General features: G+C 63.1%; 106 protein-coding genes, 2 tRNA genes and 2 pseudogenes (2 of these 110 only partly in view). 68 read left to right on the top strand and 42 right to left on the bottom strand.

Annotated elements, in window-relative coordinates; genetic code table 11:
• From AC1MH0_RS10365 to AC1MH0_RS10325, 9 genes are all read left to right on the top strand, one after another.
• Positions 1–29, top strand: the final stretch of a protein-coding gene (locus AC1MH0_RS10365; RefSeq protein WP_480962719.1) for a hypothetical protein. It extends 478 nt beyond the left edge of the window; the window shows 29 of its 507 coding nt (coding positions 479–507); the start codon falls outside the window, past its left edge; it ends in the stop codon at positions 27–29.
• On the top strand, positions 26–451 hold the full coding sequence (gene mce / locus AC1MH0_RS10360; protein ID WP_480962718.1) for a methylmalonyl-CoA epimerase: 426 nt from the start codon (positions 26–28) through the stop codon (positions 449–451). Before AC1MH0_RS10365 ends, mce begins: the two co-directional genes overlap by 4 nt.
• Positions 452–461: 10 nt before the next feature.
• Positions 462–1,247, top strand: coding sequence for an enoyl-CoA hydratase-related protein (locus AC1MH0_RS10355; protein ID WP_480962717.1), 786 nt, complete (start codon positions 462–464; stop codon positions 1,245–1,247).
• A gap of 130 nt (positions 1,248–1,377) precedes the next feature.
• Complete coding sequence (gene scpA, locus AC1MH0_RS10350; RefSeq protein ID WP_480962716.1) at positions 1,378–3,519, top strand: methylmalonyl-CoA mutase; 2,142 nt, start codon at positions 1,378–1,380, stop codon at positions 3,517–3,519.
• Entirely contained in the window at positions 3,516–4,088 is a 573-nt protein-coding gene (locus tag AC1MH0_RS10345; protein WP_480962715.1) for a TlpA family protein disulfide reductase, read from the top strand. The genes scpA and AC1MH0_RS10345 overlap by 4 nt, the downstream gene beginning before the upstream one ends.
• Before the next feature lie 76 nt (positions 4,089–4,164).
• The gene (gene bioB, locus AC1MH0_RS10340; protein WP_480962714.1) at positions 4,165–5,217 is read left to right on the top strand and encodes a biotin synthase BioB; all 1,053 of its coding nucleotides are present in this window, start codon (positions 4,165–4,167) and stop codon (positions 5,215–5,217) included.
• The gene (locus tag AC1MH0_RS10335; RefSeq protein WP_480962713.1) at positions 5,208–5,570 is read left to right on the top strand and encodes a lysozyme inhibitor LprI family protein; all 363 of its coding nucleotides are present in this window, start codon (positions 5,208–5,210) and stop codon (positions 5,568–5,570) included. Before bioB ends, AC1MH0_RS10335 begins: the two co-directional genes overlap by 10 nt.
• Positions 5,571–5,622: 52 nt before the next feature.
• The gene (locus AC1MH0_RS10330; protein ID WP_480962712.1) at positions 5,623–7,707 is read left to right on the top strand and encodes an ATP-binding protein; all 2,085 of its coding nucleotides are present in this window, start codon (positions 5,623–5,625) and stop codon (positions 7,705–7,707) included.
• 481 nt (positions 7,708–8,188) lie between these two features.
• Positions 8,189–10,624, top strand: coding sequence for a DUF3772 domain-containing protein (locus AC1MH0_RS10325; protein ID WP_480962711.1), 2,436 nt, complete (start codon positions 8,189–8,191; stop codon positions 10,622–10,624).
• On the opposite strand, the gene AC1MH0_RS10320 is transcribed toward AC1MH0_RS10325, so the two are convergent.
• A complete protein-coding gene (locus tag AC1MH0_RS10320; RefSeq protein WP_480962710.1) occupies positions 10,609–11,622 on the bottom strand; it encodes a spore coat protein U domain-containing protein in 1,014 nt (337 codons plus the stop codon). The two genes, AC1MH0_RS10325 and AC1MH0_RS10320, sit on opposite strands and share 16 nt — an antisense overlap.
• Before the next feature lie 9 nt (positions 11,623–11,631).
• Between AC1MH0_RS10320 and AC1MH0_RS10315 the strand changes: the two genes are divergently transcribed.
• The 3 genes from AC1MH0_RS10315 to AC1MH0_RS10305 all read left to right on the top strand — a co-directional run bounded on the left by AC1MH0_RS10315 (position 11,632) and on the right by AC1MH0_RS10305 (position 15,847).
• Positions 11,632–11,826, top strand: a complete 195-nt coding sequence (locus AC1MH0_RS10315) for a hypothetical protein (RefSeq protein ID WP_480962709.1) — start codon at positions 11,632–11,634, stop codon at positions 11,824–11,826.
• Positions 11,823–13,130 carry a sugar porter family MFS transporter gene (locus tag AC1MH0_RS10310; RefSeq protein WP_480962708.1) on the top strand — a complete coding sequence of 436 codons (1,308 nt, stop codon included), beginning with the start codon at positions 11,823–11,825 and terminating at the stop codon, positions 13,128–13,130. Before AC1MH0_RS10315 ends, AC1MH0_RS10310 begins: the two co-directional genes overlap by 4 nt.
• Before the next feature lie 125 nt (positions 13,131–13,255).
• Positions 13,256–15,847, top strand: a complete 2,592-nt coding sequence (locus tag AC1MH0_RS10305; RefSeq protein ID WP_480962707.1) for a TonB-dependent receptor — start codon at positions 13,256–13,258, stop codon at positions 15,845–15,847.
• A 22-nt stretch (positions 15,848–15,869) separates the two neighbouring features.
• Here AC1MH0_RS10305 and AC1MH0_RS10300 read toward each other — a convergent pair whose 3' ends face one another.
• Positions 15,870–17,969, bottom strand: coding sequence for a TonB-dependent siderophore receptor (locus tag AC1MH0_RS10300; protein WP_480962706.1), 2,100 nt, complete (start codon positions 17,967–17,969; stop codon positions 15,870–15,872).
• A gap of 123 nt (positions 17,970–18,092) precedes the next feature.
• Here AC1MH0_RS10300 and AC1MH0_RS10295 point away from each other — a divergent pair, with 123 nt between their 5' ends.
• From AC1MH0_RS10295 to AC1MH0_RS10270, 6 genes are all read left to right on the top strand, one after another.
• Positions 18,093–19,268, top strand: coding sequence for an acetyltransferase domain-containing protein (locus AC1MH0_RS10295; protein ID WP_480962705.1), 1,176 nt, complete (start codon positions 18,093–18,095; stop codon positions 19,266–19,268).
• A gap of 118 nt (positions 19,269–19,386) precedes the next feature.
• Entirely contained in the window at positions 19,387–22,218 is a 2,832-nt protein-coding gene (locus AC1MH0_RS10290) for a M16 family metallopeptidase (protein WP_480962704.1), read from the top strand.
• A 17-nt stretch (positions 22,219–22,235) separates the two neighbouring features.
• Positions 22,236–22,535 (top strand): hypothetical protein, encoded by a 300-nt coding sequence (locus tag AC1MH0_RS10285; RefSeq protein WP_056063904.1) that lies wholly within the window; start codon positions 22,236–22,238, stop codon positions 22,533–22,535.
• 89 nt (positions 22,536–22,624) lie between these two features.
• Positions 22,625–24,535, top strand: coding sequence for a CocE/NonD family hydrolase (locus AC1MH0_RS10280; RefSeq protein WP_480962703.1), 1,911 nt, complete (start codon positions 22,625–22,627; stop codon positions 24,533–24,535).
• 138 nt (positions 24,536–24,673) lie between these two features.
• Positions 24,674–27,184: a DegT/DnrJ/EryC1/StrS family aminotransferase gene (locus tag AC1MH0_RS10275; RefSeq protein WP_480962702.1), complete on the top strand. Its 2,511-nt coding sequence runs from the start codon at positions 24,674–24,676 to the stop codon at positions 27,182–27,184.
• Between the two features lie 29 nt (positions 27,185–27,213).
• Positions 27,214–28,302 carry a glycosyltransferase family 2 protein gene (locus tag AC1MH0_RS10270; protein WP_480962701.1) on the top strand — a complete coding sequence of 363 codons (1,089 nt, stop codon included), beginning with the start codon at positions 27,214–27,216 and terminating at the stop codon, positions 28,300–28,302.
• A gap of 19 nt (positions 28,303–28,321) precedes the next feature.
• On the opposite strand, the gene AC1MH0_RS10265 is transcribed toward AC1MH0_RS10270, so the two are convergent.
• Positions 28,322–29,026, bottom strand: coding sequence for a murein L,D-transpeptidase catalytic domain family protein (locus AC1MH0_RS10265; protein WP_480962700.1), 705 nt, complete (start codon positions 29,024–29,026; stop codon positions 28,322–28,324).
• A gap of 192 nt (positions 29,027–29,218) precedes the next feature.
• Here AC1MH0_RS10265 and AC1MH0_RS10260 point away from each other — a divergent pair, with 192 nt between their 5' ends.
• Positions 29,219–29,845, top strand: coding sequence for a L,D-transpeptidase family protein (locus AC1MH0_RS10260; RefSeq protein WP_480962699.1), 627 nt, complete (start codon positions 29,219–29,221; stop codon positions 29,843–29,845).
• A 112-nt stretch (positions 29,846–29,957) separates the two neighbouring features.
• Here the strand turns inward: AC1MH0_RS10260 and AC1MH0_RS10255 are convergent, their stop codons facing one another.
• Positions 29,958–30,572 (bottom strand): HAD family hydrolase, encoded by a 615-nt coding sequence (locus tag AC1MH0_RS10255; protein ID WP_480965723.1) that lies wholly within the window; start codon positions 30,570–30,572, stop codon positions 29,958–29,960.
• 4 nt (positions 30,573–30,576) lie between these two features.
• On the bottom strand, positions 30,577–30,702 hold the full coding sequence (ykgO, locus tag AC1MH0_RS10250) for a type B 50S ribosomal protein L36 (RefSeq protein WP_003046794.1): 126 nt from the start codon (positions 30,700–30,702) through the stop codon (positions 30,577–30,579).
• A gap of 157 nt (positions 30,703–30,859) precedes the next feature.
• Between ykgO and AC1MH0_RS10245 the strand changes: the two genes are divergently transcribed.
• From AC1MH0_RS10245 to AC1MH0_RS10225, 5 genes are all read left to right on the top strand, one after another.
• Positions 30,860–31,486 (top strand): DUF4136 domain-containing protein, encoded by a 627-nt coding sequence (locus AC1MH0_RS10245; protein ID WP_480955456.1) that lies wholly within the window; start codon positions 30,860–30,862, stop codon positions 31,484–31,486.
• A gap of 11 nt (positions 31,487–31,497) precedes the next feature.
• Complete coding sequence (locus AC1MH0_RS10240; RefSeq protein WP_480965722.1) at positions 31,498–32,616, top strand: M14 family metallopeptidase; 1,119 nt, start codon at positions 31,498–31,500, stop codon at positions 32,614–32,616.
• A 123-nt stretch (positions 32,617–32,739) separates the two neighbouring features.
• Entirely contained in the window at positions 32,740–33,426 is a 687-nt protein-coding gene (gene gpmA / locus AC1MH0_RS10235; RefSeq protein WP_480962698.1) for a 2,3-diphosphoglycerate-dependent phosphoglycerate mutase, read from the top strand.
• 236 nt (positions 33,427–33,662) lie between these two features.
• Complete coding sequence (gene purE, locus AC1MH0_RS10230) at positions 33,663–34,118, top strand: 5-(carboxyamino)imidazole ribonucleotide mutase (RefSeq protein ID WP_480965721.1); 456 nt, start codon at positions 33,663–33,665, stop codon at positions 34,116–34,118.
• Between the two features lie 24 nt (positions 34,119–34,142).
• Positions 34,143–35,210 (top strand): 5-(carboxyamino)imidazole ribonucleotide synthase, encoded by a 1,068-nt coding sequence (locus AC1MH0_RS10225; protein WP_480962697.1) that lies wholly within the window; start codon positions 34,143–34,145, stop codon positions 35,208–35,210.
• Positions 35,211–35,510: 300 nt separating this feature from the next.
• On the opposite strand, the gene AC1MH0_RS10220 is transcribed toward AC1MH0_RS10225, so the two are convergent.
• The 12 genes from AC1MH0_RS10220 to hisG form a co-directional block, all read right to left on the bottom strand.
• Positions 35,511–35,586 (bottom strand) — tRNA-Phe (locus AC1MH0_RS10220).
• Between the two features lie 53 nt (positions 35,587–35,639).
• Positions 35,640–35,813: a DNA gyrase inhibitor YacG gene (locus AC1MH0_RS10215; protein ID WP_136188694.1), complete on the bottom strand. Its 174-nt coding sequence runs from the start codon at positions 35,811–35,813 to the stop codon at positions 35,640–35,642.
• Positions 35,810–36,769: a ribonuclease gene (locus AC1MH0_RS10210; protein ID WP_480962696.1), complete on the bottom strand. Its 960-nt coding sequence runs from the start codon at positions 36,767–36,769 to the stop codon at positions 35,810–35,812. Before AC1MH0_RS10210 ends, AC1MH0_RS10215 begins: the two co-directional genes overlap by 4 nt.
• Positions 36,762–37,328 (bottom strand): Maf family protein, encoded by a 567-nt coding sequence (locus AC1MH0_RS10205; protein WP_480962695.1) that lies wholly within the window; start codon positions 37,326–37,328, stop codon positions 36,762–36,764. The genes AC1MH0_RS10210 and AC1MH0_RS10205 overlap by 8 nt, the downstream gene beginning before the upstream one ends.
• An 82-nt stretch (positions 37,329–37,410) precedes the next feature.
• On the bottom strand, positions 37,411–37,629 hold the full coding sequence (infA, locus tag AC1MH0_RS10200; RefSeq protein ID WP_031441079.1) for a translation initiation factor IF-1: 219 nt from the start codon (positions 37,627–37,629) through the stop codon (positions 37,411–37,413).
• Positions 37,630–37,808: 179 nt separating this feature from the next.
• Positions 37,809–39,293, bottom strand: a complete 1,485-nt coding sequence (locus AC1MH0_RS10195; protein WP_480962694.1) for a DNA-methyltransferase — start codon at positions 39,291–39,293, stop codon at positions 37,809–37,811.
• A 104-nt stretch (positions 39,294–39,397) separates the two neighbouring features.
• A complete protein-coding gene (locus tag AC1MH0_RS10190; RefSeq protein WP_480962693.1) occupies positions 39,398–41,362 on the bottom strand; it encodes an alpha/beta hydrolase family protein in 1,965 nt (654 codons plus the stop codon).
• Positions 41,363–41,762: 400 nt separating this feature from the next.
• Positions 41,763–43,919, bottom strand: a complete 2,157-nt coding sequence (locus AC1MH0_RS10185) for a sodium-translocating pyrophosphatase (protein ID WP_480962692.1) — start codon at positions 43,917–43,919, stop codon at positions 41,763–41,765.
• 91 nt (positions 43,920–44,010) lie between these two features.
• Complete coding sequence (gene thiL, locus AC1MH0_RS10180; protein ID WP_480962691.1) at positions 44,011–44,904, bottom strand: thiamine-phosphate kinase; 894 nt, start codon at positions 44,902–44,904, stop codon at positions 44,011–44,013.
• Positions 44,905–45,017: 113 nt separating this feature from the next.
• On the bottom strand, positions 45,018–45,473 hold the full coding sequence (gene nusB, locus AC1MH0_RS10175; protein ID WP_480962690.1) for a transcription antitermination factor NusB: 456 nt from the start codon (positions 45,471–45,473) through the stop codon (positions 45,018–45,020).
• 210 nt (positions 45,474–45,683) lie between these two features.
• A complete protein-coding gene (hisD, locus tag AC1MH0_RS10170) occupies positions 45,684–46,979 on the bottom strand; it encodes a histidinol dehydrogenase (protein WP_480962689.1) in 1,296 nt (431 codons plus the stop codon).
• Between the two features lie 130 nt (positions 46,980–47,109).
• Positions 47,110–47,775: an ATP phosphoribosyltransferase gene (gene hisG, locus AC1MH0_RS10165; RefSeq protein ID WP_480962688.1), complete on the bottom strand. Its 666-nt coding sequence runs from the start codon at positions 47,773–47,775 to the stop codon at positions 47,110–47,112.
• Positions 47,776–47,821: 46 nt separating this feature from the next.
• On the opposite strand from hisG, the gene AC1MH0_RS10160 reads away from it, so the two are divergent.
• Positions 47,822–48,922, top strand: a complete 1,101-nt coding sequence (locus AC1MH0_RS10160; protein ID WP_480962687.1) for a DUF2332 domain-containing protein — start codon at positions 47,822–47,824, stop codon at positions 48,920–48,922.
• 60 nt (positions 48,923–48,982) lie between these two features.
• On the opposite strand, the gene AC1MH0_RS10155 is transcribed toward AC1MH0_RS10160, so the two are convergent.
• From AC1MH0_RS10155 to AC1MH0_RS10130, 6 genes are all read right to left on the bottom strand, one after another.
• Positions 48,983–49,462, bottom strand: a complete 480-nt coding sequence (locus AC1MH0_RS10155; RefSeq protein ID WP_480962686.1) for an RcnB family protein — start codon at positions 49,460–49,462, stop codon at positions 48,983–48,985.
• Positions 49,463–49,674: 212 nt separating this feature from the next.
• On the bottom strand, positions 49,675–50,550 hold the full coding sequence (locus tag AC1MH0_RS10150; protein WP_480962685.1) for an alpha/beta fold hydrolase: 876 nt from the start codon (positions 50,548–50,550) through the stop codon (positions 49,675–49,677).
• A gap of 230 nt (positions 50,551–50,780) precedes the next feature.
• A complete protein-coding gene (locus AC1MH0_RS10145; protein ID WP_133032220.1) occupies positions 50,781–51,680 on the bottom strand; it encodes a pirin family protein in 900 nt (299 codons plus the stop codon).
• A gap of 4 nt (positions 51,681–51,684) precedes the next feature.
• Positions 51,685–52,134 carry an NUDIX hydrolase gene (locus AC1MH0_RS10140; RefSeq protein ID WP_480962684.1) on the bottom strand — a complete coding sequence of 150 codons (450 nt, stop codon included), beginning with the start codon at positions 52,132–52,134 and terminating at the stop codon, positions 51,685–51,687.
• A gap of 138 nt (positions 52,135–52,272) precedes the next feature.
• On the bottom strand, positions 52,273–52,980 hold the full coding sequence (locus tag AC1MH0_RS10135; RefSeq protein ID WP_480962683.1) for a glutathione S-transferase: 708 nt from the start codon (positions 52,978–52,980) through the stop codon (positions 52,273–52,275).
• Positions 52,980–53,267 (bottom strand): BolA family protein, encoded by a 288-nt coding sequence (locus tag AC1MH0_RS10130; RefSeq protein WP_093398431.1) that lies wholly within the window; start codon positions 53,265–53,267, stop codon positions 52,980–52,982. Before AC1MH0_RS10130 ends, AC1MH0_RS10135 begins: the two co-directional genes overlap by 1 nt.
• A 122-nt stretch (positions 53,268–53,389) precedes the next feature.
• Here AC1MH0_RS10130 and AC1MH0_RS10125 point away from each other — a divergent pair, with 122 nt between their 5' ends.
• From AC1MH0_RS10125 to AC1MH0_RS10095, 7 genes are all read left to right on the top strand, one after another.
• A complete protein-coding gene (locus tag AC1MH0_RS10125; protein WP_353466056.1) occupies positions 53,390–53,914 on the top strand; it encodes a J domain-containing protein in 525 nt (174 codons plus the stop codon).
• 178 nt (positions 53,915–54,092) lie between these two features.
• Positions 54,093–55,097: a cobaltochelatase subunit CobS gene (cobS, locus tag AC1MH0_RS10120; protein ID WP_056052421.1), complete on the top strand. Its 1,005-nt coding sequence runs from the start codon at positions 54,093–54,095 to the stop codon at positions 55,095–55,097.
• Between the two features lie 4 nt (positions 55,098–55,101).
• A complete protein-coding gene (gene cobT / locus AC1MH0_RS10115) occupies positions 55,102–56,925 on the top strand; it encodes a cobaltochelatase subunit CobT (protein ID WP_480962682.1) in 1,824 nt (607 codons plus the stop codon).
• Positions 56,926–56,932: 7 nt separating this feature from the next.
• Entirely contained in the window at positions 56,933–57,190 is a 258-nt protein-coding gene (locus AC1MH0_RS10110; protein ID WP_480962681.1) for a ribbon-helix-helix domain-containing protein, read from the top strand.
• A gap of 71 nt (positions 57,191–57,261) precedes the next feature.
• Positions 57,262–59,748 (top strand): TonB-dependent receptor, encoded by a 2,487-nt coding sequence (locus AC1MH0_RS10105; protein ID WP_480962680.1) that lies wholly within the window; start codon positions 57,262–57,264, stop codon positions 59,746–59,748.
• A gap of 58 nt (positions 59,749–59,806) precedes the next feature.
• Positions 59,807–60,490 (top strand): Fe2+-dependent dioxygenase, encoded by a 684-nt coding sequence (locus AC1MH0_RS10100; RefSeq protein WP_056488167.1) that lies wholly within the window; start codon positions 59,807–59,809, stop codon positions 60,488–60,490.
• 187 nt (positions 60,491–60,677) lie between these two features.
• Positions 60,678–61,793: a PepSY-associated TM helix domain-containing protein gene (locus tag AC1MH0_RS10095; RefSeq protein WP_480962679.1), complete on the top strand. Its 1,116-nt coding sequence runs from the start codon at positions 60,678–60,680 to the stop codon at positions 61,791–61,793.
• 162 nt (positions 61,794–61,955) lie between these two features.
• Here AC1MH0_RS10095 and AC1MH0_RS10090 read toward each other — a convergent pair whose 3' ends face one another.
• Together AC1MH0_RS10090 and AC1MH0_RS10085 are read right to left on the bottom strand one after the other, a co-directional pair.
• Positions 61,956–66,572 (bottom strand): NAD-glutamate dehydrogenase, encoded by a 4,617-nt coding sequence (locus tag AC1MH0_RS10090; RefSeq protein ID WP_480962678.1) that lies wholly within the window; start codon positions 66,570–66,572, stop codon positions 61,956–61,958.
• 76 nt (positions 66,573–66,648) lie between these two features.
• A complete protein-coding gene (locus tag AC1MH0_RS10085) occupies positions 66,649–67,800 on the bottom strand; it encodes a PAS domain-containing protein (RefSeq protein WP_480962677.1) in 1,152 nt (383 codons plus the stop codon).
• A 133-nt stretch (positions 67,801–67,933) separates the two neighbouring features.
• Between AC1MH0_RS10085 and AC1MH0_RS10080 the strand changes: the two genes are divergently transcribed.
• Positions 67,934–68,009 (top strand) — tRNA-Thr (locus AC1MH0_RS10080).
• A gap of 196 nt (positions 68,010–68,205) precedes the next feature.
• Positions 68,206–68,943, top strand: a complete 738-nt coding sequence (locus tag AC1MH0_RS10075) for an N-acetylmuramoyl-L-alanine amidase family protein (protein WP_480962676.1) — start codon at positions 68,206–68,208, stop codon at positions 68,941–68,943.
• A gap of 441 nt (positions 68,944–69,384) precedes the next feature.
• Here AC1MH0_RS10075 and AC1MH0_RS10070 read toward each other — a convergent pair whose 3' ends face one another.
• Together AC1MH0_RS10070 and AC1MH0_RS10065 are read right to left on the bottom strand one after the other, a co-directional pair.
• Positions 69,385–69,555 carry a hypothetical protein gene (locus AC1MH0_RS10070; RefSeq protein WP_480962675.1) on the bottom strand — a complete coding sequence of 57 codons (171 nt, stop codon included), beginning with the start codon at positions 69,553–69,555 and terminating at the stop codon, positions 69,385–69,387.
• A 288-nt stretch (positions 69,556–69,843) separates the two neighbouring features.
• Positions 69,844–70,254 carry a hypothetical protein gene (locus AC1MH0_RS10065; RefSeq protein WP_480962674.1) on the bottom strand — a complete coding sequence of 137 codons (411 nt, stop codon included), beginning with the start codon at positions 70,252–70,254 and terminating at the stop codon, positions 69,844–69,846.
• A 570-nt stretch (positions 70,255–70,824) separates the two neighbouring features.
• Here AC1MH0_RS10065 and AC1MH0_RS10060 point away from each other — a divergent pair.
• Both AC1MH0_RS10060 and AC1MH0_RS10055 read left to right on the top strand, forming a co-directional pair.
• Positions 70,825–72,303 (top strand): P-loop ATPase, Sll1717 family, encoded by a 1,479-nt coding sequence (locus AC1MH0_RS10060; protein ID WP_480962673.1) that lies wholly within the window; start codon positions 70,825–70,827, stop codon positions 72,301–72,303.
• Positions 72,304–72,356: 53 nt separating this feature from the next.
• A complete protein-coding gene (locus AC1MH0_RS10055; RefSeq protein ID WP_480962672.1) occupies positions 72,357–72,755 on the top strand; it encodes a hypothetical protein in 399 nt (132 codons plus the stop codon).
• Between the two features lie 229 nt (positions 72,756–72,984).
• Here AC1MH0_RS10055 and AC1MH0_RS10050 read toward each other — a convergent pair whose 3' ends face one another.
• The 3 genes from AC1MH0_RS10050 to AC1MH0_RS10040 all read right to left on the bottom strand — a co-directional run bounded on the left by AC1MH0_RS10050 (position 72,985) and on the right by AC1MH0_RS10040 (position 75,873).
• Positions 72,985–73,818, bottom strand: a complete 834-nt coding sequence (locus tag AC1MH0_RS10050; RefSeq protein WP_480962671.1) for a hypothetical protein — start codon at positions 73,816–73,818, stop codon at positions 72,985–72,987.
• Positions 73,815–75,548 (bottom strand): hypothetical protein, encoded by a 1,734-nt coding sequence (locus tag AC1MH0_RS10045; RefSeq protein WP_480962670.1) that lies wholly within the window; start codon positions 75,546–75,548, stop codon positions 73,815–73,817. The genes AC1MH0_RS10050 and AC1MH0_RS10045 overlap by 4 nt, the downstream gene beginning before the upstream one ends.
• Positions 75,549–75,645: 97 nt before the next feature.
• Complete coding sequence (locus AC1MH0_RS10040) at positions 75,646–75,873, bottom strand: helix-turn-helix domain-containing protein (protein ID WP_480962669.1); 228 nt, start codon at positions 75,871–75,873, stop codon at positions 75,646–75,648.
• A gap of 119 nt (positions 75,874–75,992) precedes the next feature.
• Here AC1MH0_RS10040 and AC1MH0_RS10035 point away from each other — a divergent pair, with 119 nt between their 5' ends.
• The 12 genes from AC1MH0_RS10035 to AC1MH0_RS09980 all read left to right on the top strand — a co-directional run bounded on the left by AC1MH0_RS10035 (position 75,993) and on the right by AC1MH0_RS09980 (position 83,752).
• Positions 75,993–76,361, top strand: a complete 369-nt coding sequence (locus tag AC1MH0_RS10035; RefSeq protein ID WP_353443890.1) for a DUF4177 domain-containing protein — start codon at positions 75,993–75,995, stop codon at positions 76,359–76,361.
• A 14-nt stretch (positions 76,362–76,375) separates the two neighbouring features.
• Complete coding sequence (locus AC1MH0_RS10030; protein WP_480962668.1) at positions 76,376–76,849, top strand: hypothetical protein; 474 nt, start codon at positions 76,376–76,378, stop codon at positions 76,847–76,849.
• Between the two features lie 227 nt (positions 76,850–77,076).
• On the top strand, positions 77,077–77,490 hold the full coding sequence (locus tag AC1MH0_RS10025; protein WP_480962667.1) for a hypothetical protein: 414 nt from the start codon (positions 77,077–77,079) through the stop codon (positions 77,488–77,490).
• Positions 77,491–77,568: 78 nt separating this feature from the next.
• Positions 77,569–77,952, top strand: a complete 384-nt coding sequence (locus tag AC1MH0_RS10020; protein ID WP_480962666.1) for a hypothetical protein — start codon at positions 77,569–77,571, stop codon at positions 77,950–77,952.
• Positions 77,953–77,974: 22 nt separating this feature from the next.
• A complete protein-coding gene (locus AC1MH0_RS10015) occupies positions 77,975–78,295 on the top strand; it encodes a hypothetical protein (RefSeq protein ID WP_480962665.1) in 321 nt (106 codons plus the stop codon).
• Between the two features lie 243 nt (positions 78,296–78,538).
• A complete protein-coding gene (locus AC1MH0_RS10010; RefSeq protein ID WP_480962664.1) occupies positions 78,539–80,464 on the top strand; it encodes a hypothetical protein in 1,926 nt (641 codons plus the stop codon).
• Between the two features lie 326 nt (positions 80,465–80,790).
• Positions 80,791–81,948, top strand: a complete 1,158-nt coding sequence (locus AC1MH0_RS10005; RefSeq protein WP_480962663.1) for a tyrosine-type recombinase/integrase — start codon at positions 80,791–80,793, stop codon at positions 81,946–81,948.
• Positions 81,949–82,097: 149 nt separating this feature from the next.
• Positions 82,098–82,370 (top strand): hypothetical protein, encoded by a 273-nt coding sequence (locus AC1MH0_RS10000; RefSeq protein ID WP_480962662.1) that lies wholly within the window; start codon positions 82,098–82,100, stop codon positions 82,368–82,370.
• 326 nt (positions 82,371–82,696) lie between these two features.
• A complete protein-coding gene (locus tag AC1MH0_RS09995) occupies positions 82,697–82,909 on the top strand; it encodes a hypothetical protein (RefSeq protein WP_480962661.1) in 213 nt (70 codons plus the stop codon).
• Complete coding sequence (locus AC1MH0_RS09990) at positions 82,909–83,100, top strand: DUF6771 family protein (protein ID WP_480962660.1); 192 nt, start codon at positions 82,909–82,911, stop codon at positions 83,098–83,100. The genes AC1MH0_RS09995 and AC1MH0_RS09990 overlap by 1 nt, the downstream gene beginning before the upstream one ends.
• A gap of 99 nt (positions 83,101–83,199) precedes the next feature.
• Positions 83,200–83,415, top strand: a complete 216-nt coding sequence (locus tag AC1MH0_RS09985) for a hypothetical protein (protein ID WP_480962659.1) — start codon at positions 83,200–83,202, stop codon at positions 83,413–83,415.
• A 67-nt stretch (positions 83,416–83,482) separates the two neighbouring features.
• Positions 83,483–83,752 (top strand): putative periplasmic lipoprotein, encoded by a 270-nt coding sequence (locus tag AC1MH0_RS09980; protein ID WP_056063201.1) that lies wholly within the window; start codon positions 83,483–83,485, stop codon positions 83,750–83,752.
• A gap of 876 nt (positions 83,753–84,628) precedes the next feature.
• Here AC1MH0_RS09980 and AC1MH0_RS09975 read toward each other — a convergent pair.
• The 3 genes from AC1MH0_RS09975 to AC1MH0_RS09965 are packed head-to-tail and all read right to left on the bottom strand — an operon-like array spanning position 84,629 to position 87,701.
• Positions 84,629–85,384, bottom strand: coding sequence for a TadE/TadG family type IV pilus assembly protein (locus tag AC1MH0_RS09975; RefSeq protein ID WP_480962658.1), 756 nt, complete (start codon positions 85,382–85,384; stop codon positions 84,629–84,631).
• Positions 85,381–85,977: a TadE/TadG family type IV pilus assembly protein gene (locus AC1MH0_RS09970; protein ID WP_480962657.1), complete on the bottom strand. Its 597-nt coding sequence runs from the start codon at positions 85,975–85,977 to the stop codon at positions 85,381–85,383. Before AC1MH0_RS09970 ends, AC1MH0_RS09975 begins: the two co-directional genes overlap by 4 nt.
• The gene (locus AC1MH0_RS09965; RefSeq protein WP_480962656.1) at positions 85,974–87,701 is read right to left on the bottom strand and encodes a TadE/TadG family type IV pilus assembly protein; all 1,728 of its coding nucleotides are present in this window, start codon (positions 87,699–87,701) and stop codon (positions 85,974–85,976) included. Before AC1MH0_RS09965 ends, AC1MH0_RS09970 begins: the two co-directional genes overlap by 4 nt.
• 707 nt (positions 87,702–88,408) lie before the next feature.
• On the opposite strand from AC1MH0_RS09965, the gene AC1MH0_RS09960 reads away from it, so the two are divergent.
• Positions 88,409–88,624, top strand: coding sequence for a hypothetical protein (locus AC1MH0_RS09960; RefSeq protein WP_480962655.1), 216 nt, complete (start codon positions 88,409–88,411; stop codon positions 88,622–88,624).
• A gap of 308 nt (positions 88,625–88,932) precedes the next feature.
• Here the strand turns inward: AC1MH0_RS09960 and AC1MH0_RS09955 are convergent, their stop codons facing one another.
• The 3 genes from AC1MH0_RS09955 to AC1MH0_RS09945 form a co-directional block, all read right to left on the bottom strand.
• On the bottom strand, positions 88,933–89,262 hold the full coding sequence (locus AC1MH0_RS09955) for a hypothetical protein (protein ID WP_480962654.1): 330 nt from the start codon (positions 89,260–89,262) through the stop codon (positions 88,933–88,935).
• A 634-nt stretch (positions 89,263–89,896) separates the two neighbouring features.
• Entirely contained in the window at positions 89,897–90,076 is a 180-nt protein-coding gene (locus AC1MH0_RS09950) for a hypothetical protein (RefSeq protein ID WP_480962653.1), read from the bottom strand.
• Positions 90,073–90,222 carry a hypothetical protein gene (locus AC1MH0_RS09945; protein ID WP_480962652.1) on the bottom strand — a complete coding sequence of 50 codons (150 nt, stop codon included), beginning with the start codon at positions 90,220–90,222 and terminating at the stop codon, positions 90,073–90,075. The genes AC1MH0_RS09950 and AC1MH0_RS09945 overlap by 4 nt, the downstream gene beginning before the upstream one ends.
• Before the next feature lie 201 nt (positions 90,223–90,423).
• On the opposite strand from AC1MH0_RS09945, the gene AC1MH0_RS09940 reads away from it, so the two are divergent.
• The 8 genes and pseudogenes from AC1MH0_RS09940 to AC1MH0_RS09905 form a co-directional block, all read left to right on the top strand.
• Positions 90,424–90,669, top strand: a complete 246-nt coding sequence (locus AC1MH0_RS09940; protein ID WP_480962651.1) for a DUF6894 family protein — start codon at positions 90,424–90,426, stop codon at positions 90,667–90,669.
• 572 nt (positions 90,670–91,241) lie between these two features.
• A protein-coding gene (locus AC1MH0_RS09935; RefSeq protein WP_133021543.1) for an IS3 family transposase occupies positions 91,242–92,413 on the top strand; the annotation gives its coding sequence in 2 pieces (ribosomal slippage) (positions 91,242–91,506 and positions 91,506–92,413; 1,173 coding nt in all).
• 883 nt (positions 92,414–93,296) lie between these two features.
• Positions 93,297–94,037, top strand: coding sequence for a Crp/Fnr family transcriptional regulator (locus tag AC1MH0_RS09930; RefSeq protein WP_480962650.1), 741 nt, complete (start codon positions 93,297–93,299; stop codon positions 94,035–94,037).
• Between the two features lie 79 nt (positions 94,038–94,116).
• Complete coding sequence (locus tag AC1MH0_RS09925) at positions 94,117–94,359, top strand: hypothetical protein (protein WP_480962649.1); 243 nt, start codon at positions 94,117–94,119, stop codon at positions 94,357–94,359.
• Positions 94,360–95,529: 1,170 nt separating this feature from the next.
• Positions 95,530–95,766 (top strand): hypothetical protein, encoded by a 237-nt coding sequence (locus AC1MH0_RS09920; RefSeq protein WP_480962648.1) that lies wholly within the window; start codon positions 95,530–95,532, stop codon positions 95,764–95,766.
• Between the two features lie 282 nt (positions 95,767–96,048).
• Positions 96,049–96,270: a hypothetical protein gene (locus AC1MH0_RS09915; RefSeq protein ID WP_480962647.1), complete on the top strand. Its 222-nt coding sequence runs from the start codon at positions 96,049–96,051 to the stop codon at positions 96,268–96,270.
• Positions 96,267–96,452 (top strand): annotated as a pseudogene (locus AC1MH0_RS09910) (hypothetical protein); the annotation flags it as partial. The gene AC1MH0_RS09915 and the pseudogene AC1MH0_RS09910, both read left to right, overlap by 4 nt.
• Positions 96,453–96,514: 62 nt before the next feature.
• Positions 96,515–96,712 (top strand): annotated as a pseudogene (locus AC1MH0_RS09905) (IS481 family transposase); the annotation flags it as partial.
• 311 nt (positions 96,713–97,023) lie between these two features.
• Here AC1MH0_RS09905 and AC1MH0_RS09900 read toward each other — a convergent pair.
• Together AC1MH0_RS09900 and AC1MH0_RS09895 are read right to left on the bottom strand one after the other, a co-directional pair.
• A complete protein-coding gene (locus AC1MH0_RS09900) occupies positions 97,024–98,142 on the bottom strand; it encodes a glycosyltransferase (protein ID WP_480962646.1) in 1,119 nt (372 codons plus the stop codon).
• On the bottom strand, positions 98,096–98,866 hold the full coding sequence (locus AC1MH0_RS09895; protein ID WP_480962645.1) for a rhamnan synthesis F family protein: 771 nt from the start codon (positions 98,864–98,866) through the stop codon (positions 98,096–98,098). The genes AC1MH0_RS09900 and AC1MH0_RS09895 overlap by 47 nt, the downstream gene beginning before the upstream one ends.
• A gap of 142 nt (positions 98,867–99,008) precedes the next feature.
• Between AC1MH0_RS09895 and AC1MH0_RS09890 the strand changes: the two genes are divergently transcribed.
• The gene (locus tag AC1MH0_RS09890) at positions 99,009–99,884 is read left to right on the top strand and encodes an FkbM family methyltransferase (protein WP_480962644.1); all 876 of its coding nucleotides are present in this window, start codon (positions 99,009–99,011) and stop codon (positions 99,882–99,884) included.
• Between the two features lie 112 nt (positions 99,885–99,996).
• Here AC1MH0_RS09890 and AC1MH0_RS09885 read toward each other — a convergent pair whose 3' ends face one another.
• The gene (locus AC1MH0_RS09885) at positions 99,997–101,004 is read right to left on the bottom strand and encodes a LacI family DNA-binding transcriptional regulator (protein WP_480962643.1); all 1,008 of its coding nucleotides are present in this window, start codon (positions 101,002–101,004) and stop codon (positions 99,997–99,999) included.
• Between the two features lie 174 nt (positions 101,005–101,178).
• Here AC1MH0_RS09885 and AC1MH0_RS09880 point away from each other — a divergent pair, with 174 nt between their 5' ends.
• Genes AC1MH0_RS09880 through AC1MH0_RS09840 form a run of 9 tightly spaced genes read left to right on the top strand, consistent with a single transcriptional unit; the run spans position 101,179 to position 109,862 of the window.
• Entirely contained in the window at positions 101,179–102,375 is a 1,197-nt protein-coding gene (locus AC1MH0_RS09880) for an MFS transporter (RefSeq protein WP_480962642.1), read from the top strand.
• Positions 102,372–103,436: a sugar phosphate isomerase/epimerase family protein gene (locus tag AC1MH0_RS09875; protein WP_480962641.1), complete on the top strand. Its 1,065-nt coding sequence runs from the start codon at positions 102,372–102,374 to the stop codon at positions 103,434–103,436. The genes AC1MH0_RS09880 and AC1MH0_RS09875 overlap by 4 nt, the downstream gene beginning before the upstream one ends.
• Positions 103,433–104,578 carry a Gfo/Idh/MocA family protein gene (locus tag AC1MH0_RS09870; protein WP_480962640.1) on the top strand — a complete coding sequence of 382 codons (1,146 nt, stop codon included), beginning with the start codon at positions 103,433–103,435 and terminating at the stop codon, positions 104,576–104,578. Before AC1MH0_RS09875 ends, AC1MH0_RS09870 begins: the two co-directional genes overlap by 4 nt.
• Entirely contained in the window at positions 104,575–104,961 is a 387-nt protein-coding gene (locus AC1MH0_RS09865; protein WP_480962639.1) for a c-type cytochrome, read from the top strand. The genes AC1MH0_RS09870 and AC1MH0_RS09865 overlap by 4 nt, the downstream gene beginning before the upstream one ends.
• A gap of 13 nt (positions 104,962–104,974) precedes the next feature.
• Positions 104,975–105,886 (top strand): hydroxypyruvate isomerase family protein, encoded by a 912-nt coding sequence (locus AC1MH0_RS09860; RefSeq protein WP_480962638.1) that lies wholly within the window; start codon positions 104,975–104,977, stop codon positions 105,884–105,886.
• An 11-nt stretch (positions 105,887–105,897) separates the two neighbouring features.
• Positions 105,898–106,728, top strand: coding sequence for a 3-keto-disaccharide hydrolase (locus AC1MH0_RS09855; protein WP_480962637.1), 831 nt, complete (start codon positions 105,898–105,900; stop codon positions 106,726–106,728).
• A complete protein-coding gene (locus AC1MH0_RS09850) occupies positions 106,725–107,306 on the top strand; it encodes a gluconate 2-dehydrogenase subunit 3 family protein (RefSeq protein WP_480962636.1) in 582 nt (193 codons plus the stop codon). Before AC1MH0_RS09855 ends, AC1MH0_RS09850 begins: the two co-directional genes overlap by 4 nt.
• Complete coding sequence (locus AC1MH0_RS09845) at positions 107,303–108,136, top strand: sugar phosphate isomerase/epimerase family protein (protein WP_480962635.1); 834 nt, start codon at positions 107,303–107,305, stop codon at positions 108,134–108,136. Before AC1MH0_RS09850 ends, AC1MH0_RS09845 begins: the two co-directional genes overlap by 4 nt.
• A 49-nt stretch (positions 108,137–108,185) precedes the next feature.
• Positions 108,186–109,862 (top strand): GMC family oxidoreductase, encoded by a 1,677-nt coding sequence (locus tag AC1MH0_RS09840; RefSeq protein WP_480962634.1) that lies wholly within the window; start codon positions 108,186–108,188, stop codon positions 109,860–109,862.
• 129 nt (positions 109,863–109,991) lie between these two features.
• Here the strand turns inward: AC1MH0_RS09840 and AC1MH0_RS09835 are convergent, their stop codons facing one another.
• Together AC1MH0_RS09835 and AC1MH0_RS09830 are read right to left on the bottom strand one after the other, a co-directional pair.
• Positions 109,992–111,818, bottom strand: coding sequence for a DUF885 domain-containing protein (locus AC1MH0_RS09835; protein ID WP_480962633.1), 1,827 nt, complete (start codon positions 111,816–111,818; stop codon positions 109,992–109,994).
• Between the two features lie 164 nt (positions 111,819–111,982).
• Positions 111,983–112,717 (bottom strand): SDR family NAD(P)-dependent oxidoreductase, encoded by a 735-nt coding sequence (locus AC1MH0_RS09830; protein ID WP_480962632.1) that lies wholly within the window; start codon positions 112,715–112,717, stop codon positions 111,983–111,985.
• An 85-nt stretch (positions 112,718–112,802) separates the two neighbouring features.
• On the opposite strand from AC1MH0_RS09830, the gene AC1MH0_RS09825 reads away from it, so the two are divergent.
• On the top strand, positions 112,803–113,177 hold the full coding sequence (locus AC1MH0_RS09825; RefSeq protein ID WP_480962631.1) for a winged helix-turn-helix transcriptional regulator: 375 nt from the start codon (positions 112,803–112,805) through the stop codon (positions 113,175–113,177).
• 18 nt (positions 113,178–113,195) lie between these two features.
• Here AC1MH0_RS09825 and AC1MH0_RS09820 read toward each other — a convergent pair whose 3' ends face one another.
• Positions 113,196–113,533 carry the end of a bifunctional methionine sulfoxide reductase B/A protein gene (locus AC1MH0_RS09820; RefSeq protein ID WP_480962630.1) on the bottom strand. The gene runs 619 nt beyond the window's last position, so only the last 338 of its 957 coding nucleotides appear in the window; its start codon lies beyond the right edge, outside the window; it ends in the stop codon at positions 113,196–113,198.

Raw genomic sequence — 113,533 nt, 5'->3', positions numbered from 1 at the left:
CGCCGCCGCCGCCGAAAGACGCGCAATGATCCTTGGCCGCCTCAACCATGTCGGGGTCGCGACGCCGTCGATCGCGAAGTCGGTCGAGACGTATCGCCTGTTACTCGGTGCGACGGCGATTGGCGAACCGTTCGACCTGCCGGCGCAGGGCGTGAAGGTATGCTTCATCGATGCGCCGAATACGCAGATCGAGCTGATCGAGCCGTATGACGAGAGTTCGCCGATCGCCGGCTTCCTGCGCAAGAACCCGGCAGGAGGGCAGCATCATGTCTGTTTCGAGGTCGCCGACATCGACGCAGCCGTAGCCGACCTGAAGGCGAAGGGCGCGACCGTTCTGGGCGAGCCGCGGATCGGCGCGCATGGCACGCCGATCGTGTTCGTGCACCCGAAGGACTTCGGCGGCATGCTGGTCGAGTTGATGGAGACGCCGGGCGATACCGGCGCGCACTAGGAGGGATCTAATGGCCGCGTACGAGCATATCCTGAGCGAACGGCGCGGCGACGTGCTGGTACTGACGCTCAACCGGCCCGACCGGCTGAACGCTGCGCCGCCGGCGATGTTCGAGGAATTGCGCGCGGCGCTGGGCGATCTGGATGGCGCGCGGGCGGTGCTGATTGCGGGCGCAGGGCGCGCGTTCTGTTCGGGCGCGGAGGTCGGCGGCGGGGCGCTTGGCTCGGACAATCCGGGCGAGGCGACGTTCGCGGCACTGACCGGCAGTTACAATCCAACGATGACGGCGATCGCCGACCTGTCTGTGCCGGTGGTGAGCGCAGTGCGCGGGCCGGCGGCGGGGATCGGGTGCAGCCTCGCGCTCGCCGCCGATTTCTGCGTCACGAGTGAGACCGCGTATTTCCTCCAGGCGTTCGTGAACATCGGGCTGGTGCCCGACGGCGGTGCGTCGTGGATGCTGCCGCGGCTGATCGGCAAGGCGCGGGCGACCGAGATGATGATGCTCGGTGAGCGGGTTCCGGCGGCGAAGGCGCTCGACTGGGGGATGGTGCACAAGGTGGTCGCCGACGATGCGCTGGACGCCGAGTCGTTTGCGCTGGCCGAGCGGCTTGCGGCGATGCCGACAGTCGCCCTCGGGCTGATGCGGCGGGCGATTACGGCGGCGTACGAGACGGATTACGCGACCGCGATGCAGGCCGAGGCGGCGAACCAGCGTGATGCGCGCGGGTCGGCGGACTCGATGGAAGGTGGCCTCGCGTTCCTGACCAAGCGCAAACCGGTGTTCACTGGCAAGTGAACCGCTTTCTTTCTCGTTCCCCGGCGAAGGCCGGGGCCCAGGCTCGATGCGCAGCATCGAACGCGCTCCCGCGCGCGGCGTATTCGAGGGGCTGGGCCCCGGCCTTCGCCGGGGAACTAGGTGCAAGGTAATGACTGACAAACCGAACCCCACGCTCGCCGACTGGCAGGCGCTCGCCGCCAAGGAAGTAAAGGGCGCCGACCTAACCTGGCCGACCCCCGAAGGCATAGACGTCAAACCGCTCTACACCGCGGAAGACGTGCGCGAAGACCCCGGCCTCCCAGGTTTCGCCCCCTTCACCCGCGGCGTCCGCGCGTCGATGTACGCCGGTCGCCCCTGGACGATCCGCCAATACGCGGGCTTCTCCACCGCCGAAGCCTCGAACGCGTTCTACCGCCGCAATCTCGCCGCCGGGCAGAAAGGCCTGTCGGTCGCGTTCGATCTCGCCACCCACCGCGGCTACGATTCCGACCACCCCCGCGTCACCGGCGACGTCGGCAAGGCTGGCGTCGCGATCGACTCGGTCGAGGACATGAAGATCCTCTTCGACGGCATCCCGCTCGACAAGATGTCCGTCTCGATGACGATGAACGGCGCGGTGATCCCGATCCTCGCCTTCTTCATCGTCGCCGGCGAGGAGCAGGGCGTCGACCGGAAACTGCTCGACGGGACCATCCAGAACGACATCCTCAAGGAGTTCATGGTCCGCAACACCTACATCTACCCGCCCGAGCCGAGCATGCGGATCATCTCGGACATCTTCGGCTACACCAGCCGCGAGATGCCCAAGTTCAACAGCATCTCGATCAGCGGCTATCACATGCAGGAGGCGGGAGCGACGCAGCTCCACGAGCTCGCCTTCACGATCGCCGACGGCATGGAATATGTGAAATACGGCGTCGCGAGCGGCCTCGACATCGACAAGTTCGCCGGACGCCTGTCGTTCTTCTTCGCGATCGGCATGAACTTCTTCATGGAGATCGCCAAGCTCCGCGCCGCGCGCGTCCTCTGGCACCGCGCGATGACGCAGCTGGGCGCGCAAGACGAGCGCTCGAAGATGCTCCGCACGCATTGCCAGACCTCGGGCGTCTCGCTGACCGAGCAGGACCCGTACAACAACGTCATGCGAACGACGATCGAGGCGATGGCGGCGATGCTGGGCGGCACGCAGTCGCTGCACACCAACGCGCTCGACGAAGCGATCGCACTGCCGACCGACTTCTCCGCCCGGATCGCGCGCAACACGCAGATCGTGATCCAGGAAGAGACGGGGATGACCAAGGTCGTCGATCCGCTCGGCGGCAGCTATTATATCGAGAGCCTGACGCAGTCGCTGGTCGACGGCGCGTGGAGCCTGATCGAGCGGATCCAGTCCGAAGGCGGCATGGCGAAGGCGGTCGCGGCAGGCTGGCCCAAGGCGATGATCGAGGAAGCCGCCGCCGGACGGCAGGCGCGCGTCGATCGCGGCGAGGACGTCATCGTCGGCGTGAACAAGTACAAGCTCGCCGAACAGGACGCGATCGAGATCCTCGACGTGGACAATGTCGCGGTGAGAGCGGGCCAGATCGAACGGATCGAACGGGTAAAGGCCACGCGCGACGAAGCCACGTGCCGCGCGGCCCTCGACGCGTTGCGTGAAGGCGCGAAGGACTCCGAGAACCTGCTCGCGCTCGCCGTCGAATGTGCCCGCGCCCGCGCCACGCTCGGCGAGATATCCTCCGCGATGGAAGACGTATTCGGCCGCTACGGCACGCAGCCCACCCCCGTCTCCGGCATCTACGGCGGCGCGTACGAGGACGACGCTCGCTGGACCCGCCTCACCGACGGCGTCGAGGCCACCGAGCGCCGCATGGGGCGCAAACCCCGCATGCTGGTCGCCAAGATGGGCCAGGACGGCCATGATCGCGGCGCCAACCTCGTCTCGTCGATGTTCGGCGACCTGGGCTTCGAGATCGTCCCCGGCCCGCTGTTCCAGACCCCCGCCGAAGCCGCCGCGCTCGCGCTTGCCAAGGACGTCGACATCGTCGGTGCCTCAAGCCTTGCAGCCGGCCACAAGACGCTGATCCCCGAGCTGATCGGCTACCTCCGCGAGGCGGGCCGCGCGGATATCAAGGTGATCGCGGGTGGCGTTATCCCCGCACAGGACTATCAGGCGCTGCGCGATGCCGGGGTCCAGGCGATCTTCGGCCCCGGCACCAACCTGATCCAGGCCGCCGAGGACGTGTTGAAACTCCTCGGCCACAACATGGCGCCGGAAGAGGAACGGGTATGAACATGCGCACCACGGTGTTGGCGATGGCGCTGACCGCTTTCAGTATCGCGCCGGCTGTGGCGCAGGAAACCGCGCCGACCACCGGCCGCTCGATCTCTACGATCGCGCAGGTCATGGTGAAGACGCGCGACGGCAAGGCGATCCCGCTCGGCTCGCGCATTAAGCCGGGCAAGCCGACGCTCGTGTCGATCTGGGCGAGCTGGTGCCCGCCGTGCATTGCCGAAGCCCCCTATCTGAACAAGATCCGCAAGGACTTGGGCAGCGGCTACAACTTCCTCTACATCAACCGTAGCGAGGGTAGTCCCGATCGCACCCAACCGCCCGCCGCGATCGCGCAGTTCCTGCAGCGCGCCGGCATGAGCGACATCGATTACGTCGTCGCTGACGTCGATGCGTACCGCCAGGTCATCGGCAAGGACATCAAGGATATCCCCGACGGCAAGGTCGGCATTCCGCGCGTCTATCTGTTCGATGCCAAGGGGCGGCAAATCCACACCGCTTACGGCTTCGGCGATGGCGGCGGGCCCGAACTCGAAGCGCGCGTGAAACGTGCGATGGTGGCCAAATGACGCCGCCCGCCAGTTACGCCGCCCCGCGCACGCGCTATGCGACGACGCGAAACGACCAGAGACCAAAGGCCGCATGATGATCGAAACCCTCCTCCGTCCCCCCGTTGCGCCGGCCACTGTGCCCGCTGCGCCGGGCGTCCGCACCGACTGGACCCGTCCCGAGATTGCCGCGCTCTTCGAGCTCCCGTTCGACGAACTCATGTACCGCGCCCAGACCGTCCACCGCGCGCACCATGCGATCGGCGAGGTCCAGCTCTGCACTTTGTTGTCGATCAAGACCGGCGGCTGCCCCGAGGATTGCGGCTATTGCTCGCAGTCCGCGTCGTCCGACTCCGGCCTGAAGGCGGAAAAGCTGATGGACGTCGACGCCGTCCTCGCCGACGCGGCGCAGGCCAAGGCCGCCGGCTCGCAGCGTTTCTGCATGGGCGCCGCCTGGCGCAACCCTAAGCCGCGCGACATGCCGAAGGTCGTCGCGATGGTCGAAGGCGTCCGCGCGATGGGGCTCGAGACGTGCATGACGCTCGGCATGCTCGACTCGGACCAGGCCAAGCAGCTCGCCGACGCCGGGCTCGATTACTACAACCACAACATCGACACCTCGCCGGAGAATTACGGCAACGTCATCACCACGCGCACCTTCGGCGATCGGCTGGAGACGCTGGCGAACGTGCGTGATGCGGGCATTTCGGTCTGCTGCGGCGGGATCGTCGGGATGGGCGAGACGCGCAGCGACCGCGTCGGCTTCGTCCACGCGCTCGCCACGCTGCCGCGCCACCCCGAGAGCGTCCCCGTCAACGCGCTGGTCCCGGTCAAGGGCACGCCGCTCGGCGACATGCTCGCGGGCACGCCGATGGCGCAGATCGACGACATCGAGTTCGTCCGGACGGTCGCCGTCGCACGCATCACGATGCCGCTGAGCATGGTCCGCCTGTCGGCCGGGCGCGAGAGCATGTCGGAGGCTACCCAGGCGCTCTGCTTCATGGCCGGCGCGAACTCGATCTTCACCGGCGACAAGCTGCTGACCACCGGCAACGCCGGCGACAGCGCGGATGCGACGCTGCTGGCGAAGTTGGGGATGAAGTCGATGGTCGGCCCCGAGCCGATGCGGGAGGGCAAGACATGCTGCTGATCGCACTCCTGATGGCAGCGGCTGCTCCAATGCAGTCGCAGGCGACGACGAACGCCTCCGCCGGTACGAGTTACGCGCGGGCAGATGCGGCGATGGCTGCGCAGTGGAAGCGGACCTACGCCTATATGAAGGGTCGCGACGCGCAGGACGGGTCGCGCGGCGGCGGGTTCGGCTATGCGGCCGCGCTGCTGGAGAGCCAGCGCGCGTGGCTCAAGTTCCGCGATACGCAGTGCGTGATCGAAGGCGGGCAATATGCCGGCGGTTCGGCACAAGGCATGACGATCGCGGGGTGTCGGACCGACCTGACGCAGGCCCGCACGAAGCAGCTCAAGACGATGATTTGGTACCAATAACCAGTCCGCACCCGGACCGCGTCCGGCAAGACGGCACAGATTAGGGCGAGTGATGTTCAAGAAAATCCTGGTCGCCAATCGGGGCGAGATCGCGTGCCGCGTCATGCGGACCGCCAAGGCGATGGGCATCAAGACCGTCGCGGTCTATTCGGACGCCGACGCGCGTGCGCCGCACGTGCTGATGGCCGACGAAAGCGTGAGGCTCGGGCCTGCACCCGCCGCCGAAAGCTATCTCAAGGCCGAGCTGATCCTGCTCGCGGCCAAGGAAACCGGCGCGGACTGCATCCACCCGGGCTACGGCTTCCTCTCCGAGCGTGAGAGTTTCGCGCTGGCGTGCGCCGAGGCCGGGATCGCGTTCGTCGGGCCGCCACCCAACGCGATCGCCGCGATGGGCGACAAGATCGAGTCGAAGAAGCTCGCCAAGGCCGCGGGCGTCAACGTCGTGCCGGGCTATCTCGGCGAGATCGACAGCACCGATCACGCGGTCGAGATCGCCGGCGGCATCGGCTATCCGGTGATGATGAAGGCGTCGGCCGGCGGCGGCGGCAAGGGCATGCGGCTCGCCTATAGCGAGCAGGACGTCCGCGAAGGCTTCGAGGCGACCAAGCGCGAGGGGCTTGCCAGCTTCGGCGACGACCGCGTGTTCATCGAGAAGTTCATCGAGAGCCCGCGTCACATCGAGATCCAGCTGATCGGCGACCAGCACGGCAACATCGTCTACCTCAACGAGCGCGAATGCTCGATCCAGCGGCGGCATCAGAAGGTCGTCGAGGAGGCACCGTCGCCGTTCGTGACGCCCAAGATGCGGAAAGCGATGGGCGAGCAGGCGGTCGCGCTCGCGCAGGCCGTCGGCTATTATTCGGCGGGGACGGTCGAACTGATCGTGTCGGGCGCGGATACGACGGGGGAGGGGTTCTACTTCCTCGAGATGAACACCCGGCTCCAGGTCGAGCATCCGGTTACCGAAGAAATCACCGGGCTGGACCTGGTCGAACTGATGATCCGCGTTGCTGCCGGGGAACCGCTGGGGTTCTCGCAGGATGACGTGAAGCTTGAGGGCTGGTCGATCGAGAACCGTGTATATGCGGAGGACCCGTATCGTGGGTTCCTGCCGAGCATCGGGCGCTTGGTTCGCTATAATCCGCCTCTCCCGTTCGCCCTGAGCGAAGTCGAAGGGCATGCCCCGAGCGAAGGTGCTTCGACTTCGCTCAGCACGAACGGGGAAGGGATGGCGGAGTCCGAAGAACCCCGCGTCCGCGTCGACGACGGCGTCCGCGAGGGCGGCGAGGTCAGCATGTTCTACGACCCGATGATCGCCAAGCTCATCACCTGGGCCCCCACCCGCGACGGCGCGATCGCCGCGCAGATCGCCGCGCTCGATGCGTTCGAGCTGGAGGGGCCGGGCAACAACATCGATTTCCTCTCGGCGATCATGCAGCATCCGCGCTTCCAGTCGGGTGCGCTGACCACCGGCTTCATCGCCGAGGAATATCCCGAGGGCTTCCACGGAGCGCCCGCCGACGCCGAACTCCTCAAAACGCTCGCCGCCGTCGCAGCCTTCGCCGCCACCGCCGAAGCCGACCGCGCGCGCCGCATCGACGGCCAACTCGGCAAGCGCCTCCGTCCGCCCGCCGACTGGGTAGTGACGATCGACAAGACCGACCACGCGGTGACGGTCTCGACCGACGGCATCACGGTCGATGGCGAAGAGCTCGACCTGTCGCTCGAATACACCCCCGGCGACCGGATGGTGGTCGCCGACGGTCACGGGACCGATGGCGACGAGCACCTCACGATCCGCATCGCCAAAGCCCGCGCTGGCTTCAAGCTTACCGCACGAGGGGCGAGCCATGTCGCCCGCGTCCTTCCCGCTCGCGTCGCGCCGTACACCGCGCATCTGATCGAGAAGGTCGCGCCCGATCTGTCGAAGTTCCTGATCTGCCCGATGCCGGGTCTGCTGGTGCGGCTCGACGTCGCGGCGGGTGACAAGGTCGAGGCGGGGCAGGCGCTGGCGGTGGTCGAGGCGATGAAGATGGAGAACATCCTGCGCGCCGAGAAGACGGGGACGGTGAAGTCGGTTGCAGCGAAGACGGGGGATAGCCTCGCGGTGGATCAGGTGATCCTCGAACTGGACTGAGCGCGTGTCGGGTTCGAACCAAACGCCGTCCCGTCCCCGCCGCCGGCCGCCCCGTCATGCCGGACTCGTTCCGGCATCCATTGCTCCGCACACCCGAGAGACTTGAGTGTGCGGGCCGGTGGGCCCCGGCGTCCGCCGGGGTGACGGAGTGGGTAGAGCGCGCGTTGCTCGGAGCGCCTGTGTGGAGCCGGACCGCATCTATGTTTCCCCGCGAAGGCGGGGACCCAGTCTGGGCTCCCGCCTTCGCGGGAGAACAAGGGGGTGAGGGTAGGCGCTGATCGGGGACCACGTTCCAATAGCACCACCCCGGCGAAGGCCGGGGCCCAATTGGGAGCGGCTGGTGATTTAGGCCAGCGCTCCGTTACAGCGACCTTGCCAACTGGGCCCCGGCCTTCGCCGGGGTGGTTTGATCGCGGAACGGCTGGCTCCCAAATTGAACGGCCCCTCCCGTTTCCGGCCCCATCGCTGTACAGCACCCCGGATGACCCTCCTCCGTTACCTCGCCGCGCTCCTCCTCGCGGTCACCGCGGTCACCGCGCTTCCCGCGATTGCGCAGGACGAGCCCAAGGTCGCGACCGTCGCCGCCAGCCTCACCCAAGCCTCGGCCGAACTCCAGGCGATCGACGACGCCACGCCTGCCGCGCGCGACGACAAGGCGCGGCAAGCCCTCCGTACCCGCGCGCAAACCGTGCAGACCACCGCCGCCGACGCCGTCCGCACGCTCACCCCCGAGATGGCCCTCGTCCAGGCGCGGGTCGCGGAACTCGGTGCCGCCACCCCCGGCGTCGTCGAAGCCCCCGAGATCCGCCAGCAACGCAAGCTCCTCGCGCAAAGCCAGTCGGCGATCGACTCCGCGATCAAGCGCGCGCGCCTCATCGGCATCGAGGCCAAGCAACAGATCGACGATATCGGCGCGGCCGAGGCGGAGGAACTCGGCCAGCAACTCTCCGAAAACACCGGCTCGCCGCTGTCACCGACCTTGTGGGCGGCGATCGTCGATCACCTGCCCCGTGACACCGCACGGCTGATGCGGTTCGCCAATGTCGAGATCCGCCAGTTCGGCGCACGGTTCGACATGCGTGCCGGCACCGGCCTGCTGATCGGAATCCTCACCGCGCTGGTCTTGATCGTGCCGCTACGACGCTGGCTGCACGGTGTCGGTCGCCGTTACGCGACCAACCACGCGCCCGGCGGTCGCCTGCGACGCTCGGCCTATGCGCTGTGGCTGGTGGTGATCGGCACCGCGCTGCCCGGCCTCGCCGCCTGGGCGATCGTCGCGTCGCTGCGCTGGGCCGGGCTCGTCTCGCCCGCCTGGAGTCGGTTCGGCGCGCTCTTCGTCGGGATCACATGGTTCTGCGCGTTCGTGTCGTCGCTCGGCGGCGCGCTCCTGCTGCGCGGCCAGTCGACCTGGCGCCTGCTGCCGATCGGCGATGCCGCCGCGAACGCGCTGCGGCCGTACACGTGGATGGCGGCGGCGTTGATCTTCGGCGGGCAATTGCTGATCGCGACCAACACGCTGATCGGCGTCAGCGCGCCCGCATCGAGTGCCGCCAACGCGGTCGTGGCGCTGCTCCATATCGTCCTGCTGAGCGCGATCCTCGTCACGCTTGGCCGGTTGCGCGCCGCCGCGCTGCCCGACCCGACCAAGCCCGCGCGCAATACCTTGCTCGCGATCGTGGCGACATTGGTCTGGCTGGTCCTGTTGGTCGCGCTGCTGGCCGGGCTGATCGGCTATGTGAATTTCGCGCTGAAGGTCGCGACGTGGCTGGTGTGGGGCGCGATCGTCGGCGCGTCGCTGTACCTGATGATGACCTTCACCGACGATGCGTGCCGGACGTTGCTGTCGAGCGGCAACCGCCTCGGCCGCTCGGCGAACAGCGGGTTCGGCGTCGACAACAAGACCGTCGACCAGATCGGCGTGCTGCTGTCGGCGGTGCTGCGGCTGTTGCTGATCCTGCTCGCAATCGGCGCGGTGATGGCGCCGTTCGGGGCGGGCGTCGGCTCGGCGTTCGAGCTGTTCGGGACGGTCGCGAACGGCGTCACGATCGGCCAGGTCACGATCTCGCCGGGCGCGGTGCTGCGCTCGATCGCGGTGCTGTTCGTCGCGCTGGCGATCATGCGCGGGCTGCAGCACTGGCTGGTGAACAGCTATCTGCCGACCACCGCGATGGATGCGGGCGCGCAGAATTCGGTGATGATGGTCGCGCGTTATGCCGGGATCATCGCGGCGGTGCTGTGGGCGCTCGGCGCGCTCGGGATCGGCATGGAGAAGCTCGCCGTGGTGCTCGGTGCGCTGTCGGTCGGGATCGGTTTCGGCCTGCAGGCGATTACGCAGAACTTCGTCTCGGGGCTGATCCTGCTCGCCGAGCGCCCGGTGAAGATCGGCGATCTCGTTCGGATCGGCAACATGGAGGGCGACGTGAAACGCATCAACGTCCGCTCGACCGAGATCCAGGTAGCGGACCGCTCGACGCTGATCGTGCCCAATTCGGAGCTGATCACCAAGACCATCCAGAACATGACGCTGGCCGCGCCGATCGGCCGGATCCAGCTGCAATTCTCGGTGCCGCTCGAGGAGGATCTCGACGCGGTGCGGACGATGCTGTTCGCGGCATTCGCGGAGAAGCACGAGGTGCTCGACGATCCCGAGCCCAAGGTGTTCATCGATTCGATCGACGCCGGCCGCGCCAAGTTCAACTGCTTCGCGTACGTGGCGAGCCCGCGCGATGCCTATCCGATGCGCAGCGAACTGCTGTTCACGCTGCTCCGCCAGTTCCGCGAGGCGGGGATCGAGGTCGGCTCGACCGCGACGAAGATGGAGCTGGTCGGATCGTTGCCGCCGATGTCCGGATCGGATCCCGCGACTGATGAGCCTGATCAGAACTCCAATCAGAAGCCCGATCAGAACAGGACGTAGGGCAGCGATACGATGAACTTCGATCCGGCCGCCATCGTCCCGCGTGGCCTGATCCGCACGGTGGTGACCGATCTCGGCGAGGTGGAGGGGTCATAGGTCCAGCTGGCGCCACCGTTCGCCGAGAAATCGACGTCGTCGCCACCGTCCGCAGGCGTGCCGTAGGTTACAAGGAGCGACGAGGCGGGCGAGCCCTCGGCCGTCACGACATAGTCAGTCGAGGCAGTGCCGTCGCCGTCGAGAGCGATGCGCAGCCCAGCGGGTGTGGGCAAAGTCATCGCCAGCGTGTTGCCGTCCAGTGCGAACGGATTGGGATTTTCGATCTGCATCGTCATGCGCAGTTTCGAGCCGGGAATGGCCTTGGGATTATTGGTGGCAGCCGAGGTTTCCCAGGTGGTGCGTTGTGAAATCGTGACGATCGCGTCCCTGGCCACCGTCAGAGTCACGTCGACCGTGCCGGTCTTGCTGTCCTGGTCGTTCGCTCCGAGCAGGCATGCGCCGAGCGCTCCGAGGCCGTTGCAGAATTTCCAGGACCAACGGACCTGGAAGCTTCCCTTGTAGATTCCGGCGGGCGGTGCAGACGCACTGACCGGCTTGATGTAGATCGGCACCACGGCCTTGCTGCTGCCCAGCAACGACAGCGTCGTGCCCTCGAAATACGAACGGCTGACATTGGCGTTCAGCGGCGCGGTGCCGTCCGCGGTTGCTGATAGCGAATAGCCGACCGATCCGCCGGTGGTTGCGGTGAGCGTCAGCGCGCTGGTCGTCAGCAGCGTGGCCCGCAGATATTCGTCGCCGAGCAGCGACGCGACGCTGGTGTTCGAGCATGAGAACGATCCTGTCGTCGCGATGAAGCCCGCGGTCGTCACCGCGGTCGGCGACAGGGTGCCGAGCTTGGCGGTCGACGGAGAGGTGACCTCGCAAGCTGATACCGGCGTCGCGGCCAATCCCAAAGACAGGAACAGCGCCGCAGCCAGCCGCTTCACACCGCGTGCTGTCATGGCCAGACCATGTTCGATACCCACCGCATCCCTCGCACCCGTTTCGATGCAACAGCGCTATTCCCGCAATCGTTAATGCGTTTTGAAAAACCGGAAACGGGTGTTTTCGTGCGTCGAAACGGCAGGCGTCGGTCTTGCGAAGGCCTGCAAAACGGTCGAGACAAGGCGATGACGATTACCTTTACCGGATACCGCTCGCGATGAGCGCGCCGCCCCGCACGATCCTGATCGCGAGCGTCGCCACCGCCGCGCTTGCAGGCCTGTTGTTCGGTTTCGACACCGCGGTGATCGCTGGCGTCACCGGTGCGTTGAAGGCGAAGTTCGCGCTGAGCGAGGCGTGGCTCGGCTTCACGGTGTCATCGGCACTCTGGGGGACACTGATCGGCGCGCTGTTCGTGGGCACGCTCGGCGACCGCTACGGCAGCCGTAACGTGCTGCGGATGCTCGCCTTCCTCTACGTGGTCACCGCGCTCGGCTGTGCGCTGGCGTGGAACTGGCACAGCTTCATCGGCTTCCGCTTCATCAACGGCATCGCGATCGGTGGCTCGTCGGTGCTCGCGCCCGCCTATATCGCCGAGCTCGCGCCACCGGCGCAGCGTGGCAATATGGTCGGCGGGTTCCAGTTCGCCGTCATCCTCGGCATCCTGCTCGCCTATGTCTCGAATGCGGTCATCGGCTCGCTCGATCTCGGCGACGTCGAGTGGCGCTGGAAGCTGGGGATCGTCGCGGCGCCATCTTTGGTGTTCTTCGCGCTGCTGTTCCGCATCCCCAATTCGCCGCGCTGGCTGCTCGCCAAGGGACGCGACGTCGAGGCGAAGCAGGTGCTCGCGCTGGTCGGCATGAGCCCCGACGTCGCACGCGCGGACCTCGATGCGCCCAAGGGCGATGCGTCGCTGTCCTGGACGCGCCACCGCAAGCCGATCACGCTCGCCTTCCTGGTCGCGATGTTCAACCAGTTCAGCGGCATCAACGCGTTCCTCTATTACCTCAACGACATCTTCAAGGCGTCGGGCGGCAGCCTGTCGCCCGATCTCCAGGCGGTGATGATCGGGGTAGCCAACATGGTCTTCACGCTGCTCGGGATGCTGCTGATCGACCGGATCGGCCGTCGCACGCTGCTGCTCTGGGGCTCGGCCGGCATGACCGCGGCGCTGACCGTCGGCGGGCTGGCGCTGCTCGGCGTGCTGCCAAGCTGGTTATTGCTGCCTTCGCTGATCGTCTTCATCATGTTCTTCGCGCCGGGCTCGGGCGCGGTGATCTGGGTCTATATCTCCGAGGTCTTCCCGCAGAACGTCCGCGCGCGCGGATCGAGCATCGGGTCATCGAGCCATTGGGGCTGGAACGCGGTGATCGCGCAGGTCTTCCCCGTGGCTGCAGCATGGTCGGCAGGCGCCCCGTTCCTGTTCTTCGCCGCGATGATGGCTGTCCAGTTCGTGACCGTGTTCCTCTATTTCCCCGAGACCAAGGGCGTGCCGTTGGAGGAGATGGAAGCGCATATGTCGCGATAAGCCGCGCTTGTGACGAAAGCACCGCCGAACCGGCACAATCCTGCGACAATTGCCGCCTAATCGGCATGCTCGATCATCGGGGTGGAACGGGTATGCGCAGTTTGGGTCTGGTTCTGGCAGTGAGCATGCCCGCAATGTCGGCCGCTCAACAGGCACCGTCGCGTCCCGCCGCCGCACCCGCCGCGCAGGCTCCCGAGCAGGACGAGAGCGCAGAATCCGAGGAAATCGTCGTCACGGGTTCGCGCAAACTCCCCGGCGCGGTGATCGGCGATATTCCGCCCGACCAGACGCTGGGCCAGGCCGAAATCCGGTCCTACGGCGTCAGCACCGTCTCCGACCTGCTGAACGAACTCAGCCCGCAGACCACCAGCGGTCGCGGCAGCGGCGGCGCGCCGGTCGTGCTGCTCAACGGCCGCCGTATCTCCAGCTTCAGCGAGATCCGCGACATCCCGACCGAGGCGATCCAGCGCGTCGAGATCCTGCCCGAGGAGGTCGCGCTCAAATACGGCTACCGCGCCGATCAGAAAGTCGTGAACTTCGTCCTGCGCCGCCGCTTCCGTGCGGTGACCGCCGAGGCCGCCGACACGCAGGCGACCGAGGGTGGCGGCAACACCCCCAAGGGCTCGCTCGACATGCTCAACATCGCGCGCGATCGCCGGCTCAACCTGCACGTCGAATACACGTCGAGCGAACCGCTCACCGAATCGCAGCGCGACATCCTCCAGCCGGATCGAACTGCCAACAGCGCGCTCAGCGCGGACGGCAATGTCGTCGACCAGCGGCCGTTCCGCACGCTCCAGTCCGCGACCAGCACCTTCACCGCGAACAGCGTCTATGCGCGCAACATCTTCGGCAACATCGGCGCGACGATCAACGGCCGCCTAGAATCGACCGACAGCCGCAGCCTCAACGGCCTGCCCGTCGTCGCGCTGACGCCGTTCGGCAGCACCACGCTCGTCAATCGCGCGATCGAAGACGACGGCGTCCTGCCGCTGACCCAGCGGACATCGTCGATCGCCGCGCATCTCGGCACCACGCTCAACGGCGATATCGGCACGTGGCGGTGGAACGTGACGGGCAATTACGACCGCAGCGACACGCAGACGTTCACCGAGACCGGCGTCGACGCGAGCGCCTTCGCTGCCCGAATCCGCGCAGGCGATCCGACCGCCAACCCGTTCGGCCGCCTGAGCGCGAGCGACTTCGGCGCACTGCCCGGCAACCGCGCCTATGCGACGCAGAGCACCGGCGAACTTGACGCGGTCGCGAACGGCAACCTGTTTTCGCTGCCCGCAGGCGCAGTCTCGACGACGATCAAGCTCGGTGCCGAAACCGCCGATTTCAAAAGCCGCTCGTACCGTACCGTCAACCTCCTGGGGGTCGATACGCAGGGGCGGGTGTCGCGCGACACGGTCAATGGCCAGGTCAATGTCGACGTGCCGCTGACGAGCCGGTCGAAGGACGTGTTGCCGTTCCTCGGCACGCTGTCGGCGAACTTCAACCTTGCCGAGGACCATCTGTCGGACTTCGGCACGCTGCAAACGCTCGGCTACGGCGCGAACTGGTCGCCGATCGAGGGCGTTCGCGTGATCGCCTCGGTGACCGACACCGACGAGGCGCCGACCGCGCAACAGCTCGGCAACCCGTCGATCACCACGCCCAACGTCCGCGTTTTCGATTATGTGCGCGGCGAGACCGCGACCGTGACGACGATCAGCGGCGGTAATCCCGGGCTGGTCGCGGACAACAACCACGTCAAGAAAGTCGGGCTGACGCTGAAGCCCTGGTCCGCCAAGGACCTCTCGATCACCGCCAACTATGTCGAGAGCCGGGTCGACAACCCGATCGCGGCCTTCCCCGCAGCGACGGCGGCGATCGAGGCGGCGTTCCCCGATCGCTTTCAGCGCGACGCCGGCGGCGCCCTGCTTCAGGTCGATCGGCGGCCAATCAATTTCGCGCGCAGCGATCGCTCCGAACTGCGCTGGGGGATCAACTTCTCCGCGCCGCTCAAGTCTAAGATCCAGCGCGAGCTCGAGGCGTATCGCGCTGGCACCGGTCCCAACCCGTTCGAGGGCCTGCAACCGCCCGGTGGCTTCCGCCGTCCCGGTGGCGCAGGCGGCGACGGGCCGCGCGGTGAGGGCGCGCGTGCCGGTGGCGGTCCCGGCGGCGGTGGCCCAGGCGGCGCCGGTGGTGGCGGACGCGGCTTCGGCGGTCGCGGCGGGCAGGCCGGTGGCCGCATCCAGTTCGCGGTCTACCACACCTGGCACTTCACCGACCGGGTGCTCGTCGCAGACGGCGGCCCTAGCTTGAACCTGCTCAGAGGCGACGCGATCGGCAACAGCGGCGGGCAGGCGCGTCACGAACTGGAGGCGCAGGCGGGGTACACCAACAACGGCCTCGGCGCGCGCATCTCCGCCAACTATGCGACCGGCACGCGCGTCAACGGCGGCACGATCGCCGCGCCCGAGACGCTCAACTTCGGCGGCCTCGCCACCGCCAATGCGCGGCTGTTCGCCGATCTCGGCCAGCGCCTCGAATGGGTGAAGGCGCATCCGTGGCTGCGCGGCATGCGCGTCAGCCTGTCGGTCGACAACGTCTTCAACACCCGCCAGCGCGTCACCGACGCGACGGGCACGGTCCCCAACACCTACCAGCCCGACTACCTCGACCCGCTCGGCCGCACCGTCCGCCTCAGCATCCGCAAGCTGTTCTTCTAACGGGGACCGAGGTCGCCGCGCATCACTGGCTCAGACGGACCGACAGCCGGACCGTCCGCGGCGCCCCCGGGAAGATCCACACCGGGCTGTACGAACTCTGCGCGAACCGGGCGTCGAACAGATTGTCGGCCTCGGCGCGCACCGACAGGCGCCGCGAGACCGCGTATTCGACCGCCGCCTTCGCCTTCACATAGTCGGGCAGGACGAGCCCGCTGGTGTCGATCGCCCCGGCCCGCTTGCCTATGTAACTGGCACCGGCGCTGATCGAGGGCCCACGCCCCTCGTCGTCGAGGAAGCGCCCGATCGCGAACACGGTCGCGGCATGTTCGGGCACGTTCAGCACGCGGTCGGTCGCGAAAATGCTGTCGTCGGTCCGCGCGCGCGTCCATGCATAGTTGGCGACGACCTGCCAGCGCTTCGCGAGGCGCACCGAGGCGTCGAACTCGATCCCCTTGCTCGACAGCTTGCCGACCGGCGCGAGGAAGTTCGGATCGACCGGGTCGTTGGTCAGGATGTCGCGCTTGTCGATGTCGAAATACGTCACCGCCACGTCGACGCCCGGCAAGGCGGCGGTGGCGCCGATCTCGTATCCCTTGCCGCGTTCGGGTGAGAAGCCCTGGTTGTCGCGCCCCGTACCCGAGTTGAGCAGGAAGCTCTCGCCCCAGTTCGCATGGACCGCGAAGACATCGCTCAGCGCGTATCGGCCACCCAGTCGGAAGTTCACCGGCTCGTCGACCGTGCGCCCGACCACGCCCGTACGGTTGTTGTGGATCTGCTGGCGATACGCGTCGAAGCGGACGCCGCCGGTCAGCGTGAACCGATCGGTCACGTCCCACATGTCCTGCGCATACAGCGTGGCCGACCGCCGCGTCTCGTCATTGTCCGTGAACGGCGCCAGCGGCAGGGCCTGCCCGCCGTAAACCGGCGCGAACACGTCGATCGCATACGGGTTGGCCGCAGTCGGGTTCCGCCGCAACAGCCCCTCGTGATAGTCGAGCGTATAGCCCTTCACGCCGACGCTGGCGCGGTGCGCGCCGAACCGTCCGGTCAGTTCCAGCCGCGCGGACAGATCGTCGACGGTGTAGTTGCGCGCACGTCGCTGGCGCCACAGCGTCTGGCCGCCGACGAGCCGCGACTGGTCGGACGAGAACCCGCGGAGCGATCCCGTCCGCCAAGCCACGCCGCCATTGAACGAGATGCGGTCGTCGAGCCGCGCCTCGCCGGTCAGCTGGTGGCGCTGGTTGCGAAACCGCGTCGTCCCGTCGCCGGGCTCGCCGTAGAAGCGCGATCTTGGCAGCGCGTTGGCGTCGCCGCCGATCGCCGGAATGCCGCGGTCGAACGGCGCGTCGAACCGCGTGATCTCGCCGACATAGGTCAGCCGAAGGCCATCGCGCGGCGCCCAGGTCAGCGAAGGCGCGACGACGCGGCGACGCAACGGCACGAAATCGCGCCAGCCATCGCTGTCCTCGGTGGCGACGACGATCCGCGCGGCGATCGTGTCGGACAGCGGGCCGGTCGCATCGATCTCGACCCGGCGGGTGTCGAACGAGCCATAGGTGAACGTCGCGGTCGCGGCCGGCGTGAAGCGCGGCGTCTTGCTGACGATGTTGACGCGGCCGCCCGGATCGATGTCGCCGAACAGCGCGCCGGCCGGGCCCTTCAACACCTCTATCCGCTCGGTCGTCGCCGGATCGCGCGGCGGCGCGAGGCCACGATTGGCGAGGAATCCGTCGACATAATATTCGGCGCCGCCGTCGGGCGTGCCGAGAAACCCGCGGATCGCGAAATTGTCGAGAAAGCCGCCGCGGTTGTTCTGGTTGCTGACGCCGCTGACGAGCTCCAGCGCGTCGCCGAGCCGGTACGTCCCCGCCGCGGTGAGCAGGTCGCGCTCGAGCGAGCGGCTGGATTGCGACATGCGTTCGGTGGCGAGGTCCGACGACAGGGTGCGATCCGCCCGCGTGCTGCGCGTGCCGAGAACGACGATCGTCTCGGCCTCACCATCGACCCGTCGTTCCTCGCGCTCCGGCTCGCGGTCGGTCTTGTCCTGCGCCTCGGCCGGAATGGGGCAGGCGAGCAGCAGGAGCGTGCTCGCGAAGGCGATCGATCGTGGACTCCTCGACAAAAAATGTTGCCTTCTCTGTGATGATGTAACATCGCGATTGGCGGAGGTGCTTCGATCTTGTCAACCGTTTTCAGTCCAATGCCCAACGTCGCCGGAACGCCGGCTTCGGCGTCCGATACCCATGTGCAAGCTCCGACGGGCGCGCAGGCCAAGCGGTCGCGGATCGTCTCGGTCGATGCGCTGCGCGGGTTCGTCATGCTGCTGATGCTCGTCGATCACACCCGCGAACTCTTCTATTACCCTATGCAGGTGAGCGACCCGATGGCGTTGCCCGCGACGCCGCCCACCCTGTTCTTCACGCGGCTCACGGCGCATCTGTGCGCGCCCGTCTTCGTGCTGCTGACCGGGCTCGCGGCATCGTTGTACGCGGACTCTCGCAGCGGAAAGGGCGAAGGTGGCCGGGCAGCGGCGTCGTCGTTCCTGCTGAAGCGCGGGCTGTTCCTCGTCGCGCTCGAAGTGACGGTCGTCAATTTCGCCTGGTCGTTCGATCCCACCCCCGCGATCGTCTATCTCCAGGTGATCTGGGTGATCGGGCTGTCGATGATCGCCCTGGCGGCGTTGGTCCATCTTCCGCGCATCGCCGTGCTCGTCCTCGGGCTGGCGATCGTGCTGGGCCACAATCTGCTCGATCCGATCATTTTCACGCCCGACCAGCCGGGCTATGTCGCGTGGAGCATGCTGCACGACCGCGGGTTCATCGACTTGCCGTTCGGCGCGCGGGCGCGGACGTCCTATCCGTTGCTGCCCTGGATCGGCGTCATCGCGCTCGGCTGGTCGATCGGGCCGTGGTTCGCGCGGCAAGTCGACCAAGACGTTCGCCGCCGCCGCTTGGTGGTGACCGGCGCTGCGTCGCTCGCGCTGTTCGCGGTGCTGCGCGCGCTCAATGGCTATGGCGAGCCGCTGCCGTGGCAGGCGGGCGCGACGCCGCTCGCAACGATCATGAGCGTTCTCAACCTCACCAAATATCCGCCTTCCGCGGACTTCATCCTGCTCACGCTCGGCATCGGCATGCTGCTTCTGGCGGCGTTCGAGCGCACATTGGCGCGGTTGAACGGCGTGCTGGTGGTGTTCGGATCGGCGCCGTTGTTCTTCTATATCCTGCACCTCTATCTGCTCCACGGCGTGAACAGCCTGATCGGTGCGGTGACGGGCGGCGCGACCAAGGGGCTGGTCAGCGTTCCGAACGTCACCTCGATCTGGCTCGTTGCCGCCGCCGCCGCCGTGCCGTGCTGGTTCGCGTGCCGATGGTTCGGACGGTTCAAACGGACCCATACCGGCTGGTGGTGGCGGTACCTGTAAGTCGTATGATGCACCGTCGAGAACCGCCTCGAAATTCGATATATCTATCTGTTGCCCGGCGACAAAGCGTGGCTATGCTGCGACGATATCATTCTGAAGCACGGGGTAATGTTCGCATATGGCTTTGAAAATGACCGCGCTTGCCGGCGTCGCCGCAATTGCTCTCGTCTCGCCCGCATTCGGTCAGGGCCAGCGCGCGGCGACCCCTGCGGCAAAGCCTGCACCGGTCGCGGACCTCGTGAAGTCGGTCGATATTCCCTACCAGCAGTTCACGCTGAAGAACGGCCTGCGCGTCGTCGTGCACACCGACCGCAAGGCGCCGGTGGTGGCGGTGTCGGTCTGGTACAACGTCGGCTCGAAGTTCGAACCCAAGGGCAAGACCGGCTTCGCGCATTTGTTCGAGCATCTGATGTTCAACGGGTCCGAGAACGCACCCGGCGACTTTTTCGAACCGCTGAAACAGGTCGGCGCAACCGACTTCAACGGCACCACTTATTTCGATCGCACCAATTACTTCGAGACGGTGCCGACCGCGGCGCTGGACCGTGGGCTGTTCCTCGAATCCGACCGCATGGGCTATCTCACCGGCGCGATCACGCAGGGCGTGCTCGACGAGCAGCGCGGCGTCGTCCAGAACGAAAAGCGCCAGGGCGACAACCAGCCCTACGGCCTGACCCAGTACAAGATCACCGAGGGTCTGTTCCCCGCGGATCACCCGTACGGCCACACCACGATCGGCTCGATGGCGGATCTCGATGCCGCCTCGCTGCAGACGGTAAAGGACTGGTTCAAGGATCATTACGGCCCGAACAACGCGGTGCTGGTGCTCGCCGGCGACGTCGATGCGGCAACCGCCAAGCGGCTCGCGGAGAAGTATTTCGGCGGCATCCCGAAGGGCCCCGAGAGCATCGTCCCACCCGCGCCGATCCCGACCCTGCCTGCTCCGGTCAGCGAGACGATCAAGGACCGCGTCGCCGCCGTCATGGTCAGCCGCAACTGGGTCGTGCCCGGCCTGAACGACAAGGACGGCACCGCACTCGATGTTGCGGCGGGCGTACTCGGTGGCCTCGCGAGTAGCCGGTTCGACACCGCGCTGGTCAAGAAGGAGAAGCTCGTCGTCAGCATCTCCGCCTATAATCGCAGCTTCAGCCAGCTCGGCATGTTCGGCATCCGCGCGATTGTCCGGCAGGGCGTCGACCCCGCGCTCGTGTCGAAGCGCATCGACGAGATCATGGCGGACTTCATCAAGAACGGGCCGACCGCCGACGAAGTCAGCCGCGTCGCGACGACGACCGCGGCCAGCACGATGGAGGGGCTCGAGTCCGTCGGCGGGTTCGGCGGCAAGGCGGTGACGCTGGCCGAGGGCGCGCTCTATTCGAACGATCCGGGCTTCTACAAGAAACAGCTCCTGCAGCTTGCAGCCGAAACGCCCGCGAGTGTGAAGGCCGCCGCAGCCAAGTGGCTGTCGCGCCCGGCCTATTCGCTGACCGTCGTGCCCGGACCGCGCGATGCCTATGCCAACGCGGTCGTCCCGCCCAAGGTCGACGTGCCACCCGCCGCAGACGTGCCGTTCAAGGGTACGCGCGGGCCGCTGCCCGGCGTCGGCACCGTTGCCGGCCTCAGCTTCCCGGCGGTCCAGCGTACCCGCCTCGCGAACGGTATCGAGCTGGTCTACGCACAGCGCACCGCAGTACCGGTGACGCAGGCGGTGCTCAGCTTCGACGCGGGCGTCGCGGCCGACGTCCCCGGCAAGCTCGGTACGCAGCAGCTGACGCTGTCGATGATGGACGAGGGCACCCCGACCCGCGATTCGGTCGCGCTCGCCGAAGCCAAGGAGCGTCTCGGCGCGGAAATCGGCACGGGCGCGTCGAACGACCGGACCTTCCTGTCGTTGCAGGTGCCGAGTGCCAATCTCGCACCCGCTGTCGACCTGTTCGCCGACATCGCGCAGAACCCCGCGTTCGCCGATGCCGAGGTCGCGCGCGTCAAGAACCAGCAACTCGCACAGATCGCGCAGGAACTGACCAGCCCGCAGGGTCTGGCGACGCGTGTCCTGCCGCCGCTGCTCGGGCCGAACTCGCCCTATGCCAAGGCGCAGGGCAGTGGCGATCCGAAGGCGGTGGCAGCGCTGACCCGCGCCGATCTGGTCGCGTTCCAGCAGGCATGGCTGCGACCGGACAAGGCGAAGATTTTCGTCGTCAGTGATCGTCCGCTCGCCGAGGTGAAGGCGGCGCTCGATGCGCGCTTCGGAACGTGGCGGCCGACGGGGGCGGCGGGCGTGAAGGCGTTCCCGGCGACGGTGACGCCGTCCGCGCCGAAGATCGTGCTGATCGACCGGCCGGACAGCCCGCAGTCGCTGATCATCGCGGGCGTGCCGACCGGATTGAAGGGTACGCAGGACCTGCTGCCGATCGCGACCGCGAACGATGCGCTCGGCGGCAGCTTCCTCGGCCGCGTCAACATGGACCTGCGCGAGAGCAAGCACTGGTCCTACGGCGTCTCGGGTCGCTTCCAGCAGTCGGAAAACGCCGCGCCGTACATACTGTCGGCCCCCGTGCAAGCGGACCAGACCGGTCCGTCGATCGCCGCACTTCGGACCGATATCGGCGCGTTCCTCGGCAAGGAGCCGATGACCCAGGCGGAGTTCGACCGTGCGATCAACGGCGCGATCCGCTCGCTTTCGGGTAATTTCGAGACGTCCGACGCGGTTCTGGGCGCGATGCAGCAGAACGATCTGCTCAAGCGGCCCGACAATTACTATGCGACGATCACGCAGCGATACCAGGGCCTTAACCTGCCGCAACTCAACACCGCGATCCAGCAGGCGCTCGACCCGAAGAAGACGATCTGGGTCGTGGTCGGCGATGCGAAGACGGTGCGCCCGCAGCTTGACAGCATCGGCCTCCCGGTCGAGGTCATTCCCGCGGCGTCGGTAGCCGGCGCCAAATAATTTCAGGAGAGAGAGCAATGGCAAACGTCGATGGCAGCTGGGATTGCGTGGTCAAGTCGCCGCTGGGCGACCAGAAGATGACGTTGACCGTCAACAGCGCCGGCAACACCTTCACCGGTGCGGTGTCGGGCGCGATGGGCGGCATGGACGTCACCGGTGACGTCGATGGCGACACGATCACCTGGAAGCAGAGCATGACCGTGCCGATGCCGATGACGCTCGACTGCAAGGCGACCGTCGAGGACGACGTCCTAAAGGGCAGCGTCGCGGCCGGCGCCTTCGGCAGCTTCCCGCTGACCGGCACGCGGACGGCCTGATCGCCTGAATTGCTACGAGAGGGGCTCGTCTTTCCACACGGAAAGGCGGGCCTTTTTCTTTTTCAGTCCGGGAGGGAAGGAAGAAGAAAATGAAATCCACGACACGTCTGTTTGCCGCCTGCGCCATCGCCGCGCTGGCTACCGCAACCACAACCGCGACCGCACAGAATTACGACGAACGCCCCGCCAAGATGGCGCCGCGCGACGTCGGCTATGACTATGTGCGAAAGGTCGTCGAGATCCCGATGCGCGACGGGGTGAAGCTGCACACCGTCATTATCGTACCCAGGGGTGCGAAGGACGCGGGCATCCTGATGACGCGCACGCCCTATGATGCCGACGGCCAGACCAAGGTCGACAGCGGCACCTATGCCGGCATCCTCGAACACGGCGACGGCGCGGGCGACGTGATCGCCGCGGCGGGCTATATCCGCGTGATCCAGGACGTCCGTGGGATGCACGGATCGCAGGGCATCTACATGATGAACCCCGCACGCGCCGGCACGCCGCAGAACCCGACCAAGACCGACGATTCGACCGACACCTACGACACGATCGACTGGCTGGTGAAGCACGTCCCCGAATCGAACGGGCGCGTCGGGATCAGCGGGATCAGCTATGACGGCTTCCTGCCGCTGATGGCGCTGATCAATCCGCATCCCGCGCTCAAGGTCTCGGTGCCGATGAACCCGATGGTCGATGGCTGGCGCGGCGACGACTGGTTTCACAACGGTGCGTTCCGCGAGGGCATGATGCCGTACGTCCTCGGCCAGGAAGCGACCAAGGATGCCGGCACGCCGTGGATCACCGACACCGCGGACGATTACGACTATTATCTCAAGGGCGGCTCGGCCGGCGCGATCGGCAAGGCGCAGGGGCTCGAACAGCTCGGCTTCTGGCGCAAGATCACGCAGCATCCCGCCTATGATACTTTTTGGTCGAGCCAGGCGATGGATACGGTGCTCGCCGGCCAGCCACTGAAGGTACCGACGCTGATCGTCGGCGGTCTGTGGGATCAGGAGGACATCTACGGCGCGCCTGCGGTCTATCGCGCGCTGGAGCCCAAGGACACCGCCAACGACATGGTCTACCTGTCGATGAGCCCCTGGTATCACGGGCAGGAAGTCGGCAACGGCAGTGCGCTGGGCGCGATCAAATGGGATGCCGACACCGCCAAATGGTGGCGCTGGCACGTCCTCGCGCCGTTCCTCGCGCATTATCTGAAGAGCGACCAACCGGCGATGGACGTCGCCCCGGTGACGATGTTCCAGTCGGGCCGCAACGAATGGCAGAGGCTCGACAAGTGGCCGACCGCGCCGACCTCGGGCACGCCACTCTACCTCAAGCCCGGTGGCACGCTCGGCTTCCAGGCCACGGGCGGCGCGGCGACGACCGCGGACTATATCTCCGATCCGGCCACGCCGGTCAGCTACCGCGTGCGCCCGACGCTGCCGACCTATGCAAGCGGATCGACGTGGAAACAGTGGCTGGTCGACGACCAGCGCGCCGTCTCGGGCCGTCCCGACGTGCTGACCTTCACGACCGATGCGCTCACCACGCCGACCACGATCGCGGGCGTGCCGGAGGTGAACCTGACCGCCTCGACCACCGGCACCGACAGCGACTGGGTGGTGAAGCTGATCGACGTGTATCCGGACGTCTATCCCGGCGACAAGGCGATGGCGGGCTATCAACTGTCGGTGGCGATGGACATCTTCCGCGGCCGCTACCGCGAGGACCTCGCCGTGGCCAAGCCGATCGCGGCGAACGTGCCCTTGAAATACAAGTTCGCGCTGCCGACCACCAACCACGTCTTCCTGCCCGGTCACAAGATCATGGTGCAGGTGCAGTCGAGCTGGTTCCCGCTCTACGATCGCAATCCGCAGACCTTCGTCCCGAACATCTTCTTCGCGCAACCCAAGGATTACGTGAAGGCGACGCAGAAGGTGACGGTCGCCGGACCCGACGAAAGTTACATCAGCCTTCCGCTAATACGTTGATTAGTCTTGCATCATCCCGGACATGTGCCGGGATGATGTAAGGAAAACATCGCCCTTCATCGGTCGAAATGTGGCAGCTTTACTGGTTCTTAGGAGGCCGTGGATCATAGGTCTGCGGCACAACAGACCGGATCGCCGATGAAACGCCTCCCCCTGATCGCGCCGAACCCGCCGCGGCTGAGCGAGCACCTCGATGCATTGCGCCGCGTCGAGGCGTCGGGCGTGTTCAGCAACAACGGCCCCGAGGTTCGCGCGTTCGAGGCTGGCGTCACCGATAAGCTCTTCGGCGGCCACGGTGCCAGCCTCGCCGTCGGCAATGCCACGCTCGGGCTGATGCTCGCGATCCGCCACGCATCGGGGATGCGGACCGGTGGTCTGAACCCAAAGCAGGGCACGCTTGCGCTGATGCCCGCGCTCACCTTCGCCGCGACCGCGCAGGCGGCGGCATGGGCGGGGCTGACGCCGCTGGTATGCGACATCGACGCAAACGATTGGGGTGCGTGCGCGCTCGAGGAGGAGCGGCTGCTCCAGCGCCACGGCGAGCGGATCGGCGTGGTCGTGCCGTACGCAACGTTCGGCAACGCGATCGACCTCGACCGCTACGTGCATTTCCAGCGCCGCTACGGCGTTGGAATCGTGATCGACGCGGCCTCGTCGCTCGGCACGCTCGACGATGCAGGGCTCGGCTTCGGTGCGCGCGCGCCGTTCGCGGTGGTCCATTCGATGCACGCGACAAAGACGTTCGCGGTGGGCGAGGGCGGTCTGATCCACAGCGGCGACGGCGACTTGATCGCGACGTTGCGCTCGATGGGGAATTTCGGGTTCGAGGGCAGCCGCAACGCCACGCTGCCCGGCATCAACGCCAAGCTGCCCGAAATCACCGCGATCATGGCGCAGACCAAGCTGGCCGAGATCGACGCAATCGCCGAGCACCGCGCCGTGCTGGAGGAAACCTACCGCGCCACGCTCCCCGACTTCCAGTTCCAGGCAGTGTCGGGCCGGCGTCGCTCGATGCAGTTCATGCCGGTGCTGCTCCCCGAGCACATCGCGCACCATCGCGATGCGATCGTCGAGGCGATCGAGGCGGACGGCGTCGGCTGCGGCCGCTATTTCAGCCCGCATCTAGGCGAACAGCTTTGGTTCCAGGCGACCGCGATGATCGAGCCGACCCCGGTCGCCGACAGGATCGCCGGGCGGATGCTGTCGCTGCCGATCACAGATGCGATGTCGGTCGCAGACGCGCGACGGGCTGCCGAGGCGCTCGCGAACGCCTGCGCCGCGATCGTCCGGCCGCTCGACCGGCGGGCGTCGGTGCGTGGTGCCCATGGCAAGATCGCCTCGGTCATCGTGATCGGCGGCGGCCCCGCGGGGACGGCGATGCTGACCTCGGCGACCAAGCGCGGCCTGCTCCCCGATCTCGCCGCGTCGGGGCTGATGGTGATCGAGCGCGGCAATGCGATCGGTGGCGGGCGGCTCGGGCGCTATGCGATCACGTCGGATTCGACCGCGCAGACCTTCCTGACCGCGGTCCGAGGCAACGTGCATCCCGAACTCGCGCGGCTGGTCGACCATCCCGCCGGCCGCGCGGTCGCGGCGCATGAGGGCGCGCTCGGGGTACCGTTGACCGAGGTCGGGCCGCTGTTGCGCGCGACCGGCGACCGGCTGACCGATATCGTCCGCGCCAATGGCGGCGTCGTGCTCACCGGGCACGAAGCACTAGGTGCGAAACGTGTCGGCGAAGGCCTGTGGAATGTACAAGTCCGCCGCCTCGCCGACGGCCATGTCTTCGAGCAACTCGCGCGTAACATCGTCGTCGCGACCGGCGGTCACCAGCCGCTCGACCGGCTCGCCACGCAGCAGGTCGCGGGGGCCGGCCTGATCGAGCTGGCGAGCGGACGCCTGCTCCAGTCCGACGACGTGCTGACGACCGGCGGGTTCGAGAAGGTCGCCGATATCCTGACCGGCAAGCGCGCACCGAGGATCGCGGTGATCGGCGGTTCGACCAGCGCGCTGACCACGATCGCGCTGCTGCTGAAGAGCCAGCCGCCGCTGCCGTTGGGGGCAGGGGCGATCACGTTGCTGCACCGCAAGCCGCTGCGCCCCTTCTATCATTCGGTCGAGGCCGCGCACGCCGAGGGGTTCACCGATTTCGGCGCCGACGACATCTGCCCGGTGTCGGGGTTCGTCTACCGCCTCGCCGGCTTCCGCCTCGAAGCGCGCGATCTGGTGCTGCGGATGCTCGCCATCGACGGTCGCGTGCCCGATCCCCGCGTGGCGCTGCACCGGATCACGGGTGACGACGATACGGTCGCACGGGCGGCAATCGCGGAAGCGGACCTCGTCATTGCGGCGCTGGGCTATCGACCGATCGCGATGCCGATCGCCGACCGCGACGGCGCGCAGATGCCGTTGGCGGCGCATGACGGAAAGCCGATGGTCGACCGCCACTGCCGGATCGTCGACGATCAGGGCGCACCGATCCCCGGCCTGTACGGGCTCGGCCTGGCCGCTGGCTTCGTGCCCTGGGGTGCTCTCGGTGGCGAATCCAGTTTCTCCGGGCAAGCCAATGGCTTATGGCTCTGGCAGAACGACGTGGGGTTGATGATAATCGATCAGGTGATGGCATCGAAGGCACTGGCAGCAGCGTGACGTCGGACGATCGAACGGCTGATCCCGTCGTGAGCCCCGCCGTTAGCCCCGTCGTCAGCGTGGTCATGGCCGCGTATAATGGCGCCGGGTTGATCGAGGAAACGCTCGCCAGCCTGGAGGCGCAGACGTTCACCGATTTCGAGGTGATCGTCGTCGACGACTGCTCGACCGACGACACGCGCGAGGTGGTGCGCGCCTGGCCCGATCCCCGCGTCCGACTGGTCCAGATGGCAAAGAACGGCGGCCCGGTGCTCGCCCGCAACCGCGGGTTTGCGGAAGCACGCGGCCGCTACATCGCCGCGCTCGATCATGACGACATCTGCCGCCCCGATCGCTTCGCCCGTCAGGTCGCGTATCTCGACGCGCATCCCGACACCGTCTTGCTGGGCACCGCCGCCGAGCTCCTGACCGCCGGCGTGGTCGGCCCGTCCAGCTACGCGCCGACCACCACGCCCACGCTGGTCGCATGGCTCACCTGTATCGAGAACCCCCTGGTCTGGTCGTCGACGATGATGCGGACGGAGGTGGCGCGACAGCTCGACCCGGTGACCCGGCCCGAGCTCCTGTATGCCGAGGATTTCGACCTGTATCAGCGGATCCAGCATTTCGGCGCGATCGCGCGGCTGGACGAGGCGCTGGTGCTGTACCGCGTCCATCCCGGCGGCGTCTCGAAGCGGTTCGTCGATACGATGGAAGCCGCCTCGGTCCGCGTCCTGGCCGAACGCTATGCCCGTTTGTTCGACGATCGCGCGGAGCGGATCGCGCGCCTGATCATGCTGCACAACATGGCCAAGCGCCCAGTGCCCGATCGCGCCGCACTGGCGACGCTGGGCAGCGCGCTGAGCGTCATCCAGGCGGACTTCCTGGCCACGCACGACTGCTCAGCACACGACATCCGCCTGATCCGCTGGGAGACCGCACGACGCTGGGGCGATATCGGCCGGGCAGGGCTACGCGCCGGGACGGTCAGCCTGCAAGACGTGCTGGCGGTGCGCCCCGATCATCTCGGGCTTGGCTATGCCGGCGTCGAAGCGCTGTTGTGGTCGGGGCTCATCGGCGGCGTCAGGCGTGCGCGCCGGAGAATGCAGCAAAGCCGCATGGCCCAGACCGCGGAGTAGCGCGGTCCGGGCCGGTATTTCAGACCTTGGCGGCGTAGATCATCCGGCCGGCACCAAGCCGTGCGAACACCTGGTCCAGATCGCGCTCGCCGACCGCGAAGCATCCCTGGCTGCGACCGAGCATGCCGTGGCTCTCGATCATGTCCTTGTTCGCGTACCAGGCCGAATGCACGACGATCGCACGATCGAGCGCATTGTCGTTGGTCGGATCGAGCCCGATCAGGCGCTGCGACCGGCCATGCTTGCCGACATAATAATCGTCGGTGACGAACGCGCCCTCGGACGAGGCGTTCGAGCCGAAGCGGTTCGAGAAACGCTCCAGATACCCGGTATGCGCCGGATCCGAGCCGCTGCCGTGCGCGACCAGCAACGACGTGCTGCGCCCACTGGCGAGGTCGATGAAGTGGAACCGCGGCTTGCCCGACGGCGCCGCGAAATCGGCGATCGCGATCCGGTCGTGATGCTGGATGCGGCTGCCGTGACGGCTGAGCGACGCCATCGCCTGGCGCAGCAGATCGGGGCGGACAACGCGAGGCGAGGTGATCGCGACCGTCGTGCGCGGCAGCGGTGGCTGCGTCATCGGCTTCAAATCACGTGCGGTCAGCGGACGTCCGAGACGCGTCGTCGCCGACACTGCCCCCGGCACCACCAAAGCCCCCGCCAATACCAAACCATTCTTTAGAAGCGCGCGTCGTTCGCGCACAAGACCTTGCTCGTCGTGCATCGATTTTCCCGAAATTGCCCCGTTTCTTGGAACATCCTATAGCCGATTTTCCGTGAATATTCTGCAACCATTTCCACTGGTTGTGGGTCCGTTCCCTCAAACTACCCCGGCTTGGGGTCGGTTCGTCGACTCAATCCTCCGGCGGCACGTTTTCGAGAATCGCGCGTTGGGCGAAAATATCGGGATTCGAGGATGGACGCGACGATGGGCAAGATGGCGAGCGGGATGGCGCGGTCCTTCATGGCAATGGGGCTGACCTTTGCGATCCTTGCGGGCGCAAACCCCGCGCAGGCCGCATCGGCCGCCGCCATCGCTGCGATGCCGATCGAGCAGGCAGCCACCGAACTCTCGCCCAACCAGTTCGTCTGGAAGGACAATGGCTCAAGCGAGCCCGTCAGCGTCGTCGTCAGCCTTTTGGAGCAGCGCGCGTACGTCTATCGCGGGTCGACGATGATCGCCGCGACGACGATCTCCAGCGGCAAGGACGGCAAGGACACGCCCGTCGGCACCTATCCGATCCTGCAGAAGAACGCGGTCCACAAGTCGAGCCTGTACGACGATGCGTCGATGCCGTTCATGCAGCGACTGACTTGGGATGGCATCGCGATCCACGCAGGCCGCAACCCGGGTTTCCCCGCATCGCACGGCTGCATCCGCGTGCCGCTCGGTTTTGCGAAGCAGTTGTTCGGGGTGACGACGCTGGGGACGACCGTGACGGTGACGGACGATTTCGAGGGTGGCGTGATGCCGGAGGCGCCGGTCGCGGATCAGGAAACGGCGGTGGCGAACCTGCGCCAGTCGATTTCGCTGGAGCAGTGACCCGGCGATAGGCGACGGCGGCGCTCCCTCCCTTGTTCTCCCGCGAAGGCGGGAGCCCAGACTGGGTCCCCGCCTTCGCGGGGAAACAATTTCTGGTACAGATGTGAGCAGGTCAGGCCGCGATCGGAAGTCCCAGCTCGACCAACCGCGCGCGAAAATCCGCCGCATCGGTAAACAACACCGATTCGATCCCCAACGCCTGCGCGCCCGCGACGTTCGCCGCGTTATCGTCGACGAACACAGCGTCCTCCGCCGCCAGCCCGAATCGCTCCAGCGCCAACCGATAGATCGCCGCATCCGGCTTCACCATCTTCTCCTCGCCCGATACGACCACGTCGCGGAACCGGTCGAACAGATGCGCTTCACGCGTGCGAAAGGGTGGCCAGAACTCGTGGCTGAAGTTCGTGATCGCGAACAGCGGTACGCCGGCCGCGTCCAGCTCCTCGACGATCTCGTGCATCCCGGCGATTCGCGCGCCGATGCTCTCGTTGAATCGCGGCCCCCAGGCAGCGATCAGGTCGGCATGCTGCGGATACAACGCGGCCAGCTCCGCCGAGGTGTCGGCAAAGTCGCGGCCAGCGTCATGCTGGAAGTGCCAATCGATCGTCACGACGTCGCGCAGGAACGCGTCGAGCGCCCGATCGTCGTCGATCAGGCGCTCGTACAGGATCCGGGGATCCCAGTCGTAAAGGACACGACCGACGTCGAAAATGACGGCGGTAATCAGGGCTTTAGCCCTGGCGTGCCTTGAAGCGACGGTTGGTCTTGTTGATGACGTAGGTACGGCCACGACGACGGATCACGCGGTTATCGCGGTGACGATCCTTGAGCGACTTCAGGGAATTGCGGATCTTCATGATCGATTCGCTTCTTTTCAAATCTAGGTGTGCGGAAAGACGGGATCGCCTAATGGCGGGGTGTGTCCAAGTCAAGCAACGGACACGCTCATGCCATCCGGGAACCCACTCGGCTGGTCGGAGCGTTACTATAGCGCAACATTCTAAGGAAGTCCCGATGGCGGTTCGTTCGATCTTGGTCCTGGCGCTGGCAAGCGCATCCCTCACCGCGTGCGCGACCGGCCCGTCGCTGCCGCCGACCGAGGTGCTGCGCTATCATCTCGGCGAGCCGATCGACCGCGGCACCATCGCCGTCCAGCCGCTGACCGCCGGCGGCCCCGCCAGCATCGAGTTCAAGACCTATGCCGCCGCCGTACAGGGCCAGTTGCTCCAGGCCGGCTACAGCGTCCCCGCACCCGGCGCCAAGCCACTGCTGGTCGCCACCGTAGGCTTCACCCGCACCACGCAGGCAGGGCCGCCCAAGCAGTCGCCGATCAGCATCGGCATCGGCGGCGGCGGCTTTAGCGGCGGCGGTGGTCGTCGTGGGGGCGGTGGTGGCGTCGGGCTCGGCGGCGGGGTCGGCTTCCCGATCGGCGGCGGCGGGAGCACCGCGATCCTCGTCTCCGAACTGTCTGTGACGATCAAGCGCAGCGCCGACCAGTCGCCCGTCTGGGAAGGCCGCGCGCAGTCGTTCGCCGACGCCCGCAAGGAGGATGCGCGGACCGATATCCAGGCCGACAAGCTCGCGCGCGCGCTGTTCATGGGGTTCCCCGGCGAGTCCGGTCGCACTATTCAGGTGAAATGAACGCGCAAACCATGAGCCCGACCATCAACGCAGCCTTCGATGGCGGCAACATCCGTGTTGTCGCCGTCGAGGGAGACCGAATCGACCTGGAGATCGTCACCGATTTCCGGTCCGATTTCTTCCAGTGGTTCTACTTCCGCGTGGCGGGGGCGGCGGGCCGTACGCTGACCTACCGGATCCTGAACGCGGGCAAGTCGGCCTATCCGTTCGGCTGGCCCGGCTACAAGACGCGCGCCGGCACCGATCGCCAGGCGTGGCGGATGATCGAGACGCGCTATGAGAATGGCGCGCTCGAATTCGACTTCACCGCCGATACCGATCTCGCCTGGTTCGCCTATTTCGCGCCGTACACGATGGAAATGCACGAGGCTCTGGTGGCGCGCACCGCGTTGCTGCCGGGCGTCGCGCACCGCGAACTCGGCCAGTCGCTCGACGGTCAGGCGATCGATTGCTTCACGATAGGCTCGGGCCCGAAGGAGGTCTGGATCTATGGGCGCCAGCATCCGGGCGAATCGATGACCGAATGGTGGATGGAAGGCGCGCTGGAGCGGCTGACCGATTCGGCCGACCCGATCACGGCGGACCTGTTGGCGAAGGCGACCTTCAACGTCGTTCCCAACATGAACCCGGACGGCACGCGCCGCGGTCATCTGCGCACCAATGCCGTGGGCGTGAACCTTAACCGCGAGTGGCATACGCCGACGCCGGAGAAGAGCCCGGAAGTCCTGTGCGTCCGCAACGCGATGGATCTGACCGGCGTCGACGTCGCGATGGACATCCACGGCGACGAGGCGATTCCTGCGAACTTCATCGCCGGTTTCGAGGGCATCCCGTCCTGGACCGATGCGCACGGCGAGAAATTTTACGAATACGGCCGTCGTCTCGCGGCGCACACGCCCGATTTCCAGACCGAGAAGGGCTATCCCAAGTCCGCCCCGGGGACGGCGAACCTGTCGATGTCGACCAACCAGCTCGCCGAGCGCTTCGGCGCGGTGTCGATGACGCTGGAGATGCCGTTCAAGGATCACGACGCCAACGCCGATCCCGAATTCGGCTGGTCGCCCGAGCGCTCGAAACGGCTCGCGCATGCGATGCTCGAGACGCTCGCCGGCATGATCGACGAAATTTGACCTGATAACAAAGGCTTGGCATGGTTTGGACGCTTGGGTTCAAGCGCTGCGGACCGTGCGTTGGCCTAACCTTATCCTAACCTTTCAGCCTTTCCGTTCAGTCCCGCCATCGCAGGAGCCCGAATGCCGACCCTAGTCCTGATCCGCCACGGCCAGTCCACCTGGAACCTCGAGAACCGCTTCACCGGCTGGTGTGACGTCGACATGACCGCCAAGGGTGAGGCCGAAGCCAAGGCCGCAGGCGAGCTGATGGCCGCCAAGGGCCTCGACTTCGACCAGACCTTCGTCAGCCTTCAGACCCGTGCGATCAAGACGCTCAACATCGCGCTGGAGGCGATGGGCCGGCTCTGGCTCCCGGTCGAGAAGGACTGGCGCCTCAACGAGCGTCACTATGGTGGCCTTACCGGCCTCGACAAGGCCGAGACCGCGGCCAAGCACGGCGACGCGCAGGTCCATATCTGGCGCCGCAGCTTCGACGTCCCGCCGCCCGTGCTTGATGACGGCAGCGAGTTCGACCTGTCGAAAGACCGGCGTTACGACGGCATCGCGATCCCCAGGACCGAGAGCCTCAAGGACACCATCGCGCGCGTCCTCCCGTACTGGGACGAGCGGATCGCTCCCGCGCTCAGGGACGGCCAGCGCATCCTGATCTCCGCCCACGGCAACTCGCTCCGCGCGCTGGTAAAGCACCTGTCGAACATCCCCGACGACGAGATCACGGGGCTGGAGATCCCGACCGGCCAGCCGATCGTCTACGAACTCGACGCCGACCTGAACGCGACGGACCGCTATTACCTCAGCGAGCGCTGACGCCGTCCTCAAGTAGCACCACCCCGGCGAAGGCCGGGGCCCAATTGGAAAGGTGGCAGTAACGGAGCGCCGCCACCGGTTAGCTCCGTTTCCCAATTGGACCCCGGCCTCCGCCGGGGAGGTGCGGTTTTACGTAGCGCCTACTGCCCACCAACAACATTGCCCAATCCCCCCCACGTCGCTAGGCACGGCGCTCCTTGAACCAGGGGGCGATCGTGGCTCTAGTCGGCATCATCATGGGCAGCACCTCCGATTGGGAGACGATGCGCCACGCCGCCGAGACGCTCGACGCGCTCGACGTCGCCTACGAGACCAAGGTCGTCTCTGCGCACCGCACCCCGCAACGCCTCTACGACTACGCGACCACCGCCGCTGATCGCGGCCTCAAGGTGGTGATCGCCGGCGCAGGCGGCGCAGCGCACCTCCCCGGCATGGCTGCCTCGATGACGCACCTTCCGGTACTCGGCGTCCCCGTCGAATCGAAGGCGCTGAAAGGCATGGATAGCCTGCTCTCGATCGTCCAGATGCCCGGCGGCATTCCGGTCGGCACGCTCGCTATCGGCAAGCCCGGCGCGATCAACGCCGGCCTTCTGGCGGCCGCGATCCTCGCGACGTCCGACGAAGCGCTCGCCGAGCGCCTGAAAGCCTGGCGCGCGGCACAGACCGACGCCGTAGCCACCGATCCCGCCTGAAGCCCGCCTCAAGGACGCCAAGACATGACGCCGCTTCCCCCCGGATCGACCATCGGCATCCTCGGCGGAGGCCAGCTCGGCCGCATGCTCGCGACCGCCGCGGCCCAGCTCGGCTATCACACGCACGTCCTCGCGCCCGACCAGGAGAGCATCGCCGCGCAGTCCGCCTCGACGATGACGCGCGCCGACTATCACAACCGCATCGTGCTCGCCGACTTCGCCGACGCCTGCGACGTCATCACCTACGAGTTCGAGAACATCGCGGTCGAGCCCGTGGAATGGCTCGCAGACCGCGTCCCTGTCCACCCAAGCCCGCGCGCGCTCCGCGTCGCCCAGGAGCGGATCGGCGAAAAACGCTTCGTGGAAAGCGTCGGCGGCCGCCCTGCACCCTGGGCCGCGGTCGACAGCCTCGAAAGCCTGCAGGCGGGCCTGAAAGCGATCGGCACCCCCGCCATCCTCAAGACCGCCCGTTTCGGCTATGACGGCAAGGGCCAGGTCAAGATCGACACGCCCGATGGCGCGCAGGCCGCCTGGGACACGATCGGCGGGCCCGCAGTGCTAGAAGCGTTCGTCCCGTTCGAGCACGAATTTTCGATCCTGATCGCCCGCGGTCTAGACGGCAGCATCGCGCGCTACGATCCACCACTCAACGTCCATCGCGACGCGATCCTCCGCCACTCGACCGTCCCCGCACCTGCCGTCGTGCTGGCGCAGGCCGACGAAGCCGCCGCGCTGGCCCAGCGGATCGCGGCTGAACTCGACTATGTCGGCGTGCTGGCCTGCGAGTTCTTCGTCGGCGCCGACGGCCCGGTCTTCAACGAGATGGCCCCCCGCGTGCACAATTCCGGCCACTGGACGATCGAAGGCGCCGAATGCTCGCAATTCGAAAACCACATCCGCGCGATCTGCGGTCTGCCGCTCGGCGCGACGACGCTGACCGGGCGTGAAGGGACGATGGAGAACCTGATCGGCGACGACGCGGATCGCTGGGCGGAGTTGCTTGGCGAGCCCGGCGCTCACCTGCACCTGTACGGCAAGGGCACCGCACGGCCGGGACGGAAGATGGGTCATGTGACGCGCATTGTTCGTTGAACTGAACTTGATGGCATCTTGATCGCATTGTTCGTCTCGATTGCCTCCCCCACCCGTTCGTCCCGAGTAGCCGTCGAGTAGTCGCCGCAGGCGACGTATCGAGATGGCGTATCGAAGGACAGGTTGGCGCGCGGAACCCATGCTTCGATACGAGCCCTCGATATGCTCCTTACGGAGCTACTCGGTCTCTACTCAGCACGAACGGGAGTAGGGAGACTTTGACCGTCGGCAGCGAGTTAAGCGCGCCGCTCCGACTAGGCTCATCTGAGTACAGTCAGCGCGATCGGTATAATAAGAAAATGGTGCCCGGAGACGGGGTCGAACCGCCGACACTGCGATTTTCAGTCGCATGCTCTACCAACTGAGCTATCCGGGCACGTCCGGTCTGGGACCGGAGAAGCGTCCGATCTTGCGATCGGAAGGGCGCGTTTAGTCGGGGTCTTCGGCGCTGTCCAGCCCCGTTTGCGCAATTGATCGGCCGGGAATGCGATAGCCTTCGCCGAGCCACTGCAACAGGTCGCGGTCGCGGTGACGGCTTGAGCAGAACGGCTTGTACTCGGCAACTGCGGGCTGGTCGCAGATCGGGCATTTGACGCTTGTCATCGGGCGCTCTCCAGTTCGTGGACGACGCCCGTACGGCGCGCGAGTTCCGCGAGCCAATCCGGGCGCGTCATCAGACGTGCATGGACGGCTGCCGGCAGGGTGTGGCGGCGTGAGGCAGTCGGCGGGGTGCGTTCGAGCGTGCGGAGCACCGCGCGGGCCGTTGCACCGACCGGATCGGCGCGGAGAATCTCGGGGATCGACGCGCGAGGTCTTGGCCGGACGATCTGGAGGAAGCCAAACCCGTTCATCGCGGTGCGCTCGAACGGCTGCGGCAGGGATTCGTCTATCGCCAACGCGACGGCGTTGCGCTGCGCTTTGCCGGCGATCGTCGGGAAATCGATCCCGATCGAGCCGCCGATGCCATGTCGGCGGATCGCGCGCGCCACGGCATGGGCGGCGGCAACTGCGAGCGTATCGAGCGGCGGTGCGCCGTCGACGTCGAACAGAGTCATCGCCGGCGTTGGCGATAGCCGGAGCGCGCCGAGGGGGAACACGATCTCGCCGCTCACAGCCTCGTCGAGGAGTTCGGACCAACCCGCTGCCTCCAGCGCATCGGGTTTGTGGGCACGCGGGCTGCGGACGGGCAAGCCGGTCGCCACGAGGCGCTCGTACAGCGTCGGGGCGGGGCAGGGCGGCCGGTCGCTGGGAACGGCCTTGGCCAGCTTCGCACGGCCCGCTTCGGGCAGCGCCTCGCGAACGATCTCTACCGTGAGGCTCGCCCCCTGTGTGATGCCGGGGGGGAGATGGTTGATCAGCGCCTCACCGCCATCGAGCGCGACACGACCACGACGGCCCGGCAGCAGTTCGACGAGACGCGCGCGGGCGACGAGGCCGACCTTCAGTGCGTCAGTGTCGAGTTCGATCGCGGCTTCGACAATCTGGTCATCGTCCACCAGCGCGGCGCGCGCCTCGCCGATGCCGCCTTCGTAGAGCCATGCAGGCCCCGTATCAGGCAAGCGCGACGCCAGCGGTCTTCAGTAGCGCGCGCGTTTCGAACAGCGGCAAACCGACAACGCCTGAATGGCTCCCCGACAGGAAGCGGACGAACGCTTCCGCGCGGCCCTGTATCGCATAGCCGCCAGCCTTGCCGAGCCCTTCCCCGCACGCGAGATAGTCGTCGATTTCGGCAGGCGAGAGCGGCTTGAACGCGACGATCGTGTCGGCGATCCGCGTCCGCACCTTGCCGGTCGCGTCGATCACGCAGACCGCGGACAGGCAATGATGACGCCGACCCGACAGCTTGCCGAGTAGGTCGCGCTGGATCTCGAGCGTGTCGGCGGGCGGCAGGATACGGCTGCCAAGCGCGATCGTGGTGTCGCCAGCGAGGACGATCTCGCCCTCCGCGCGAGCAACCGCACTCGCCTTCTCGACTGCGAGGCGAAGCGCGTAGGCGCGCGGCAGCTCGGCCTTGCGCGGGCTCTCGTCGATGTCGGGGGATTCCACGCGCGACGGCACGACGCCGAGCCGCGCGAGCAGATCGCGGCGGCGGGGCGAGGAAGAGGCTAGGACCAGCACAGGTGCCTCGTCTTGAAAAGCGGCGGGCGCCGGAACGCCCACGTCTTGATGTAAGGCAGTGGGCGCCGAGACACCCACGGGCTTATTTGAAGCGGTAGGTGATGCGACCCTTGGTCAGATCGTACGGCGTGAGTTCGCACAGCACCTCGTCGCCGACCAGCACGCGGATGCGGTTCTTGCGCATCTTGCCGGCGGTGTGACCGAGAATCTCGTGGTCGTTTTCGAGCTGAACCCGGAACATCGCGTTGGGGAGGAGTTCCACCACGCGGCCGCGCATCTCGAGCAGTTCTTCCTTGGCCAAATATAATCTCTGAATTGGGGGAATTTCGGGACGAGCGCCCTTACCGCAGGTTCGCGAAAAAGGAAAGCACGGCCGAGGGCGACACGGACGTGATGCCCGAACCCGCTTGCTTGACCTCTATATCGGCGGTCGGCGCGCAATGGGCAAGGGTACCGGCCGAGGGCGGCGGAGCGGTGTCGTCACAGGAGGTTCGGCTGGTGCACCGTCGCCTCGCGCACCGCGCGGCGGAAAGCGGCGCGGTCGACATTGGGGATGCGCGGTCGCTTGCCCTGGAACAGGTCGGCGAGCGTCAGGATCTGCAGTTTGGGAAATGCTTCGTCCACGCCAGCGCGGTAGATGCCCACCGCGGCGGCGCGGCGTTCCATCTCGCGGGTGGGCTTGGCGTTCATGATGAGGATGCCGATCAGCGCCTTCTCGCGGGCGATCGTCGCGGCCAGCGTCTCTACCATCGCGTTGTCGGGGTTCAGCCCACCCTTAACCGACACGATCGCGCGGTGCGTCACCATCTTGCCCGTCACGGGGTCGTGGTCGTTAAAATAGATCAGCCCGTCGATCCCGCCGTCCGCGCCTTTCTTCCTGCCGCCGAACGGTAGTGCGTCGACCATCGAGACTGCCCACCACTGGAACTGATATTTGTCGCGCAACGCCAGGTCGTAGGCGGAGGCGAGGTCCTTGGGCGTGCCCTCGACGGTGAAGGCGACGCCGGGAAACGCATCGTTCATCCGCTTCTCGATCAGCGAGATGGCGAGATGCGTGATGTCGATCCCGATCCACTGGCGTTTGAGCTTTTCCGCAGCATGCACTGCGGTGCCGCAGCCGCAGAACGGGTCGAGAACGACGTCGCCTTCGTTAGACGAGGCGGCGATGATCCGTTCGAGCAGCGCGGAGGGCTTTTGTGTCGGATACCCTAGGCGTTCCTTGGACGAGGCATTGATGATCGGAATATCCCACCAGTCGCCGAGCCGGACACCGTCGGCGAGATAGATGCGATACGGCTCGGCATCCTTGCGCTTCTGCCAGCGAAACCAGCGTCCGTCCTCGCCTTGCCGGTAATGCGAATCCTTCTTGCCCGAGGTTTCGCCATACGGGATGCGTATGTCGTTGAAACGCCGCTGGTCGGTCTTGCCGTAGAACAGCAATGTGTCGTGAAGCCGCTGGAACCGGTTGCTGGCCGCAGTGTAGCGCCGGTAGCACCAGATGATCTCGTTCGCGATCTGGCGCTTGCCAAAGATCGCGTCGAGCAGCAGCTTCAGGTAATGGCTCGCGGTCGGATCGCAGTGGAGGTACAGGCTGCCGGTCGGTTTCAAGACGCGGTGCAACTCCAGCAGGCGAACCGCCATCATCGCCAGATACGCCATCATGTCGTTGTCGCCGAGAAACCCGCGCATCGCGTTCAGCAGGTCGAACGCCTTGGTGCTACCGCTCCGCGCCACCTGGTCGAAAGCGTCCTCGGCGGTCTCGTTCCAATGCCAGGTATCCTCGAACGCCTCGATCTGTGCGTTCGAAGACTTGCCGTCGGGTTCCTTGAACAGGATGCCGTAATTGGCGTTCGAGTTGAACGGCGGATCGAGATAGATCAGGTCGACGCTCTCGTCGGGGATCTCCTTGCGGAGGACGGCGAGATTGTCGCCGTAGAACAGGTGATTCTCTGGCCGGTTGCGCATCGGTGGAGAATGCGAGGACAAATTCGCATTCGTCCAAGCAAGATGCATCCGTAGTCGGCGAGTCTGCTCCGTTGCAGAGTATTTTTCTGTGGCTTATCCTTGCGCTACGCTGGATTATACTTTGCCAGGAACGCACCCATTGCCTTCAGGAACTCGAGCCGGTCCTCGCCACGAGTGAAATGATGATCGCCGAGCGGCTGTTCGATATACTCGTACGGCTTGCCCGCCTCCTTCAGCGCCGCGGCCAGCATCCGCGATTGCTTGACGGGGACTCGCTTGTCCTCCTTGCCGTGCATCAGGAGGATCGGGATCGAAAAAGTCCCGGCGCCGAACCGTGGCGAAACGCTGCGGTAATCGGGCGCCTGCTTCTTCAGCCAGTCTCCGCGGGTCTTTCCGTACAGGAACTTACCGTCGTAGCGCTGCATCGCCTGCAGATCGGACACGCCAGCATAGGAAATCGCGCAACGATACAGTGCCGCATCGCCCGAGCCGTTGCGCTGTGCCGCGCGCATCGCCGCATAGCCACCGTATGAGGCCCCGGCCATGCAGACCCGCTTCGAATCGGCGATGCCCTGCTTGGCCAGATGCGCGATCGCATCGTCAAGATCGTCCTGCATCTTGAGGCCCCATTGTCCCTCGCCGAGCTTTGCGAAACTGGTGCCATAGCCGGAAGAACCGCGATAATTGGGCTGGACGACGGCATAGCCCGTCTCCGCCAGATACTGGGTCCACCAGTCCCAATCTTCCGAATCGCGCGCGAACGGGCCGCCGTGCGGCAACACGATCAACGGCAGGTTCTTCGGACTGTGTCCGCGCGGCAGCGTCAGCAGGGCCTCGATCTCGACGCCGTCGCGCGCCTTGTACCGGATCGTCGATACCGGCGACAATGTCCGCGCCTTCAGGTCGTTGTTCTGCCACGAATAGCGCTGCATCGATCCGTTCGCAGGATCGTAGAAATACAGCGCACCCGCCTGCGATGGCGATCCGACCTGCACCAGAAATTTCGACCGTGTGCGATCCCAGGAAACGATGCGCGCGCGGCGTTCGCCAACCGCCTTGTCGACTGCGTCCTGGATTTCCTTCAGCTTCGGGTTCAGCCAGACGGTATGGCCGAAGCGATCGGTGACGGTGACGCCGTCGATATCGTCGCCACTCGCGTTCTCGATCACGCCATCGACGTCGTAGCCATCCGCACCGTACAGCTTCTTGCCGAGCTTAAGGTCGGGCAGCGTCACCTCGAACACCTCGTCCCGCCCGCCCGAAGCGTCGGTCGCGATCGCCGTGCCGTCCGCGCGGAAGGTCACGGGAATAACAATATCCTGCTTGCCGCGGGTCGAGGCGATGACCTTGAACGGATCGCGATTGGTATTTCGGTACAGCAGCGAGCTCTTTCGCGTGTCGTCGTCGTAGCGATAGCCCATTCGGACGATGCCCGCGCCGTCAGCATACCAGTCGAACACATCCGCTTGGCTGCCCGCTACGGTCCTGGTCTTGCCGGTCGATAGATCGACCTCGGAAACCTGCGGATACCATTGGCTTTCGCTTTCGATCCCGGTCTGGCGCGACAATAGGACGCGCGGCGTTCCGTCGTGCGCCACCCAAAGGATTTCGTCGGCCCGGACGCCGGAGTGGGTCCAGTCGATCCGGTTGACCTTGCTCATGTCGGCTTTGACGCCCAGCGTGCGCGTGACGTAGATTTCCTCGCCGTACAGCATGTCTTGCGAGCCCACGCCGACTGCCAGCCAGTCGTCGCCAACCCAGCGCCACCAGTTGATGTCGACCGTCGCGCCGACCTTGATCGCGGCGAGTTTTCCACCCGGGAACAGCGGTGCGACGACAAGCACCTGCACGCCATCGATCGCCATCTTCGCGGCAATGCGCGTACCGTCGGGTGAAAGCTTCGGATTAACGATTCCGGGGAGCTTGGCGAAGGTCTCGACAGGGACAGGGGCTGATGACCCCGTGGTGGTCTTTGGCGTCGAGGCGGGCGTTGGTACGGCCTGTGCCGCGACGATCGCCGGTATTGCACCGGCCAGCAAACCCATACGCCACGTCATCGGCCACGCCATCGATAGTCTCCCCCACGGCCGTTCCCCAACGACCGTTTGCCGTTAGTATCGCGTTCGGTCGCCTGCACAAGAGGCGGCTTGAAGGGAAGGCTGTGCCCCGGGGTTGCGCCTTCCCTTTGGCTTGCTCGGCACCTTGTTGCGTTTCGGCGTGTACGCGCTGCCGAAGCGATCACTGTCGTCGCCTTGTTCCCCCGCCAAGGCGGAAGCCCAGTCTGGGTCTCGCCTTCGCGGGGGAACAGGCGTTTTTGGTCAGGTTAGCATCACCGGCCACAGTTTGCCGAGCCACCATTCTGCCGACCAGATACTATCGCTTCCGACGGTCCAAGAATGCTGGGACCGTCATGCACGACGGCGAATCGATCCGCCGACTGCATCGAATGTCGACCGAACTATGGTCGGATCACCCGACTCCCCCGCCGGCCAGTGCTGCAAGCAAGAGCAGCGCGACGATGTTGGTGATCTTGATCATCGGGTTCACAGCGGGACCGGCGGTGTCCTTGTAGGGATCGCCCACGGTGTCGCCGGTGATTGCGGCCTTGTGCGCCTCCGACCCCTTGCCGCCGTGATTGCCGTCCTCGATGTACTTCTTGGCGTTGTCCCACGCGCCGCCGCCGCTCGTCATCGAGATCGCGACGAACAGCCCGGAGACGATCACGCCCAGCAACATCGCGCCGAGCGAGGCGAAGCCAGCGGCCTGGCCGGCGACCGCGGTGATGACGAAGTACACCGCGAGTGGCGATAGCACCGGCAGCAGCGAGGGTACGATCATCTCGCGGATCGCGGCCTTGGTGACGAGGTCGACCGTCCGTGCGTAGTCGGGGCGGCTGGTGCCGAGCATGATGCCGGGGTTGTTGCGGAACTGCTCGCGGACTTCCTCCACCACGGCGCCCGCCGCACGACCGACCGCGGTCATCCCGAATGCGCCGAACAGGTACGGTAGCAATGCTCCCAGCAGCAGACCGACGATCACGTACGGGTTGCTGAGGCTGAAATCGACCGTGACGTCCGGGAAATATGTCGCGAGATCGGTGGTGTACGCACCGAACAATACGAGCGCGGCAAGGCCCGCCGAGCCGATCGCATAGCCCTTCGTCACTGCCTTCGTGGTGTTCCCAACCGCGTCGAGCGCATCGGTCCGCTGGCGAACGTCGTCCGGCAGCCCGGCCATCTCGGCGATACCGCCCGCATTGTCGGTGACGGGGCCGTAGGCGTCGAGTGCGACGACCATCCCGGCCTGGGCGAGCATCGCCGTTGCCGCAAATGCGATGCCGATGATCCCGGCAAGCTGGTAAGCCACGATCACCGCGACGACGATGACGAGCGTCGGGAGTGCGGTCGATTCGAGGCTGATCGCGAGGCCCTGAATGACGTTGGTGCCGTGGCCGGTTTCGGACGCCTTGGCGATCGACTGGACCGGGCGGTGGTTGGTGCCGGTGTAGTATTCGGTGATCCACACGATCAGCCCGGTGACGACGAGGCCGATCATCATCGACCAGAACAGGTCCATGCCGGTGAAGCTCTGCGTCAGCGACGGCGCGGCCTGCATGGTGAGATCGTCCGTCGTCGGATCGAGGAAGCCCGCGCCGCCGATCACGCGGTGAAGGTCGCCGAGCACGTACTGCGTTGCGAGATAGATCGCCGGGATCGACAGGATCGTCGAGGTGAAGAAACCCTTGTAGAGAGCGCCCATGATGCTGCCGGCACCGAGCCGCACCATGTACGTGCCGATGATCGAGGTGACGATGCATACGCCTCCGACCAGCAGCGGGAGCGTCATCAGCCGCATCAGTTCGGCGCCACTCGCCTGGATCAGCAGCGCGATAGAGATCATCGTGACGCCCAGCGTGACGACGTAGGTCTCGAACAGATCGGCGGCCATGCCCGCGCAGTCGCCGACGTTATCGCCGACGTTGTCCGCGATGACCGCGGGATTGCGGGGATCGTCCTCGGGGATACCGGCCTCCACCTTGCCGACCAGGTCCGCGCCGACGTCCGCCGCCTTGGTGAAGATGCCGCCACCCAACCGCGCGAAGATCGAAATCAGCGAGGCGCCGAACGCGAGTGCGGTCAGCGCCTCGACGATGATCCGGTCGTTGGGCGCATGGCCTGCGGGACCAGTCAGGTACCAGAAGAACGCGCTGATCGCGAGCAGGCCGAGACCCGCCACGAGCATGCCGGTGACCGCGCCTGATCGGAACGCCATCGTCAGCCCGGCCTGCAGCGACGTCCGCGCAGCCTCCGCAGTCCGCACGTTGGCGCGCACCGAGATGTTCATCCCGACATAGCCTGCGACGCCCGACAGCACCGCGCCGATGACGAAGCCGATCGTCGAGATATAGCCGAGCGTGAACAACAGGATCGCCGCGACGATTACGCCGACGATCGCGATCGTGGTGTATTGGCGGCCGAGATAGGCCTTCGCGCCTTCCTGGATGGCGGCGGCGATGTCCTGCATCTTTGCGTTGCCGGGGGAGGCCGCGAGCACCTGTCGACTGGTGACGAAACCATATAGGACGGCGATGACGCCGCAGATCATGGCCAAATAGACGGTCGTCATACGGCGCTATCCCTCTTGTCAGGTCCTCTCCGGTCCCGACTTTGCCGAGTCCCGATGTAAGGAACCTACCAGTGCGGGGGCATTGCGCAAGTTATCCTCGGGGTGTGTGTTCGTAGCCTAGACTTGGCGGGAGCGGGACGGGTTTGCCGCAGTCGTGAAGCGTAAGCCCCGAGCCGGTCGAGAACCCGCCGATTTGCGTGGCGTCGGTTACGAAATCTTGCGGTGCAGCAAAAAGAAGCTGGTAGTCGTCTCCCGCCGTGGCTGCGGCGAGCCGGTCGCCGGAGAAGGTGCGGTAAGCGGCCGAGAGGGGGACGCGGGCGAGGTCTATGCTGACGGCGAGGTTGCTGGCTGACGCCATGCGGGACGCGTCGATGAGCAGCCCGTCGGATACGTCCATCATTGCGTGAACGTGGGGGCCGAGGATGCGTCCATCGGCGAGCTGTGGCTGTGGGCGACGATATGCGGCGAGCAGCTCGGCTGGGCCTTGCTTGCCGAGTGCGATGGCGAGCCCCGCGCCCGCGTCGCCGATCGTGCCCGTGACGTAGAGCGCATCGCCTTCCCGCGCGCCATTGCGAGCAGGGGCGGCGGCGTCGCTACCGAAGGCGGTGACGGTCAGGACACGGGGGGCGTTGGGGGGCAGCGTCACGGTGTCGCCACCGATGACGCGCGTGTCGAACGTCGTCAGAACGTCGGCAAGGCCTTCGAGAAACGCGCGGTCCCAGGCGTCGTCGCCGAGCGGGTAGTTGAGGAGGATCCCCTCGGGGTTCGCGCCCTTGGCGGCGAGGTCGGAGAGGTTGGTCGCGACCAGCTTCCACGCGACGTCCTCCGCCGGATCGGCCGGCAGGAAATGCACGCCTTCGACCAGCGTGTCGGTCGTGACGACGAGCGGGCCAGCGTCGAGTAGCGCGGTATCGTCGGTGAGCCCAAGCGCCGCCCGGTGCAGCGGGAGCCGGCGGAGAGCGGCAATAAACTCGGCTTCGGTCACTTTCTGCTCCCTCTCCCCTCCGGGGAGAGGGCTGGGGTGAGGGGCTGTTCCAGGCGGCATACTGCTTGGCAGCCCCTCACCCCGACCCTCTCCCCAGAGGGAGAGGGAGTCCGTCAGGCACGCACTTCCTTGGCGATACCGTCGAGCAATCCGTTCACGAACCCCGACTCGCGCTTGTCGTAGAACGCATGTGCCACATCGACATATTCGCTGATCACCGCGGCGACCGGCACGTCCTTGCGCGCCAGCAACTCATACGTCCCAACCCGGATGATCGCCTTCATCGGCTTGTCGAGGCGCGCGAGCGTCCAGCCCTTCGCCAGCTTGCCCTCGATCAGCACATCGATCTCGCCGGCGCGCGCGTTGGCGCCGCTCACCAGGTCGTCGAAGAAATCGACGTCTGCCTCGGCATATTCGACGTCTTCGATCGTCGCGCCGAGCCGGTGCTGGTGGAATTCGTTGAGCAGGACGGGCATCGCGGTGCCCTCCATCTCGTGCTGGTACGTCGCCTGGACGGCGGCGAGGCGAGCGGCGGCACGCGCCTTGGTGCGGGGGGCGGTTCGAGTCATAAGCGGTTGCCTGTAGGCGCGGGGGGGCTGTGTGTCAGCCCTTTGCGTTTCGGACGGACCGGGAAGAAGGTTTGTTCACGCGGAGGCGCGGAGGCGCGGAGATGTTGCGTGCGGCGCAGCCGCTTCGATCTCTTCATCCGCCGATGATTGAACGGCCGCTACGCGGCTAGGTCGACACCTCCGCGTCTCCGCGCCTCCGCGTGAACAAATCTAACTGTTGAGCCGCAGCCGCAGCGCCACTGATTTTGCGTGCGCTGGAAGTCCCTCGGCGTTGGCCAGTGCAACCGTTGCAGGGCCGAGTTCGCGCAAGGACGCCTCGTCCAACGCCAAGAAACTGGTGCGCTTCATGAAGTCGAGCACCGACAACCCGCTGGCAAACCGCGCCCGACGGCCGGTTGGGAGGACGTGGTTCGGGCCGGCTACGTAATCGCCGATCGCCTCGGGGGTGTAGCGGCCTAGGAAGACCGAACCTGCATGGCGGATGTGGTCGAAGAAGCCTTGCGGGTCGGGGATCGCCAGCTGGAGATGCTCGGCGGCGAGGCGGTCGACCAGCGGGATCGCGTCCGCCAGCGTGTCGACGACGACGATCGCGCCATTGGTCTCCCAAGCAACGCGCGCGACCGCCTCCGTAGCCAGCTCGCGTAACTGGCGGTCGACGGCATCCGCGACCTTGTCCGCGAAGGCGGCGTCGTCGGTGAACAGGATCGACTGCGTGGTAATGTCGTGCTCGGCCTGGCTGAGCAGGTCGGCGGCGGTCCATTCGGGGTCGTTGAGCGCGTCCGCCACGACGACGATTTCCGAGGGACCCGCGACCATGTCGATGCCGACGACGCCGTAAACCTGGCGCTTGGCTTCCGCGACCCAGGCGTTGCCGGGGCCCGTGATGACGTCGACCGGCTCGATCCGGCCCGCGCCGTACGCGAGCGCGGCGACAGCCTGCGCGCCACCTACTCGCCAGACTTCATCGACGCCCGCGAGATGTGCGGCGGCGAGGACCAGCGGGTTGATCTGACCATCCGGTGTCGGCGTCACCATCGCGAGACGGCCAACGCCCGCGACCTTGGCGGGGATCGCGTTCATCAGCAGCGACGAGGGGTAGGCGGCACGTCCACCGGGAACGTAGATGCCGGCCGCGTCGACGGGGAGCCAGCGCGCGCCAAGCCTGACGCCCGCGGAGTCGACCGAGTCGCTGTCGAGCGGGCGTTGTTTCTCGTGATACGCGCGGATACGGGTGGCGGCGAGTTCGAGCGCTGTGCGCAGGTCGGGGTCGAGCGCGTCGAACGCGGCCTTGCAGTCGGCGGCGTCGATCTGCCAGCCGGTGGCTTCGAGGTCGTGGCGGTCGTGCTTCTGCGTAAGGTCGCGGAGCGCGGTTTCACCGTCGCGGCGGACTGCAGCGATGATCGCGGCGACGTCCTGCGTAACGCCCGCGTCGGATTCGCGGCGATCTTCGACCAACGCGGTGAAGCGGGTCGCGAAGTCCGCGTCGGATGTGGAAAGGCGGATCACTTGCCCCCCTCCCGCATGCGGGAGGGGCTGGGGGTGGGCACGCGCTCACCACTGGCGTTAAGCTGGAGGGAAGCGCGAGCCCAACCCCCAGCCCCTTCCCGCATGCGGGAAGGGGGGCAGAGGAGCGCGCTCATGCTGCGCTTTCCTGCTCTACCGCGCGACGGAATGCCTCGACCAACGGCACGACCCGGCTGCGCGTTTTCATCGCGGCGCGGTTGACCACGAGGCGGCTGGTGACCTCCATGATCGTCTCGACCTCGACCAGCCCATTCTCCAGCAACGTCCGCCCCGACGAAACGAGATCGACGATCCGCGGTGCCAGCCCCAAAGTCGGCGCCAATTCCATCGCGCCGTTGAGCTTCACGCACTCCGCCTGCACGCCGCGGGCCGCGAAATGCGCCGCCGTCACATGCGGGTATTTGGTCGCGACGCGGACGTGGCTCCAGCCGCGCGGATCGTCCTGCGCCGCCATCTCGGCGGGTTCGGCGACCGACAGCCGGCAATGCCCGATGCCGAGGTCGACCGGCGCGTACAGTTCCGAATAGCCGAACTCGGCGATCACGTCCGACCCGACGATCCCCAACTGAGCCGCCCCGTGCGCAACGAAGGTCGCGACGTCGAACGCGCGCACCCGGATCAGCGAGATCGCCGGATCGTTGGTCGCAAAGCGCAACGCACGCGAGTTTTCGTCCGAGAACGACGCTTCGGGATGCACCCCGGCGCGCGCGAGCAACGGCAAGGCCTCGGCAAGGATGCGTCCCTTGGGGACGGCGATGATGATCTTGGACTCTAGCACGCGCCGGGCTTTACGGGGGGGGCATGGCGGGTGCAACAACCTGCGCATGGCAAATGTAAAGGCAAGTTGCTCGGCGTTCGAAATCCAGGCGGGCTATTGCACCGCGATGGACGCGCCGATCACGGCGCGTGTCTGCACCGCGCTGGCGGACGCGCTCGATCGGGACAGCGAGACGGGGCGGCGGGTGCTCGACTGGCAGGGCGAGCCGGTCGCGGATGCACTGGCGTTGCGGCTGGTCGGCGGGCTGCATGCGCTGCACCGCGCGGGCCTCGATCCGGCGCTTTCTGCGGTATTCTCCGGCGCAGAGACGAACCCATCGCGTGTGTCGGCGACGTTGAAAGGAACGTTCGTCGCGCACGATGCGGCATTGCTGCCGTGGCTCGACGGACCGCCGCAGACCAACGAGGCTGCGCGGTCCGCCGGAATGATGACCGGCATATTGCATCTGGCCGAGCGGTACGGGCCGCGGTTCGAGGTGCTGGAGATCGGATCGAGCGCGGGGCTGAACCTGCTGATCGATCGCTATCGGTTCGATCTCGGCGGCGTGACGGTCGGGCCGGATACATCGCCTGTGACGATCCACCCCGAATGGGGCGGCGCGCCGCCGCCAAGCGCGCCAGTGGAGATCAAGTCGACACGCGGCGTCGATATCCACCCAGTCGACGTCGCCGACCCGGTCGCGGCGGCGCGACTCGAGGCGTATGTCTGGGTCGATGCGGTCGAGCGACAGGCGCGGCTTGCGGCCGCGATCGCCATGGTGCGCGCGGGCGGCGTCGATCTGGTCGAAAGCGATGCGGCGGACTGGGTCGAGGCGCAATTGGCCGAGCCGCAGCCCGAGGGCGTCACGCGCGTGCTGATGCATTCGGTGGTGTGGCAGTATCTGCCGGCGACCTCCCGCGAGCGGATCCGGGTCGCAATGGAGGCGGCAGGCGCGCGTGCGACGGTCGAGCGACCGCTCGGCTGGGTGATGATGGAACCCAACCGCGATCTGCACAGGCATGAGGTCCGCGTGCGTGGCTGGCCGGGGGAGCGGGCAATGGAACTAGTCGCGCTGACGCACGCGCATGGCGCCTGGGTCGAGGGATTGTCGCCGCCGTACGAGACGCGCGATTATGTCATGCGACGTGGAGCGTACGAGAAGGACTGAGGCGCCCGATACGAGTGCGGCCCAGAATCGCTCCCGGACCGCACAACTTGGTAGAAGGTTTTAGTAGAAGAAGCCGTTGTTGACCTGCACGACGCGACCCGAGCGGGTGTCGACCAAAACGACGTCGCGGCCGTAGCGGACCCAGCGCTGATAGCCATAGGCCGGGCGCGACAGGCGGTAGGTCTGGTAGTCGTTCACCCAATAGTTGCGGCCGTAATATTCGGGCGCGAACCGGTAGCCGACGCTGACCGGGCGATAGCGATAGCCGCGCGGGCCGGCATAGGCTGGGCGGCGATAGAGGTTGCCGTGCGTACGGCGATAGTCGCGCCAATCCTCGCGGCGCTCCTGGCGATCCTCGCGCAGTTCGCGACGGGCATCACGGATATCGCCGCGGTCGCCGTAGCGGCGCGCTTCCTGAAGATCGCGGCGGCTCTCGCGGACTTCGCGCTGGTCGCGGCGGACTTCGCCATAGCTCTGCGCGGTCGCGAAGGTGGGGACGAGGGTGGCGGCAGCTACGGCCGCAAGTATCATCTTACGCATGATTGCTCTCCTGTATCGACGCCGGATCAACGGCATGGACAGGCTTTTGCTCCCGCCGCGCTGAACGATCGCAGAATGTGATGGTCAGGATTTAGACAGGTGGCGAAGGTTCGGTCGAATGCTACGCGGACCTGCGCCGCTGGATACGGTCCCCCGGCGAAGGACACATACATCGCTGACCGAGGGGCGGGCATCACTGACCGACGGTAGGGTCAAATCCCCCAGCGGCGCATCGCGGCGATCACCGCGTCAGGCTTTTGCCACGGCACGAAGTGCCCCGCATCGATCTTCTCGATCGTGAGGTCGGGCACGTAATCGCCAAGGTCTAGCTGGCTTGGCAGCAGCGCGCTGTCCTTCATTCCCCAGATCACCAGCACTGGCATCGCGGTCGGCGGAAACGGTGCATCGAGAAAGGCCGGGCGGAGCGGAGTCTCGTCCATCTCGGGAACGACGATCGCGCTCGCGCGGTACCAGTTGAGCATGCCGGTGATCGCGCCGGGCTGGCCCCATTCATCGAGATAGGCGGCCTTGTCCTCGGCCATCGCGGCGAGATCGGCGTGCTTCGAGAAACTGGTGTCGAAGAAGGTTTCGAGCCCGATCGACTCGATGTGCTTTTCGAGATCGGGGTTGCGGAAGGCGCGGATATACTGGCTTGCGGCGCGCTGTTCGAGGTCGTCGAACATCGTCCGCTGGAAGACGAGCGGGTGGGGCGCGTTAATGATGACGAGCTTCGCGATGCGCTCGGGGTGGCGCAGCGCAGCCATCCAGGACACCGCGCCGCCCCAGTCGTGGCCGATCAGCGTGAAGCGGTCGATGTCGAGGTGATCCGCGAGCGCGATCAGGTCGGCGACGATCTTGTCGGGTGTGTAGCTGTCGACGCCCTCGGGTTTGGACGAGCGCGCGAACCCGCGCTGGTCGGGGGCGATCACGTAATGGTCGCGGGCGAGGTCCGGGGCGATGTCGCGCCACGTACGATGCGACTCGGGGAAGCCGTGGAGGAGGATGACGGGCGGGTTCGCCGGGTCGCCGCTGATCGCTACGTCGAGTTCGACGCCCGTGGATAACGCGATGCGTTGTAGGTCCGACATCATTCCCCTCCCGCTGGCGGGAGGGGTTAGGGGAGGGCCTACCCGTCGCGCTGCCCCTGGATCATGCCCTCCCCCGACCCCTCCCGCAAGCGGGAGGGGAGGATGAGCTTTCTCCTCCCCTCCCGCTTGCGGGAGGGGCCGGGGGTGGGTTCGCGGCCAGTTTCAAACGGCGTGGGCGGCGACAGCGCGCGCCCACCCCCTACCCCCTCCCGCACGCGGGAGGGGAAAGATCAAGGATAGCTGACCGTCTTCGGGATCGCGGGGATTTCGATCCATTCCTTTTCGTCGCCGGGGACTTTCGGAAAATTCCCCGCATTCCAGTCGCGCTTCGCCTGTTCGATACGATCCCGGTTCGAGCTGACGAAGTTCCACCAGACGTGGCGCGGCGTCGTGAACGCATCGCCGCCGCACAGCATCGCGCGGCCGCCATGCGCGGACCGCAGCGTCGCGGAAATGCCGGGTCGGAGCACGTACAGCACCTGCGGTTCGAGGCTCACGCCTTCCAGCGTCGCTTCGCCCATCGCCAGGTAGATCGCGCGCTCTTCGGCGGCTGCGTCGATCGGCACGCTCGCGCCGGGATCGAGCGCGATGTCGGCGTAGATCGTCCCCGAATAGGTCGTGGTCGGCGCGGTCTGGCCCCACAGGCTCCCCATGATGATCCGCGAGCGTGCGCCGTGCGCCTCGATCGTCGGCAACTGTGCCTTGGTGACGTGCTCGAACGCCGGGTCGATCTCCTCGACCGCCTCGGGCATCGCCAGCCAGGTCTGGATACCCGACAGGTTCGGCCCTTCGGCACGCTCGTCGCCGGGCGAGCGCTCTGAATGGACGATGCCGTGACCCGCGGTCATCAGGTTGACCGCGCCCGGCTCGATCCGCGCCTGCGTGCCGAGCGAATCGCGGTGATCGATCGCGCCATCGAACAGATAGGTGACGGTCGACAGGTTGATATGCGGATGCGGGCGCACGTCGATGCCTTGCCCGACCTCGAGATGCGCCGGGCCCATCTGGTCGAAGAACAGGAACGGCCCGACCATCGTCCGTTCCTTGTTCGGCAGCGTGCGATGGACCTTGAAGCCGCCGAGATCGTGCGTCGACGGCAGGATGGTCTGGAGGACGAAATCATCGAGCATGGCGTTATCCCTTGGCAGGTTCCGTGGCGTCGAGCAGTTCGACCAGGTCTGCTGGATAGAGCGTTTCGTGGAAGCCCGCGATGTCGTTTCGGGAAAACCAGCGGTGACCGACGAGCAGTTGCTTCTCCTGTTCGGTGAGATTGCCCGCCTTCACGTCGCAGGTGTCGACATCGATCCGGAAATAGCGTTCGTCCGCGGTCACCTCCACACATTCGAAGGTGCGGAAGTCGACGACGCGGCGCGCGACTTCGGGACCGCAGTCGATGTCGAGGCCGACTTCCTCCCACAGTTCGCGACGGGCGGCGGCGGCGTAGCTCTCGCCCGGATCGACTGCGCCGCCGGGCGTGCACCAAAGCGGCGGGCGATCGGTCGGGGTGAAGCGGAACATCAGCACGCGGTCTTGGCCGTCGACAAGCAAGATACGTGCGGCCGGGCGTGAGGTGCGCTCGCTCATCGATCCTCCCCCGCCAGGGGGAGGTGGCAGGCATAGCCTGACGGAGGGGGAGGACACGGAACACCAGTCAGCATTTACCGCCCCCTCCGTCTCGCTGCGCGATCCATCTCCCCCTGGCGGGGGAGGATCGTGAGCAACTCATTCGGCATCCAGTTCGGGATAGGCACGGAAGATGCCGTCCGTGTTGAAGGCAACGCGGCGGTCGCTCTTGAGATACGCCTTGATGCCGGGAAGCGCCGCGACCTGATCGTGGATGCGGATCAGGTTCGGATAGTCGGGTTCGAGCGTCTTCATCCGCTGTGGGAACATGTAGCGCAGCCCCTCGATCACCTGGAACAGCGACGTATCGGCGTAGCTCCACTTGTGATCGATCAGCCAGTCGCCCGCATTGGCCTGCGCGGCATCCTCGAAATGTCCCAAATACTTCGGCATCCGCGCCTCGCGGAACTGCTTGGCGGCACGTGCGGCCTCGGGCTTCTGGTCGTCGTAATAGTCCATCATCGCGACCGGATGATGGACGTTGTGGACCTCCGCGACGAGGTCGGCGATCGTCAGCTGGAGCTGGTTGAGCCAAAGCCGGTCCGCCATGTTCGACGGCGCGAGGCCGTGGCGCTCGCCGAGATACATCAGGATGTTGGCGACCTGCGCGATCACCAGACCGTCGAGCTCCAGATACGGCGGCGCGAACGGTGTCCGTCCGGTGCGGTCGTTCAGATCGGCGAGCAAACCCTCTTCGCCTACGCCACGCGCGCAATCCTCATACGCGATCTCGGCGCCTTCGAGCGCGAGGCGGACGAACTCGCCGCGTCCTTGGAGGGAGGGCCAGTACCAGAGCTTGTACGCCATCAAATCTCCCCAGGCGCGCGGGCCTTGATGGCGAGCGCGTGAATCTTCGTGCTCAACAGTTCGGCGAGCGCCTGGTTCACGAGCCGCTGGCGCGCGACGCGATTAAGGCCTTCGAACTGCGGAGTTTCTACCTCGACGCGGAAATGCGTCTCGCCGGTGCCGTCGTCGCCCATATGGCCGGCGTGAAGGCCGCTCTCGTTGACGACGGTCAGCTGCGTCGGGGCAAGTGTCGCGGTAAGGCGGGCGGTGATCTGGTCCTGTACGGAGCCGGTGGCGAGGTCTGTCATGCTTCCTATATAGCCCGTTTTGGAAGGGCGGGGAGCCGGTGGCGGACGACGATCGAAAAGAGCGGAAAGAACGCCCCAGCCCACGGTTTCACGGCCGCGTGGAAGGGACGGGGCGCGTCTGCATGTGGCGCGACTGCGAGGAGCCTGGCGAATTTCGCGCGCCGCCGCTCGAAGGTCCGAGCGACGGCGGTCCGCCGCAATTCCGCTGGTTCTGCCTGGAACATGTCCGCGCGTTCAATTCGGGGTATAATTTCTTCGACGGCATGACCGCGGACGAGATCCACCATGCGCAGCGGCCGATGGCGGGTTGGGAACGCGAAACGCGTGCGTTTGCGCACGGGGGCGGCGATACCCCGCCGAAATGGGCGGACTTCGCCGACCCGATCGACGCGATCGGTGCGCGGTTTGGCGAGCGGATGGCGGCGGCGCGTAAGGACGGCCGCGTGCTGTCCGACGGCGAGCGGCGCTCGTTGCGCGTTCTGGGACTCGGCACGGACACCGACCGCACGGCCTTGCGCAAACGCTACAGCGAACTCGTCCGCCGCTATCATCCCGACCGCAACGGCGGCGACCGGGCGCATGAAGCCGAATTGCAGAAGGTGATCGCGGCCTACCAGCATCTGAAAGGTGCCACGGCGTTTGCCTGACGTAACGGGAATGTGATCCATACTTACTCTGATCGATATTTCACGACGCTCCCGCCGGAACCGCACGGCTGGCGAGAGGTTCGTCTAACTCTTCCGGTCAATCGCCCGACCAATCGTACAGCGGCGGTTGAGTAACTGCCCGCGCTTGGCCTAGAGCTACCGGGAACACGAGGCCAACATGACCGATATCCCGAATACCCAGCCCGACAGCCGCGAGACCACGATCCTCGACGCACCCGACCGCATGGTGAAGGTGCGTGAGATGTTCGGGATCGATTCCGACATGGAAGTGCCGGCATTCTCCGAAGCCGACGAGCGCGTGCCCGATCTCGATCCGGCCTACGTCTTCGATGCCGATACGACGCTCGCCGTCCTTGCCGGTTTCGCACATAACCGTCGCGTGATGGTCCAGGGCTATCACGGCACCGGCAAGTCGACGCATATCGAGCAGGTCGCGGCGCGCCTGAAATGGCCGTGCATCCGCATCAACCTCGACGCGCATATCAGCCGTATCGACCTGATCGGGCGCGATGCGATCGTCCTGAAGGACGGCCAGCAGATCACCGAATTCCGCGAAGGCCTGCTGCCGTGGGCGTTGCAGACTCCGACCGCTCTGGTGTTCGACGAGTACGACGCGGGCCGCCCGGACGTGATGTTCGTGATCCAGCGCGTGCTGGAAACCGAGGGCAAGCTGACGCTGCTCGACCAGAACCGCGTGATCCGCCCGAACCCGTGGTTCCGCCTGTTCGCGACCGCCAACACGGTGGGCTTGGGCGATACGAGCGGGCTGTATCACGGCACGCAGCAAATCAACCAGGGCCAGATGGACCGCTGGAACATCGTCGTGACGCTCAACTATCTGCCGGCCAAGGTCGAGGCGCAGATCGTGCTCGCCAAGTCGGGCGAATACGACAAGCCCGAGGGCAAGAAGACCGTCGAGAACATGGTCCGCGTCGCCGACATGACGCGCAAGGGCTTCGTCAACGGCGACATCTCGACCGTGATGAGCCCGCGTACGGTGATCACCTGGGCACAGAACGCGCTGATCTTCGGCGACGTCGGCTTCGCGTTCCGCCTGTCGTTCCTCAACAAGTGCGACGAGGCGGAACGGCCGCTGGTCGCCGAATATTACCAGCGCGTGTTCGGCAAGGACTTGCCTGAGAGCGTGGTGGGCAAGGCCTAAACCTTTGGCCAACGAAACCCCTCTCGATCGCTTCAAGGCGGTTCTTGCCGGCACCGCGCGTGCGATCTCGGAGGAGCCGGAGGTCGAACTCGCCTTCACCGCCGATGCGCCGACCCAGAGCGGCAAGCACATCAAGGTGCCTATGCCCGCGCGTGCCCTGCCGCTGGAGCAGGTCGCCGAGGCGCGTGGGTTCGCCGACGGCTTCGCGCTGCGGTTGAAGCATCACGACATCGCGGTGCATAATCGTGCAGCGCCCGTCGAGGCGGTTGCGCGCGCGGTGTTCGACTCTGTTGAGACTGCACGCGTGGAGGCGCTCGGGGCGCGCGGCTATGCCGGCATCACTGAAAATCTTGAACGCGCACTCGACGTTCGTTTGCGTGCAGACCCCATCACACGCGCGCGCAATCGCGACGAGGTGCCGCTGTCGACGGCGCTCGGCCTGATGGTGCGCGAGCGGCTGACCGGGCAGGAATCCCCCGCGATCGCCGCACCCGGTCTCGCGCTGGTCCGCGAGTGGATCGAGAGCAAGACCGATCTCGACGCGCTGGCCTATGCGCTCGACGACCAGAAGGCGTTCCAGGGTCTTGCGCGAAAAATGCTGCAGGAACTCGAACTGGTCGAGGGCGATCAGGTCCCCGAGGAGAGCGACGAAGGCGGCTCCGAGGACGAGGGCACCGACGAGCAGCAGCAGGACGAGGGCGACGAAGGCGACGACCAGGGCGAGGATGGCCAGGGCGAAGTCGAGGCGCGCGGTGAACAGTCCGAGCAGCAGAACGAGGAAAGCGACGGCCAGGAGCAGAGCGACGAGTCGATGGACGACATCGACGGCGAGCCCGGTGACGACGGCGAGGAAGGCATGCAGCCGGTCCGCCCGAACCGTCCCTTCGCGGACATGGGCGGCGCGTTCGACTACAAGCCGTGGACGACGCAGTTCGACGAGGTGATCGCCGCCACCGAGCTGTGCGACGCCGACGAACTCGCACGTCTGCGCGGCTATCTCGACCAGCAACTCGTCCACCTGCAATCGACCGTGTCGAAACTCGCGAACCGGCTTCAGCGACGGTTGATGGCGCAGCAGTCGCGGTCGTGGGATTTCGACCAGGAGGAGGGAATCCTCGACGCGGCGCGGCTAGCACGCGTGATCGTCAACCCGACGCTGTCGCTGAGCTACAAGGCCGAGCGCGAGACCGATTTCCGCGACACCGTCGTGACGTTGCTGATCGACAATTCAGGATCGATGCGCGGGCGCCCGATCTCGATCGCGGCGATCAGCGCGGATATTCTCGCCCGCACGCTGGAGCGGTGCGGCGTGAAGACCGAGATCCTCGGCTTTACGACGCGCGCGTGGAAGGGTGGGCAGAGCCGCGAGACCTGGCTCGCCGCAGGTCGTCCGCCGCAGCCGGGCCGGCTCAACGACATCCGCCACATCGTCTACAAACGCGCCGACGAGCCGTGGCGCCGCGCGCGCAACTCGCTAGGCCTGATGATGCGCGAGGGGTTGCTGAAGGAGAATATCGACGGCGAGGCGCTGATGTGGGCGCATGCGCGGCTGGTCGCGCGGCCCGAGGAGCGCCGTATCCTGATGGTGATCAGCGACGGCGCCCCGGTCGACGATTCGACGCTGTCGGTGAACTCCGGCTCGTATCTGGAACGTCATCTGCGCCAGGTGATCGGCTGGATCGAGAGCAAGTCGCCGGTCGAGCTGGTCGCGATCGGCATCGGCCACGACGTCACCCGCTATTACGCGCGCGCCGTCACGATCATGGACGTCGAACAGCTGGGTGGGACGATCATCGAACAGCTCGCATCGCTGTTCGATACCGAGTGATCTACGCATGACCGCGGGTGGCCTGATTGCGGCGCCCGCGGGAGGCTTCCACGGACCCGTCAAGCGCTCGATCACGATCGCCGGCCACCAGACCTCGATCAGCCTCGAACCCATTTTCTGGCAGGCGCTGGAAGCCGCCGCGATGCGCCTCGCCTTGCCCTTGTCGGCACTCGTCGCCGAAATCGACGCTATCCGCATACAAGCGGACGCTCCCCCGAACCTCGCTAGCGCCTTGAGATCATGGCTGTTCTCAACCGCTGCATGAGAATTAGTCGCAATAGCGTTGACAGTGAGAACGACTCTCAATAGCGAACCCGCAACAATAAGGGGTTTCGCATGTCTGGTCTCACGTCGCGTTCGTCCGCCGCGCCTGCATTTCTTGCGCTTTCGTGCGTAGGGTTCATTGCCAGCGCACCAGCCTACGCCGCCGATCGCCCAGCTGAATCGGCAAAGGTCCACGCGGCCGACGACCAGGAGAAACAGCTCAACCGCGACGAAATCGTCGTCAACGGCAAGACCGTTCCCGCGACCACGCTGGAGAGCCCGAAGGCGACGCGCAGCCTGCTCGACACGACGCAGACGGTCACGATCATCGGCGACCAGACCATCCGCAAGCAGAACCTGCTCACCCTGCGCGACGTGTTGCAGACGATCCCCGGCATCACCTTCGGTGCGGGGGAAGGCGGCGGCGGCTACGGCGACAGCATCAACCTGCGCGGCTATTCCGCCAACAACGACATCACGATCGACGGCGTCCGCGACAGCGCGCAGTATAGCCGCAGCGAGACGTTCAACCTGCAACAGGTCGAGGTCTATAACGGCGCGAACAGCGTGTTCGGTGGCGGCGGATCGGTCGGTGGCACGATCAACCTCGTCACCAAGCGCCCGCAGGCGGAGACGCTGACGGTCGTGTCGGGCGGCGTCGGCACCGACGATTATTATCGCACCACGCTCGACTCGAACGTCCGCGTCAGTGACCTCGTCGCGGTCCGCCTCAATGCGGTCGCGCACAAGAACGACATTCCTGGCCGCGACGTCGAGTACAACAAGCGTTGGGCCGTCGCCCCCTCGCTGATCGTCGGCGTCGAGGGCCCGACCAGCCTGACGCTGCAATATCTGCATCAGGAGGACGAGAACGTCCCCGTCTACGGCGTGCCGTACTTCCGCAATGCGGTGAACAACGGGCCGCTGCCGGGTGCCGACAACTCCGCCTATTACGGCATCCGGAACCTCGACAAGCAGGACATCACCGTCGACCAGGCGACCGCCACGGTCAGCCACAGCTTCTCCGACAAGGTCTCGATCCGCAACCTGAGCCGGTGGCAGCGCGTCCAACAGGATTCGCTGACCAGCGCGCCGCAGGGTGTGTTCTGCCTGTCGACCGGATTCCAGCCGCAGCCGCTGACCAACGTCGCGACGATGCCGGCGGTTTGTATTGCTCCGACGGCAACCGCTCCGGGTCAGAACATACCCGGCACCTATTATCCCAGCGGCCCACGCGGTTTCGTCCGAAACCAGGAGAACCAGATCCTCTATAACCAGACCGATCTCCGCTCGGTCTTCGATACCGCGGGGCTCGAGCATACGCTGGTCCTCGGCGCGTCGGTCTCGCAAGAGGATTACACGATCGTCACGGGCAACACGCTGCGTACCGCGACCGGTGCGACGGTCGCCCAGCCACCGATCAACCTCGCCAACCCGAACACCAACTACACCGGCCCGTTCAACTTCATTCAGGCCGGCCGGTCGCAGGGCACGACGAGCAATGCGGCGGTCTACGCGTTCGACACGATCAAGGTGATCCCGCAGATCGAGGTCAATTTCGGCCTGCGCTACGAACATGCCAAGGGCCGTTTCCGCGCCGATACCTTCTCGGTCGTGCCCGACGCGACGCTCGGCGCCTATACGCGCGGACTGAACCAGACGAGTGACGAGACCCTGTTCTCGTACCGAGCCGGCATCAACTTCAAGCCGATCGAGACCGTCAGCCTGTACGCATCGTATGGCAACGCGACCACGCCGACGTCGGCGACCGTCCGGCTCGGCTGCGGTACGCTAATAAATGCGCCCGCGGGCCAGCTGGATCCGTGCGATGTGAAGCCGGAAAAGGCCGTGAACTACGAGCTCGGCGCGAAGGCGGACCTGTTCGCGCGTAAGCTGCAACTGACCGCAGCGGTGTTCCGTAACGAGCGCACCAACTACCGCGTCGCCACGAACGACCCGATCGTCACGACGCTCGGCGTCAACGACGGCCGCTCGCGCGTCGACGGCATCGCGCTGGGCGCTAGCGGCAGCATCTCGCACGCCTTCTCGATCTTCGCCAACTACACGTATCTGAAGGCTAAGGTCCTCCAGAGCGTCTCGAACTTCTGTCTTGCCAATCCGGGTCCGGTCCGTACGACCGTCGGCACGACCACGACGACGACCAACCCGTGCGGCAACTCAGCCGCGATCCTCGATACGCAGGCGGGGCAGCAGCTCACCAACACGCCGAAGCATTCGGGCAGCCTGTTCACCACCTACACGCTGCCGTTCGGTCTCCAGCTCGGCTACGGCCTGACCTATCAGGGGGCGTTCGCGCTCAACAACAGCGCGCTGGCCACCCCGCTCGCGCCGACGACCGTGGTGACGCCGGTCTTCCACTCGGCGGACTACCTGACGCATCGCGCGTTCCTGTCGTACACCGTGGGCAACGGCCTGACCGCGCAGCTCAACGTGCAGAACTTCACCAACGAGAAATACTACACCGGCATTCGCAACAATGGCTGGGCGACGCCGGGCGAGGCGCGCTCGGTGCGGCTGACGCTGTTCTACAGCCTGTGATGCCCGGCGGCGGTACAGGGCGTTTGCCGGTATCGCCGCCGCATTCTAGGGTGATGCCATGCTGATCGCGATCCCCGACGTCCTCGATGCGGCCGGCGTTGCCCGTGTCCGCGCATTGATCGACCAAGCCGAGTGGATCGACGGCAACGCGACGTCGGGTCCACAGAGCGCGCTCGCCAAGCGGAACGAGCAACTACCGGAGGACTCAGCCGCCGCGCGCGAGGCTGGCGGGATGGTCCTCGATGCGCTCGGCCGGTCCGCGCTGTTCGTGGCGGCGGCGCTCCCGCTGAAAGTGTTCCCGCCGCTGTTCAACCGCTACGCCGGCGGACAGGATTTCGGGCTGCACGTTGACAACGCGATCCGAATGAAGCGCGGCACCGATTTCCGCATCCGCAGCGACCTGTCCGCAACGCTCTTCCTCGACGACCCCGCCACGTATGACGGCGGCGAACTGGTGATCGAGGATCAGTTCGGCCCGCAGTCGGTCAAGCTGCCCGCCGGGCACATGGTGCTGTATCCCGCCTCCAGCCTGCACCGGGTGACGCCGGTCACCCGCGGGGTGCGTACCGCGTCGTTCTTCTGGCTCCAGTCGATGGTGCGTGACGACGGCGCTCGGCGGATCCTGTTCGATCTCGACCAGGGCGTGCAGGCGGTCGCGGCCGCACAAGGCCAGGGCGATCCGGCGACCGTGCGGCTGACGGGTGTGTATCATAACCTGCTACGCCGGTGGGCCGACGCCTGACTTCTGCTTCCCTCCCTGGAAGGGAAGGGCAGGGGGTGGGTCGGTTTTCGCATCTCCAGACGCCGCGACCAAAGCAGGCCAACCCACCCCAACCCCTCCCTTTCAGGGAGGAGAGCATTTTGCACTCCGTCTCTCGTGTGGACTTGAACCGGTTCGCCATGCCACGCTCCGGACACGGGGGAATGCAATGAACAAACTGGCAATGCGGCGCGCGTGGTTCCAGGTCCACAAGTGGATCGGCCTAGTGCTGGCGATCCTGATTATCCCGCTCTCGCTCAGCGGCGCGGCGTTGGTGTGGCACGACGCGCTCGACCGGATCGTCGATCCGGCGCGCTATGCGGTCTCGGGGAGGACCGTGGTTGAGCCGGACGGCTATGTCGCCTCGGTGCGCGCCGCGTTGAAGCATGGCGAGCGGATCGCGACTTTGACGATGCCCGACGACGGCGGCCCGGTGGTCGTGGCGGCCAGTTCAGCCAGCGCGCCGACTCGGCCAGGGCCTCCCCAGCGGACGATGGTGTATCTCGATCCGCCGACCGCGCGCGTGCTGGAGGTGTCGCCGTCGAACGCCGGGCTCGTGCGGTTCCTGCACGTGCTGCATGGGAGCCTGCAACTGCCCGGCGTCGGGCGCTCGATCGTCGGCTGGATCGGCGTGGCGATGATGGTGTCGTGCTTTACCGGGTTGTGGCTGTGGTGGCCGACGGTGGGCAAATGGACGCGCGGGCTGCGGTTTCGACGACACCGCGACGTCGAGACCAACCTGCACCACCTGTTCGGCTTCTGGATCGCATTGCCGCTGTTCGTGCTATCGTTGACCGGTGCCTGGATCTCGTTCCCGCAGTTTTTGGGAAAGCTCACGGGCGAAGCGTCGCGGCCGAGAGGCGGTCCCGATCGCGGCGCGATGATGCGCGCGAAACCGCTGGCGTCGCCCGCGCAGCCACTCGCGATGGCGATCGGCAAGGCGCGCGGTATCGTCGACAATGCGCCGTTGCGGAGTGTCACCTGGCCGACCGACCTCAGCCCGGACTGGACGGTGACGTTCCAGGGCAGGGGCCCGGGCGGCGCCGCGCCGATCGGGGTCAAGGTTGCGGACGACACCGGCGGCGCGACTGCGGCCCCCGCGCGGACTCAGGGCGGCATGGCGCGGTGGATGCGGCGGATCCACGATGGCACCGACATGGGTGCGCTGTGGCAGGTGATCATCTTCCTGGGAGGGATATTGCCGGCGGTACTGGCGGTGACCGGGGTGATCATGTGGTGGCGCGCGCGGAAGTGGAAGGCTGAGTTGGCAGCGCGGCGGGCCTAACTTGTCCCTCGCCCCTTCGGGGAGAGGGAAGGAGGAGCCTCTTGGCGACGGGAGGGTGAGGGGCTGTTGGGACTCGCGTCCCGAGCCCTATTCCCCTCACCATTCCACGCGCAAGAGCACGCCGGCCCCACCCTCTCCCCGGAGGGGAGGGGGAATTTGCAGTCACCGACCCAGCAGCACCCGCGCCTGCCCGGCGATCTGCGCCAGCATCGCCGCGTTCGGCACCGCCGCATGGCGCGCACGGTCGATCACCGCCTTGAACTGCGCCACCCGCGTGGCGTTCGCGAGCAGCCACTTCTCGACCGCACCCTGCGGATCCTGCGCACCGCGGCGCGCGAGAAATTCCAACCGCAATTGCTGGAAATCGCGTGCCAGCCCGGCGACCAGCAACCGCTCCCACGGATCGGTCGGGCTGATCCGCGCCGCATTCGCCTGCGCCCAGTCGAGTCCTAGCGCCTGCCCGAGATGCGTGAACGCCCGCGTCACCACCGCCTCGTCGAGCGCCAGCCGCTCGCCGAGATCCGCCAGCCCGACCGCGCCGTCCATCTCGAACAGACGGACGACTTTCCGTACCAGATCGCCCGGCGCACCGACCGCTTCGAGCTGCCCCGCGATGCGGCTGCTCTGCGCACTCGCTTCCTCGAGCAGTAACGCCGCGGTCTGGCTGTCGAGCTGCGTGATCCCCTTCGCCAGCCGTGCGAGAACCTCGCCCGGCACGGCGCCCGGTGCGGACACGCGCAACAGGTCGGCGATCTGCGAGCGGGTCGCGACCGCCACCTCGTCGAACAGCGCGATCCGCGCCGCCTCGGGCATCACCGCCGTCTCGATCTCCGCCCACAGCGCCGGCAGGTCGAACAGGCGCTCGGCGACGACGAACATCGCCGCGATATCGCCCATCGCCGCGCCTTCCTCTTCGGCCAGCTCGAACGGGTAGAGAATGCCCAATCGGTTGACGATCCGGTTGGCGAGCTTGGTCGCGACGATCTCGGGCCGCAGCCGATGCTCGTTGATCGCCGTCCCGAACCGCTCGCGCATCGCTGCGGGGAACGCGGCATGGAGGTCGGGCTTGAGTGCGTCGTCCTTGGCGATGTCGCCATGCTCGATCGCATCCTGCAACCCGAGCTTGGCGGTCGCGAGCAGCACCGCGAGTTCGGGACGGGTAAGGCCTAGACCGTCCTGTCCTCGGCGGAGCAGGATGTCGTTCGACGCGAGCCCCTCGACCGCACGATCGAGCCGCCCGGCGCCCTCGAAGATTTCGATCACGCGCACATAGCTCGGCATCGCGACCGCACCATCCGCCTCGGCGATCGACAGCGCCAGCGTCTGGAGGCGGTTGTCCTCCAGCACCAGATGCGCGACGTCGTCGGTCATGCTCGCGAGCAGCGTGTTGCGGTCCTCATAGTCGAGCCGCCCCTCGATCATCTCGCGGTTGAGCGCGATCTTGATGTTGACCTCGTTATCCGAGCAGTCGACGCCCGCCGAATTGTCGATGAAGTCGGTGTTGATCCGTCCGCCCCGCGCCGAGAACGCGATGCGCGCCGCCTGCGTGACGCCGAGATTGGCGCCTTCGCCGATCGCGATCACGCGCAGATCCTCGGCATTGACGCGCAGGCGGTCGTTGGCCGGATCGCCGACCGCGACGTTCGCCTCCGATGCGGCCTTCACGTAGGTGCCGATGCCGCCGAACCAGAGCAGGTCGGCCGGTGCCTTGAGGATCGCCGAGATCAGCGCGCCCGGCTCCATCTCGCTCGCCGTCACACCGAGCGCAGCCTGCACCTCAGGCGACAGCTTCACGACCTTGGCGGTGCGCGCGAACACGCCGCCGCCCTTCGAGATGAGCGCGGTGTCGTAATCCGCCCAGCTCGACCGGGGGAGCGCGAACATCCGGTTGCGCTCGTCCCAGCTGGTCGTCGGTTCGGGGTCGGGATCGAGAAAGATGTGGCGGTGATCGAACGCCGCGATGACCTTCAGCGTCTTCGACAGCAGCATGCCGTTGCCGAACACGTCGCCCGACATGTCGCCGCAGCCGACGACGGTGATACTCTCGCTCTGCACGTCGAGGCCGCGTTCGGCGAAGTGCCGCTGGACGCTCAGCCACGCGCCCTTGGCGGTGATCGCCATCGCCTTGTGATCGTAGCCGACCGAGCCACCGGAGGCGAACGCGTCGCCCAGCCAGTAGCCGCGTTCGAGCGCGAGTGCGTTCGCAACGTCGCTGAACGTCGCGGTGCCCTTGTCGGCGGCGACGACGAAATACGGGTCCTCGCCGTCGAGGATCGTCACGCCGTCCGGATGCACGACCTTGCCCTCGACGATGTTGTCGGTGATCGACAGCAAGGTGCGGATGAAGATCCGGTAGCTCTCGGTGCCCTCGGCGAGCCACGCGTCGCGGTTCGACGGGGCAGGGAGTTGCTTCGGATAGAAGCCGCCCTTCGCGCCGGTCGGCACGATCACCGCGTTCTTGACGCGCTGCGCCTTCATCAGCCCGAGGATCTCGGTGCGGAAATCGTCGCGACGGTCGGACCAGCGCAGGCCGCCACGCGCGACCGGGCCAGCGCGGAGGTGGATGCCTTCGACGCGCGGCGAATAGACCCAGACTTCGCGCCACGGCACGGGGGCGGGGAGGCCGGGGATCAGATGGCTGTCGAGCTTGAACGCGAGCGCTTCCGACGCGGCAGGTGTGAACGCATTGGTGCGCAGCGTCGCCGCGATCAGGTTGCGATAGGCGCGCAGGATCCGGTCGTCGTCGATCGCGGTGACCGCGTCCAGCCCCGCCTCGATCGCCTGGTCCGCCTCGATCGCGTTACCCGGGTGCTCCGGATGATGGACCGCCGTGAACCGCGCGATCAATGCCGCGGCGACCTTCGGCGCACGCCGCAACGCATCGACGACGGTGGTTAGCCCGTAAGGAAGCCCCGCCTGCCGCAGATATCGGAACCACGCACGAAACAGCACGATCGCCTCAGGACGCATCCCGAGTTCGACGATCAGCCGATTGAACGCATCGTTCTCGGCCGCGCCTTCCAGCACCGCCGCGATCGCGCCTTCGAGCACGGGCGCATCGCTCTGCTGCGCCGCGTCGTTCGCCTCCAGCACGAAGTCATGGACGAACGGCACGCTGTCGTCGCGCAACCGCGTCGGCAGTTCGCCGATTACCCGGAAGCCGAAATTCTCCAGCACTGGTACGGCGTCCGACAGGGGTAGGGCGCCACCCAGCTTGTAGATCTTCAGCTGAGGATCGGCACCGGCCTCACCCGGGACGAGGCGCACGCCACGCGCGTCCGTATCGGCCAGCGCGGCGATCCGCTGGATATCCTCGGCAGCCTCCGCAGGCGTGCTGAGGTTGCGGTAATTCTGCGGAAACGCGGCCGCCCACTTCAGCGCAAGCCGGGCGGCACGCGGGGGCGGCAACGTCTCGACCAGGGCGGCCTCGACGTCCGACACCCAGCCGCGCACCATCCGCTGCAACCGCAGCGCGAGCGGCGCGACGTCGGGCATCCGGCCATCGCCGCGCAGATCGAGTGTGTAGCGGATCATTGCGACCTCGCCGTCCTCCAACGCGATCGACCAGTTGAGCACGGTCGCGTTCGCCGCCTCCGCCAGCATGTCGCCGATCGCGACGCGGCGGCTGGTGGTGACGTCGTCGCGCGGCAACCAGACGAACCCGAACAGGTGCCGCCCGAGCGCGGACTCGACAAGCACCAGCGCCGGCCGCGGCCGATCCGCAATGCTCATTGCGGTCAGCGCCAGATCCTCCAGCGCATCGGGCGCGAACGCTATGACCAAGTCGTGCGGGAGCGCGGTGAAAGCATGCGTCAACGCCTTGCCGGCATGACCGCGCGGATCGAACCCGAACTTCGCCTTCATCGCGGCAAGTCGCGTGCGCAACACCGGCACGTCACGCGGCATCGCGGCCAGCGCAGCACTGGTCCACAGCCCGCTATAGATCGACAGCCCGGCAACCGTCGCGCCTTCCATCACCGGCACGACGACGAGGTCGAGCGGCACGGCGCGATGCACGGTCGAGATCAGATTCGACTTGAGCAACAGCGGCGCATCGTTGCCTGCCTCGAACCACTGGATCGCGAGCGCGCGCGAGGCTTCGGCGAGGATCGGCACGCGGTGTTCGTTGCGCGCGATGCCGAGCGCGGCACGGCCGCTCCCGTCACGATGCCAGATCTGATGCCCGAGCAGCGTCAGATGCCCGTTCAGGAACCACTGCAACAGCGCAGCTCCTTCGCCCTCGGGCAGCATCGCAATATCGTCGTCGAGCGCCGCCTGCATCGCGCGCCAGTCGGTCACCGCCGCGCGGACGTCGGCCAGCACCGCAGTAAGGTCCTCAATCAGCCCGCGACGGTCGCGCGCATCGGCGCGCTCCATCTCCAGGTAAATCATCGATTCGGGACGACCCGCGCCCTGTCCGTCCGCGTCGATCGCATGCAGCGTACCGTCCGGTGCCCGCGTCGTGCGGACCACGGGATGGATGATCCGATCGACCGCGATGTCCTGCGCGCCGATCGCCGCGGCGATCGAATCGACCAGGAACGGCATGTCGTCGTTGACGATCGCGAGCCGCATCCGCCGCCGCGTGTCGTCGCCGCTGATCGGCTCGATCGCGATCGCCGGCGCGCCGTCGTCGCGGTGCGCGGCGGTCGCGGTCACGAACGCCGCGGCCTGCGCGACCTCGCTCGCACCGAAGTCCCTGAGTTCGCCCGGAAGGGCCCGTTCGGTCAACCGGCCCGCAAGGGTCTCGGTGAGCGTGTTCAACGATTGGTTCGCCATAGGTCAGGGCCTATGCGCCCGCTATTCGGCTATCTCAACCCTTGTGGCAGGTGCGAAGGATTATGCTGCGACGCACCTAAGATGCGGATCGTTCGGCGGTTTCGATCGCGGCAAGATCGCCATCGAAACCGCCGACAAAGCTCGCAAGTCCGCCCGCCGGCACCTGATGCCGCCGGGCATGGCGCAGCACCGCCGCGAACGTCTCCAACCGGGTCGCTTCGAAATTCGCGCCGAAGACCAGCGCGACGACCTGCGTCATCGCGTCCGTCCTGTCTGGCAAGCACGCAGCGAACAGGATCGCTTCAAAATCATCGGCGTCCTGTTCGGCCGATACCGCAAGGTCGTGCGCCCGACCCAGCGTCCGGTGCAGCGCCGCACGACTACGCGCTTCAGCCGCGCGAACCTGCGCGGCGTTCTCGCGTGCCATCGCCAGTTGCTCGCCCAGCGGGCCGACGAGGACATAGTCGGCAGGCAACGGATCATCCAGAACGAGCTCCCGCAAGGCCGCGGGCTCCCGCTCGGCAGGCATGACATCGAAGCCACCGCTCGGCCCATCCGCCCAGACTTGCGCGTTCGCGCCCGTGCCGTACGGGGTCGCGTGAACGGCAGCATTCAACTCCGCGGACAGCGTCGCCTGAAGATCCGCGTCGGCGAGTTCCTTCCAGTTGATCACGCCATAGATGAAGTCGATCGTCACCCCGCCCGACGCGAACGGCATGAGGATCCCGCGGTACAGCGTCGTCCGCCCCCGGCTGCTGACGAATTCCGCCTCGAAGCCGATCGGTGCGCGATTGGCGATGATCTGGAGATAATGATCGGTCAGCCGCGACAGCAGCGAGCGGCTCGGCACGTCCGCGATCGTCGCGATCGGCCCCTCCAGCCCGCATTCCTCGCGCAGCGCCCGACCGAGGTACGCAATCTTCGGGTCACCCATGCCGTGGCTGAAATCGAGCAGCACGCCGTGCGGGCCGAAATCGGTGATCGTCTCGGGTTCGAGATCGGCGATCGATGGGTAGGGCCGATCCTTCAGCAGCGACACCCAATGGTTGTACGCACGCACGTGCATACGCCGCTCGTCACCCCCAAGATCGAACATCACGTCGTTGACGCCAGCATCGGTCGAATCGCGCGCGCCGGGGGCGGCGGTCGCCCGTGACGCATCCCGCGCTAGCGCCACGCCCTCCGCGCCCACTGCGCGTCCATCCTCTACGCTGCGCGCCGTCGTCATGCCCGAAATCCCCGTATCGTCGCTCCACTTGTGCACCGTGCTTGGTAAACACCAAGTAAACTCGCAAACCGCTTGTCAGCCCGCAAAACCGCTGGTAGTTGCCGCCCCCTCGACCGGATACATCCGTCGTCGGGCCGCTTTAGCTCAGCTGGTAGAGCATCGCATTCGTAATGCGGGGGTCACAGGTTCGAGTCCTGTAAGCGGCACCACCTTCTTTAAGGCAATTCCACAAGGGAACAGCGTCGGTTGAGGTCGAACTGTCCTTCCAGTGGGTAGCTGTTTGGGTCCTGCTTGGGGCGCTTTGGGTAGGTAACCAACTCCGCCTAATTTTCCTGTACTCCAAGCGTCGGTACAACGAACGTCGGCGTGTAGCACTGCCGCATCTAAGTCGGCGCCAGCGACGTGATGGCCTTCGGTATCCTGGTTGGCTATTCGTCGCGAATGGTGGTTTTAGCTGCTCTTGCTTTATCAGTTGGTCAGTGCGTCGTTCCGCGCAAGTCCTCGGACTTCGTGGTGGTAATAGATGCCGGCCATGGGGGTAGGGACGTTGGAGCGCCTGCGGTCATACCACGTAGATACGAAAAGCAGGTGACCCTCGCGATCGCAACCGCCCTGTCGAAACAGCTTAGCCGTCGAAAGGGTTTGGCGGTCGTAATGACGAGGGCCACGGATCGCAACCTCACACTGGTACAGCGGCGGCAGATCATCGGGTCCTGCTCACCAAACCTCGTCATCTCCATTCACGCCGACAGCGGTCCAAGTTCTGCGCGTGGTCCTTCGGTCTATGTCTTGAACGATGCAGGCGAGGCTGTTGTTGTCAGCCGTTTGATGCGTTCGGCCCAGTCCGCCCATCACGACGATGACACCGCTTATATTCTGGCCAACCTGCGTCAGCGGGGGTCGATGAATTTTGCTATCGAACTGGCCGTACGGATTCGGTCGGCGCTTGGCGGGGCAGATGGAAAACCGAGGGCTATAAAGACCGCCAACTTCGCTTTGCTCAAAGCGCCTGGGGTCCCCTCCCTTTTAGTTGAGACCGGTTATGTCACCAACCGGCTTGACGCAGAAAAGCTCTTCAATCCGAACCAGCAGGCGACAATAGCGAGTGAGATCGCCGCATCTATTGTTCCGATTGGACGTTGATCAGACGGCTGTCGACCCGTTCTTCAAGCATACGTCGGATCTACCTGTCTGGCGCCTATCGCTTTGAGCGTTTGTGATATCACGTGCAAACTCATCGAATAAACGCTCAATTGTAAAAATCTTTCGCGAAAAAATGATTCAGCGGCCAAATCAGTTTATAGTCAATTCGTTTTGGATCGGTATTATTCGACATCTTTCGGAGCGAAGGCGATGTCGGAACAGCGGTATCACGAGCAAGCGGACGAATTTAGATCAAGGGCATCGCGAGCCAAGTCGGACGACTATCGTCGATGGGCTATTTATTGTGCCGAACTGCTCGAAGCTCAAGCCGAGATGTACGACTTGTATGGGCGATGTCCAGAGGTCGACCTGCCCGCCCAGCCGTCGACTGGCACCTAACTACCGAGAGCGGCGGCACCCGACAGTCAACGGGCTTCAACCTCAGCCACTGTTTGTCTCAGGGACGACACGCAAGGCGGTAGCAGTTCTAAGCAAGCTGTGAAGATGCGCGCCCACCAGTTGCTGATTGCCATCGTCGGCGACGGCCAAAGCTTCACTGATTATGGCAATCAGCCGTTCTAGGTGCTGTGCGGTGGTTTCGCCCTTGATCACAGCTTCATGGCCTTGATCATCTCTGCATATAAAGCGGCACGACCTAGGTGTGCGATGCGAGCCGAAATGTCGTTGCAGGTCGCTGCCTGTTCTCGCGCTTTCTGTTCATTCCGAACAAGGTCATCGAGGCGATCCGGTTTGTCCACAGCATGGCTCCCATAAAGCGGGAGCGCTGCAGCGTCTCTCAGTCACCGCCATGCCGTTGGCGAGTCGCGGCGATGGCTTAGGCTAGGCCGTCACGGCTTCGGAATATACCCGCAAGTACGGCACGTAGCCAAACCCATCGGGCTAGGAAGGCATCTCGACAGCTGGATGATAGTACATCGCGCTGATCTTCCCCGCCGCATTCAGGGCCAGAAAGAAATCGATCTTGGCGGTGGCGAAGGTGATGCGGAACAGATAGCCGCCGGGAGGATCGCCGAGATAGGTGACGGTCTGCGGGGTGCCCAGCTTGATGATCATATCGCCGCCCTCGGGATGGTCTCGCACGGCCTTTCCGACTTCGTTCGTGAGTATGCTGTAGTCCATCTTGGCGCCCGGTGCGGCGCTCTTCAATAAAGTTCGAACGTGCTTCTCTGCCAAGGTTGCTCCAGCGGTCATCGGAGGTGCCGCTTGTTGAGCAGCAGCAGAATGAATTGCAAAAGCAAAAATTGGCGGTGAGACGGCAACCAATGCGGCGACGACGAGACGAGTTTTCATGAGAAGGCTCCAAATCGAAAGAAGAGGAACGCCATACTGAACCGCGACACTGTTCTGACCGATTCCCAAGAAGCGATGTCGGTCCCGATGATCGCCGTTGCCGGTTTCTACCAGACAAACCGGTGCGGATCGAGAGCACTATCGCATGGGCAAATTTAAGCGGCACCACCTTCTTTAAGGCACTTCCACAAGGGAACAGCGTCGGCTGAGGCCGAACTGTCCTTCCAGTGGGTAGCTGTTTGGGTCCTGCTTGGGGCGCTTTGGGCAGGGGACAGGGCAGCACCATTGGTCGCAGACCGTCCGACCGGCCCCTTTGAAACCCTCTTTAAGTGCGACGAACGTGGCAGACCGCAGCCACAGATAAACCAATGACCATACGGTACTGAGCTGGGTGTGCTGCTGAGCTTTCCCCACCCTTGTGCGATTTTGGCTTGCTTACCTTGTCATTAGCGCACCCAAACCGCGTCTTCCATCGCTGGCTAAACGATACGGCACCGTGCGGTGTTGACATGTACCTAAGACTGCTGACACTTCGGGAAAAACTGTCGGTCCGAGTTACGGGAGAGTGTTTTGGGTTACCTTGCAGATATTAGATACTTCGGCGATGTGGCTGCCGAGCAAGACTCCGACGTGCTGTCTTATTTTCTAAAGACACCAGCGATTGACGAGATATTGACAGGTAAAAAGCACCTTGTTTTGGGTCGGAAGGGCTCTGGAAAAACCGCGCTCGTCAAGTTTTTTGGTCGATCATCCGCTACTGAAATCAACATTCCGGTCAACCTGGATAATTATCCATGGAAGATGCATCAGACACGTAAGAATCTAGGTGTTTCTGACGTTGAAAGCTACGTTAGTTCATGGAAGTACTTCATAGCTGTTCAGGCAAATCAAGCATGCCTTGCCCACTCCAACTATAAAATAATTAAAGATAGTCAAAAGGCAGCGGATCATTTTTTGACAGAGAACTACGGCGGTTCTCGGATTAAACTAGAAGATGTATTGAAGCCAAAATCTCTTAAGCTCTCGAAATCATCATTCAAGCCGTCGGTTCTTGGGGTTTCCCTAGGGCAGGTCGATTTTGAAAATGCTCAGGGGGGTGTATCTCCTGAATTAGACGCGCTTACTGACGCACTGGTCCAAAATGCGCTGGTGATGATGAGTCAGCAAGGCATAAAAAGGATTAGTTTGCATTTTGACGAACTAGACAAGGGCCTGTCAACGTTTGATAATAGCAGAGAACAAATTTTGATTGGGTTAGTGTTAGCCTCTCGCAGCTTCTTTGCTAATTCTCATACATGTAATCGTGTGAACCCAATCGTGTACTTGCGAACTGATCTTTGGGAAGTGATGTCATTTTCTGATAAGAATAAAATTACTAACTCTTCGACGGTAACCTTGGAGTGGGACTCGGGCTCATTGAAAGAGCTTATATCTCGGCGAATCGAAAGCAAGATCGGTACTGGCAAGGGTTGGGACGATATTGAGGATGGCGAGCTGATGCGGGGCTCTCAAACGAAATGGAACCATATAATATCGCGAACCTTGCTGCGCCCAAGGGATATCATTCAGTTTCTAAATATTATCGCTGAACTGGCCATCAAAGGATTGCCTGATGCAGACATCATTGAAAACTCGGATATCATTGCGGCACGAGACGCATATTCAAAATACTTTAAAGGTGAATTAGACGACGAAATTAAGACTCATTGGCCTAAATGGATTGAGTCCATACAAGCTATTTCCGACATATCAAATCTTACGTTCACCCGTAGTGTTTTTGAAGGTGCTTGGAGTAAGAAAAAAGAGTCCGGTAAGATCTCAGTGGATGAGGTTTTGGAAACGCTCTATCAGTACTCTGTGATCGGTTACCGGCGGGGTATCGGCACTGGAGGAAGTGCTTGGGTATTCCAGTACACTAATCCCGACGCTGGATGGGACAATGCCGCCAGCCGCTTACAAGTCCATCCAGGTTTGAAAGAATTTGCGAAATTACGAGAAACGCGAGATATCAAGCCTAAATCTACTTCAGTCCGAAAGAAGTCCGCTTAGTCGGTCGCAGCTTGCTGCCTATAGAGGGGAAGTTACGTTCGAAAGTTGCACAGTTGCCGGACGGTTTGCCCGCTGAAAGCCTTGAGATCACGTGGCCAAACGCTGCGGGATCTTATTACCTGAGCGATGGCAAGAACGAGACCGGGTTGGAGAATGGGCCAGTGATCGGGGAGGTGAGCATCGAGCGAGAAGCAGACAGCAAGGGGTTGGCGACGTTCGTCATGAAAGCCGGCGGCCCGAACAGCTACCGGTTCACCTATCACCCGAGCGACGTCGGGCCGTTCGATTTTCAGGCAAGGGCGTTGACGCGAAGGCGGATCTGCTGGAGGTCGAACTCGGAAGTGCGTCGGCGACGCTGCAACGCTTTCGTGACCTACACCGTGAGCAGCGACGTGAAACGGCTGCAGCGGCGGGTCCGAGCTATTGCAGCACTTGCTCGTCGCTTCGAGTAAGTAGACCGGCAGGAACTACGACATTATCCCCCTCCGCTACCAGATCGTTTCCCCCGCACTTACCGAAGCTCAGCTGACGCAACGCGCTGTTTGAGGCACCTTTAGAGCGGTCCCAATGATACGTTTTATCATCCATCATTGGTTGTTGTATCGCCATTAGTGATTTGTGGTGCATCAGTGTACTGAAGGCTAAGGCGACCTTATAGATCAGCATTCACAAGACAAAAATTTACTCGATCTCATACTCTGCTATTAAAGCTTGACGTAACGAAGCTTTCCCCCACTTTTTGCGACTACCTAGTTTGGCATTATATGACTTATCTACAAAAAGTTCGTAAATTGAGTCAAGCAATCGATTTTCCTCCGATGGTACCCAGTCGGCACGTTTTCGCCATTCCACGGCCCACCGCCGGCACATCTGCTTGAATAACTCTCGATTGATCGTGGCTACTAGGTTGGCGATAACTAAGAGGCACTCCTGAATTTCCTTCTCATTCGCCTTGATAACTAGGGCTTGGTGAGAACGGTTTAGTTCAAGTTTGACAGCGTTCTTACCAGGTAAAACGCCATCAGCATGAACTATCGCATGACGAAACTGCATGATTATCTCGAAAGACGATAAAAGGTCTTTAAATGTCGCAATGTCTAATTCAAAGTTTAGGTATTCTTTGAATGTACTTTTCAGTTCTTTAACATCGGCCAGTGATTTGTTATCAAATGCGCTCCGATTAAAGTCGCCTTTTGCGCCATGCCAAATAGCGCCACCAAGATTTATGTTTTTATCTGATGCTCTGGCTTGTGAAATTGGGCACATCGTAAGGCAGCCGGATAATATGCCCCGGCAGTAACCTTCAAACGCTGACACAGCTCCAACGATCAGTAGGCGGCCTACTATGGGAAAGTTATCAACGGCTGAGCTATTTGCCGCTTTCACAATTTGAATCTTGCTGTTGTTAAAGGAGCAAACCGGATTTTGGTAATCCGAAACGCATACATAGGTCGTGGACTCTGATAAAGCAGCAGATCCTGGTGCAGATTGCGCAAAAACTCTTACGTCGATCATGCGACGTACTCTTCGGCATAGCGGGCGATCCTCTCTGCCCATTTAGGCCCAATTTGGGGAACGCTTCTGAGGCTCTGCCGGGTATTATCTAACAAGACGTCTTTGATTGTCTTAAGCTGAGAGTGCTTCTTTATTTTTCCAGCACGGTTTTTCGTTATCGGTAAAACTGACAAATCTTGTGAAACTAAGGTGTGGTAGAGCGAGGCCGTCTTCAACTGGCTACCACAGTTTATGCAGAACTTCGCGTCTTCGTTAGGTCGCTCTGAGCCGCAAACCTGACATGGTGGGAGCGCGAGGGCAAAAGACGCGTTGTCGGAATTTACCTCAACCAATTTTTCGGAGGATATTCTGGGCCAAATTTGGTGCTTGCCGGATTTGAAAACTTGAACAAATTGGCTTAAGCTTTTGGCACGGGATCCAACTATCGCATTTTTAGTAACAAGATCAGCAAAATGTAAGAAGTAAATATCAAATACCCCTTTGATCCCTCGACTGTTCTCGCCACTGTGCATCGCCAGTCCTGCGTACTGATAAAACCCAATTACCTTTGCAAGTTCTGGTGAAAGCGGGCGCTTGAGGGCAACTTCAACTCCTTGAGCATTTATTGGCTTATCCCGATTAAACAACTTTAGTGATGCGATTAAGGCAGTGTATATATCGTCTCCCTTGGAAATGAAGTTTTTGTACACGGGGAGCTTGTATATCAGTGAGTCAAATACTGCGTGCGCATCAGCGCGACTTTGCTTTGCGGCATCTAGCACCTTTCGGCGGTCGGCTTGGCTCGTCTTTAGTGCAGAGTCACTTTCTAAGGTTCGCATCATGTTTAGAAAAGATCGAGGAATGCCAAACGCGCAATAAGCTAGAAATGGAATTGTATCCGGATCAAATGACAAGGCGTCAAAAAGGATAGGATTCAGACGTCGCTGCGCAATACCACGCATAAAACCAACGTATTCATCTGAATCGGGCCGTATCCAAACGTCAACTTGCTCCGCGTCATGGCCTACATGAAAGCTGGGAGACAAATTAGTTATGCCCGGGTAGATTGCAGCTTTAGGGGCTATGCGCTGGCCCTTAATCCGGCGGAAGAAGTCAAAGAAATCTTCCTGCTGCTTGGTTGAAAAGGCATGAGCGGCATCATCCAAAAGAAGGACGCAGCGACCGAAGCCATAGGCGTCAAGTACGTTTTCAACGATCTCGGCTAGTTCATCGATTTGATATTCGATTGATTGGTTGAAAGAAGAAGGATCTCCCGATTCAATCGTGAGAGTTGCTCGTGTCAGTTCGTCAAGACCGGGAAGAGAGCACTGCTCCGGATCATGTCCAAACCTTCCAAGAGACTCATGAAGTGCAGTATAAATCTTTAGAATGAGCCATGTTCTAAACCAAAACGTCGCATTAGGCGTAGTTTGGTAAAGTGGTTCAAGTTTCAGTGAAAGCTTGAAGTTGACATAAACAGGTAAAGTTTTTTGCGGTTCCTCTTTATGCATTTGATAAAATGCTTTAAGCATTAACGTGGTTTTACCGCACCCGCGCGGGCCAACCAACAGCTTTGCTCCGCCGGATATAAGCTTTCTGACAATCTCAAGTTCGCGTGGATGGTCAATGGTAAAAGCTTCAAAGCTTTCTTGCGGCAGGTATTCAGCCTGTTCGACGTAAATCGTCAATTCGTCGGCTTCGACAGGTGCATCCACGGGAGGTGCAGCTGGTGCAAAAAGATCTTCGCTCATTATCACATCATATCGCTTGGCTGCGCATACGCAATCCGGGGTCCCGAGCCGGAAGCACGCTTTCGATGGCGCGCCCGCGTACGCAAAATCAGGTATCTTATATGGAAGGTCCACCTACGGGCGTTTCTAGCAGCAGCTTCGGCTCGATCCCAAGCGCGTCCGCCAGTCGCCCCAGTGCTCGCACAGACGGGTTCCTAGTGCCGCGTTCAAGATCGCTCACGTAGCTGCGTTCCATACCCGCATCGAGCGCCAGTCGCTCCTGCGACATACCCTTCAGCTTCCGATGATGTCGCACGTTCGCGCCGAGAAGCTGCACCACATCCATACTTGGGTGTGACCGGAGACCCGCGTCTGGGTCTGTAGACCAAACGTGTCAATTTCGCTTGCTCTGCCGATAGAGCCGGGGAACGATCATCCACAACAACCAACATTCGGGAGAACCACATGGAGTACGAATACAAGGTCATCGACGTCGCTGATGGCGCGATCAGCTCCGTGCTGCTCGGCGACGGCCGCATCGAGACGGCGGTGCTCCAGGCCTACATCAATGCCCTAGCCGCCGAAGGGTGGCGCATGGTGTTCATGGAGAAGGTCCAGCAACGCTACATGCTGACCAGCGATCGCGAGACGTTGATGGTCACGTTCGAACGACGCGTCCCCGAAGATCAACGGGAGGCACGTGCTGCTCGCGTCATCGATGACGTCATCGCGGCGGAGGACGGGGCCAAGCGTACTGGTCGTAGGGCCGCCGCCGGGGCTGTCGGGCTTGGCATCGGGGCCGCTGCCATCGCCACCATCTTTTCCAACGAATAGCAGGGAGACACGACATGGATATGAATGAACGCGTCGCCGCGCGTAGGGCTGAGCTTGAACGTAAGCAGAAAGACGAAGCGGCGGCTGCCGATGAACAGAAGCAGGCTGCTCATGAAGTTGACATGAGCGACATCTTTGAAGGGCTGTTCGGTAAGGCTACCGCGGACGGAGCCAAGATCAGGCGCGATGGCGACAAGATCGTTTTAGATGAACCGCCAGTAGCACCGCCGACAGCGGATCGTGTTGGAATGAGTCAGTCAAAGGTCAAGGCGATGCTTTACGACGCGGCGCGGAAACGGTGGACCCCGGAAGAGAATTTGGTGGTCATTGGGCTGTTCGCAGCCGCGGTGCCAACATTGGTATTGGCACCCATTGTTGCGGTCATAATGGGCGCTATTGGTTACTGGCGGTCAACCGTTGCGAACCAGAAATATAGAAGCCAGCTACGCAACGAATATCCGAATCTTTTTGCAGAGGTGCCTAAGTAATAACGTAACTGAAGAGAATTTAATCAAACACGGAGCGATCAACGGTTAACGAGCAGGTTCATTAACGGCGCGGCAGACTTAGAGAATCGGCCCAATTTGCCCGTTTTGCACTGCCCGGCGGCGCCTCTCGAAGCGCTCGTTTAACGAACACCACCAAAATCACCCCCAAGGCCTCTGCGATTAGTTCGCGGGGGCCTTTTTGATTTAGCTTCAAGGAGATCACGCTCATGCTGTCGCTCACCACACGCGCCGCCGTCGAAGCGGCCATCAACGACGCCACCCTCGACCCGGCCCTGCGGGACCTGCTTGCCCTCCGCGCCCGGCAACTCGAAGACGACACCGAGCCGGACGTCGAGCTGGGCGACCTCGCGCACTTCCATGCCGTCGAGCCGGGGGATGGAATGAAAGAGGTGAAGGAGGCCCTGGGCTTCCCCGTCGACATCAACTTCGTGGATGAACGTCGCTTTGGCGATCCCAATTTCATCCCTTCATGGGAGTGGATCAAGCATCACGGTGGCTACTTTGAACTGGCGTTCGTGCTGACGGACGACGGCCTCGGGCACGTACTTTTCGTCCCTGATCAGCAAAGCATCGACCAGCGCCTTCTCGACCTGTGCGGGAGCCACCTGACGCCAGCCTGACCGTACTAACCGACAGAAAACCGCACCGTCCAGGCACCCGCCTGCGACGGTTTTTTCATGCCCAAGAGGATCGAACCAATGCTGCTGCTGGATACTCGCGCCGCGATGGCGCACGCCCTGACGCTCGACTTAGACCCCTGCCTGATAGCCCTTCTCCGGCGGCGCATCGACGATCTCAAGCCCGTTCTCGGCGACACAGAGTTCTTAATCGTCTTCGAAGGCGATGAGGAACACGCCATCGTTCGGGAGGTCGGCTTTTCGCCGCTCGTGGAGCCAATCGACGGCATCCGCTTCGGCGCGCCAAGTTTCGAACCCTTCTGGGACTACCTGACAGATCACGGCGGTTGGTTCGAACTGTCCGTCAGCTTCGGCTCAACGTTCGCTTGCTGCTTATTTGTTCAGGATGCTGACGGGATCATTCCCGACCTGCTCACCCTGTGCCGCCGATTCGCCGCAGCCTGAACCTCACAACGGAGATATCACCATGAAGGAAGCCTTTACGTTTCTCACTGCCGTCGTCATCTTGGCGATCGCGCAAACCCTCACCACCGCACTTTGCATTGTTCTGCTCGTCTTCGCACTGATGGGCGTCATCGCGTTTCCCCGGCAGACGTTCAGCCTTATCGCATCGCTTGGTCTACTCGTGCTGGCGCTCAAGGAGCCGGCCGTGTGCGCCGCCGCGCTGGGGGCGATCGGCATCACGGTCGTTCTGACCGATCAGATGAGACGCCGGTCGATCAACAGACCGCTGGCACCGCGGCTATTAACGCATACAGCAACCGATCAAACCGATTTTTCTTCCTGACGGGCACTGGAACTAATCGTCGGCGAACCTATTTAATATCCGTCCGGCAATGGCAGCTACTAGCCGCCGGGTAGTCCTCCGCAAGAGCAATGAGGGCGCAGTCCGAACTAGACCGCGCCACACTTGCGTCGAGATTACCTTTCTTCGTCATAAAGCGATCTGGATCGGGGCTCCGCCTCGCCAGTAGAGTTTTGCTGTTCGTCCTCCTGTCGGTTGGCCGCCGACGAATAGAGGTGAAAACACATGGCTGATGAAGCCAAACCACTATCAGCGCTCGAACCAAGCCCCTTGTTTGAAGAACTTACGCCAGTATTAAATGACGCACCGTCATCTGAACTGACCGCTGCGTCGATTAAAGTACCCGACGCTGGCCCGACGGAAAGGGGTGAAAGCGGCAACGCACCCCTTTTACCCCTTTTGCTTGAAGGGGACGAGGCCAGCGACGTCTACACGCCCGCGCCAGCGTCCAGCCCCGTCGTCGCCGCAATGCGACAGGCAGGCCTATACCTGGATGCCTTGGGTGCCGGACTTCACCGGGTGACCTGTCCGTGGGCCAGCGAGCACGGTGGCCACGGATCGCCGGAAGCTACCTATACCGAACCCGACACGCTGCACCCGGTGGGTCAGTATCGTTGTGCTCAAAGTCACGCCGAACGACCCAACATGGGAAGGCTGATCGAGCATCTCGGCCTGACCACCGCGGCAGCGCGTGCCAAACCACGTATTCGGGTCTCTCCCGGTGAACTTCACCTTGCGGCTGCAGCTGCAGAACGAGTGCTGGCATCAGAAGGCACTTATTTCCAAGCAGGTGGACCCATCGTCCGCATAGCGATCGATCCGACCAGCGGTGCCGTGTCCTCGGAAATGGTGAATGACCAGACGCTGATCTCGGTTCTTTCTGCCAAAATCGACTGGGAAAAATTCACAAAAGGCGAAGGATGGGTTCGTTCCGACCCTCCTGGGAGCGTCGTCCAGATGCTTTCGAAATGGCAAGTTCGGCAGCATTTACCAATCCTTTCGGGACTGGCGCGGCAACCGTTCTTTCGTGCCGATGGTACGCTAGTAACGTCATCAGGATATGATGCCGAGAGCGGAATATATGCTGCGTTCGACGCCGCCGATTATGATCTGCCTGAGCCAACGCATGAGGCTGCAGAGTTTAGCCTAGCCTATCTTAATTGGCTTGTCCGCGAGTTCCATTTCGCTTCGGAGGCAGATAGATCGGCTACAATCTGTGCGATGCTGACAGCTGCAATTCGGCCCTCGCTGCCACTGGCCCCGGCATTCAGTATCAGTGCCACACGGTCGGGAAGCGGCAAGAGTTATCTTGCGAAAGTCATCGTGCCGTTCGCAGGTCCTGGTGAACCGCACAATGTGAGCTACCCAGCAAATGCCGAAGAGGCGACGAAGGATGTGCTGGCAATGCTGCTGGAGAAGCCTGCAGCAGTCCTGTTCGATGATATGCAGGGGGACTGGAAGCCCTTTGGCGCACTGAACAAGGCGTTGACCAGTCCGACGATTACGGAGCGTATTCTTGGGTCGAGCCGGACCGCTACGGCTCGGACGAACGTTCTTGTGCTCGGAACCGGCAACAACATCGAGCCGGAACGTGACATGCGCCGCCGGGTCGTGTCGATTTATCTCACGCCGCCGGGAGAGTCGCCTGCGCTTCTCAGTTACAACGATGACCCGGCAAAACTTGTTCGCAAGGACCGCGCGTACGCTGTCCGGCACGCTCTCACGATCATCAACGCCTACAAGGCAGCGGGAGAACCGTTCGCTGACGTACCGAACGTCGGCACGTTTGAGGATTGGTCACGTCTGTGCCGGCAACCGCTTCTCTGGCTGGGCGAACCAGACCCGGCGACGAGCCTTATCGAACAGGTAAAGCACGATCCTGACATCGAACAACTCGGGCTCTTGCTACAGGTATGGGCTGAGAATTTCGGGTTCGGTGCAGTGACGGTTCGAAAGGTCGTCGAGAAGGCACTTGATGATTCCGATTTGATGGATGCCTTGGCTGAATTGCCCATCATGGATGGAAGGTTCGTCAATCCGAACAAGCTCGGTTGGTATCTCCGCAAAAAGAATGGCGTGATCGCCAATGGCTATCGGGTCGAGAACGGTCAAAGCTCAGAGCGAAAAACCTGGAAGGTGGCCCCGGTCTAACGGGCCGGTGGGGGGGGGGGGGGGGGGGGGTGCGATCCCGCTTCGAGCGTCGGACCGGAAAGTGGTGAAAGGGGTAGCACCTGTTTTACCCCTATCGGTCCGACGGATTGCGAAGGCTCCCCCCCCCCCCCCCCCCCCCCCCCCCCCCCCCCCGCGTCGTGACCGCAGAACGCGGCCACGTCCGCCGCTGCCCCAACGCTACCCCCTGGGGCCCCACCGGGCACCGATCCGGCGCCGCCGGTCCCGACCTCATCCTGCGTCCGTCGTGCGTGCCCTCGGACCGCTATGGCGATGCGGATCAATCACGCTCTCATAAGGATATTTAAATGCCCAAGGCAACTCTTAACCACGAATTCTGCCTCACCGTTCAATGTAAAGAAGGTAAACGCAAAGAAGACTACTACTGCAATGTAATTACTGGTTTTGTGATCGAGGTTCGTTCAACTGGAGGAAAGACCTATTACCTTCGGTATCAAGATCGGGCTGGGCGGCAGCAGCAGCACAAGATCGGTCGCTGGGAAGATATAAGCTTCGCCATTGCTAAGAAAGCTGCGCAAAAGCTTCGATCAGAAGTCGTCATGGGTGGGGATCCTGCAGCGGCAAAGGCCGAAGTTAAGGCTGTGCCCCTGTATTCCGAGCTCTCCGTCATGCATCTTGCAGACGCCAAGTTGCACCAGAAGTCATATGACACGACCGAGATGTACGTCCGCCGACACATTATTCCCAAGTGGGGGAGGGTCCGGCTGACCGACATTGATGGCCGTGCGGTTGCCCATTGGCTCGCCGCAAAACGTGACGAAGGTCTGGCACCTGCGACGGTGATCAAGATCAAGGCGATTTTCGGCCGATCTTTCGAGCTAGGCATGCGCTGGGGCGTCGCAGGGTGTGATAAAAACCCGGTCCGCGGGGTGCAGAGCAAGCCGGTGAACAATGCACGAGAACGTTTTCTCACCGGCGAGGAGGCTGCGCGGCTACGATCAGCAGCGGCCGAATCGAAGAACACGCAACTCGGCCCAATCGTTGACCTTCTGTTGAACACAGGCTGCCGCCTGCGGGAGTTGCTGGATGCTCGGTGGGAGAACGTCGATGTCGAGCGGCGGCTCTGGCTGATCCCGACTAGCAAGTCAGGCAAGCCTCGCCACGTCCCGCTGTCCGGCGCCGCGTTGGACACCATCGCGTTTCTGCGGCGGTTCGAGGAATGTCCGTGGCTGGTGCCGAACCCAGAAACGCGGCAGCCTTTCGTGTCGATTAAGCACGCATGGCAGACCGCTAGGGACGCGGCGGGGTTGCCGGGCTTTCGCCTCCACGACTGCCGCCACGCCTGTGCGTCATTCCTCGTAGCCGCGGGAGTAGACCTATTTGCGGTCGGCAAAGTGCTTGGTCATGCCTCTGTGCAGAGTACGCAAAGGTATTCGCATCTCAACTCGACCACGCTTCTCGCTGCCGTCGAGGCGGGCGCTGCAAAGCAGGCCCAATCTGCATAACCTCAACTCCGCTCCACGCGCTGGCTTCGGCTGGTTCGTGGGGCGGGATCATTCTCAATATTTTTTTTGCTCAGGCTGTCGAAGCCCATTGCGGTCAATATGCGGGATGGTAAATCTGCTGGCAGATCATCCCAATCGCGTGGATTGTCATGGACCTCGATAAACCAAAAATCTTGCTAAGCGCGGATGAGATCGATCAAGTTAACGATCATTTGGCTAGTGCGAAAGAATACGGGGATCCCAGACAGGTATGGGTCGAAGACGGACATGTGTTCGTCGAGACACATGACGGTGAGATCGTCTCAATGACCCCTGCGGTAGCGATCAAAATGGGTCGGATACTGGGCGAGGCTGGGGCCGCTTCTCTGATCAACCAAGTGATGGACGATACATCCGAAAAGGCGGGTCAGCACCCGGGATGAACCGTCAGGGCTCTTCCGCTGCAGCGAAAGCGTCGGATTAGTAGATCGGGTATGGACATTTGATCGGCGTTGCCCGTTAATCAAAATGTGGTCAGGGCCGACTCCAATGACAGGCGCATGCCCAGCGTTGTTCGAAAAGACTGCCTTGCGCGTGATACCGCGTAAACCGCATTGGCTCTGTTCCGCATCATAAACGTGCGGAAAGGCAGTAACGAGCTGGGGAGGTTTTCGAGCCTCCCCCTTAGCCTTACTGAGCGGCATACCTGATTGCTCCTGTTGCGTCTGGAGCGTTGACGTCGGGGCCGCATTGTTCCACCTTTGTTCTCATGGATCACGCACCCAAGTCGATGCGCAATCGCGCTGAACCGCTGTCTCAGACGCACCATCTGATCGCGGAAATCTTACCAGAACTTCGGCCTGCCGAGATGCAAACGGTCTACTTCCAGTGTATGGAGGACGGCCCCGAAAGCTTGCTGGAGCCGATCGAGGCGGAGTTCGCGAGACGCGGCCTGTCGCCCCATGCGATGACGTTCAGCTGATGGCGAGCGTGATCACCGCCCAACGTATAGCGGACCTGATCGAGCAGGCTCCAGGCCGGGCCCTGATGGCGCTTACGGTGCCGCAGGAGCGTTTGCGGGCGGACGCACGACGCGAAGTTGCCGAGCACGTCTACAGCGCTCTCTACCAACCCCTCGACATCGAGGCGGGGCAGCTTCCTTTGCCACTATAACGTTGATGGATCTGCGTGACGCGGTGCTGGCGTCCGCTGAAACGCATAGGGATTCCGAGTTGGTTGGGTTAGTGATCCAGATTAACAGGAGCCAACCCGATGCGTTATGTAATCCGTAAAGACGGCGAGATGTCCACACTGGGTGTTCATCGAAACAGCTTCGACGAAGCCCTCGCCACCGCCGCCGAGATGATCGCGATGCGCGACGATGAAAAGTCGATTGCGGTGGAAGACACGTGGGAAAACCGAACGATCGACGAGGCCGAGATAGCCTCCCTGATCGCCGCGAGATCGCCGGAGCCGGACGCCGCGTAGCCTTTATCTGGAACGATTTAGCTGATGGGCGATTACAAGCCTTCTAGACTAACAGGGGTTCGAGAACATGAAGAAGGCATTCGTTATCGCGATGGCAGCTGGGCTTGTCTCGTTGTCGGCTTGCAACTCCAGCCCACGCGAGCAAGCAGCCGATAACATCGAGTCCAACACCGAGGCTGTCGCAGATAACTTGGAAGACGCTGCGGACAACGTGAGCAACGACGCAGCCGAAGCCCGCCTCGAGAACAAGGCCGACGCGGTTCGCGCGACCGGTCAGAACCAAGCTGACGATATGCGGACGAATGATCCCGACACCAACCTGTCGAACGGCATTTAACTTCCCGAGACAGAACGAGCCGCTCCCAAGCACAGCTCGTACTGGAAGGGCGCCTGAGGAAACTTGGGTGCCCTTTTCGTTTGCCTGCCTGACACCAAGTCCAAATTTTAGCCGGGTTTTTTCCGGATAGTCGGTGCTCCGCCCGGTCTGGCAAGCCGAAGCCATCCATCGATACCACGAGGTATGCAATTGGCGAGATCGACGACCTGCGAGCTATGGGCAAACAACACGTGGCAAACGATTGAAATTGAGGCGGCTGTTGGCATGCCTCGCAGCCGCCGAATGCGTTGCGTTGAGTGCGGTGGCGGCGTTCGAGCCCATCGGACTGGTGCCACGGGGCAGGGTGCCCACTTTGAGCATCACGAGCGGCACCGGGGCTGTTCCCGCGGCGACTGTTTCGACGGTGACCCTCGACAGCATCATCGCCCATCGAGGTGAATTCCCCGGATGCCGATGCCGGCTTTGTTTGGCGCTGGAACTCCGGTTGATACGCGATCTGCGCAACGGTTTTGGTCGCGTCATTTACGGCCGGAGATGGAACCTCAAGGTTGACCACGCCAATCTCAAGCGCTCTTGTTGCTGGCGGGGAGGCTGATGGTTGACGCCGCTTGCTCGGGTTTTGCTACTGACCGTGTGCAGGCCGTGTTCGTTGAAACCTGGCTTTTCCTGTTCCAGGGGCGCGAGATGGCAGGTTCGGAAACGTTACCTCTCGCTATGATCTACAGGCGTTTCTGGCCTTTCAAGTCGGCATGGTGGTAAGGATGACGCGGTGGACTCGTTCTGGTGGGCATTCACCGCAGCAACCACGACGGGCTCACGTGCTCACCCACGATAAACGTCGAGTGTTACCAAGAATTCTGCGGACCTGGATCGAGGCTAAGAGGGAACGGTTGCAGAGAAGAGCCGACAATCGGATCGACTGTTTCCGCTCCGTGAACCATCGTTACGCAAGGAGAACGCCGTCCTCTGACGTACATTGAATGCCTGAACACGACGAATTGTCAGTGTCCCCAGATAATTAACCGGTACTATCGGCTGATAGATGTAAACTACCTCAGCAACCATTACGGCAGTATCGGTAGCTGCAGAGATTTGATTCGTTGCCGAACCCATTCCCGTTAAGAGAGATTTGGTTTCCACCGCGCCATGATCAGCGTTGGTGCTGCTGCTTATGTCGACGACTGCCGCCCCGTTACTATCTAGCGGTAAGCCAAAACTCGATGTGACGGCAAGGCTGCCGGAACATCTCTGCCATCGTATCCATTGCCGGTAGCCTTTTGGATTGGTCAAAGTAATCGGTGCAGCGCCACCAGTGGTGTTAGTCCGCTGCTCAAGATCGGATAATATTATTCTGCCGTTTGTAGAAAAGCCTATGGGGTCGCCTATCTTTTTTGCACCAATCATAAGTTCGTTAATGTCTGATTCGTCGATCGAGGTGCGAACCCGCCCGGCGTTGTCGGCAACCGTCATTGCAATTTGCGAGAGCCGAATGTTTGCGTTTACGTAATTTGCAAGCTCTAAGCCGCCCAAGCCAAGTAAAAGCATTACAGGAGTGATAAGCGCAAACTCTATGAGCGCTAAGCCGCGTTGATCACCGGTAAAATGTGCTAGTTTTTCAAAACTACGAGTCATGAGCAAATTATCGCGGGATCGGGTTGTGACGCATAGGGTTGGTTCTTCATCATAGTGGTGCCGGTCACGGTCTCGGTCGAGGACCAGCCAAGTAATTTTCTCATTGGAAGTATCTCGGGAAACGTTACTGTCGCAGTATAGTAAACGATATCATCAGAGCCGCCGGTGCCACCCTTACCGGCTTCAGCATCCCAGACGCCGTTGCCATTAAGGTCTTGAAAGCAATCGCCAGCGTTGTATTTTCCAATTGGCGCAGTATCAGTTGTAATTGGCTCGGGTTTTCCGACGGCCGAAAAGGAGTCGTAGCTCGAGGGGGTGACGGTTACCGTCGCGCCAGGAATTATTGTCCGGATTTGTGAGGTGACTGAGGACCTGATCGCAGCAGTATTAGTTGCCGTGCCAACTGTCACCTGTCTCGCCGATTGATCGAGCGCGCCTGAAAGTTGGATGCTAATATACTCGCGAAAACCTAAGTCAAACATCGCCATCATCATTATTATCATAGGCAATGCTACGATTGCGAACTCGATAACTGTTGCGCCACGTTGATCTCCCGTAAGCCTCAAAAGCGACCGGTGATACGGACAAATCACTGCGTTAGTCTCAAAGCGCCAATATTTTTACCGATCTCAACAAACTTGGCAATTAGCTCATTGGAATTTCCTGATGTCGATGCCTGACTTGAGTTGCTTGCGCAATTGGTAAGACCTGTGTCGAGCGTTGTAGCGAAGCCAACTACCCAAATAGAATATCCCATTGTTTTAGCTTTGGAACAAAGTAGTGCGAACCTGTTTTTATGCCGGGCAAGTTGATCATCATCGTCTGACGCGCTTCCCCCCGGGGTCACTCGCGCATCGAGATTTTCGACACCGTATCCCGTGTACAATCTACTATAGCCAGTGTCGAATATTCCGTCTGTCATGAAGATGATATACTTTTTTACGGGCATATTATTGTAAGTATCTGGATTGTTGGAACCGAATACTCCGTTCGCCGATGCCCAGCGCGCACCCCACATCATGCCGAAATCGTGATAGGTGCCGCCGTCTGGATTTAGCGTTTGAAGATAGTTATTTAGATCTTCTCTCGCCCAAGTCTTCATTGGTGACGCAGCGGTAGGGCAAGCAAACTGTGGTTTGTATGGATCTGAAGCATATATGTTTGATGTATAGGGAGTGTATTCAATCTCCGCAATGTAAGGCTTCCACTTGGAAGCATCGTCAGACGGGATTTTATCAATATCTAGGTCGTACGCCGCGGCAGGAATTGACGTGGCCGTTGACGACATTTGCGTCGTTTGCCTTTCCTCGGTGCAGCCTGCCCATTTCACCAGCTTTGGGGTTTGGATCGTCGGGGTATCCCCGGATGAATCAGCGCTACCGATGACCGGCGCGACATCGACAGCGTTGCCATTGACAAACGGCGTTGTGTCGAACTGGCGGGCAAGGTATCTAAAGTAGGTGCATGTATTATTTATTGATGAGAAAGAACCGTAAACGTTATTGCAGCTGGTCCTAGTTGTCGTGGCGGTTGCAACCTGTCGTGATTGATAGGTCCACTTGCCTTGATACATGCTGGATGTATTTGCCGCCATCAACGCGGCGCCAACGTTAACGGTACTTGAGTAAGGCACCACGCCATAGCGCAGGCGTAGGCCTGAACCTTGCAGTTGAGTTTGAACAGAGGATAGCTGATCAAATAAGGCCAAAACCGCGCTACGTAGTCCTGCAATCTTCGTGTCGGTATCTGCGGAATTAGCCTTATCTCGCATAGATCCGGTGGTATCGAGTACGAGGACAATGTCGGTGTTGACGAAATCCTGGCGCGCGTTGCATGTTACGGAAATTGGCATTTCATTGAAACCGAACAGTTTCATTATTGTTGTCGGCATCTTGGTTGCAGCCGTAATTACTACGGTTTGAGCCGCGCCCGGTGCGCTGTATATTTGAGGTGTGAAAGCAGTGGAGCCGAACGCTAATTGCGGAAAATTGAAATTGAAAAACTTGGTCGCTTCCGCTTGAACAACCGAGTCCACGACGCTGGCGGTCATGGCGCGGCGGCCCGCGAGTGCTGCCGCGTCGCACGCATCCTGTAAGTGCGTCCGCGCTACGTACGCCCGGCCGATATCCACGCCTGAGCCAATTACTCCCAGCAACGGGATAAGGAAAAAGGCCCATAGAATTAGTACATTGCCAGACTCGTCCTTCCACACGCGACCGGATATCCGAGGATTGCGCTGCCGCCGCCGGGCGCGATCTCTCTCTTTCGTCGCTCGGCGAAAATTCAGGGTGTGGGACAGGCGAAGGAAAACCGACATGCCGCAACGTTTGGCGACAAAGTTTTAAAATATGGTCAGCAAAATTTTGACGCTAACTTGTTTTTGCGCGGTCACCTCGGCGTGAGCGACGAGCGGCCATGCAGAGCTCGATATCAAGTGGAAGCTGACTTGAAATCACCCCGCTCGTCGACCGATGCGTACGATTAAGAGGAAATAATATTTAAGAAGTATCTGCGTAGATCTCGATCGAAGGATATATCGATTCTACTTTTACTAATGAAGTTAATCTTCTTTCGAATATTCGTTACGTGCGTTTGGACAATGCCAATCGACAAACTCGACATTTCGTGATCGATGATACTCGGTAAATCGTCTTGAAGCATTCCGATATCACCGCAATCGAGTAAGGCGCGGAAAACGCGAGCTTCGGAAGGGGTGAGATTTACTGATAATCGACCGGCTCGTAGCGTCGTGTCCCAGAATGACATAGAGAGCGTTGCTAGAAGACAGGTCGGATGATTGTGAGAGATGTCTTCCATCATACTAAGCCGTTCAGCCCCTTGGTGGCGGTTTTCAGCAGGGACAACCGCCGGGTATGTTGTTTGTAGCGCCTGGTCTGGAATCGTCCACCGCGTTCAGGCGGCCAGCGACGCTGGAACGAATGATCGTTGTCTCAATTCGACGTCGGGCCGCGGGACTACGGAATAATTGACAATTGCCTAGTCAGCCCACGATAGCGATGGGGCATGACCAAATTGCGTTTTTCGTTCGACATAGATGCCAGCGTCGTGTTCCCCGATTTGAATGATGAGGAAGCCATCGTCGCTGTTGAGCGCAGCTTGCTCGGCAGTGCGCGTGTTACCCATACGAGATTGCTCACCGAGATCGCGGAGACTGCCTTCTTATCTGACACGGATCGCCTGGACGACCAACATCTCGAGGTGCCGACGGTGCGCGCTTAGTTTACGCACTGCTGTGCGCAGCAAAGGCCCAGTTGCGGTATTGATCGACATCATGATGCAGTATTTGTAATCTATGTTATGTAAGTTGCTTATCGTCACACGCGCGGAATGCCCCGTGACGAAAGAAGCCTTGGGGCGCTTCTCCGGTACTTTTGGGAGGCGGAAATGGATTCTGATGGTGACAGCGCAAGTTCACGTGACGTCCGAGAGCTATTGAGACAGGCGCTGGATCTGCTCGATGCTCGGCAAGCTCACCTCGTAGGAGCGCACGTGGCGCATGCCATAATCATCCTAGAGCGGGACAGGGATCAGTCCTGAAACAGGTCCGTAATTGCAGACAGATACTGCGCGAGTTCCGTCCGTGTTGACAGTGCAAGCCTCACGACACCGTCGTTCCTCGTAATGAGTTCGGCTGCAACCAGGGCCTTTATCCAACGCTCGCCGAACGTCTCTTGCGCGCGCGCTTCTTCACACAAGTCCGCCGTCGTCAGCGTTCGCCCGCGGACATCCGAGACGAACAGCGTGAGGAGCATTGTCCATCCATGCTCGTCAAAAAGGCCGCCGTCGAAATAGTCCCATCGCAATTGCCGCATTTTGAGGAGGCGGTCAGCCGTCTGAGCCAGTGTATCCATATCCATTGAGCTGCCCCGGATTACTTTAAAAGTGTTGTGCAACGCATGTCACGGTTTCAAACCGAACCGCTACAACCCAGATCAGCCGTTTCATGACTTGCGCGTGTGGATCGGCGTCTAAAGCGGGACCTACTAGATTCTCGCCAACATATTGAAATAAGTCGAAGCTTTGCAAAGCCAGGGTTCCCAAATGACGGCTCTTGGGACCCATTCATAATCCGTATTTCTGAGGGAATACACGGAGCTGCCTTATTTAAGAGTGGGTCCCGCGTTCGACGCCGATCCACAGTGACATACTGGTAAGGTACGCAGTTGGAGAACGAGATCGGCGCAGCCAGAGCATGGCGGCATCGTTCAACGGCATCGTGCTCCAGTTGCAGCGGTAAGGAGCCATCAACGACAGATAGTGCTCATGGCGTTTTCCGTGAGACTACCGCGCGGACATTCATTCCCTGGATCGTGATAACCAATTGGCCCCGGACCAAGCGTCCCAGCTTTAGCGCAAGTAGATAGTCCGATATTTCACCGGCTGGTGCAATCAAGGCCCATCCGTACCCATTGAATTTGGCGCTGCGCAGCGCGTCCTTTACGTTACCCGGCAACCGGCCCGCTAGTTGTTCGCTTCGGTACCGTGGATTGGTCACTGAGAAGCTGCGTTCGCCATGATGTCGACCACGGTAGCAGGACGGCGCCAGTCATCAACTTCATATCCCGATTCGACGATGTCACTAAACGAACCCAGCACGTTTCTGGCAGCTTCGCTGACCGGGGTAGTAGCTACTTTCCCTAATTCCAGAAATATCTCGTGGTCGGTCATCATATTTCAAGGTTTCGTCGCTGAATCTCAGCGAGCAAATGATCGACAAAGGGGTTCCGCTCCTCGCCAGTCATCTGCTGGTACGCCTCCAGCAGACTCTGGTCATCGAGGAACTCGATCACGTCGGGATGCAGCGGCGCCATTGTCATGCATCGAGACTATGCGCGCTTCCACGATCCGAGCAAACGATATGTATGGACGAACTCACACCCCGACTGTGACGTCGACATCAGGTGGTGCGGCACTGTGCAGCCACGTCGGACGGCTTGAGGGATACTCGCTCCTGCCGTTTGATCGTCGCGTAACATCTATCAAGGAATGCCTGACGGAACCCAGATAACACCGATTGTATGCGCTATTTCTTTCACACAGCGGACGGGTCACGCGATCGCGATACGGAGGGCACCGAGCTGCCAGACCATCGCGCGGCACGCATTGAGGCTACCAAATTCGCCGGAGCCTGCATGAATGATAATCCCAACGAGTTGTGGGAGACTGGCGACTTCCGGATCGAGGTGACCGACGAACGAGACACGCTTCTTTTCACGATTATATCGATCGCCGTGGCCGCGCCGATGACCGGAGAGGTCCGTTAAGGCCTCGCGACCCAGGCAAGCGGATCCATGGCCATGACGTTCGCACGAGCGGGTGGTAACGAGCGTTGGATATCGGTTTGCGCCGGTTGATCTCGACAAGAAAACGCGTCGCTATCGTCACGAGCGGCCGATACTTAGGAACTCTACCCGCTCGGCTTGTTCCGCCAGTTCATCTAGCGTGCCCGCAGACGCCAGAAGCGAAGCCCTCCGATTAGGCAGCTGAGTCTCGAGCGCTGCTTCACGGTCATTGGCCGCACGATTGCGTAAATCTTCGCTCAACGCGCTCATGCTCGCGGCCTACTCCTCAGGTCCACTTCTGGACGTGTCGAGGTCAATGTCCTCACCCGTATTGCCGCCACCTGCACTCGATCCGCTACCGTGAACTTCCCCGGTCTTGTTATCGATGTACGCCCGTTTGCCCGCCTCGGGTGGGATATCTCGACCGTCAGCCGGTTCGGCCGCGTCAGCCCCAGGCGCACCATCCCGGTTCTGAAGATGTCGTTCGGCGGTGAGCTGCCCCCTTCTGAGCGGTCCATCGACTATGAGAGTCTGGATCAAGGAAGGGACGACGAATGCCTGCGAAAAAGCACAAGCCGGAAGAGATCATCGGGAAGCTGCGTGAAGTTGAAATCGTCCTGGGCCAGGGCGGGACGACCGCCGAGGCGTGTCGGCGGATCGCGGTCAGCGAGCAAACCTATTACCGCTGGCGCAAGGAATATGGTGGGCTGAAGACGGATCAGGCTCGTCGGATGAAGGATCTGGAGAAGGAGAACCTGCGGCTGCGGCGTGCGATCTCCGACCTGACACTGGACAAGCTGATCCTGCAGGAGGCGGCACGGGGAAACTTCTAAGCCCCGCGCGGCGCCGACGCTGCATTGACCAAGTGAAAGAGGTGCTGGACGTATCCGAGCGACGGGTGTGTCGCGTGCTCGGGCAGCATCGGTCGACGCAGCGCAAGGTGCCGTGTGGGGCAGATGACGAACAGGCGCTGACTGAGGACATCGTTGCGCTGGCCGGGCAGTATGGACGCTACGGTTACCGCCGGGTGACCGCACTGCTGCATGCCGCGGGGTGGTCGGTGAATCATAAGCGTGTCGAACGCATCTGGCGGCGTGAGGGGCTGAAGGTACCACAGAAGCAACCCAAGCGTGGCCGGCTGTGGTTAAACGACGGCTCGTGCATCCGGCTGCGGCCGGAGTATCCGGGGCATGTCTGGGCGTACGACTTTGTCGAAGCGCGAACGCACGACGGGCGCAAGTTCCGGATCCTCACGATCATCGACGAGGCCAGCAGGGAGTGCCTGGCGCTGACCGTCGCACGTCAGTTGAAACACGAAGACGTGCTGGCGGCGCTTGCCGAGCTGTTCATCGCGCGAGGTCCGCCAGCGCATATCAGGTCGGACAATGGCAGCGAGTTCATCGCTACCGCGGTCCAGAAATGGCTCGGCCAAGTCGGCGTGAAGACGCTGTACATCGCGCCGGGCTCGCCATGGGAAAACGGCTATAACGAGAGCTTCAACGGTTCGCTTCGCGACGAGCTACTCAACGGCGAGATCTTCTACAGCCTCGCCGAGGCAAGGGTGCTGATCGAGGCGTGGCGGCGTCACTATAACACCGTCCGACCACACAGCAGCCTGGGCTATCGACCTCCGGCGCCAGCAGCAGCGACCCCGCCATTGCCGGCCTCCGGCTCCGCTTCGCTCCACCTACGCCCGGCAATGGCGGCGGAGGCGACGATGCACTAACTATCTACCCGGACCACCCGGTGGGGGCTGCTCAGCGGCATGGTTCGCACTATCGTACTCATCGCCGGAGTAGCCTTTACCTTGACCGAATCCGTCTGCGATACGGTTTGCCGACCCCGATTTTACTCGAACATTGTCGCTAGGCTTCGACGTGCTGTCGTCCGTCATGGCAACCTCCAAATCTTGTAGGCGACCAACGCGCGACCGATGGAAAGCTCCACAAAACTAGTGGAGGCTTTTTAAGTTGATCGACACCACCGGGGGCATAGCATCTGTCCTGCCCATAAAGGGGAAGGAGATCCACCGCCTCGTTGTCCTTGCTCGTCGTTTCTTAAGGGCGGATTCTCGACGGGGGGTTGCCGAGTACGTGGGCAGCGCCCTCTATCAGCCCCGCAATTTTTAACAGAGCCAACTCGCACTGCCGCTTTGAGTTCGTTAGCTAGTCACAGTATCGCAACGCCCGCCAGTCTTGGCTGTGTAGTATTATATATCGACAGGACAATAAATGTGTTGCATCCACAATGATGTTAGCCAAACCTATGATACATTTTATCGTCAGTCGATATTTATCTTCTTTTATAGAAAAGTCGCCTTACGTCCGATTAGTAGCCCGGTGCAATCTGTGTTAACCTGAGTTATTGTCATCGATTATGCCGCGAGCACGATGACGACAGGGGGTATGACCCTCGCTTGCAGAGCCGAGAGTGCCTGCCATGATCCCCAAATACGACATAGAATACAGCTTGGCACGCGAGGCTGAAGAACGGCTCGCTAGTAAAAATGCTGTAGATGATACCGCCCGTGTAGCTCACGCCGAACTGGCTGATCGCTATGCGGATCGGGCATGGTCTGCGCGTGAGGCTCGGTGCGAAGACGGCCTGAAATGCTGATGTTGCAACGTGCCCTTGTAGAGGCAAATCCGGCGCACCCGCTGATCATGAAGCTCGAACAGCACGCGACGCTTCCTCCTGAGGACCGAAATTTGCTGAGCAGGATGCTGGCTGACATCCGGACGTTCGATGGCCGTCGTGATATTATTCGCGTCGCCGAAAATCCTGAGTTCGTCCATCTGATGATAGACGGCTGGGCGTGTCGTTACTCTATTGTCGATGACGGTCAGCGACAGATCACTGCGTTCCTTGTCCCGGGTGATTTTTGCGACGCACACATCATCATGCTTCGTGAGATGGATCATAGCATCGGCGCGCTAGGCCAAGCGAGGGTAGCGTTCATATCGAAAGAGTTGATGGCCGAAGTCGCGGAGCGCCCATGTCTCACCCGGGCATTGTGGTGGGCAAGCCTTGTCGATGAAGGGGTCCTAAGGGCTTGGCTTGTCAACATGGGACGTAGGAACGCCTCCGACCGCGTCGCCCACCTCGTATGCGAATTGCACGCCAGGTTGCTCAGCGTGGGCATGGGAGGCAATAACACCTTCGAAATGCCTCTGACGCAGGAGGATCTCGGCGATGCCCTTGGTCTCAGCCCGGTTCACATCAATCGAGTTCTCCGACGTCTTCGCGAGCGCGGGCTCATGACGTTTTCAAACCGGAAGATCGTCATCCAGAATATCGAAGCGCTGAAACAAGAGGCCGGTTTCAATCCGCGTTACCTTCACCTGAAATAACCGCCCGCCGCGATCTATCCAAATGATGATGCTCTTAGTGTCATCTCGATACAGCGCTGCCGGTTAAAGGAAATAAGTGATGAACTTTCCCTGGAAAGAGAACGCTACGCTGGTGCGTATGGCCGCCGCCGGTCAATCGGACGATCAGTCATCCGAAATATTATTCGAAGGTACGTTGCTGGCGCTGGCAATTAAGGTCCAAGGCATGAAGCAGCTCGATCGTCGCGGTCTGCGCCTGTCGCTGCCCGATCGGCGAGCCCGCCCGCACACCTTCCAAGACGGCACTTTAACGGCATTAATTGACAACATCCCCCGCGGTTAGGGCAGAGACTGGGAGGCGGTAAGTTCACAGCATGACGATTGCATTAATGATGGCGGAGAGTGACGGGGAGGATCGCGGACGATTGGCGGACTCGTACGGAGGGCAGTGTCCCTTCAGCTTCCAGGAGGGCAACTTACGGACTGCGTGGTTCATGGGGTTCTCCAGGGGACGCTCCGCTACCGCTGGGTCCTTGACCGCCTCAAGCGATCTTCGTGTAGCCGAGTGTGACGCGCTAATTGAACGGCTAAGGTTGCTCGGGGTCGGCAGGTGACGCGTATGTAGCCGAGCCGGGGTGGCTATCCGGTTCCCGGGTATAGCGCAGGTCGAATTTTCGGCTTTTCCCAAGCTAAAGCGCTTTCACTAGTAAGCGGCCGATTGGCGGTCTTCGGTCAAACTGGGAAGCGGCTGGGTGCCTCCGCCGAGGTCGAGGTTGGTGCCACCTAAGCATATGTAAACGTTCGCTTATTCCCGGTACGTCACTAGCCTTCGTAATGCGGGGGTCACAGGTTCGAGTCCTGTAAGCGGCACCACCCTTCTTTAAGGTACATAACGTTTGCCAGCAGTATGTTTCCTACGGGAGGCGGTCTAGCTAGGCTATTCGTTTGGGTCCTACGTGGGGCGCTTTGGGTAGCAAGTCGTGCCGACGGTTCGCTTGATCTGTGTCTCTGAGTTGGCTGGACTGGTGGCTGTGGCCCCCGCATCGTCCCAAACCGTGCCTGTACCTGAGCGGCAGCTTCTGGTGGGCAAGTACCACTTCGAGGAAGCAGGCTTGAAGGTGGACGTCGATCTCAACGTAGACGGTACCGCCCGTTATAAGGTCAACGCCGGGCGCGCGGATGGCTTTTGGGCGGTCCGAGAGGGTCGCGTCCACATCTACAGTAAGCCCGGACCAGTGAGATTGGAGCAAGCGGGGGCGCCCACGGAGCGCAGCGTCAGGCATACACCAAGGGAGGGGACGTCCCGCTGACATCTGATTACTGGACACGATCCAGCTCGCGCTCAGCAAGCGATCTGATCACCGACGCGGGAAACACGAGCGCCAAATCAAGCCAATATATAACGTTGTAAAACCAATGGGCGTCCGATGCAACGAATGACGTTGAACAAGTTTTGTCTCGGGTGCCAGGCATCCGTGGGGTGCTCGATTGTTAGCCCGAAATTCGGCTAGATATGGCGGCGGCGAGCACGACAACGATCCTTGCCGTCATCTTCTGCCTAGTGGAGCGGTATCCGCACACGATCGGCTCCCTCCGAAGGGGGTTGTACGCCAGAGGCTGCACAGCATCCTTCGACAAGTTGAAGAGTCTGCTGCTTCTTTTCGAGGGCTCCAATCCGCGCAAGTTTCTGTGGAAGCGGATGCCTGACGGCGTCTTTCTGCCGCTGTACTCCAACGCCGCATTTTTCTGAAGATTGGTTCGAAGATGATCTCGAACTCAAGGACCCAGTTGGGATCCACATTTTCGTCTGAACCATAATCGCGCCATCGGCGCATCGTGTCCGGCTCTCTAGTGGGGCTGCCGTTCTCTGAAGCCTAACCGAGAGGACAAGGCAGTGAACATATCTCAAATTCGGGCGCCTCGCGCGCCGGGTACTAATCCCGCGTGCGCGGTGGACATTGACCCAAAAGATTTCCCCGACCAGCCGAACAGGGGCGAGGGCCCCCCGGCGACAATCGACAACGTGCGTTTCATGGTCGACCGGAACGGCATCACCGTTCGCTACAACGTCATCAAAAAGCGGACCGAGATCATCGTCCCGTGGCTCGTGGGAACGGCCGAAAACGCGGACAGCGTCGCGATGACGCACCTGCAGAGCCTGGCTCTTCGATACGGCATGCAGACCGGGCTCGTGGCCTTGATGGTCGACGCGATCAGCGACGAGAATGGTACAATCCCGACGCGTTGTGGATGACCAGCAAGCCCTGGGACGGGGTCAATCGCCTTCCCGCGTTCTGCGGCACGATAACTGCGAGGGACGGCTACCCTGAGGAGCTGAAGGTCCTGCTGATTACAAAGTGGATTCGCAGCGCCGCGGCGGCGGCGTTGATGCCGGACGGGTTCCGGTGCCGCGGCGTGCTCACCCTGCAGGGGCCTCAGGGCATCGGCAAAACCAGCTGGGGCCTCCGGCTGATCGACAACCCAATGCTGCGGGACGCGGCTTATCCCGTCTGCCGGACATCGAGGGCGACAAGCCGAAGCGACAGCGCTTCAACCGCTACTCGATCCGGCTCTTCCACGTGGAAATTGCCGATGTTCAGACCCCCGAAGGCAAGCTCTACCTGTCCGTTGACATCGACCGCACGAGTAAATTTGCGGTCGCCCATCTGGTCGAGAACGCCGATCGACGAACGGCACGGTAACGCGAGTACTCACCGCAAAGTTCATTGCTCTATGGGCCTTGTGCAAATACGGTCGCAAACACGCCATCTGCTCGTCCGTCAACCGGTATTGAGTACTCTCAGTCTTCTTAAGTAACCCCGGTTAGATCGCGCATCCCAAATTAAAGGTCCCGACCTTGATTTATACGACCGCCATCCGTGTCACGGCGTCAGACGTTATCTCGACTGCACCGGTGCCAAGCACTTGCCTGATAATTGCGTAAAGACAGCGGGGATCAAGCGGGGTCGGTCTCGACGCCCTGAATTATGCGAATGGTATCTCATTGCTAGTGTGTCGGCAGCGGCCTGAAGCCGCGAATTACATTGCGCGGGTGAAACGCATGATTGATAAGAAAGTCAGCGTGTTCGGAAAACGTTCGCCAGTCCGCATCCGAGCCAGCCAGCGGACGCATCACCGTGTCGATCTGGTGGCGAAGTTGGACATTGCCCACGCCTCGCCAACTCCGCCATTCAGCGAACCACGCGTTTTTGCATGCCAAAGCCAACCGGCCGAACGATCCACGCAATTTAGGATGGATCGCGGATGATCTGCTGAGATAGTCCAAAGTCGTCCAGAAATGTAGACGGCCCGGTAGATGCGAGAATATTGCAGCGCGTAGACCTTGGCTCCCGACGCGTTGCCTAGCAACACGTCCCAAGTCGCCATTGCACTGATTCTTTTCGTGAATGCGGTGGTAGATGATCGCGTCGTCGACATAAGCCAGTCCGCCGGAAAACAATGCTTCTAGCCCAAGCGCCCAATCAAAGGGCAAGGCTCCATGAAAGCAGTTTGGCTGAACCCAAGATCGCCGCGCGATCATAGCGTGAGCGGAGACCATCGGCCGAAAGAGCGTTCGCAAACGCATCGTAGGATCCGCACTGATTCCCAACGCTTGCAGCGCGGTGCAGCCGATGGCGGTGCCTTCGCTGTCCACCAATTCAGACCGGCCAAAAGCAACATTCATACCGCCGATCCCGGCGAGCAAGCGCTCGTTCTTATCTGGGGCCCAAATATCATCTTGATCTGAAATGCAAATATACTCGTGCGTCGCCGCAGCAAGCAATTCCTGCAAGCGCAACGGTTGCCCTCGATTTTCTTTAGAAGGCAGAATACGGATACGAGTATCTTGGCGGCCGTAGCGCTCCAGAAGTGAAATAGTGGCATCCGTAGACCCATCATCGACAACAAGAAGCTCGAAATCCGCGAAACTTTGCGACAGGATCGATTCAAGCTGCGCAGCGAGATATGCGTCGCCGTTGTAAGTTGGCATCAAAATCGAAAGCATTTGGCCTGTTCCCGCGAGCTTTTGACAAATTCCGCGAATTGGTGCTTGATGTCCACCGCATGCTGCAGTCGCATTACGTACATGCCCGCGCACGCGATACGGCGGCAAGATGCCGCTCAATCAGCGCCGGATCAAACCCCTTCGCGGCAATCATTTCCTGCCACCCGTCGAGGTCGACGCCGAACGGATTGTCGCGCAATAACTGAACCTTTATAAATGGAAAGCCGCTCTGGATAAGCGCACGCCAGTTCGACAAGGTCGGGTTTCCGGGCTCTCCGGCAGCCGTTGGAAAGAGTGCCTCGGCGGTTAACCCGAACTTTTTGAACTGGGACACTAGCTCCAACTCATATCGATCGATGACCCATTGTCGATCACCGCTCCGCACACTACGCCAGAAGCGGCGAAATATCCGGCTGCGCACAGCGTTATGCTTGAAAAAGATGACAAAACTCTGGAAATGGGGTCGGATTTCTTGGCTCTCGGTAAGGCCGACGATGTCCGCTGGTGAAGCTCTAACCCGGCCCAACATATCCACAAAATTGTCAAACGGCCCGTACACGCTGTCGTTCGCGATGGCGACTGACCGAGCTTTGTGTAAGTCGGGAATGCCACGCATCGCGGCTGCCCATGCCCCGAAATCGTAGCCGATGTTGGTACGCACCAAGAGTCCGCGACAAAAATCCAGATCCTGACGCGTATCGAACAGATTGAGATCGTTTACTACTACGATAGCTATGACTGCGAAACCTTGTGCCGCCCATGTCCGCGCCTGAACCAATGCAGGTTCGGTAACCTGTCCGGTGGGGCTGAAGGTGACGAACAGGCAGAGGTCCGCGCCAACCACATTTCCTGGGGGCTGTACCCAACGAGCGGGTTCGCCACGCGCCGTATCAGGCGTTTTTAGTTTGGCCAGCCGATAGGTTCGGGTTTAGTCTGGTTTCGTAATGACCAAAGAATCGTAAAGATAACTACTGGGAGCACGGAACTTGGCAGTCACGTCGAAAAATATCAGCCTTCCTCAACGCAAAAATGCGCTGGCCAAATTGATCCTTGCCAATCGGCTTGACCACCTAAACCGTGAGAATTCGGCCACCAAGCCTTACCCGATTGCGATCTTCGCTCATGATCACATAAGCACGCATATCAGCGTCTTCGGCTTCTACGAGCGTGAGCAACTCGAGATGATTTTCGCAGCGCTATCGCCGCTCGACAATGTGTTCAAGAACGGCCGTGCGCTGGATGTTGGTGCCAATATCGGAAATCACTCGATCTATTATTCCAGACATTTTAAGAATGTGGATTCGTTCGAGCCCCATCCACGAATAGCAAAATTACTGAGGTTCAACACCGAGCCGGCGGGCAATATCGTCGTCCAGGAATACGGCGTAGGAGACGAGTCCGGCACCAGCGTGATGAACGAAGTCGCGGGCAATATCGGTGCTTCGTCTATCGGAACCGGCGATATATCGATCGAAATCAGGACCATCGATAGTTTCGGATATGATGACGTAGTGTTCATGAAGGTCGACGTAGAGGGTTTTGAGAAACAAGTCCTCCGAGGTGCACGGGAGACGATCGCGCGATGCAGTCCTATCTTAATTGTAGAGCAGCATAGCCACGAGTTCGCAAATGGCTATCCGGAAACGCTCAAGATCATCGAGGACATGGGATATGCCTTCGGGTGGTTTTCTGCGGGTTCTATACAAGGAAGGTGGAACAAGGCCACTGCGGCTTTGCGCGAGCGCTTGAGCAGCGAACGTAAGTTTGAGTTTAAAATGGCGCAGCATGCCGAACCGGGGGAATATTTGGCACTGGTGGCTATTCCAAAGGCGCATTGGTCATTGTTCGGATTTACTCCGTAATTATCCATAAAAGCGGCTTTGAGTAACAATGGGGCGGCTATTTGCAAGAATACGCCGTCCCACGTTGATCCCAACGACAGTTACACAATTCTGCAGTGTGGCCGAAAGCCGTTTAGAGATCCGCAGCAGGCGGAGCGGTGCTGCTGCGTATGACGAGTTCGTGGTCGAGCGTGACTTGCGACGCGGCATTGTCGACACCCCGCAGGATGTCGACCAGCAGGTCGACCGCGCGGCGGCCGATCATGCCTTTGGGCTGCGCTATGGTGGTCAACGGCGGCTGGAAATAGCGCGCGAGCGGCAGGTCGTCGAAGCCGATGACCGAGACGTCCCTCGGGCACGCCAGGCCGGCGTCGCCGATCGCGCTGAGTGCGCCCATCGCCATCTCGTCACTGAAGCAGAAGATCGCGGTGACGTCGTGCGCGAGCAGGTCGCACGTGTGATCGACGGCCGAGCCAGCGGAATAGTCGCCGATGCGGACGTGGAGGCTGTCACGGAGGTCGGCGCGGGTCATGGCGTCGATCGCGCCGGCGAGACGGTCGCGGCTGATCGGGCTGATCTCGGGGCCGGTGACGACACCGATCCTGCGGTGGCCGAGGCCGATCAGATGCTCGATCGCGTCGGCGGAGGCCGCGGCGTTGTCGATGTGGACGCTGGGGACGCCGAGATCCGGGCTGTATTCGCAACCGTTGACGATCGGTGCTGCGGCCCCCTTGCGCGATAGCAGTGGCGCGAGGCTGGCGGGCAGGCGGTGGCCGAGAAAGATCAGCCCGTCGACCTCCCGGCGCGAAAGCATGTCGGCATATTGATCCTCGACCTCCGGGTCATGCCGCGTGTCGCCCACGACCACCGAATATCCGGCGTCCCGCGCAGCCTCTTCGGCGCCGCGGATGACGCTGGCGAAGAACGCGTTGGAGATGTCGGGGACGGTCAGGAGGATCTTCGCCGCGCGCAACGTCCGCAGGCTGCGGGCGGCGACGTTGGGGGTGTAGCCGGACGACCGGACGATTGCGAGCACGCGCAGGCGCGTCTCCTCGGATACCTGTTCGGGGCGGGTCAGCACGCGCGACACGGTGGCGGTGGAGACGCCCGCGAGTGCGGCCACTTCGATGATCGTCGGCATCGGGTCGTCATGTATCCGGTCGACGGCGGTGTCGATATATATCCGATGTAATCCTTTACATCCGGTTAGAGGCTCCGTAGCTTCCTGTCAGACAAGCAGCAAAAGCTGCGATCGGAGAGGTGGCGAATGGCCGTAGCGAATGATGGTTTTCAGGCAGGGGCCAGCGTTGGTGGCATGCTGACCGGCCGCCTGAGCGCCATGATGTTCATGCAGTTCTTCGTCTGGGGCGCGTGGACCGTCACGCTCGGCCTCGTCATGCAGACGGTCGGGATCGGCAACCTTATCGGCAACGCTTTTTCGGTCGGGCCAATCGCATCGATCGTCGGATCGTTCCTGCTCGGCATGGCTGCGGCGCGCTATGTCAGCCCGCGGATGCTGATGGTTATCCTGCATCTTATCGGCGGCGTGCTGCTGTTCGTGCTGCCGTCGCTGGTGACACCGGAGAATGGCGAGACCTTCGTCTGGCTGCTGCTCTGCTACATGATCCTGTACATGCCGACGGTCGGCCTCGCGAACACGATCGCGCTGAAGAGCTTCGGCGAGCGGACCGACAAATTCCCGTTCGTCCGCGCGTTCGGCACGCTCGGCTGGATCACCGCGGGGCTGATCATCGGCTGGGCCGGACTGTCGGCTAGCCCGGAGATCTTCCGTGTCGCGGCGGTCGTCTCGGTCGCGCTTGGGCTCTACAGCTTTACGCTGCCGAACGTGACGGCGGACGCGCCCCGCGACGAGAGCGTACTCCGGCAAGTGTTCTGCGTCGAGGCGTTCGGGTTGCTCCGCCAGCGCTCGTTCCTGATCTTCATGACCTGCGCGACGCTGATCTCGGTCCCGCTGGCAATGTATTACGCCTATGCCTCGCCCTATGTCGGCGCGACCGGCATCAGCAACGTCGGCGGCACGCTCGCGATCGGGCAGATGTCCGAGCTCGTCTTCATGTTCTCGATGCCGTGGCTGTACCGCCGGTTCGGCGTGAAGCCGCTGCTGCTCGTCGGGATGGCCGCTTGGGCGGTGCGTTATGTATTGTTCGCGATCGGCGATGGTGGCTCGTCATTGTGGGCGGTGTATCTCGGCGTCGCGTTGCACGGCGTATGCTATGATTTCTTTTTCGTCGCCGGCGCGATCTACACCGGCACGATCGCCACGCCGAAGGGTGTGAATGCGCAGGCGCAGGGCATGCTGACGCTGTTTACCTACGGCGTCGGAATGCTGCTCGGATCGCAGATCGGTGCGCTTCTGTACGCACGGCTGCCCGCATCGCCGACCATCGCCGACTGGCAGCATATGTGGTGGTATCCCGCGATCGCCGCCGCGGTGATCGCGCTGCTGTTCCAGTTCACCTTCCGCGACGACACCAGAAAGAGTGCAGCATGACCGGCATGAAGGGCCCGGGGATATTCCTCGCCCAGTTCCTTGGCGACGAGGCCCCGTTCGATACGCTCGACACGCTGGCCGAATGGGCGGCGGGCCTCGGTTACGTCGGGGTCCAGATCCCGTGCAACGCGCAACTGATCGACCTGAAGCTCGCAGCCGAGAGCAAGACGTACTGCGATGATCTTCGCGGGAGGCTGGCGAAGCACGGCGTCGAAGTCACCGAGCTGTCGACGCATCTGCAAGGACAGCTGGTAGCGGTGCACCCGGCGTACGACACGCTGTTCGACGGCTTCGCGCCCCCCGAGGTCCACGGCAAGCCTGCCGAGCGTCAGCTTTGGGCGGTCGAGCAGGTGAAGCTCGCCGCGCGCGCCAGCGCCAACCTTGGCCTGTCAGCGCACGCGACCTTCTCGGGCGCACTGGCGTGGCCGTACGTCTATCCATGGCCGCAACGTCCCGCCGGGCTGATCGAGGAAGCGTTCGCCGAACTCGCTCGTCGCTGGACTCCCATCCTCGACGTGTTCGAGGAGGTCGACGTCGATTGCGCGTTCGAGGTCCATCCGGGGGAGGACGTGCATGACGGCGCGACTTGGGAGCGATTCCTTGCCGCGGTCGACAACCATTCGCGTGCGCGCCTCCTGTTCGATCCGTCGCATTTCGTGTTGCAGCAGCTCGATTATCTCGACTTTATCGACCGCTATCACGACCGGATCTCGTGCTTCCACGTCAAGGATGCCGAGTTCAACCCGAACGGGCGTACCGGCGTCTATGGCGGCTACGAGAACTGGGTCGACCGCGCTGGCCGCTTCCGCTCGCTCGGCGACGGGCAAGTCGATTTCTCGTCGATTTTTAGCAAGATGGCGCAATATGGCTATGACGGCTGGGCAGTGCTCGAATGGGAGTGCGCGCTGAAGCGGTCCGACGACGGCGCACGCGAAGGCGCGCCGTTCATCCGTGATCACATCATCCGCCTGACCGAGCGCCCGTTCGACGATTTCGTAGCCAGCGGCATCGATCGCGCGTCCATTCGCAAGCTGCTCGGACTGTCCGAGGGGCAGGCATGAGCCCGCTTCGTCTCGGCATGGTCGGCGGCGGGGAGGGGGCGTTTATCGGCGCAGTCCACCGGATGGCCGCTGCGCTCGACGGCAACTGGGATCTCGTCGCGGGCGCGTTCAGCACCGATGGTGGGCGCAACACGCGCACCGGCGTGCTGCTCGGTCTCGATCCGCAGCGGGTCTACCCGACGCTCGATGCACTGATCGCGCACGAAATTACGCTGCCGGCGGACCAGCGCGTCGAAGCGCTCGCGATCGTTACGCCAAACCATCTCCACGCGCCGATGGCGATCGCCGCGCTCGACGCCGGCTTCCACGTATTCTGCGAAAAGCCGATGGCTATGAGCGTCGTCGAGGCCGAGGCGATCGCTGCAGCTGCGAAAGCCAGCGGCCGACAGTTCGCACTGGCGTTCACGTACAGTGGCTATCCGATGATCGAAGAGGCGCGCGCACGCGTCGAACGTGGCGATTTCGGCGCGATCCGGTTGGTGCAGGTCGAATATCTGCAAGGCTGGTTGAGCCGACCGATCGATACCGACGGTAACAAGCAGGCCGAATGGCGGACGGACCCCGCCCGCGCCGGCCTCGGTGGCTGTCTCGGCGACATCGGTACGCACGCGTTCCAGCTTGCCGAACATGTCTCTAGCTTATCGGTGCACTCGGTTTCGGCGGACCTCACCACGCATGTAGAAGGCCGGCGGCTCGACGACGACGTCAGCGCGCTGCTCCGCTTCGAAGGCGGGGCGCGCGGCGTGCTCAAGGCGAGCCAGGTCGCGGCGGGCGAGGAGAACGGGCTGCGGCTGCGTATCCACGGCGAACGTGGCGGGCTCGACTGGTCGCAGATTGAGCCCAACACGCTGACGCTGCGCTGGCTCGACCGCCCCGCGGAGATCGTCCGGACCGGCGGCCCCGGCATGCTCGACGCGACTGGAGCGCTGGTGCGGACTCCGGCGGGGCATCCGGAAGGGTACATCGAGGCGTTCGCCAACCTCTACCGCGCGTTCGCCTCGGCGATCCGCAGCGACGGGAGCGACCGCTGGTTTCCTGGCGTGGTCGATGGACTGCGCACGATGCGGTTCATCGAGGCGGTGATCGCCAACGCCGGTTCGAACCGGAAATGGACATTAATCGATTCGGGAGACACGGAATGAAGCTGCTTATAGCCCTGGTCGCAGGAAGCATCGGCGCAGTTTCCGCCGTCACGATATCCGCGCCGACCACCGCGCAATCCACCGCAGCCTCGCCTCCGGCGTTCGCCGCCTGCCGCGCGTGTCACACCGTCGCGAAGGGTGGCCGCAACGGCATCGGTCCGAACCTGTACGGCGTGGTCGGCCGTGCCGCCGCCGCGACACCCGGCTTCAATTATTCGGCCGCCATGAAGGCGTCGAAGCTGCGCTGGGACGAGCAGACGCTCAACGAGTATCTCGCAGCCCCCCAGAAGAAGGTGCCGGGCACGCGGATGCCGATCGCGACGCCCGATGCGGCCAAGCGCGCGGCGATCATCGCGTACCTGAAGGCGGAGGGCGCCAAGTGATCGCGCCGCGCGCATGACGCTCTCGCGCCGCACCCTGCTCGCCGCCGGTGCAGCGGCATCGCTGGTCCCCGCCGGGATCGCCGCCCAGCGCCGCGGCAGCAACGCCGCACGCTTCTCGCTCGGCTACGCGCCGCACGAGGGCAGCTTCGCCAGTCGCGGCGGTCGGATCGAGCAGATCGCCTACGCCGCCGACCAAGGCTTCACCGCCTGGGAGGACAACGAGGCCGCAACGCGAACGGTGGCCGAGCAGGAGCAGATGGCCAAGGCGCTCGCGCAGCGCGGCATGACGATGGGCGTGTTCGTCGCCAGCATGCCCAAATGGTCGAAGTCGCGGCCGCTCCTCGGCGCTAACGACGGCGCCGAGCGTGAGGCGTTCCTCGCCGACATCCGCGCGTCGCTCGACGTGGCCAAGCGGCTGAACGCCAAGCGGATGACCGTCGTCACCGGCTTCATGGATCCCAAGGTGCCGGTCGATATCCAGACCGCCCGCGTGATCGACGTGATGCGCCGCGCGGGCGAGATCGTCGCGCCGTCGGGCACGGCGATGGTGATGGAGCCGCTCAACACGCGGACCAACCATCCCGGCGTCTACATGCAGACGATTGCGCAAGGGTATGCGGTCGCGCGCGGTGCCAACAGCCCCGCGGTGAAGATTCTCGCCGACCTGTATCACGAGCAGATTCAGTCGGGAAATCTGATCCCGACGCTGGCCACCTGCTGGAGCGAGATCGGCTACATCCAGTTCGGCGACAATCCGGGCCGCAACGAGCCGTTGACCGGCGAGATCAACTTCGCCTCGATCGTGAAGTGGCTGAAGGCGCAACGCTACACCGGCGTGATCGGCATGGAGCACGGCAATTCGATCGCCGGCCGCGCAGGCGAGGATCGCCTGATCGCCGCCTACCGCGAGATCGACGCAGCATGAAGGGGATGGGGATGAAGACGGTGTTGATGGCGAGCGTCGTCGTGGCGGTGACTTCGACGACGGCGTGGTCGGTCGCGGCGCAGGAGAAGCCAGGCTTCAAGGATACGCCGATGCTGCCCGGTGGTCAGTGGCACGTCCATGACGCCGACCGGCCCGCACCGATCGTAGTCGCGCCGGCCGTCGCCCCGGGCGGTCCGCCCGCCGACGCGGTGTTGCTGTTCGACGGGCGCTCGCTCGACGCGTGGAAGCCCGATCGCATCGCGTGGCCGATCGCGAACGGCGCGCTGACGATCCCCTCCCGCGCCAAAAGCGGTGGCGAGAACAACCTCGTCTCGAAACAGAGCTTCGGCAACGTGCAGATGCACCTCGAATTCCGCTCGCCCAACCCGCCGACCAAGACGTCACAGGATCGCGGCAACAGCGGCATCTGGTTCATGCAGCGCTACGAACTGCAGATCCTCGATGGGTCGCAGAACCCGACCTACGCCGATGGCACCGTCGGCGCGGTCTATGGCTGGAAACCGCCGCTGGTGAACGCCGCGCGGCGTCCCGGCGAATGGCAGACCTACGACATCGTGTTCGAGCGCCCCCGCTTCGCCGCCGACGGCAGCCTGCTCCGCCCGGCCTACATTACCGCGCTGCTCAACGGCGTGCTCGTCCAGAACCATCAGGCGATGCTCGGCACCACCATCTGGCGCAAGGTGGCAAGCTACACCGCGCACGCTGACACCGCGCCGATCCAGCTTCAGGATCACGACTCGCCGGTGTCGTTCCGCAACATATGGGTCCGTCCGCTGACCGATGCGGCGATCGCGCAGGACCTCGGAAAGGACGGTAAATGATCGATCGCAGGACAGCACTCGCGGGCGTCGTCGCCATGTTCGGCACCGCCTTGTATGCGCCGATCGCACGCGCAGCCGGCGTCGCGGCAACACCGGGCGCGGCGGCGGGCATCCCCGTCATCAGCGAAGGCCCGCCGAGCGTCGCGGTCTTCACTGCCCCCCAGCGCGCGCTAATGACCGCGCTCAGCGAACGCGTGTTGCCGACCACCGACACGCCGGGCGCGATCGCCGCGGGTGTCCCGGCGTTCATCGAAAAGCTGCTCGCCGACTGGGCCGCACCCACTGATCGCGTGCCGATCCTAGCCGGGCTGGACGCGATCGAGGCGCGAAGCTTGGCGGACTACAAGGTCCCCGGCGCGAAGGCGACCGCGGCACAGCACGACGCGCTACTGACACTCGCGATGAACGACCAGATCCCGTCGGGCGGCGTGTTTTTCACCGCGTTCCGCCAGCTTGTCGTCACCGGCTATTACACGTCGGAGATCGGCATGACGCAGGAGCGCGAATATCTGCCGGTGCCGGGCGAGTATAACGGCGCATTCCCCTATTCTCAGGTCAACAAGGTGTATTCCGCATGATCCTCAGCCGTAGAAACCTGCTCGCCGGCTCCGGCGCGGTCGCAGCGCTCGCGTTCGTCCCGACCGCCTCCGCGGCACAGTTGAAGGCGATCGGCCTGCAACTCTACACCATCCGCGACATCTTCTCGAAGGACCCGTTCGGTACGCTCAGTCAGGTCGCCAAGATCGGCTACCGCGAGGTCGAATTTGGCGGTGGCGGCTATGAAGGCATGGACCACGCGCAGTTGCGCAAGACGATGGACAAGCTCGGCCTGACCGCGCCGTCGGTGCATATCGGGTACGACGCGCTGCTCCAGCGGTTCGACCAGTCGGTGACGATGGCCAAGACGCTCGGCGCCACCACGGTCGTGCTGCCGTACATGACCGACGAGCATCGCAACGAGGCAGGCTGGACCGCCGCGCTGCCGAACTTCAACCGGTTCGCCACCGACCTGAAAAAGGCCGGGCTGGGCTTCGCCTATCACAACCACGATTTCGAGTTCACCACCAAGCCGGGCGGCGTCAGCCTGTACGAGCGGTTGCTGAAAGAGACCGACCCCGCGCTCGTGAAGCTCGAGCTGGATCTCTACTGGGCGCTGCATGCCGGCGAGAATTTGACGACGCTGATCGAGCGCCTGTCGCAGCGGATCTACGCCTATCACGTCAAGGACATGCGGCCCGATCGCAGCATGGCGGCGGTCGGCGCGGGCACGGTCGATTTCGCCGCGCTGTTCAAGCTGAAGGGCAGCGCCGGCGTCCGGCATTTCTACGTCGAGAACGACCAGGCCCCCGCGCCGTACCTGCCCGACATCACCACGAGTTTCCGGACGTTGCGCGCGCTTCGTTTCTGAGCGGCTACTGCTGAACAGTCGCGTTTCTGAGTATTAGGAGAGGTAGATCATGGCTGAGACCAACAGGTTCGACGCGATCGTAATCGGTTCGGGCGTCAGCGGCGGGTTCGCTGCCAAGGAATTGACGGAGAAGGGCCTGCGCGTCCTGATGCTCGACCGCGGCAAGATGGTCGAGCACGGCGAAGGCTACACCTATGACGGCAAGCCCGCCTACGAGGTGCCCGCGCGCAACATCATGCCCAAGCCATTGGTGGACAGCGATTATTTCATCGCCAAGCACGGCTATGTCCAGCCCAGCAACCGCGAGTTCCACAACGACGACCGGCTGAACCCTTACGCCTATGACGAGGGCAGCAAATTCTACTGGATCCGGCCGGGCGCGGTCGGTGGCAAATCGCTGATCTGGGGCCGCTGGTGCTTCCGCTGGAGCCCGCAGGACTTCGAGGCGAACAAGCGCGACGGCCTCGATGGCGACTGGCCGATCCGCTATGACGACGTCGCGCCGTGGTACAGCTATGTCGAGAAGTACATCGGCGTATCGGGCTCGCGCGAGAACCTCGCCTATTTGCCCGACAGCGAATTCCAGCCGCCGATGCCGATGAATGTCGCTGAGAAGTGGCTGAAGCAAGGTCTCGAATCCAAGTTCCCCGGTCGCAAACTGATCAACACGCGGCTGTCGAACATGACCGAGGACAAGCCCGACCAGAACCGCACGAAATGCCAGTTCCGCAACCAGTGCGGCAATGGCTGCTCGTTCGGTGCCTATTTCTCGACCCAGGCCGTGACCTTGCCGGCTGCGCGCGCGACCGGCCGGCTGACGCTCAAGTCGGACTCGGTAGTCACCAACCTAACGTACGACGCAGTGCGGAAAAAGGTCACCGGCGTCCGCTACATCGATGCCAAGACCGGGCAAGCGGAAACGGTGCAGGCCGATCTCGTCTTCCTGTGCGCCTCGGCGATCGCTTCCACGCAGATCCTGCTGAACTCGCGCGCGCCGGGGAGCGAGCGCAGCTATTTCGACGAGAGCGGTACGCTCGGCCGCTATGTGATGGACCACATCTTCCGCGTCGGGATCGAAGGCGACATCCCCGGCATGGAAGAGTTCATCGAATTCGGTCGCCGTCCGGGTGGCGTCTACGTCCCGCGCTTCCGCAACATCGGCGGCGACGAGGGCGTCGGCTTCAAGCGCGGCTATGGCTATCAGGGCAGCGCCTACCGCAACCCCGCCGCCCCGGTCGGGTTCGGCGCGTCGATGAAGCAGGGCATGCGCAAATACGCGCCGTGGCGGTTCAGCATGGGCGCGTTCGGCGAATGCCTGCCCTATGCCGACAACAAGGTTTCGCTGCACGCCAGCAAGGTCGACCGATTCGGCGTGCCGCTAGTCCGCTTCGACGTCCGCTTCCGCGACAACGAACTGAAGATGATGACCGACGCACGGGCGCAGGGCGAGGCGATGCTGAAAGGAGCGGGGCTCACCAACGTCAAGAGTTCGGAGAGCGAGCACGTCCCCGGCGACGCGATCCACGAAATGGGCGGCGCTCGCATGGGCCGCGACCCGCGCACCTCGGTGCTCAACGAATGGAGCCAGGCGCACGCCGCGTCGAACCTCTACGTCACCGACGGCGCGCAGATGGCATCGATATCGTGCGTGAACCCGTCGCTGACGTTCATGGCCCTGACAGCGCGCGCTGCCGATCATGCGGTCAAATCGCTGAGGAAGGCTTAGCCGCTAGGCGGGCAAGCTGCTCACGCGTCGTCCCCGCCGCGGTTCACGACTGGCGCTTGGCGAGGGCAGGGGTAAACCCTGTCCACCAAGCGCCAACCGAACCATTCTAGCAGGGTAGCGCCCGTACGATTATTTCGCTGCCCCGCCGCCGGCAGCGATCCAGGCGTCGATCTTGCGTTCGAGCACCGGCATCGGCAGCGATCCGGTATCGAGCACCTGCGCATGGAAATCGCGCGGATCGAACTTGCCGCCGAGCGCCGCCTGCGCCTTCGCCTTGGTCCGCGCGATCGTCAACTGACCGATCTTGTAGGCGAGTGCTTGCCCCGGGATAGCGATGTAGCGCTCCACCTCGGCAGTCGCATCGGTCCGCGCCATCGGCGAGTTGGCCAGCATGTATTCGATCGCCTGATCACGCGTCCAACCCTTGGCATGGATGCCGCTGTCGACCACAAGCCGCATCGCGCGCAGCATTTCGTCGTTCAGCCCACCCATCCGCTGATACGGATCGGTCTCCATGCCGAGTTCTTTCCACAGGCTTTCGGCATACAGCGCCCAGCCCTCGACATAGGCCGTGTTGCCACCGAACCGCATGAAGGCGGGCAGCGCGGTGTTCTCCTGCGCGAGACTGATCTGGAAATGATGCCCCGGCACGCCCTCGTGCAGGAACAGCGTCTCCATCTCCCACATGTAGCGCGAAGGCAGGTCGTAGGTATTGTAATAGAATACCCCGGGCCGCAGGCCGTCAGGCGTTCCGCCCTGATACGAGCCACCGGCCTCGGTCTTTTCCTTGAAGGCCGGGACCGGGCGGATCTCGAGCGCGGTCTTCGGCGTCAGCGAGAATTGCTCGGGAATGCGCTGGTCGATGCGCTTTTCGATCGCACGATAGCCGTCGCGCAACTGATCGACCGAACTCGGCTGAAACTGCTTGTCGGTGCGCAGGAAGGTGAAGAAAGCCGGTAGATCGCCCTCGAACCCGACCGCCTGCTTCTGCGCCTCCATCCCCTTCAGGATCCGCGCGACCTCGGACAGGCCGAGCTGGTGGACCTGCTCGGCGATCATCGGCAGCGTCGTGTTCTTGCGGATCAGATAGGCATAATAGGCATCGCCCCCGGGCAGCGCGGACAGGCCTACCGTGTCGCGCGCAACCGGCAGGTACGTCTTGGCGAGAAAGTCCCGCATCCGCTGGTGCGCAGGCGTGATGACATCGCGGATCTGCGCCGCATAGGCCGCCTTCAGCCGCGTCTGGTCGGCCGCCGAGATCGACGCGGGGAAGGTCTTCACCGGGCCGTAGAAGGTCGATCCCTCGACGCCCTCCGCGATGAGGTTGTCGAACTCCTGGATCATGTTGGTCACGACCAGCTTCGGCTGGACGATCCTGTCCTTCATGCCCTGGCGGAACAGCCCGATCGCGCGGTCCAGCACCGCGGCATATTGCGCGTTGCGCTTCAGGTTGTTCTCATAGTCGACGAGCGTCTTGAACGGCGCTGCGCCCTTGCCCGATGCGAGGTCGGGATAGAAGGTCTGGAACCCGTTGAAATGGTCGATCGGCAAGTCGCGCTCGACCCTGACGATTGCGGGGGCATAGCCGGCCAAGTCGGTCTCGTTGCGCGTCTTGAACACGTCGTACGCGATCTGGTCGGTCGCGGTCAGCTTCGTCCGGTCGATCGTCTTGAGCGCGGCCAGATCATGCTCGATCGCCGCGCGTTCGGCGGCCAGATACGCATCGGTCAGATAGTCGCCGAGCCGGTCCGCATAGCGCAAATCGCCGCGGAAGATCCCCTCGATCGGATTGCGTTTCAGGCTCGCCTCGTCGCTGTCGTAGAACACCCGCTTGAGCCGCGCATCGTCCGCACTCTCACCGGGCTGCGCGACGGGAGGCGGCAGCGCCTGCGCACTCGCCGCGGCGCTGCCGACGGTCGTGGACAGGAAAGCGGCAAGCAGCAGTTTGACGGACAACGCGTGTTCCTTTGGATGCGATGACACGGGGGTAGGATGCGGCAGGATTTCCCGCAAGCGCAGCTCGCGTCCGCTCGAACTGCAACGAGCGGGCGCGCTCGACCCGTTCGAAGCTCCGTCGAAACTGGGCGAGGTGCACCGCTTGCGGCGCAGCCTCGCGCCATTCAGATCTGTGCGACGCCGCCGTCGACGAACATCTCGCTGCCGGTCATGAAGCTGCTGTCCGCGGACGCCAGGAAGGCAGCGGCGGCGGCGATCTCGGCGGGGTCGCCAATCCGGCCGATCGGGGTACCGGCGCCCATTTCCGCCATCGCATCCTCGCCGACCACCTCGAGCGCGAGTTCGGTCCTGGTCGGTCCCGGCGACAGCACGTTGACGCGAATGCCGGTGCCGCGCAGATCGAGCGCCCAGCTGCGCGCGAAATTGCGGATCGCCGCCTTGGTCGCGCTGTAGACGCTGAACCGCGGCGTTCCCATCACGCTCGTGCTGGATCCGGTGAGGATGATCGAGCCGCCCGACCGCATCAGCGACAATGCCTTCTGCACCGTGAACAGCAGCCCTTTCACGTTGACGTCGAACGTCCGGTCGTAATGCTCCGGCGTGATTTCACCGAGCGGGACGAGCTCGCCGGTACCGGCATTGGCGAACAGGATGTCGAGCGAACCGCGCTCCGTCCGGACCGTCTCGAACAGGCGGTCCAGGTCGGCCATGTCGGAGACCGAGCCGCTGATCGCGCGGGCATTCTCGCCGAGTTCGACCAGTGCCGCGTCGAGCGTGTCCTGCCGCCGCCCGAAGATGTAGACGAACGCGCCCTCGTCGATGAAGCGCTTGGCCGATGCGAGGCCGATCCCGCTGCCCCCGCCGGTCACGATCGCCGTCTTGCCGTTCAGTCTGTCCATCTGTCGTCTCCGCGGTTGCGAAGATCCTTAGCTGGCGGAGCGCATACCTATCGACAAGTATGCACCTTTTGGTAAGTACCAGGTTATGACAATTGCACCTCCGACTGACGGCTTCACCTGCGGCCTGGACGTCACGCTCCGCATCATCGCGGGAAAATGGAAACCGCTGATCCTGTATTTCCTGTTGCAGCGGCCCAACCGCTACGGGGAGCTTAAGCGTGCGGTGCGCGGCGTCAGCGACAAGATGCTGATCCAGCAATTGAAGGAACTGGAGGCGGACGCCGTGCTGACGCGGACGGATCACCATGAGGTCCCGCCGCGGGTCGATTATACGCTGACGCCGATGGGCCGCAGCCTCGCCGAGGCGCTAGCACCGCTGTGTACCTGGGGAACCGAGAACATGGCGGAGGTCACGCGGGTATTCGCCGAGCGCGATGGCTGGCAGCGCGAGGCGGGCTGACCCACACTCGCGCCGCGTTCAGGCTGCCTCCGCGCGGCGCGGCAATTTCCAGTTCGGGCGGACGAAATGACAGGTGTAGCCGTTCGGCTTGCGCTCGAGGTAATCCTGGTGCTCGGGCTCGGCCTCCCAGAAATCGCCGACCGGGGAGAGTTCGGTCACGACCTTGCCCGGCCATAGGCCCGATGCCTCGACGTCGGCGATCGTATCCTGCGCGACCGCCTTCTGATCGTCGTCGGTGTAGAATATCGCGGAGCGGTAGCTCACACCGCGATCGTTGCCCTGCCGGTTGACCGTCGTCGGGTCGTGTATTTGGAAGAAGAATTCGAGCAGCGTGCGGAAGTCGGTGCGCGCCGGAT

The sequence above is a fragment of the Sphingomonas sp. AP28 genome, assembly GCF_056680455.1.
The sequence above is the reverse complement of the archived record's forward strand: the minus strand, read 5'-3'. Positions and strand labels throughout refer to the sequence as shown.

What these genes read in the sequence shown, in the direction of transcription:
- mce (WP_480962718.1), top strand. Translation starts at nt 26, where the DNA reads ATGATCCTTGGCCGCCTCAACCATGTCGGGGTCGCGACGCCGTCGATC.
- AC1MH0_RS10355 (WP_480962717.1), top strand. Translation starts at nt 462, where the DNA reads ATGGCCGCGTACGAGCATATCCTGAGCGAACGGCGCGGCGACGTGCTG.
- scpA (WP_480962716.1), top strand. Translation starts at nt 1,378, where the DNA reads ATGACTGACAAACCGAACCCCACGCTCGCCGACTGGCAGGCGCTCGCC.
- AC1MH0_RS10345 (WP_480962715.1), top strand. Translation starts at nt 3,516, where the DNA reads ATGAACATGCGCACCACGGTGTTGGCGATGGCGCTGACCGCTTTCAGT.
- bioB (WP_480962714.1), top strand. Translation starts at nt 4,165, where the DNA reads ATGATCGAAACCCTCCTCCGTCCCCCCGTTGCGCCGGCCACTGTGCCC.
- AC1MH0_RS10335 (WP_480962713.1), top strand. Translation starts at nt 5,208, where the DNA reads ATGCTGCTGATCGCACTCCTGATGGCAGCGGCTGCTCCAATGCAGTCG.
- AC1MH0_RS10330 (WP_480962712.1), top strand. Translation starts at nt 5,623, where the DNA reads ATGTTCAAGAAAATCCTGGTCGCCAATCGGGGCGAGATCGCGTGCCGC.
- AC1MH0_RS10325 (WP_480962711.1), top strand. Translation starts at nt 8,189, where the DNA reads ATGACCCTCCTCCGTTACCTCGCCGCGCTCCTCCTCGCGGTCACCGCG.
- AC1MH0_RS10320 (WP_480962710.1), bottom strand. Translation starts at nt 11,622, where the DNA reads ATGACAGCACGCGGTGTGAAGCGGCTGGCTGCGGCGCTGTTCCTGTCT.
- AC1MH0_RS10315 (WP_480962709.1), top strand. Translation starts at nt 11,632, where the DNA reads ATGTTCGATACCCACCGCATCCCTCGCACCCGTTTCGATGCAACAGCG.
- AC1MH0_RS10310 (WP_480962708.1), top strand. Translation starts at nt 11,823, where the DNA reads ATGAGCGCGCCGCCCCGCACGATCCTGATCGCGAGCGTCGCCACCGCC.
- AC1MH0_RS10305 (WP_480962707.1), top strand. Translation starts at nt 13,256, where the DNA reads ATGCCCGCAATGTCGGCCGCTCAACAGGCACCGTCGCGTCCCGCCGCC.
- AC1MH0_RS10290 (WP_480962704.1), top strand. Translation starts at nt 19,387, where the DNA reads ATGGCTTTGAAAATGACCGCGCTTGCCGGCGTCGCCGCAATTGCTCTC.
- AC1MH0_RS10285 (WP_056063904.1), top strand. Translation starts at nt 22,236, where the DNA reads ATGGCAAACGTCGATGGCAGCTGGGATTGCGTGGTCAAGTCGCCGCTG.
- AC1MH0_RS10280 (WP_480962703.1), top strand. Translation starts at nt 22,625, where the DNA reads ATGAAATCCACGACACGTCTGTTTGCCGCCTGCGCCATCGCCGCGCTG.
- AC1MH0_RS10275 (WP_480962702.1), top strand. Translation starts at nt 24,674, where the DNA reads ATGAAACGCCTCCCCCTGATCGCGCCGAACCCGCCGCGGCTGAGCGAG.
- AC1MH0_RS10265 (WP_480962700.1), bottom strand. Translation starts at nt 29,026, where the DNA reads ATGCACGACGAGCAAGGTCTTGTGCGCGAACGACGCGCGCTTCTAAAG.
- AC1MH0_RS10260 (WP_480962699.1), top strand. Translation starts at nt 29,219, where the DNA reads ATGGACGCGACGATGGGCAAGATGGCGAGCGGGATGGCGCGGTCCTTC.
- ykgO (WP_003046794.1), bottom strand. Translation starts at nt 30,702, where the DNA reads ATGAAGATCCGCAATTCCCTGAAGTCGCTCAAGGATCGTCACCGCGAT.
- AC1MH0_RS10245 (WP_480955456.1), top strand. Translation starts at nt 30,860, where the DNA reads ATGGCGGTTCGTTCGATCTTGGTCCTGGCGCTGGCAAGCGCATCCCTC.
- AC1MH0_RS10240 (WP_480965722.1), top strand. Translation starts at nt 31,498, where the DNA reads ATGAGCCCGACCATCAACGCAGCCTTCGATGGCGGCAACATCCGTGTT.
- gpmA (WP_480962698.1), top strand. Translation starts at nt 32,740, where the DNA reads ATGCCGACCCTAGTCCTGATCCGCCACGGCCAGTCCACCTGGAACCTC.
- purE (WP_480965721.1), top strand. Translation starts at nt 33,663, where the DNA reads ATGGGCAGCACCTCCGATTGGGAGACGATGCGCCACGCCGCCGAGACG.
- AC1MH0_RS10225 (WP_480962697.1), top strand. Translation starts at nt 34,143, where the DNA reads ATGACGCCGCTTCCCCCCGGATCGACCATCGGCATCCTCGGCGGAGGC.
- AC1MH0_RS10215 (WP_136188694.1), bottom strand. Translation starts at nt 35,813, where the DNA reads ATGACAAGCGTCAAATGCCCGATCTGCGACCAGCCCGCAGTTGCCGAG.
- AC1MH0_RS10195 (WP_480962694.1), bottom strand. Translation starts at nt 39,293, where the DNA reads ATGCGCAACCGGCCAGAGAATCACCTGTTCTACGGCGACAATCTCGCC.
- AC1MH0_RS10190 (WP_480962693.1), bottom strand. Translation starts at nt 41,362, where the DNA reads ATGGCGTGGCCGATGACGTGGCGTATGGGTTTGCTGGCCGGTGCAATA.
- AC1MH0_RS10185 (WP_480962692.1), bottom strand. Translation starts at nt 43,919, where the DNA reads ATGACGACCGTCTATTTGGCCATGATCTGCGGCGTCATCGCCGTCCTA.
- nusB (WP_480962690.1), bottom strand. Translation starts at nt 45,473, where the DNA reads ATGACTCGAACCGCCCCCCGCACCAAGGCGCGTGCCGCCGCTCGCCTC.
- AC1MH0_RS10160 (WP_480962687.1), top strand. Translation starts at nt 47,822, where the DNA reads ATGGCAAATGTAAAGGCAAGTTGCTCGGCGTTCGAAATCCAGGCGGGC.
- AC1MH0_RS10155 (WP_480962686.1), bottom strand. Translation starts at nt 49,462, where the DNA reads ATGCGTAAGATGATACTTGCGGCCGTAGCTGCCGCCACCCTCGTCCCC.
- AC1MH0_RS10150 (WP_480962685.1), bottom strand. Translation starts at nt 50,550, where the DNA reads ATGTCGGACCTACAACGCATCGCGTTATCCACGGGCGTCGAACTCGAC.
- AC1MH0_RS10145 (WP_133032220.1), bottom strand. Translation starts at nt 51,680, where the DNA reads ATGCTCGATGATTTCGTCCTCCAGACCATCCTGCCGTCGACGCACGAT.
- AC1MH0_RS10140 (WP_480962684.1), bottom strand. Translation starts at nt 52,134, where the DNA reads ATGAGCGAGCGCACCTCACGCCCGGCCGCACGTATCTTGCTTGTCGAC.
- AC1MH0_RS10135 (WP_480962683.1), bottom strand. Translation starts at nt 52,980, where the DNA reads ATGGCGTACAAGCTCTGGTACTGGCCCTCCCTCCAAGGACGCGGCGAG.
- AC1MH0_RS10130 (WP_093398431.1), bottom strand. Translation starts at nt 53,267, where the DNA reads ATGACAGACCTCGCCACCGGCTCCGTACAGGACCAGATCACCGCCCGC.
- AC1MH0_RS10125 (WP_353466056.1), top strand. Translation starts at nt 53,390, where the DNA reads ATGTGGCGCGACTGCGAGGAGCCTGGCGAATTTCGCGCGCCGCCGCTC.
- cobS (WP_056052421.1), top strand. Translation starts at nt 54,093, where the DNA reads ATGACCGATATCCCGAATACCCAGCCCGACAGCCGCGAGACCACGATC.
- AC1MH0_RS10110 (WP_480962681.1), top strand. Translation starts at nt 56,933, where the DNA reads ATGACCGCGGGTGGCCTGATTGCGGCGCCCGCGGGAGGCTTCCACGGA.
- AC1MH0_RS10105 (WP_480962680.1), top strand. Translation starts at nt 57,262, where the DNA reads ATGTCTGGTCTCACGTCGCGTTCGTCCGCCGCGCCTGCATTTCTTGCG.
- AC1MH0_RS10100 (WP_056488167.1), top strand. Translation starts at nt 59,807, where the DNA reads ATGCTGATCGCGATCCCCGACGTCCTCGATGCGGCCGGCGTTGCCCGT.
- AC1MH0_RS10095 (WP_480962679.1), top strand. Translation starts at nt 60,678, where the DNA reads ATGAACAAACTGGCAATGCGGCGCGCGTGGTTCCAGGTCCACAAGTGG.
- AC1MH0_RS10090 (WP_480962678.1), bottom strand. Translation starts at nt 66,572, where the DNA reads ATGGCGAACCAATCGTTGAACACGCTCACCGAGACCCTTGCGGGCCGG.
- AC1MH0_RS10085 (WP_480962677.1), bottom strand. Translation starts at nt 67,800, where the DNA reads ATGACGACGGCGCGCAGCGTAGAGGATGGACGCGCAGTGGGCGCGGAG.
- AC1MH0_RS10075 (WP_480962676.1), top strand. Translation starts at nt 68,206, where the DNA reads ATGGCCTTCGGTATCCTGGTTGGCTATTCGTCGCGAATGGTGGTTTTA.
- AC1MH0_RS10065 (WP_480962674.1), bottom strand. Translation starts at nt 70,254, where the DNA reads ATGAAAACTCGTCTCGTCGTCGCCGCATTGGTTGCCGTCTCACCGCCA.
- AC1MH0_RS10050 (WP_480962671.1), bottom strand. Translation starts at nt 73,818, where the DNA reads ATGATCGACGTAAGAGTTTTTGCGCAATCTGCACCAGGATCTGCTGCT.
- AC1MH0_RS10045 (WP_480962670.1), bottom strand. Translation starts at nt 75,548, where the DNA reads ATGAGCGAAGATCTTTTTGCACCAGCTGCACCTCCCGTGGATGCACCT.
- AC1MH0_RS10040 (WP_480962669.1), bottom strand. Translation starts at nt 75,873, where the DNA reads ATGGATGTGGTGCAGCTTCTCGGCGCGAACGTGCGACATCATCGGAAG.
- AC1MH0_RS10035 (WP_353443890.1), top strand. Translation starts at nt 75,993, where the DNA reads ATGGAGTACGAATACAAGGTCATCGACGTCGCTGATGGCGCGATCAGC.
- AC1MH0_RS10030 (WP_480962668.1), top strand. Translation starts at nt 76,376, where the DNA reads ATGGATATGAATGAACGCGTCGCCGCGCGTAGGGCTGAGCTTGAACGT.
- AC1MH0_RS10025 (WP_480962667.1), top strand. Translation starts at nt 77,077, where the DNA reads ATGCTGTCGCTCACCACACGCGCCGCCGTCGAAGCGGCCATCAACGAC.
- AC1MH0_RS10020 (WP_480962666.1), top strand. Translation starts at nt 77,569, where the DNA reads ATGCTGCTGCTGGATACTCGCGCCGCGATGGCGCACGCCCTGACGCTC.
- AC1MH0_RS10015 (WP_480962665.1), top strand. Translation starts at nt 77,975, where the DNA reads ATGAAGGAAGCCTTTACGTTTCTCACTGCCGTCGTCATCTTGGCGATC.
- AC1MH0_RS10010 (WP_480962664.1), top strand. Translation starts at nt 78,539, where the DNA reads ATGGCTGATGAAGCCAAACCACTATCAGCGCTCGAACCAAGCCCCTTG.
- AC1MH0_RS10005 (WP_480962663.1), top strand. Translation starts at nt 80,791, where the DNA reads ATGCCCAAGGCAACTCTTAACCACGAATTCTGCCTCACCGTTCAATGT.
- AC1MH0_RS10000 (WP_480962662.1), top strand. Translation starts at nt 82,098, where the DNA reads ATGGACCTCGATAAACCAAAAATCTTGCTAAGCGCGGATGAGATCGAT.
- AC1MH0_RS09995 (WP_480962661.1), top strand. Translation starts at nt 82,697, where the DNA reads ATGGATCACGCACCCAAGTCGATGCGCAATCGCGCTGAACCGCTGTCT.
- AC1MH0_RS09990 (WP_480962660.1), top strand. Translation starts at nt 82,909, where the DNA reads ATGGCGAGCGTGATCACCGCCCAACGTATAGCGGACCTGATCGAGCAG.
- AC1MH0_RS09985 (WP_480962659.1), top strand. Translation starts at nt 83,200, where the DNA reads ATGCGTTATGTAATCCGTAAAGACGGCGAGATGTCCACACTGGGTGTT.
- AC1MH0_RS09980 (WP_056063201.1), top strand. Translation starts at nt 83,483, where the DNA reads ATGAAGAAGGCATTCGTTATCGCGATGGCAGCTGGGCTTGTCTCGTTG.
- AC1MH0_RS09975 (WP_480962658.1), bottom strand. Translation starts at nt 85,384, where the DNA reads ATGACTCGTAGTTTTGAAAAACTAGCACATTTTACCGGTGATCAACGC.
- AC1MH0_RS09965 (WP_480962656.1), bottom strand. Translation starts at nt 87,701, where the DNA reads ATGTCGGTTTTCCTTCGCCTGTCCCACACCCTGAATTTTCGCCGAGCG.
- AC1MH0_RS09960 (WP_480962655.1), top strand. Translation starts at nt 88,409, where the DNA reads ATGACCAAATTGCGTTTTTCGTTCGACATAGATGCCAGCGTCGTGTTC.
- AC1MH0_RS09955 (WP_480962654.1), bottom strand. Translation starts at nt 89,262, where the DNA reads ATGGATATGGATACACTGGCTCAGACGGCTGACCGCCTCCTCAAAATG.
- AC1MH0_RS09950 (WP_480962653.1), bottom strand. Translation starts at nt 90,076, where the DNA reads ATGATGACCGACCACGAGATATTTCTGGAATTAGGGAAAGTAGCTACT.
- AC1MH0_RS09945 (WP_480962652.1), bottom strand. Translation starts at nt 90,222, where the DNA reads ATGACAATGGCGCCGCTGCATCCCGACGTGATCGAGTTCCTCGATGAC.
- AC1MH0_RS09940 (WP_480962651.1), top strand. Translation starts at nt 90,424, where the DNA reads ATGCGCTATTTCTTTCACACAGCGGACGGGTCACGCGATCGCGATACG.
- AC1MH0_RS09930 (WP_480962650.1), top strand. Translation starts at nt 93,297, where the DNA reads ATGCTGATGTTGCAACGTGCCCTTGTAGAGGCAAATCCGGCGCACCCG.
- AC1MH0_RS09925 (WP_480962649.1), top strand. Translation starts at nt 94,117, where the DNA reads ATGAACTTTCCCTGGAAAGAGAACGCTACGCTGGTGCGTATGGCCGCC.
- AC1MH0_RS09920 (WP_480962648.1), top strand. Translation starts at nt 95,530, where the DNA reads ATGGCGGCGGCGAGCACGACAACGATCCTTGCCGTCATCTTCTGCCTA.
- AC1MH0_RS09915 (WP_480962647.1), top strand. Translation starts at nt 96,049, where the DNA reads ATGGTCGACCGGAACGGCATCACCGTTCGCTACAACGTCATCAAAAAG.
- AC1MH0_RS09885 (WP_480962643.1), bottom strand. Translation starts at nt 101,004, where the DNA reads ATGCCGACGATCATCGAAGTGGCCGCACTCGCGGGCGTCTCCACCGCC.
- AC1MH0_RS09880 (WP_480962642.1), top strand. Translation starts at nt 101,179, where the DNA reads ATGCTGACCGGCCGCCTGAGCGCCATGATGTTCATGCAGTTCTTCGTC.
- AC1MH0_RS09875 (WP_480962641.1), top strand. Translation starts at nt 102,372, where the DNA reads ATGACCGGCATGAAGGGCCCGGGGATATTCCTCGCCCAGTTCCTTGGC.
- AC1MH0_RS09870 (WP_480962640.1), top strand. Translation starts at nt 103,433, where the DNA reads ATGAGCCCGCTTCGTCTCGGCATGGTCGGCGGCGGGGAGGGGGCGTTT.
- AC1MH0_RS09865 (WP_480962639.1), top strand. Translation starts at nt 104,575, where the DNA reads ATGAAGCTGCTTATAGCCCTGGTCGCAGGAAGCATCGGCGCAGTTTCC.
- AC1MH0_RS09860 (WP_480962638.1), top strand. Translation starts at nt 104,975, where the DNA reads ATGACGCTCTCGCGCCGCACCCTGCTCGCCGCCGGTGCAGCGGCATCG.
- AC1MH0_RS09855 (WP_480962637.1), top strand. Translation starts at nt 105,898, where the DNA reads ATGAAGACGGTGTTGATGGCGAGCGTCGTCGTGGCGGTGACTTCGACG.
- AC1MH0_RS09850 (WP_480962636.1), top strand. Translation starts at nt 106,725, where the DNA reads ATGATCGATCGCAGGACAGCACTCGCGGGCGTCGTCGCCATGTTCGGC.
- AC1MH0_RS09845 (WP_480962635.1), top strand. Translation starts at nt 107,303, where the DNA reads ATGATCCTCAGCCGTAGAAACCTGCTCGCCGGCTCCGGCGCGGTCGCA.
- AC1MH0_RS09840 (WP_480962634.1), top strand. Translation starts at nt 108,186, where the DNA reads ATGGCTGAGACCAACAGGTTCGACGCGATCGTAATCGGTTCGGGCGTC.
- AC1MH0_RS09830 (WP_480962632.1), bottom strand. Translation starts at nt 112,717, where the DNA reads ATGGACAGACTGAACGGCAAGACGGCGATCGTGACCGGCGGGGGCAGC.
- AC1MH0_RS09825 (WP_480962631.1), top strand. Translation starts at nt 112,803, where the DNA reads ATGACAATTGCACCTCCGACTGACGGCTTCACCTGCGGCCTGGACGTC.